This is a genomic window from Bradyrhizobium sp. Arg237L (genome assembly GCF_029990105.1).
Classification (GTDB): domain Bacteria; phylum Pseudomonadota; class Alphaproteobacteria; order Rhizobiales; family Xanthobacteraceae; genus Bradyrhizobium.
Genome location: NZ_JAQMIL010000013.1, coordinates 57,672 through 148,164, shown reverse-complemented (window position 1 = coordinate 148,164; position 90,493 = coordinate 57,672). Strand labels below are relative to the sequence as shown.

The 90,493-nt window shown below is 62.5% G+C and carries 60 protein-coding genes and 2 pseudogenes (1 of these 62 running past the window's edge); 19 read left to right on the top strand and 43 right to left on the bottom strand.

Going from position 1 to position 90,493, the window contains the following annotated elements; all coding sequences use genetic code 11:
- Nucleotides 1-412 precede the first annotated feature (412 nt).
- From OZ411_RS10865 to OZ411_RS10850, 4 genes are all read right to left on the bottom strand, one after another.
- A complete protein-coding gene (locus OZ411_RS10865) occupies nt 413-13,045 on the bottom strand; it encodes a filamentous haemagglutinin family protein (protein ID WP_282527920.1) in 12,633 nt (4,210 codons plus the stop codon).
- Between the two features lie 118 nt (nt 13,046-13,163).
- The gene (locus OZ411_RS10860; RefSeq protein ID WP_282527919.1) at nt 13,164-14,138 is read right to left on the bottom strand and encodes a FecR domain-containing protein; all 975 of its coding nucleotides are present in this window, start codon (nt 14,136-14,138) and stop codon (nt 13,164-13,166) included.
- A gap of 101 nt (nt 14,139-14,239) precedes the next feature.
- Entirely contained in the window at nt 14,240-14,752 is a 513-nt protein-coding gene (locus OZ411_RS10855; RefSeq protein WP_282527918.1) for an RNA polymerase sigma factor, read from the bottom strand.
- Nucleotides 14,745-15,506 carry a TonB C-terminal domain-containing protein gene (locus OZ411_RS10850; RefSeq protein ID WP_282527917.1) on the bottom strand — a complete coding sequence of 254 codons (762 nt, stop codon included), beginning with the start codon at nt 15,504-15,506 and terminating at the stop codon, nt 14,745-14,747. The genes OZ411_RS10855 and OZ411_RS10850 overlap by 8 nt, the downstream gene beginning before the upstream one ends.
- A 712-nt stretch (nt 15,507-16,218) precedes the next feature.
- Between OZ411_RS10850 and OZ411_RS10845 the strand changes: the two genes are divergently transcribed.
- The 5 genes from OZ411_RS10845 to OZ411_RS10825 all read left to right on the top strand — a co-directional run bounded on the left by OZ411_RS10845 (nt 16,219) and on the right by OZ411_RS10825 (nt 21,754).
- Entirely contained in the window at nt 16,219-17,181 is a 963-nt protein-coding gene (locus tag OZ411_RS10845; protein WP_282527916.1) for a tripartite tricarboxylate transporter substrate binding protein, read from the top strand.
- Nucleotides 17,182-17,201: 20 nt separating this feature from the next.
- Complete coding sequence (locus tag OZ411_RS10840; RefSeq protein ID WP_282527927.1) at nt 17,202-17,672, top strand: (2Fe-2S)-binding protein; 471 nt, start codon at nt 17,202-17,204, stop codon at nt 17,670-17,672.
- Nucleotides 17,669-19,810, top strand: coding sequence for a molybdopterin cofactor-binding domain-containing protein (locus OZ411_RS10835; RefSeq protein WP_282527915.1), 2,142 nt, complete (start codon nt 17,669-17,671; stop codon nt 19,808-19,810). Before OZ411_RS10840 ends, OZ411_RS10835 begins: the two co-directional genes overlap by 4 nt.
- On the top strand, nt 19,807-20,517 hold the full coding sequence (locus OZ411_RS10830) for a substrate-binding domain-containing protein (protein WP_282527914.1): 711 nt from the start codon (nt 19,807-19,809) through the stop codon (nt 20,515-20,517). Before OZ411_RS10835 ends, OZ411_RS10830 begins: the two co-directional genes overlap by 4 nt.
- A gap of 559 nt (nt 20,518-21,076) precedes the next feature.
- Nucleotides 21,077-21,754: a transglycosylase SLT domain-containing protein gene (locus tag OZ411_RS10825; RefSeq protein ID WP_282527926.1), complete on the top strand. Its 678-nt coding sequence runs from the start codon at nt 21,077-21,079 to the stop codon at nt 21,752-21,754.
- A gap of 575 nt (nt 21,755-22,329) precedes the next feature.
- On the opposite strand, the gene OZ411_RS10820 is transcribed toward OZ411_RS10825, so the two are convergent.
- The 4 genes and pseudogenes from OZ411_RS10820 to OZ411_RS10805 all read right to left on the bottom strand — a co-directional run bounded on the left by OZ411_RS10820 (nt 22,330) and on the right by OZ411_RS10805 (nt 25,415).
- On the bottom strand, nt 22,330-23,760 hold the full coding sequence (locus tag OZ411_RS10820; RefSeq protein WP_282527913.1) for a pyridoxal-dependent decarboxylase: 1,431 nt from the start codon (nt 23,758-23,760) through the stop codon (nt 22,330-22,332).
- Nucleotides 23,761-23,964: 204 nt separating this feature from the next.
- Nucleotides 23,965-24,359, bottom strand: a pseudogene (gene opgC / locus OZ411_RS10815) (OpgC domain-containing protein); the annotation flags it as partial.
- A 73-nt stretch (nt 24,360-24,432) separates the two neighbouring features.
- A complete protein-coding gene (locus OZ411_RS10810; protein ID WP_282527912.1) occupies nt 24,433-24,621 on the bottom strand; it encodes a hypothetical protein in 189 nt (62 codons plus the stop codon).
- A gap of 497 nt (nt 24,622-25,118) precedes the next feature.
- Nucleotides 25,119-25,415: an HU family DNA-binding protein gene (locus OZ411_RS10805; protein ID WP_130224561.1), complete on the bottom strand. Its 297-nt coding sequence runs from the start codon at nt 25,413-25,415 to the stop codon at nt 25,119-25,121.
- Between the two features lie 418 nt (nt 25,416-25,833).
- Here OZ411_RS10805 and OZ411_RS10800 point away from each other — a divergent pair, with 418 nt between their 5' ends.
- A complete protein-coding gene (locus OZ411_RS10800) occupies nt 25,834-26,820 on the top strand; it encodes an LLM class flavin-dependent oxidoreductase (RefSeq protein ID WP_282527911.1) in 987 nt (328 codons plus the stop codon).
- A 533-nt stretch (nt 26,821-27,353) separates the two neighbouring features.
- Nucleotides 27,354-27,986, top strand: coding sequence for a 5,6-dimethylbenzimidazole synthase (gene bluB / locus OZ411_RS10795; RefSeq protein ID WP_130582549.1), 633 nt, complete (start codon nt 27,354-27,356; stop codon nt 27,984-27,986).
- A gap of 136 nt (nt 27,987-28,122) precedes the next feature.
- On the opposite strand, the gene OZ411_RS10790 is transcribed toward bluB, so the two are convergent.
- The 7 genes from OZ411_RS10790 to OZ411_RS10760 all read right to left on the bottom strand — a co-directional run bounded on the left by OZ411_RS10790 (nt 28,123) and on the right by OZ411_RS10760 (nt 36,125).
- On the bottom strand, nt 28,123-29,055 hold the full coding sequence (locus OZ411_RS10790; protein ID WP_130582548.1) for a sugar-binding protein: 933 nt from the start codon (nt 29,053-29,055) through the stop codon (nt 28,123-28,125).
- 94 nt (nt 29,056-29,149) lie between these two features.
- Nucleotides 29,150-30,235, bottom strand: a complete 1,086-nt coding sequence (locus tag OZ411_RS10785) for an ABC transporter permease (RefSeq protein ID WP_282527910.1) — start codon at nt 30,233-30,235, stop codon at nt 29,150-29,152.
- Complete coding sequence (locus OZ411_RS10780; protein WP_282527909.1) at nt 30,235-30,999, bottom strand: ATP-binding cassette domain-containing protein; 765 nt, start codon at nt 30,997-30,999, stop codon at nt 30,235-30,237. Before OZ411_RS10780 ends, OZ411_RS10785 begins: the two co-directional genes overlap by 1 nt.
- The gene (locus OZ411_RS10775; protein ID WP_282527908.1) at nt 31,000-32,352 is read right to left on the bottom strand and encodes a carbohydrate porin; all 1,353 of its coding nucleotides are present in this window, start codon (nt 32,350-32,352) and stop codon (nt 31,000-31,002) included.
- A 158-nt stretch (nt 32,353-32,510) separates the two neighbouring features.
- Complete coding sequence (locus OZ411_RS10770) at nt 32,511-33,572, bottom strand: ABC transporter permease (protein ID WP_282527907.1); 1,062 nt, start codon at nt 33,570-33,572, stop codon at nt 32,511-32,513.
- A complete protein-coding gene (locus OZ411_RS10765) occupies nt 33,569-35,095 on the bottom strand; it encodes a sugar ABC transporter ATP-binding protein (RefSeq protein ID WP_130582544.1) in 1,527 nt (508 codons plus the stop codon). Before OZ411_RS10765 ends, OZ411_RS10770 begins: the two co-directional genes overlap by 4 nt.
- 64 nt (nt 35,096-35,159) lie before the next feature.
- Complete coding sequence (locus OZ411_RS10760) at nt 35,160-36,125, bottom strand: sugar-binding protein (RefSeq protein WP_130582543.1); 966 nt, start codon at nt 36,123-36,125, stop codon at nt 35,160-35,162.
- A 240-nt stretch (nt 36,126-36,365) separates the two neighbouring features.
- Between OZ411_RS10760 and OZ411_RS10755 the strand changes: the two genes are divergently transcribed.
- The 3 genes from OZ411_RS10755 (at nt 36,366) to OZ411_RS10745 (ending at nt 38,884) form a co-directional block, all read left to right on the top strand.
- On the top strand, nt 36,366-37,643 hold the full coding sequence (locus OZ411_RS10755; protein WP_282527906.1) for an ROK family protein: 1,278 nt from the start codon (nt 36,366-36,368) through the stop codon (nt 37,641-37,643).
- Nucleotides 37,644-37,722: 79 nt separating this feature from the next.
- Complete coding sequence (locus OZ411_RS10750; protein WP_130576651.1) at nt 37,723-38,481, top strand: SDR family oxidoreductase; 759 nt, start codon at nt 37,723-37,725, stop codon at nt 38,479-38,481.
- 166 nt (nt 38,482-38,647) lie between these two features.
- Complete coding sequence (locus tag OZ411_RS10745) at nt 38,648-38,884, top strand: hypothetical protein (protein WP_130576649.1); 237 nt, start codon at nt 38,648-38,650, stop codon at nt 38,882-38,884.
- 51 nt (nt 38,885-38,935) lie between these two features.
- Here OZ411_RS10745 and OZ411_RS10740 read toward each other — a convergent pair whose 3' ends face one another.
- Nucleotides 38,936-39,757, bottom strand: coding sequence for an LOG family protein (locus OZ411_RS10740; protein WP_207234366.1), 822 nt, complete (start codon nt 39,755-39,757; stop codon nt 38,936-38,938).
- 238 nt (nt 39,758-39,995) lie between these two features.
- Between OZ411_RS10740 and OZ411_RS10735 the strand changes: the two genes are divergently transcribed.
- Nucleotides 39,996-41,018 carry an LLM class flavin-dependent oxidoreductase gene (locus OZ411_RS10735; RefSeq protein WP_282527925.1) on the top strand — a complete coding sequence of 341 codons (1,023 nt, stop codon included), beginning with the start codon at nt 39,996-39,998 and terminating at the stop codon, nt 41,016-41,018.
- Nucleotides 41,019-41,629: 611 nt separating this feature from the next.
- Here the strand turns inward: OZ411_RS10735 and OZ411_RS10730 are convergent.
- The 15 genes from OZ411_RS10730 to OZ411_RS10660 form a co-directional block, all read right to left on the bottom strand.
- Nucleotides 41,630-42,034, bottom strand: coding sequence for a PAS domain S-box protein (locus OZ411_RS10730; RefSeq protein ID WP_130576643.1), 405 nt, complete (start codon nt 42,032-42,034; stop codon nt 41,630-41,632).
- Nucleotides 42,035-42,101: 67 nt separating this feature from the next.
- Nucleotides 42,102-42,236, bottom strand: a complete 135-nt coding sequence (locus tag OZ411_RS10725; protein ID WP_282527905.1) for a hypothetical protein — start codon at nt 42,234-42,236, stop codon at nt 42,102-42,104.
- Between the two features lie 316 nt (nt 42,237-42,552).
- Nucleotides 42,553-54,651, bottom strand: coding sequence for a filamentous haemagglutinin family protein (locus tag OZ411_RS10720; RefSeq protein ID WP_282527904.1), 12,099 nt, complete (start codon nt 54,649-54,651; stop codon nt 42,553-42,555).
- 157 nt (nt 54,652-54,808) lie between these two features.
- On the bottom strand, nt 54,809-55,819 hold the full coding sequence (locus OZ411_RS10715; protein ID WP_282527903.1) for a FecR domain-containing protein: 1,011 nt from the start codon (nt 55,817-55,819) through the stop codon (nt 54,809-54,811).
- Nucleotides 55,816-56,439, bottom strand: a complete 624-nt coding sequence (locus OZ411_RS10710) for a sigma-70 family RNA polymerase sigma factor (protein ID WP_282527902.1) — start codon at nt 56,437-56,439, stop codon at nt 55,816-55,818. Before OZ411_RS10710 ends, OZ411_RS10715 begins: the two co-directional genes overlap by 4 nt.
- Entirely contained in the window at nt 56,436-57,074 is a 639-nt protein-coding gene (locus OZ411_RS10705) for an STN domain-containing protein (RefSeq protein WP_282527901.1), read from the bottom strand. Before OZ411_RS10705 ends, OZ411_RS10710 begins: the two co-directional genes overlap by 4 nt.
- Before the next feature lie 231 nt (nt 57,075-57,305).
- Complete coding sequence (locus OZ411_RS10700; RefSeq protein ID WP_282527900.1) at nt 57,306-58,010, bottom strand: ABC transporter ATP-binding protein; 705 nt, start codon at nt 58,008-58,010, stop codon at nt 57,306-57,308.
- Nucleotides 58,003-58,785, bottom strand: coding sequence for an ABC transporter ATP-binding protein (locus OZ411_RS10695; protein WP_130576632.1), 783 nt, complete (start codon nt 58,783-58,785; stop codon nt 58,003-58,005). The genes OZ411_RS10700 and OZ411_RS10695 overlap by 8 nt, the downstream gene beginning before the upstream one ends.
- Nucleotides 58,785-59,828, bottom strand: a complete 1,044-nt coding sequence (locus OZ411_RS10690) for a branched-chain amino acid ABC transporter permease (RefSeq protein ID WP_282527899.1) — start codon at nt 59,826-59,828, stop codon at nt 58,785-58,787. Before OZ411_RS10690 ends, OZ411_RS10695 begins: the two co-directional genes overlap by 1 nt.
- Entirely contained in the window at nt 59,825-60,697 is an 873-nt protein-coding gene (locus tag OZ411_RS10685; protein WP_028164695.1) for a branched-chain amino acid ABC transporter permease, read from the bottom strand. Before OZ411_RS10685 ends, OZ411_RS10690 begins: the two co-directional genes overlap by 4 nt.
- A 242-nt stretch (nt 60,698-60,939) precedes the next feature.
- Nucleotides 60,940-62,094, bottom strand: coding sequence for an ABC transporter substrate-binding protein (locus OZ411_RS10680; RefSeq protein ID WP_282527898.1), 1,155 nt, complete (start codon nt 62,092-62,094; stop codon nt 60,940-60,942).
- 77 nt (nt 62,095-62,171) lie between these two features.
- Nucleotides 62,172-63,377 (bottom strand): 2Fe-2S iron-sulfur cluster-binding protein, encoded by a 1,206-nt coding sequence (locus OZ411_RS10675; protein WP_282527897.1) that lies wholly within the window; start codon nt 63,375-63,377, stop codon nt 62,172-62,174.
- Nucleotides 63,374-64,210, bottom strand: a complete 837-nt coding sequence (locus OZ411_RS10670; RefSeq protein WP_130576623.1) for an FAD binding domain-containing protein — start codon at nt 64,208-64,210, stop codon at nt 63,374-63,376. The genes OZ411_RS10675 and OZ411_RS10670 overlap by 4 nt, the downstream gene beginning before the upstream one ends.
- On the bottom strand, nt 64,207-66,498 hold the full coding sequence (locus tag OZ411_RS10665; protein WP_282527924.1) for a xanthine dehydrogenase family protein molybdopterin-binding subunit: 2,292 nt from the start codon (nt 66,496-66,498) through the stop codon (nt 64,207-64,209). The genes OZ411_RS10670 and OZ411_RS10665 overlap by 4 nt, the downstream gene beginning before the upstream one ends.
- A gap of 128 nt (nt 66,499-66,626) precedes the next feature.
- On the bottom strand, nt 66,627-67,904 hold the full coding sequence (locus OZ411_RS10660; protein ID WP_282527896.1) for an amidohydrolase/deacetylase family metallohydrolase: 1,278 nt from the start codon (nt 67,902-67,904) through the stop codon (nt 66,627-66,629).
- Between the two features lie 163 nt (nt 67,905-68,067).
- Here OZ411_RS10660 and OZ411_RS10655 point away from each other — a divergent pair, with 163 nt between their 5' ends.
- Entirely contained in the window at nt 68,068-68,562 is a 495-nt protein-coding gene (locus OZ411_RS10655) for a MarR family transcriptional regulator (RefSeq protein WP_282527895.1), read from the top strand.
- Between the two features lie 310 nt (nt 68,563-68,872).
- Nucleotides 68,873-70,291, top strand: a complete 1,419-nt coding sequence (locus OZ411_RS10650; RefSeq protein WP_282527894.1) for a cytosine permease — start codon at nt 68,873-68,875, stop codon at nt 70,289-70,291.
- 71 nt (nt 70,292-70,362) lie between these two features.
- Here the strand turns inward: OZ411_RS10650 and OZ411_RS10645 are convergent, their stop codons facing one another.
- The 7 genes from OZ411_RS10645 to OZ411_RS10615 form a co-directional block, all read right to left on the bottom strand.
- Complete coding sequence (locus OZ411_RS10645; RefSeq protein WP_282527893.1) at nt 70,363-71,505, bottom strand: acyl-CoA dehydrogenase family protein; 1,143 nt, start codon at nt 71,503-71,505, stop codon at nt 70,363-70,365.
- 33 nt (nt 71,506-71,538) lie between these two features.
- A complete protein-coding gene (locus tag OZ411_RS10640) occupies nt 71,539-72,210 on the bottom strand; it encodes an enoyl-CoA hydratase/isomerase family protein (RefSeq protein ID WP_282527923.1) in 672 nt (223 codons plus the stop codon).
- Nucleotides 72,211-72,317: 107 nt separating this feature from the next.
- Nucleotides 72,318-73,022: an ABC transporter ATP-binding protein gene (locus OZ411_RS10635; protein WP_282527892.1), complete on the bottom strand. Its 705-nt coding sequence runs from the start codon at nt 73,020-73,022 to the stop codon at nt 72,318-72,320.
- Complete coding sequence (locus tag OZ411_RS10630) at nt 73,015-73,785, bottom strand: ABC transporter ATP-binding protein (RefSeq protein ID WP_130576594.1); 771 nt, start codon at nt 73,783-73,785, stop codon at nt 73,015-73,017. The genes OZ411_RS10635 and OZ411_RS10630 overlap by 8 nt, the downstream gene beginning before the upstream one ends.
- Entirely contained in the window at nt 73,775-74,689 is a 915-nt protein-coding gene (locus tag OZ411_RS10625; protein ID WP_282527891.1) for a branched-chain amino acid ABC transporter permease, read from the bottom strand. Before OZ411_RS10625 ends, OZ411_RS10630 begins: the two co-directional genes overlap by 11 nt.
- 20 nt (nt 74,690-74,709) lie before the next feature.
- On the bottom strand, nt 74,710-75,570 hold the full coding sequence (locus OZ411_RS10620; RefSeq protein ID WP_282527890.1) for a branched-chain amino acid ABC transporter permease: 861 nt from the start codon (nt 75,568-75,570) through the stop codon (nt 74,710-74,712).
- Nucleotides 75,571-75,684: 114 nt separating this feature from the next.
- The gene (locus OZ411_RS10615) at nt 75,685-76,863 is read right to left on the bottom strand and encodes an ABC transporter substrate-binding protein (protein ID WP_282527889.1); all 1,179 of its coding nucleotides are present in this window, start codon (nt 76,861-76,863) and stop codon (nt 75,685-75,687) included.
- Nucleotides 76,864-77,112: 249 nt separating this feature from the next.
- On the opposite strand from OZ411_RS10615, the pseudogene OZ411_RS43360 reads away from it, so the two are divergent.
- A pseudogene (locus OZ411_RS43360) lies at nt 77,113-77,277 on the top strand (GntR family transcriptional regulator); the annotation flags it as partial.
- Between the two features lie 57 nt (nt 77,278-77,334).
- On the top strand, nt 77,335-77,793 hold the full coding sequence (locus tag OZ411_RS10605; protein WP_282527922.1) for an FCD domain-containing protein: 459 nt from the start codon (nt 77,335-77,337) through the stop codon (nt 77,791-77,793).
- Nucleotides 77,794-77,820: 27 nt separating this feature from the next.
- On the opposite strand, the gene OZ411_RS10600 is transcribed toward OZ411_RS10605, so the two are convergent.
- From OZ411_RS10600 to OZ411_RS10585, 4 genes are all read right to left on the bottom strand, one after another.
- Nucleotides 77,821-79,410 carry a CoA-transferase gene (locus tag OZ411_RS10600; RefSeq protein WP_282527888.1) on the bottom strand — a complete coding sequence of 530 codons (1,590 nt, stop codon included), beginning with the start codon at nt 79,408-79,410 and terminating at the stop codon, nt 77,821-77,823.
- Nucleotides 79,407-80,150 carry an enoyl-CoA hydratase/isomerase family protein gene (locus tag OZ411_RS10595; RefSeq protein WP_282527887.1) on the bottom strand — a complete coding sequence of 248 codons (744 nt, stop codon included), beginning with the start codon at nt 80,148-80,150 and terminating at the stop codon, nt 79,407-79,409. Before OZ411_RS10595 ends, OZ411_RS10600 begins: the two co-directional genes overlap by 4 nt.
- Nucleotides 80,151-80,163: 13 nt before the next feature.
- The gene (locus OZ411_RS10590) at nt 80,164-81,450 is read right to left on the bottom strand and encodes an FAD-dependent oxidoreductase (RefSeq protein ID WP_282527886.1); all 1,287 of its coding nucleotides are present in this window, start codon (nt 81,448-81,450) and stop codon (nt 80,164-80,166) included.
- A gap of 253 nt (nt 81,451-81,703) precedes the next feature.
- Nucleotides 81,704-84,562 carry a winged helix-turn-helix domain-containing protein gene (locus OZ411_RS10585; RefSeq protein ID WP_282527885.1) on the bottom strand — a complete coding sequence of 953 codons (2,859 nt, stop codon included), beginning with the start codon at nt 84,560-84,562 and terminating at the stop codon, nt 81,704-81,706.
- Nucleotides 84,563-84,823: 261 nt separating this feature from the next.
- On the opposite strand from OZ411_RS10585, the gene OZ411_RS10580 reads away from it, so the two are divergent.
- Nucleotides 84,824-86,224 (top strand): nodulation protein NfeD, encoded by a 1,401-nt coding sequence (locus OZ411_RS10580; RefSeq protein WP_282527884.1) that lies wholly within the window; start codon nt 84,824-84,826, stop codon nt 86,222-86,224.
- On the top strand, nt 86,214-86,975 hold the full coding sequence (locus OZ411_RS10575) for a slipin family protein (protein ID WP_282527883.1): 762 nt from the start codon (nt 86,214-86,216) through the stop codon (nt 86,973-86,975). Before OZ411_RS10580 ends, OZ411_RS10575 begins: the two co-directional genes overlap by 11 nt.
- A 56-nt stretch (nt 86,976-87,031) precedes the next feature.
- On the opposite strand, the gene OZ411_RS10570 is transcribed toward OZ411_RS10575, so the two are convergent.
- A complete protein-coding gene (locus tag OZ411_RS10570) occupies nt 87,032-87,898 on the bottom strand; it encodes a ferritin family protein (protein WP_349016996.1) in 867 nt (288 codons plus the stop codon).
- Nucleotides 87,899-88,114: 216 nt separating this feature from the next.
- On the opposite strand from OZ411_RS10570, the gene OZ411_RS10565 reads away from it, so the two are divergent.
- On the top strand, nt 88,115-90,385 hold the full coding sequence (locus OZ411_RS10565; protein ID WP_282527881.1) for a NosR/NirI family protein: 2,271 nt from the start codon (nt 88,115-88,117) through the stop codon (nt 90,383-90,385).
- A protein-coding gene (gene nosZ / locus OZ411_RS10560; protein ID WP_282527880.1) for a TAT-dependent nitrous-oxide reductase crosses the window boundary here: on the top strand, nt 90,375-90,493 show its start. 1,828 nt of this gene lie beyond the right edge of the window; 119 of the gene's 1,947 nt are visible here — the first part of the coding sequence; the start codon lies at nt 90,375-90,377; the stop codon falls past the right edge of the window. The genes OZ411_RS10565 and nosZ overlap by 11 nt, the downstream gene beginning before the upstream one ends.

Sequence of the window (90,493 nt, the reverse complement as noted above, 5' to 3'; positions counted from 1 at the left end):
TCCACCGCATCTCACCGCAACGTTCGTGACGATCGCGAGCCGCCCCTCATCCGCCGTGAGACGCGCGGAGTCATAGCGATGATTTGCCCGACGGGTTAAGCGATTTATTTTCGCGCGAAGGGCTGGACAGACTTTCGGCTGATTTGCCCGTCGGGTTGATTTGTCGCACCCAAAGCAACCACATCGTCATTGCGAGCGCAGCGAAGCAATCCATAGCACCGCTTGTGGAGGCATGGATTGCTTCGTGGAGCCTGTCATCGGGCGCGCGTTCGCGCGACCCGTTGGCTCGCAATGACGGTGGCTATCGAATGGGGCGGGCCGATTTCCGCGATCGACTTACGTCAGCCCAAACCGCAGGGTCTGGTTCGAGGATGAGAGCATCGCATGGCAGAGCGAAGCGAACCGACAAACCCTAGAGCCTTCCCCTTTCGTCCGTGGTCAGCTTTTTCTTTTGCTCCTCGGTCAGTTCGCCATTGCCAACAACCTGAAATCTGCTGTCAGGCTGGTAATCCTGCGGCTCAAGGCTGCTGCGCTCATCATCCTTACGGCGTTGATCACCGTTGGGGGCGCCCTCGCCTCCGCCGAAGCCGAGGAACTCGACGATGATGATCGACGGACGATCGCTGGTACTGGGCGCGGCCGGCTGGGCCTGCTGCGTCGCTGCCGTCATGTTGCTGCTGGAGGCCAAAGCGGCGACCGGCGGCGCCTGCACCGTGGGCACGCCGGTGACATTGCCCTGCGCCTGGATGTTGGCGGCATTGACGATCTGCAGCGCCGCGAGGTTGACGTCGGCGCCGGAACGGATGCCCGCTTCGCCGGCATCGATGGTCCCTAAGGGCGCGATAAGGTCGATGCTACCGCCGGGAACGCCCGGGACCGAACTGCGCGATGCGATGCCCGCACCCGAACCGGGCACGGCCGGTGACAAAGTGACCATGCCATAATCATCATAGACTCGCCGCGCCGGCGTGTAGACGATCGTGGTCTTGGCGCCGCGGCCGGCGTTGATGTCACCCTCCGCCGACCAGGCGAGAACGTCGCCGCCGAAGGTCGTCATGATGCGCGACAGGCCGAGCAGGATCGAGCCTTTGGAATAGAGCGCGATGTCGCCCTGCCCCTGGGTAATGAGGCCCGACGACGCCGGCGGCACCTGGCCTTCGACACCCACCACTTGCTGGCCGCCCGGCGTCAGCATCTGGATGCTTCCGCCATAGAGCGTGCGCACGCCGGAGCCTCCGAATATGGTGATGTCGCCACCATATGTGATTGGATTGCCGTTTGCGCCCTCCTCAGGGAACAGAGCCGCGATCGCCTGGCGACCGCGCAGATAGGATTGGAAGCGGCTGCTCTCCGGATCATTGTATTCGCGGCCGCCGGCCTTCAGCTCGGCGAAATAAACCTGGCGCAGGAAGATCGCCTGCTGCTCGGGCGCGAGCGCCGTAAAGTAGGCGCGCGCGTCCGCGACGGTCGATGCCGCGAAGCCGTAACGCTCCGCCAGCCAGGCCATCAGTTCACGCTCATAGGTCTTGGCGACCTTGCCAGGCTGGTCGGCAAGCGGCGTGCCGGCAATTGCGAGATTGGCCGGATCGAGATAGGCCCAGAGACCCGCATAATTCGGCCCGTTGGGGCCGGCGCCCGCCTGCATCAGGATCGACGCGCCGGGTCGCGTATCGCCTGCGGCGAGAGCGCCGATCGAGACGATCGAGCCCTTGTCGCCGAGATAGAGGTTGCGGCCGGCGATCACTTCGAGCGAACCCGGTCCCGCGACTTGCACCTGAGCGTAGAGGATGTCGCGGCCGGCCTCGATGATCGAGACATCGGTCGTGTCGTTGTTCAGGATCAGGCTTGGCGTGTCCTGAAGTTCTGGATCGGTGGTCTGGCTGCGATAGGCGTTCTTGCCGAAATTGACGATGTCGCGTCCGGCATAGATGCGGGCCGGCATCGCCGCGCGATAACGCGGCAGATATTCGCCGTTCACGAATTGCGGCGTGGGATCGCCGAGCGTGAAATTGACGATGTCGCCGGTGAGTGCATAGACGCGGATGAGCTTGTCGTCGCCTTCGTGCAGGTTGGTGGTGACGGTGTCCGACTGGAACTGGAAATAGGAGTTGCTCGATCCCGGCCGGAACGGATTGGGGATCGAATTGGGATCGGTCTGGGCGCCGGACACGCTCCAGGCGGCCGCGACAGGATCGCTGAAGCTACCAAATTCGTATGCCGCCGCATAGATCGAGTCGCCGGCCAGGAGTTCCAGATAGCCGTCGCGGGACGGCGCCAGCTCGATCCGCCGCGAACCTGCCCAGTACAGGCTGCCATGCGCCGCGACCGCCTCGAAGATCGGCGGCAGCATGGCGCGGTTCGTTTGGTCCTCGCTGCCCCATATTTCGTTCTGGCTGGGGCTCGAGGCATTCAGCGGCACCATGTTGCCGCCCGCGGAGAACAGCGTGATCGCGGTATCCGAGCGCCACAGCGAGAAGGCCGGGCCAGTGACGGAAATGCCGATGGGATAGATCATGCCGGGATCTCCGGCGCCGCCGAAGACGAGGTCGCCGCGCGCCTGAAGATTGGCCGAACCGTCGCCGATGACGATCACCGGCCCGCCGACTCCGCCATCAGTCTGGAGCATCGTCGCCCGATAGAGATCGACCGCCCGCGGATCGTTCGGCGCGCCGACGCCGTAGGCCAGCAGCGCGGAGCCGATGGCCCCGGCCTTGACGGCGATGTCGCCGCGCAGATTGGTGAAGGAGCCGTTGAGATCGTCTGTAGCAGTCGGTGTGGTGAGCGGGTTGAGCCGGCCGCCGATATCGACGGAGAGATCGCCGCCGCCGGTCTGCAGCAAAGTGCCGCCGGTCACGACGCCGTCCGGCGTCTTCGTCACCGAGGTGACGCGGCCGCTTCCGCCCACCGCGAAGACGAGGCCGGTGCTGGTACGGAGCGCGCTGCCGGGACTGTCGATCGCGACGAGCGTGCCGGCATCACCGCCGACGTCAACCGCCAGGTTACCGCCGCCCAGCGTGCCGAAGCCGGAGAAGCCATAGAAGAGGTTGGCATTGAGTCCGCCATAGGCCCCGAAGCGGATGCCCCAGGCCGCTGGCGTCGTGGCATCACCCTGGCGCACCAGCCAGTTGCCGACCGAGTAATTATTCTGGCCCGCAGACGCAACATTGTCCACCTGGAGAGAGCCCGTGAGATTGCGCCCGGTCGCGATCGTCAGATCGCCGCCGTTTTCGGTGAAATAGCCGCCCTGCGAGGTGACGCCGGCATAGGCGCCGCCGACATCGATCTGGGTGCCGGCGGTGTAGACGCCGAAGGGCGTGTCCTGGGTGAGGTCGCGCCCGGCGATGAGATCGAGATCGCCCGTGCCGGTGCGGATCACGCTCGGCAGGACCTTGCCGGCCGCGTTGACGAGCGAGTTGGAGAGCAGCATGTTGCCGCCCGCCCCAAGCGCCGAGAGCGATTGCACCGCACTTGTGTCCGCGCTGGTGCCGTCGGCGCCGCTGACGAGGCGGATCGACCAGGATTGGCTGCCGGGCGCCAGCATCGGCGCGCCCGCATGGTTGGCGATAGGCGTCGACGAGACGATCGTCGTTCCCGTCGGTAGGACGGCGCCGGAGGGCAGCGTCTGGCCGGCCTGCAGTGCGACCCTGGCGTTATTGATGACGGCGGCGAGGTCTGTATTCCTCGGAATGACCGTGCCAACCGGAAGCGTCGCTACGCCCGAACCTGGCAGCCGGGTTCCGACCCCGTAGATCGAATTGCCCGGAATGACCATTTGGATGGCGTCACCGACATTGATGACGGTCCCGACCGGCAGGATGGTGCCCACCGGTATGGTCTGGCTCGAGTTGTATGTCGTTCCGTCCGGCAGCACGACGCTGCGGTTTCCAACATTTGCGAGCGACAGGTTGTTGCCGAGCTTGATCGACCCCTCCAACGTCCAGCCACCGGGCGTGTCGGCGGCGCGAATGACCATGTTGCCCGTACCCGTGAACTCAAACGGGATGGAGACACCGCGCTTAACGGAATTGCCCTGTGCAAGGACGATGTCGAAGTCCAGTGTCGCGAGCGGAATGCTCGATCCTGCTGCGACGGTGATCGCCTCGGTCAGCGTCCGGGGGCTGGTCAGCGTCTCGGTGCTGCTCCTCACATCGTTCGGATTCGCGACAGGATTGCCGAAGCCGTCCGTGATGCTGCCGTTCACGGTGAGGTTGCCTGGTGCGCGGACGACGAGCGAGCCGGATTCCGTGGCACTGTAGGTCTCGTCCGACGTGCGCAGGCTCGCGAAATCAAGATTGCCCTTGACCGTGAGATTGCCGTTCGAGGATGAATTGCCACCAATCTCGACGCCCGGCCGCAAATGATAGGCGTCGCCATAAGCGGACAGGCCGGCGGTGCGGCCGGCGAGACCGGCATTGGCCAAAGCCGCGTCGATGAAGAGCACATTGCGCGCACCGATCTGGTTAAGACCGAGCACGCCGTCCGCCCCCACCGGATCGGCACCGCCATTGTCCTGCACGATGCTGCCGTCGGCATCGGTCGGCGAATAGGTCCAGAACGCGTTCAGCGCGATCTCCGCCGCGCCACGGATAGTCAACGGGCCCGCGGCATCGATCCGCGCGTCGCCGCTCGTCTCGCCCGTGCGGCCGGTATTGAGCACCACCTTGCCGCGCCTCGCACCGTCCGGCGAGCTCAGGTCCAGCGTGGCGCCCTGGTTGAGCCGGAGCCAGCCGGTCGTCGCGGTCAGCTCGATGCAGCCACGGTTCTTCGCCTCGATGACGGCGCCGTCGCTGTCGGTCTGCAGTTCGGTGCCATGCACATCGAGCGCAGCAGTGGATGCAATGGTCAGATCGTTCTTGGCCGAGAGCCGGATGGAGCCCGGTGCCGCGCCGCTGGCGTCGATCCGGCCGTTGACGGTCAGGCTGCCATTGTCCACCGACACGACGACATTGCGCGCCCTCACCTCGTTGCCGATGGCGAGATCGCCTTGCTTGAGCGCGAATTCGCGCCTCTCGAAGAACCCTCCTGCATTCAGGGCGGTGTTGATGCGCGCAAAGCTTTCGCTCTGGGTGCCTGTCGGGCCAATGAAGTGCGCTCTGAGCTTGAACGAGCCGCTCTCGTAGCCTGCGGTGGACGAGCCCTTGAACATGCCGTCGATCGACTGCAGCGGCGTGCCGTCCAAGTTGACGAAGACGATGCCGCCGCCGCCGGCCCCGTCGGTCGCCGACATCGTGACCGAACCGGCATGGTTGTTCACCGCGGAAACGTCGAACGTCGCGCCGCCCTGGACGATGATGCTGCTATGCGCGCTCTCCAGAATGAGGTCGCCGCCCCAGGAATATTTGGTGACGTCCTTGAAGGGGATGGCGCGGCCCGCCAGGTCGATGCGTGTGCCGTCATCGATCTGAAGCGTCTGGGCCGCAGTCACCGTCAGCTTGCCGGAAGGCAGCGCGACGGTGGTGTCGAGTTGGACCGCCCCCTGGACGGATGCGAGGTTGATCGTGGCGCCGAGCGAGTCCGCCGAAGCGACGCCGGCGGGCGCGCCCTGCGGGGCGACGACACGCAATGTGCCGCCGGAATAGACCGACAGCACCGAGCCGCTGTCGCCGGTCAGCAGCGGCGTGACCAGGTTCAAGGCTGCCTGCTCGCCGGTATAGGTGGCCGGATCGAAGGACGAGGTCGGGCTCCCCCCGGTCTGCCAGACGGCGAGCGTATTGAGGTTGTTCGAGGTGATGCGCTCGGAGGCGTTGAGATTCACCGTCTCGAAGCCGAGCATCAGCCGGTTGAACTGGACCGTGTTGAGCGGCCGCGACTGCTCAAGATAGCCGAAGACGATCTCGCGCGCCGCCACATTGAAGATGCCGTGGCCGGTGCCCGGCCCGTCTGCGATGATCGCGCCGGGCGCGGCAGGGCCATAGATCGGCTGGCCTGAACCGGTCGCACCCGTCCGCAGCGAACGGCTCGACCATACCAGCCGATCGGTGGTCAGCGTGACGCTGTCATTCGCACCGCCATGGCCGTAGATTGCGGGCGTGCTCAGCACGAAGCTTTCGAGGACCGACACGCCGTTCTCGTCGAGCGTGGACAGATTCACGGAGCCGTAGAAGTTGACCGAGTTTCCGGCCGCCAGAATAAGATTCTTCATTCCGGGCGCGCCGGTGACCGGATCGCCCTGTACCAGCCTATCGAGCACCGCCTGATCGAGCGACAGCCCGCTCGGCAGGATGCCGGCGGACGCCGCGGCCGCAAGCTGCTCCGCGGTGCCGATATTGATATAGGGCAGAGCCAGTTCGAGATCGCGCGTTCCGAAACGGGCGCCATCCTGCATGACAACTCCCTGGCCGGCGGTGAAGGCGATCGAGCCTTCGCTGTAGAGCGAAGAGCCGTCCTCGAGAGTGATCCTCGACGTCGTGTTCAACCGCCACGGTTCGAGGGAGATCGAGCCATTCGAGACCGCCAGCAGGGCCGGCGCGCTGAACAACAAGCCGGTGGCGACCGTGTCCGGCGCCATCAGCCCGTGGCCGAGCGTATTGACCGACGCCCCGGACGTCACCGTGATGTCCTGGTTTGCGGCAAGGATGACCTGCGAGCCCGTCAGCACAACCCCGTTTTCCAAGATGAGCGAGCGGACAAGGCCGTCGTTGGTCGTGAGTTCGAAGACCGGATTTCCAGCAGTATAACTGGCCCCGGGCGCGGAGCCGACATAGAGGTTAGGCGCTCCGACGTCGGCGATCTCGGACGCGGCAACGGTCGTGACGCTGCTGCTGCGGATTGTTGTGCTGCCCCCTCCCGTGATCACCATATCGGTGTTGTACGAACGGTTGGCACCGCCACCGCCGGAAACCGCCAACGTTCCGCCATACCCGCCCTCGCCTGGCGTGAAATCAGCGAAGCCGTCGAAAATGAGCGCCGATTCCACGCGCGGCGCGCTGCCCGTAGCCAATGTCGAAAGATTGAGGGTCAGGAACTTGCCGTCGGCCGCCATCAACGGACGGGCCGTCCCGAAGGTCGCCGCCTGCGCGAGCTGGAAGGCCTCGTAGCCCTGCTCGTTGTATTGTGAATAGGTGCGCAGAGTCGCGCCGGGCGTGACGATGGCGCGGGTCAGCAATGAGTCGCCGATCGAGGTGTTGGCCGCGTCGCGCGTCGCGCTCGTCAGATAGGACCCGTTCGACAGCGACTGGGCCGCCGCAAATCCTGTCGTCCCCCGCGCGCCAAGCTCGACGCGGTAGGCCCCGGGCAGCAGCGCATAGTTCGCCGGTAGCAGCGTGTAAGTACCGGCTGGCAGCCCCGGCACGCCGGCCGGGATCGCGATCTGCTCGCCGAGGCCCGGCACCGAGCCGGTCCAGGCCGTGGAGTAGCCGCCGGCCGGCGGCGCGATGTCGACGCCCGGCACGATGGCAAAGACCGGGTTCCCGGATGAGCTGTAGCCATAGCCGGGATTGGCGTCGGCGAGCGCGTTGACCAGCACGTCGACCGAGCCGCCGCGGCCGGAGACGAAGGCCGCGCCCGCCAGCGTGCCGCCGCCGGAAAGGTCGAGCACAGAGCCCGGATGGCTGACGACGTTGTGACCCGTCGCGGTGATGCCGAGGCGCCCGCTGCTGCTGTTGTTGAGGTAATTGCCGTCGGCATCCTTGACGATCGTTCCGGTGAGCAGGTCGTAGGAGAGCGCCTCGCTGCCGTCGACGGTGAAGCTGACGCCGTCCACCGTGCCGCCATAGGGGATGACGAGCCCCCTGGCGCTGACCGAGGTCAGGCTGCCCGGCAGGAATTCGACGAGGCCTCGCGTCACCATCTGCGGGTCAGCCGCGGCGAGCGAGATCGTGCCGAGCGGAGCGAGCAGATTGCCGCCCTGCCGGATCGTCCCGGCCGTCAGACCGAGCGAGCCGAACACCGAATAGGGCGCGGCGACCGGCGCATCATCGTGCCGCCCGATCGTGATCGTGCTGGTGTTCTCAGTGCCGAAGGGAATCGTCGGCCGGCTGCTAATATCCACCGCCGTGCCGGCATAGAGGCCCGCCTTGGCGCCGGTCACCGGATAGATGCGCCGCGCGATCAGATCGAGATCGCCGGTCACGGCGAGCGTCCCCGTCATGAACCGCAGGTCGCTCCGGCTGTCGAGCGTCAGCTTCGCGGCATAGGCGTTCATCCGGCTGGCGACGTCGATCAGCCCGCCATCGACGGTCAGTGTCCCCGTCGCCGGATAGGCCGGCAGGATGGAGGGGAGCACCTGGAACAGTCCGGCCTCTCGCATGAACTGTCCGTCGAGACTGACGTAAGGCGCGGACACCGTCGCGTGGGCGCCGTTGACGGAATTGTAGAGGCCTGACGTGCGCAGCGCGATGCTGCGGCCTGCCGCAAGGTTCACGTCGCCCTCGAACACGATTCCGGTGCGCGCGAACAGCGACAGGGTGCCGAAGCCGCCCTCCGCGACCTGCTCGGCACTGAGATTCGCGTAGCCGGGTCTGAGGTCTTGATGGGCCGCACCAACCTGAAGATCGGCCGGCAATGCGCTCCGCTGCCTTGTCTGGGAGATCCGTATCGCCCTACCCGCCTGCAGGCGCGAAGGCACGATGTCGCCCGAGGCATAGCTGTAGATCGGCGCTTCGAAATTGATCGTCAGCGTGCCGCCCGAGGCGCCCGCGCCGCCAGCACGGGCGAGCAGCGTGCCATCGTTGTAAATACCCAGGTAGGAAGCCAGGACGATGCTGCCGCCATTGCTGGCGACCGTGCGGCGCGCGTAACTCGTCTGTCCAGCCGCTCCAATCATCATGATGTCGAGCTCGGCACTGGTGCCCGAGACGTCGATCACCGCGCCTTCGCGCACCACGACATAGGCGTCGGCGGACAGATAGGCGTTCTCGTACAGCGTGTCCTCGCCGCCGAGGCTGCCGAGCACGACCTTGCCGCCGTCCGGCACCACGCCATAGACCCGCCCGCGGGCATCGACCGCGGTGACCGCCCGCGCCGAGGCGTCGAGCCGGGCATGCTCGCCGATCCAGACCGAGAGCCCGCCGACGTCCTTATTGCTGAATCGGTTGGCGTTCAGGACGGTGATCTCGCCGCCATGGGCGGTGATCGTGCCGTCGATATTGATCTGCCCGCCGCTGGCGATGTTGACCTTGCGGCCGGGATCGACGGCGATCGACGCGCCCTGGGCGATCGTCACACCGCCGCCCGAGAGCCAGCTGGTGTCGCCGTCCACGCTGCGGCCCGACAGCAATTCGAGATCAACGCCGCCGCGCTGGGTGAGCGTCGCCGTTATTGGGTCGGCGATATAGACGTCCGGCAACCAAACGCTCAGCGCGTCCGACGGATCGCTGCCGGTCGGTACACCGTAGACACCTGTATCGAACCGGTAGATCGGCATGATCGGCGCAACCGCGGCGCCCGATGCCACGAGCAATCCGCTCTGCCCGTTGATCGAATACTTGGAGAATCCGCGGCTCAGAACATCGTCGGCGAGATTGAGCGTAGCCGGCGGCGCGATCCGGGCTTCCACCGGGAGAAGCGTCCCCGCCCGGATCACCGTGCCGGCCGCGATGGTCACGTCCACCGGCGCGGGCGTCCCGGGCATGTAGGTCACGGCCTGCGGCGTGGTCAGCCTCAGGCCCGAGGGAAAGGCGTTGGCGGGCAGCACATAGCCCCCGGGCAGAATAGGTGTTTGCGTGCTGTATCCGCGCACCGTCGAGCCGGCAGGAATGACGGTGCCGGGTGGCGCCGCTACCACAGCCGAGGTTCCGGGTCGTATGTACGCAATGCTGACTGCGCCGGCGGGCACAACCCACTCCGCCGCCACTGTGGTCGTGGGAATGGGCACATCGGTGGGCAGCGCCGCACCCGCTGCGACCGTGGTGAAGGTCTGGCTATAGGCGGCCGGCAGCGGCGACCCCGCCCGAATGAGCAACGCCTCCGCTAACGTCACATCAGCCGGCGTCACGCTGCCGGCAGGCAACGTCTCGCCGATCTCGTAGCTGGCATCGCCGATCACGACGAGGCCCGCGGTGGACAACGACAGCGCGCCGCCGCCTTCGACGCCGTAGCCGGCGATTGCCCCGTTCAGCGTGAGGTTGCCGCTGCCGCCGTTGAAGCCGGCGAGCAGCGACAGGTCTCCGCCCTTGCCGGCCTTGGTCTTGCCGTTGGTGAGGATCGCGGCACCGGAGGAGGTGTCGATCCGCGATCCCTCTTCCAGCGTCACGTCGCCAGTCGAGCGCAGCGTGACGCGTCCGCCGTCGACGAAGGCGAGACCGGAGAGATTGGTCGGATCGACCTGCGCGTTCGTCCAGATGCCGCGGGTGTCGATCGTCATTCCCGAATGCAGCGTCACGCTCGAGCCGCCGTCTTTGGACAGATCGGTGTTCCGTGTGGCGACGGAGTCGCCCCGAGCTTCACGCGTCACAAGCTGGTTGCTTGCCGTGACACTGCCGCCTCGAACGGTAACGCCTGCTCTGATGTCGATGACAGGTGCGGTGAGGTCGAGGGAGCCTCCATCGGCCAGCGTCAGGCCGCTGTCAATCGCGATGGAGTCGCCCGTGGCGAGGTCGAGCCCGCCGAGCCTTTGGTCGTTGAGGCGGGAGGCATCAAACCATAACGTGTTGCTGCGGCTGGCGGGAAGGACGGAGGACGCGTCGAGGCTTCGGGTGATGTCCTCGACGCCTCCGATGACGATCGCGCTGTCGTGAATGCCCATGCGCCCGAGCGCGCCATAGCTGCCGACAAGAAGCTGTCCCGCTTGCGCGACTTGGGTCTGGCTGAGCTTGTAGCCGTCGGCGATATCAGTCGGTCGCGCCGAGACCTGCCGCTCACCCTGGACGACATCGGCGAGGATGTCGGCCTCGAAGATCGCCGTCGGCGTCGAGAGGATGAGCTGCCCCGCGTCGCGGCCGACCGTGTAGCCCTCTTCCCACCGCACGCTTTCGCGACCCTTGCCGAAGGGGCTGGTCCAGACCTCGGTGACGTTCCAGCGCTCATGTTCGCGAATGAAGCCCTGGCCGAGACCATAGAAGGTCATGTCGGCGCGGGCGTCGTTGATGTTGTAGAGCCGGCCGTCCGGTCCGAGAAAGTTGCTGGTGCGGATATAGCCGGCCTCGTAGCGAATCGAGCCGCCGGAGATATTGAACACTGAGCCTTGCTTTGCGATCACCTCAGGCGCCGACAACGTGATGGTGCCGCCGAGCGCGACCCACTCCCCGATCGTGTGAGCGGTGTTGGCGAGATGACCGCCGACTTCGAGCAGACCGCCCGGCGTATAATAGCGGTCGGTGTCGTAGCCCCCGGTCCCGGCCGGCACGAAGATCAGGTCGCGAATATCAACCCAGACATCCTGGTTCTTCAGGTAGTCCTTGTCGCGGTTGACCGGACTGTCGCGCAGCTCATTGCCCTGGATATTGACGAGGATGTTGTTCGACGACATTGCCAGGGACACGTCGCGGACGCCCGAGACGTCGATCGTCGCACCGGTCTCGGTGAAGATGCGTCCCCCGGCTGATACCGCAATCTGACCGCCTTGTGCGATCGTAAGCGAGCCTGCTCCCGGTGTCGTACCGCCCTCGAAAACGACTTGACCGCCCGTGACGATCTCGATCCGCGACTGATCGAGCCGGTCGGCCAGAGTCGAGAGATTGTTGAAGATCCCGAGCGGCGTCGTGGCTCGCAGCAGATTCGCCGCTTCGGACGCATCGATCAAGCCATCGCGCTGCGAATTCAGCGCCGTCTCCCGGCTCTCGAGTTCGGGAATGATTGTGGTGACGCTGCCGGGGCCAAGCCTGATGCTGCCGCGCGTGTCGGTCGCCGCATTCAGAAGATGGATCGTGCCACGCGTATTGACCGAGGTGGAGGCGACGAGAATGGCGTTCTGCTCGATCGTCCGACCCGCCAGCGTGATATCGCCCTGCGGGCTGAAGATCGAGCCGTCATTGCGAACAAGCCCAGCGAGCGTGCCCGCGTCGAACAGCGGGGCAATCTCGTTGCCGCGCGTGGTCGAGAACTGGTTGGCGTCCGTGCCGTAACCACGGCGCAGCACGAAGTCGTCACCGGCTGCGAGCTGGGTCTGACCTTTCGGCGTCGTGATCGAGCCAGCGTTGACGACCTGACCACCCATCAGCAGCACGAAGCCGCCGCTGGAGGTCACTGATGCCGGGGCATGCGTCTCGATTTGCGCGCCGGCTTCGACCTTGACAACGCCGCCGCCCTTGCCGTTGTTGAGAAACGCGGCCGCGTCGGTGAAGCTTGGCGTCCAATTGCTTCCGCTTCCGCTCGAATAGATGCCGCTCTGGAATTGCTCGTTGGTGATCTTCGCGGTGGAGGCGATCAGCGTGCCGACATTGATCTGGCTTCCGCCGCCGAAGATGATGCCGTTCTGGTTGATGACATAGACCGAACCATCGGCCTTGATGCTGCCGAGGATCTGGCTCGGCCTGCCGTCGGTGCCGAGCACGCGGTTGAGCGCGACCCAGTCGCGGTTGCCCCGCTGGTCAAAGCGCAGATCGGTTCGGGCTCCGACGTTGAACGTATCCCAAGTGAGGATCGCCTTCTGCTGGGTCTGCTCGACATCGACCTTGACGCGATCGCCCTCGGTGAACTGCGTCGGCAGATTCGCGCCCCGCCATAGATCGGTTCCCGGCGCGGCACCGAGTGCCCGCTGAAGTCCGCCGGCGCCCAAGCCGTTCGGGACTGGGGACGCATTCGCTGCGGCGCGCGCGGCATCACGAGCCGCCTGCTGGCTGGCCTGCTGCGCCTGGATAGCGAGCGTCGCCCGCCTGAGCCCATCGGAGGACTGGCTCGCGGCGCGGGCGGCCTCCTGTTGAGCCGATTGTGCTGCCGCAATCGCCGCCGCCGATGGTGTCGGCGCCTGTCCGCCAAGAGGCCGCGCATAAGCGTCCAGGGTTGTCATCAAGAGCGCCGTCACACTGACGCCGGCCAGGAACGCAAGGCGATCGCGGCCACGACGCGTGGACAATGGCGAGAAATAGTTGGCGGTCGTCGGTCCCGGAACCCGCTGTGCTTTCAGATCCGCCTTGGAGAGCTTCTTCGCGGTTTGGATCATCGACATCGAACGGCTCCTGTCATCGGTCGCGCCTGGTGCGATCGAAAGCGCTCACCCCTAGACCGATCGGCGGAGCCAAAACCGTAAATTTTTCCTCCTTCGCCTGTTCCGCAATCGCCAGTTTTCAGGTCAGCAGAACGATGCCGCCCGGCAGCGTTCGGCTTGTGATCCCGAAGGCTTGGTTCAGGCGCACCAGAATGTCATCCATATGATCGATGCGGAAGCGGCCGCTAATGGGCTTTCGCGCGAGTTCTCGATCCATCAGGATCACTCTGCCCGACCGATATCGGTTGATTTCTTCGACGACCTCGGCCAGTGGAGCCGAACGAAAGATCAACACACCCTGCTGCCAGGCGGTGACGAGTTCGATATCGATGCTCGCAACAGGCCCAAGCCCCCGATCATCATACCGGACCTGTTGGCCCGAGCCGAGCATCGTCGCTTGGGATTCCAGCGTGACGTTTACATTGCCGCCGACGCACGTGACGCACACGGATTGCCCGGCACGACGAACATCGAAATGGGCCTGACTGGTCGTCATGACGCCATTCGCCGCGAGAACGATGAGAGGGCGTTCCTGCTGGGACTTGGACACGAACGAGGCTTCGCCAGAAACCAGCTCAATGCGAGCGCCGTCGTTGCCCCGCAAGGCCACGCTCGTTTGCGAGTTCAGGTGCATGGAGACGTCGCTCGGAAGCACCAGTTGACGCTGCTCGCCTGTCACGGTGCGATAATCTGCCGCCAACTCCGCAATTGATGGCCAAAGATCGAGCGGCGGGGAAACCATGGCATAGGCCGCCGCGGCCGAGACAGTGGCGAGCGCCCCGCCAATGGCGGCACGGCGGCTGAGGGTCGAATGGGACAGTGACCGTGCCGCCAAGGCAGGCGACAACTGCCCCCGTTCGCGCAAGCTACGCGCCGCGGGCGCGAATTCCTTCCACATCCGGCGCGCATCGGCAAAGGCCGCTTCGTGGTCCGGGCTTCGTGAACGCCACTGCTTCAAGGCTTTGACATCAGCAGGGGTCACCCGACCGGAGTCCAAATGCTGGACCCAGGCGACCGCTTCACCCCTTAGCTCGCGTTCGGCTCTATCGTCCACCGCACCGACCCTCGACACCTATCCGTCCAGATGCTCCTGTGGCTTGAGCCACACGAGAGATGTCTAACGCTAAGACGGTTTTTCGAGCTCCGATCCACATTTTATTTTCGTGTTTGCTTGCGACGGGCAAGACAGTACTCGTGAGCCGATTTCAGCTCTTTCTCGACCAGGCTCAAGGAAATACCCAGGCGTTTTGCGATCTCGCTACGCGACAAGCCATCAAGACGCGCCGCGACGAGAATGTCACGTTGACGGGAGGGCAATTCCGAAATGAACGTCTCGACAAGCCGCAGTTCGGAACGTGCCTCAACAATAGAGGCCGGGTCCGCCGTCTCGTCAGCAAGATCGAGCATCTTTTCGATTTCGGCAGAGTCCAGATAGCGTCGCTCCGAAAGGACGCGATCGCGCGCGACATTTAGCGCAATCCGGTACAAATAGTTGACCGGACTGCTGACATGGCCGACGTGCTCAGCACGGTTCAGACGCAGCCACGTGTCCTGGACAGCATCATCGGCAAGATCTGCTGACCCAAGCCGCCGCGTAAGCTTCACCTTGAGTTCCTGGTAGCTCGTAAGGAATAGCTGACGCAGGACAAGCAGACCGCTTTCAGTCATGGCCGGTCCTGCTTGGAACGCGGCGACCGCAGTCCTGCCGCATATCTGGATCGTTCGGCAAGACGACGATGGTAATCGGCTGCGCGAATCCGGCGGGCGGCGCAACACCTAAGCTTATCTGGCGCAGGGCAGCGTCGACACTCCGATCCATCTGGTCACTGCCGGTGGAGCTGAGCGTCTTCACCTGCAACACCTGTCCTGCCTGACCGATCCACAAACGGGCTGCAATCCTGCTGCTATCAGGCACAGCGGGTGTTTCGCAGAACACAGCCTTAAGACCCGCCTGAAGCAGACCGTAGTAACGCCTGTGGTCCAATGGCTGGCGTGTTGCGCCGCCCCGCACTGTTGCATCGGCCGGCACCGGACCAACCACGAAAAAATCTGTATCCTTAAAGTCTGCCCACAGGCCGGTGCCAGCGAGCAATATCTGCAGCGCCACTTCCGGTGTGTAGATACCCTCAACGAGACTGGAACGACGTCCTTCGGACAATGCTCCGTCATAAAGGACTTCACGGCTGGAAATGCGAGCATAGACTTCCAGCGCCGTGCCGAGCGGCTGGGATGGAATATTGAAAGCCAGGCTGCTCGACGCAGCCTTCTTTCCAGAAATGCCGGGGTTTGCTGCGCCACGATTGGAAATGGGCGCAGAAATGCAAGATGCGAGAACTACCGAAACAGCAAACAGCGTCCAAGATCGCGAACCTGAAACACGCGAAACCCGCATAACACGGCCGAATTGATCGCTCCTTGTCATCGGATCGAAGCGCTAGCGCAACTGCACCAGATCTCGTTTCGCCGCCCGCCGAGACGCACGGTTTCGTCTTTAGACGTCTATTGTGACAGTTGGACGAAGTTTGCAACTTTCGCATTCGAGACCTTGCGGGCCCCGCCGTCCCAGTTCGATGCCTTCAATTCCCTCGGCTCGTATCATGATTGCTTTGTTCGCCGGCGTACGATCGAACCGCCCAAGACGACCTTCCCGATCCAGGATCGAGATGGCGCCTCCTCTGGCGCTCCTGCTTCAGCAGCAATGGCGCGGCTTGGAGACGCACGCGGAAGGTCACAGTCAGTGCGCGCAAGCGATAAGATGCGTGTGCTCAAAGTCCAAGGGGGCGGAGGTCCGGAGCTTAAGTCATTCGCGAATGACGTCGCCTTTCCGGCCCTTCTTGAACATTGCTGGCAGGCGGCTAGAAGGCCCGCTTCCGCTTTTAAAGCCGACCACCTGAGCGCCCAGTGCGCGGGATTGTCGTGCAACCGGAGATCGGCGCCCATTGCGTCGCTGGAAATCCGTTACGCTTACTTGAGTCCCAAGCCCCGTCCGATACGCTTCATGCCCGCTTATTGGCGATCCTAAGCTACACCGCGATCTCTGTTTTATTCCTGCGAGCCGTCCGGAGTCTGTCGTCGACAGCGACTTCGCACCGCAGCTAAACTTCCCAGCAAAGAACAATATTTTGGGGAGAGAAATGATGAGCCCGAGATTCGTACTGGCGCTGGCCGCCCTTCTGCTGGCGGGCTCCTCGTCAGTTGCGCAGGACTATCCCTCCCGGCTGGTCCGGATCATCGTTCCGTTCGGCGCCGGCGGGCCCGCCGATGTCACTGCCCGTCAGATCGGCAACATCCTGCAGGAAAATTTTGGCCAGCCTTTTGTGGTCGAGAACCGCACCGGCGCCGGGGGCGTGATCGGCACGCAGGAGGCCGCCATGGCGTCGCCCGATGGTTACACGCTGTTGATGATGTCGAACACGCAAACCGCCAACGAATCGCTGGTGCCGCAGCGCAAATATGAGCTGATGCGCGATCTTGTCTCGATCGCTCCGGTCAACTACTCCGACCTCGTGATCGTCGTGCACCCTTCCGTACCGGCGAAGACGCTGCAGGAATTCATCGCGCTTGCTAAAGCCCAGCCGGGAAAATTGAACTACGCCTCCTCCGGCCAGGGCACGCCGTACCACATGGCGGGCGAACTGTTCAAAGCGATGGCGGGGATCGACGTCGTGCATGTGCCCTACCGCAACAGCGGCGAGGCGCGAAGCGGTGTGATCGGGGGCCAGGTGCAGATGATGATCGACGCCGTGCCCGCGATGGCGCCCAATGTCAGGGAAAACCAGGTGCGGGCGCTGGCGACGACTGGCCAGGCGCGCTCAGCCGTCTTGCCTGACGTACCCACCGTGATCGAGGCCGGCATTTCCGGCTATGAGGCAACGATTTGGCTCGGATTGATGGCGCCGGCGAGAACGCCGAAGCCCGTCATCGACAAGATCAATGCCGCGGTGAACGTGGCAGTGAAGCGGCCAGATATCGTGAAACTCTGGGGAGCGCAGGGAGCAGTGCCGATGTCGATGTCGCCGGAAGAATTCGACAAATTTTTGCGCGGCGATATTGTGAAATGGGCCGGCGTGGTCAAGAAGTTCGAGAAGACGCAATAGCTCACCTGGGCCGATCCAACATGCCGCACGTTCGGTTTCGCCTCAATGGCGTCGAAATGGATGTAGCCACCGATCCTGATCGTTCGCTGCTGGACATCCTGCGCGGCAAACTCGGCATGATCGGGCCGCATTTCGGCTGCGGCGCCGGAGAGTGCGGCGCCTGCAATGTCATTGTCGGTGATCGCGCCATGAGTTCCTGCGATATGCCGCTGTGGTCGGTGGCAAATAAGGACATCACGACGCCAGAGGGATTAGGGAGCGCCAACGCTCCGCATCCGCTGCAGCGCGCTTTCATCGCGGAACAGGCGTTGCAATGCGGCTACTGTGTTTCGGGCATTCTCATGAGCGCCGCGGCGTTGTTAAAGCGGAATCCAGCACCTTCCAGGGACGAGGTGAAGGAGGCGCTGGACCGCAACCTCTGCCGCTGTGGGTCGCACAACCGGATGGTACGGGCGGTGCTGCGCGCAGCAGCGGAAATGGCGGCGCCATGAGCCGGCCTCCGCCCTCCCCGTCTGCAGCAACGCTACCGGTCAGCCTTGCGGCTAACCCAACATTGTCATCTTGGCTGGAATTCTCAGCCGAAGGACACGTGACGGTCTGGCCGGGGAAGGTGGAAATCGGACAGGGCATTGTTACCGCGCTCGCGCAAATCGCCGCCGATGAACTTGACATCGATATCGCGCGCATCCGGATGGTCCGCGCTTCGACCGCGGCAAGCCCGAACGAAGGCGTCACCTCCGGCAGTCTTTCGGTCCAACAATCGGGCCGCGCGCTGCGATACGTCTGTGCAGAAGTCCGACAAATCTTTCTTGAGCTTGCCGCCGATCGCCTCGGTGTCAAGAAGACCTCCCTCTCGGTTGAGGACGGAAGCATCTCCGGTCCCGGCAATGTCAGGACGAGCTATTGGGAACTCGCCGACGATGTCGAGCTTGAGCGAGACGCGACACCGGGGATCGCGCCGAAACTGGCAACCGAGCGCCGGTTGGCGGGAGATTCCGTCCACAGGATCGATATTCCCGACAAGGTCTTTGCGCGGCCACGCTTCATCCAGGACTGGAGCCTGCCGGCCACGCTGCACGGCCGCGTGCTGCGGCCGGAAAATTCGCGCGCAAGGCTGATTGAGCTGAATGAAGATGGGGCGCGCGCCGTCGCTGGCCTGGTTGCGATCGTGCGCGACGGCAGTTTCGCTGGGGTCGTCAGCGAAACGGAGAATGGCGCGGAGGCTGTGCTCAGTGAGCTGCGCAAGAGCGCGACATGGTCTGAGGGCGAGATATTGCCTGACGAGAACGACCTGGCCGCGTTCCTGAAGAGCCAACCGCTGGAATCGGTTGTGATCAGCACGAGGGCGGCTTCAACGCCAGGCGATGGCAAGCGCACAATCCGGCGGCAATATACCCGTCCCTATATTGCCCACGCTTCGATTGCGCCATCTTGCGCGATGGCGCAATGGAGTGGCGACAAGGTCCATGTCTGGACTCATAGCCAGGGAGTCTATCTTCTGCGCACGGACCTCGCGCTGCTGCTCAAGCTACCGGCCGAGAACATCACGGTCGAGCATCTCGAAGGCGCCGGCTGCTATGGCCACAACGCAGCCGATGACGTCGCCCTCGATGCCGTATTGTTGGCGAAGGTCGCCGGTGGCCGGCCAGTACGGGTGCAATGGTCGCGCGCCGACGAGATGTCGCAGGCGCCGTTCGGTGCGGCCATGGCGATCGAGATTGCAGCCGATCTCGACGCTGGGGGTGAGATCCTCCACTGGCATCATCAGGTCTGGAGCAACGGCCATGCGGCACGACCGGGGCGCGCGGCGCAGCCGGCGCTGCTTGCCGGGTTCGAGCTGGCGAATCCGTTCCCGCGGATGATTTCGACCAATCCGCCACAGGCCAATGGTGGTGGCGCCGACCGCAATGCCGTTCCGCTGTATGATTTCCCGTCATGGCAGGTCGAGAGTCACCGTCTGCTGACGATGCCGGTGCGCACCTCGGCGCTACGCACGCTGGGCGCCCAGGGCAACGTGTTTGCCATCGAGTCCTTTCTCGACGAGATCGCGGCCGAGCGCCGCGAGGATCCGGTCGCGTTCCGGCTGCGCCTTCTGAGCGACGACCGCGCCAGAGACGTCATCCGCGCCGCTGCCGAACGCGCGAAGTGGAAGCCGGCGCAGCGACCCGGCATCGGCCATGGCATCGGCTTTGCTCGCTACAAGAATATGGGTGCGTACTGCGCTGCCGTGGCCGAAGTAGAGGGCGACAAGGACATTCGCGTCAGAAAGCTGACTCTCGCAGTCGATGTCGGGGAGGCGATCAGTCCTGATGGAGTCATCAACCAGATCGAGGGCGGCGCCATCCAGGCCACCAGCTGGGTGCTGAAGGAGCGCGTCCGCTTCGACCGGCAACGCATCACCAGCACCACATGGTCGGACTACCCGATCCTGCGCTTCAGCGAGGTGCCGGAGGTCGAAGTCGAACTCATCCAGCGCCCGGAATTAGATCCCGTTGGTGCGGGCGAAGCTGCACACGGTCCCGTGACCGCAGCGATAGCCAATGCAGTTTTTGATTGCCTCGGCGTGCGGATACGCGATCTTCCCATCACGCGCGAGCGGTTGATCGCCGCGATGGAATTGACACCATGAACACGTTGCGCGTTTTGAGCGGCGGGGCGGCGCAGGGACTCGTCAAGAACCTTGCGCCAGCTTTCACGGCTGCTACGGGCTTGCGGATCGAGGGCGAATTTGGCGCGGTCGGGGCCATGGCGGAAAAGCTGCGCAAAGGCACCGCTGCCGATGTCATCATCCTCACATCGGCACTCGTCGCAACACTTGCAGCGGAGAAGCTGGTCTCATCGGCCTCCGTCAGAGATATCGGCCTGGTCGAGACCGCGCTTGCGGTCCGCGCAGGAGATCCGCTGGTCGCCGCGAAGGATGCAGCAAGCCTGCGCGAGGCGCTGCGGGCAGCGGATGCAATCTTTGTCCCGGACACCAAGGCATCGACCGCGGGAATTCACGTCGCGAAAGTCCTGGAGCAGCTCGGCATTGCCAGGGAGGTGGAGAAACGCTTGCGCATCTTTCCGAATGGTGCAACCGCCATGCGTCATCTCGCCGAGTCGGACGCGCGGCGGCCGATCGGTTGCACACAGTCGACCGAGATCATTGCGACCAACGGCGTCGCCCTGTCCGGTTCGTTACCCCCAGGGTGCGCTCTGGCGACCCTGTACACTGCCGCCGTCACGACGCGCACTTCGGCCGCGCCGGCGGCAGAGGGGCTAATCGATCTTTTGACGGCAGCTCAGGCCGGAGAGGCAAGAGCCCGCGCGGGCTTCGTTCCTTCGCGATCCATGTAGAGGCAATTCGAGCGCCGTATCGGAAACCGGATTGATACCTCAACTACCGGCGTCGCACGTAGGTGCCGGCATCCGCGCCCCCACTGTCGCCGGCCGGACCGGTGCGCGCGGCCGTCGACGCGGCTGCAGGACGCAGTGTCGAGGGCCCTTCCCCCTGAGACGAGGAAGGCCCGCGGCAGGCCCACGGCACAATGATGTCCCAACTGCGCCTTCTAAGCGAAGTCCCGCCAATTTTTTCACGAAACACACCCGGCCTTAACGCTCCACGTTAGATCATTGAGCGTGCGCAACAATGTCTACCCAACTCTCCGTGATGGGTTTCGCTCGCGCTCAACCCGCCCTATCAACTGTCGCTTGTCGATTCTGAACAGGTCAATATAACGGACCGACGATTCCTGTGTCCTCGCCGCGCACTGTCAGATCCTCTTCTCGTAGGACGCACGTCAGGAGAAGCTGGACCAGCTTCCTCCCTCGCCTTCGCCGCTGGCATGGCACGCGTTGGGTACGAGAGAAGCTCACGACAGCACCGCGGGCGGTTGCGGTCGTTGGCGTTGTCGCGATCCTCCTCGCGGCATTCTCTCTGATGAACCTCGTCTACCACGTGGTCCGTAAGCCGACCGAGTTGTTCTTCCTCGTTGGCGGCGCACTCGACAAGAAGCCGAGTGAAACGTGGCGGCAGTACGGACCGCTCTTTCGCGTCTATTCGACCAGCACGATTACGCCCGAATTGTTAGCCGCGTTGGCGCAAGTCGAGAGCACCGGCAACCCGGTGGCGCGCACCTACTGGCGCTGGCAACTCAACTGGAATCCTCTCGCAGTCTACCGACCGGCCTCGAGCGCCGTCGGCCTATATCAGATGACCGATGCAGCTTTCGCCGAGGCTGCCCGGTCCTGTATCCGCAAGAATGCGGTCGTCGATGCCGACTGCGGATTCACCAGCCTATATATTCGCGCGCTTCCGAGCCATGCCATCGAACTGGCGGCCGTGTATTTGGACCGCAATGTCGCGGCGGTTCTCGCCCGCGCGACAGATGCGACGGCAACCCCGCAGCAGAAGCAGGATCTGGCCGCATTCATCCATCTCTGCGGCGCCGGTCCGGCGGGGGCTTTCGTACGCCGTGGTTTTCTAACGATGGCTGGCGAGCGCTGCGGCGATCACCTTGTCGCGGCCTATCTCGCCAGGGTCAATGCGATGAAGCGCCAGTTCCTGCGCTTTGCTGCCGACGGCCGGAATTAGGGCCGCCCCCGGTTACCCGTTAATTTCCCTTAGGCCCGGGCGGGCCCATCGGTCCTGCGGGGCCCGGAGGACCCGCCGGCCCGGGCGGTCCGGCAGGACCGGGAAGGCCGCAGTTTTGTATCACCACTTCTCTCGTATCCGGCCCGGAGGTGATCTTGACAATGCAAGTGGAGGGAAACTCTGGTCCAATCCACCTAAACCCTCCAGTCGAAGTGCTCTCGACCTGCACTGTTTTATTTGGGCTAATCCTAATCTCCACGCTGGGCTCGCGCGGTCGCCTAACCCTTCCTACGATTACTAACTCGCCCCACGATATGGTGGCAGTCGTGATCAATATCTCTGCATATGCATTTCCATCCCATGTGGTCACACAGACAGTTATGACAGCCAGGACGGTGCCGATGAACCTTGCGAGCATGACGGGCTTTCCCTCGCGCATCCTGTCATAATCCGAAATTCATCACCAAGAATAAGAACGCGACTACGCGAGAAGATGTTAACAGGCGGGTTCAGGATAGGAAACGAAATCTGTCATGGCGGCCAGGAAGCGATGTCGAACCCTGCGTCCGTGGAACTTAAGCTGATGCTGCTCGCGCACTCACTTGTCGAGCAATTTCGATGATCACGTCGAATGCGGCATCCGCATCGGCTTCTGTCATATCGAATGAACCCGCCTGAAATCGGATGACGAACTGCCCATCGACTTTGGTCTGCGTGAGATAGATCCGTCCGTCGTTGTTGATCGCATTGATCAGTCGAAGGTTGTGTTCATCAAGGTCGGCAACGTTCTTCGGTTCATGGCGAAACGAGAACAATGAGAGTATGGGCCTGGTTGTCACGCGAAAATCGACTGTCTGTGTCAGCCGCGCGGCCAGCGCCTCCGACCAGCGCACATGATTGCGGATCATGTTGCGCAACCCATCTAGCCCATAGGCCCGCAGCAAGAACCAGATCTTCAAGGCACGGAAGCGGCGGCCAAGCGGTATGCTCCATTCTGAGTAATTGATGATGCCGTCATGGCCGTGCGTCTTGAGGAATTCTGGGTGAATGGCCAGAGTTCGCACCAGGCTTTCGGGATCGCGCAGAAAATGCGCGGAACAATCGAATTGCGCGCCAAGCCATTTATGGGGATTGAGAACCAGAGAGTCGGCCAGCGCGACTCCTTCCCACAGATGGCGAAACTCTGGGCAGATCATCGCGGACCCGGCCCACGCCGCATCGACGTGAACGTAGAGATCGTGTCGTCTCGCGACTTCACAGATCCCTGCGACATTGTCAGTTCCGCCTACGCTGGTGCCTCCGACACTGGCGACAATGCCCGCGGGTAGAAAACCAGCTTGTTGGTCCGAGACGATCGCAGCGTCCAATGCTGCGACATCGAGGCCGCGCATTTCGCCAAGGACCGGAATGCGCACGAGATTGTCTTCGCCAATTCCCGAAATCCAGATGGCGCGATCGATCGAGGTGTGCACCTGATCCGAACTATAGATCCGCAATCGCGGTTGACCCGACAGTCCCTGCCTGTTGCCTGACCATTTCAGTGCGCGCTCGCGCATGACGAGAACTGCCGCCAGCGTTGCCGATGATGCGGAGTCCTGGATGACACCCTTGAAGCCTTCAGGCAGACCGAGCGCCCGGCGCAGCCAGTCCAGAACACGAGTCTCTAACTCGGTTGCAGATGGCGAGGTTTGCCAAAGCATGCATTGGGCGGCGATCGCCGACACAAATTGCTCGGCGATCACTGAAGCGGGGGCTGCATTGGCCGGGAAATAGGCGAAGAACCGCGGATGCTGCCAATGGGTGATACCCGGCATGACGATCCTTTCGAAGTCCGCAAAAATGGCGTCCATCGCTTCCGGCAATTCGGGCGCGCTTGGAGGAATGGCATTGAAAGTGGCTCCGGGCATTGTCTGAGCCCGGACGGGACGATTGCGCAGACCTCGGCGATAATTCACGCCCCAATCAGCGGCCTTATGGCTCCAAACGCGAAACTCATCGTCATCCATCGGAGCCTCCTTATCGGCCGTTTGCTCTATCGAAGTGCCGAATCCTGGCCAAAGTTCGATCCCGTGCTCTTTCGGACGCGTTTTTAGCTGCGTCAGCCGGTTTGCGGCGGACAGCTATAGCGGCTCCCTACTTGGCCGGCTGGCCGCCACGAACCGCCGACCATTCCACACAAACGACCAGCGGGCCGCGCCAATGAAGACCTCGAGGCCGTGCTTGAGGAACTCGATCGGTTGCGCAATTAATAGTCGGACGTTGAATTCATCAAGCAGATGCACATGATTGTACCGTTCCGCGATGTAGGCGATGGCGACGACATAGAAAACGAACAGCAGGATATGCGCGACGTAGATCTGCCAGACTAGCGCCAGGATGCCGACCGCGGCCACAAGGAAGCCTTTGGCCGCCATCGTTCGGGAGTAGACGAGCGCGACCGTGTAGCCAGATATGAAGACAAACAGGTCCGCGGCGTCGCTGAACCCATAGTTCTTCATCGTGATCCATGCGACCGCGTTGTTTGGAATGTGGTCGAGGAAGATCGCCCAATTCGCCAATCCGCGAGGTCCAATCTCAGATCTCGGCCTGTTCCGTTCGCTGCCACCGTTGCGTTCCTGTCTTCCACGCTGGAGCGTCGCGATCGCGGCACTCCGATTAGAAGATTCAATTGCGAAAGCTCAATTCTTGAACTTCGCCTGCCCGGTGTTTCCGTCTGCTCCCTCGAGGGTGATGCCGATCGTCGAGCCGGGTGCGATGTCCTTCTCTACGGCCGGCCCACCTACGTCCCTCCCCGCGTCGGTTGGGGCCACCACCGTCCTCACCATCACCACCGTTCTCGCCACCACCATCACTAGGATCCGAGCCACAGTGACGGTGCTTCACGAGGTAATCGTCGCCTAAGCTTTCGTATCTACCTTCGTCGCGTTGGTCCGTCATCATCGTGCATTCCGACCGGCCTCACGGCCAGGACGTAAACGCTACTTTGGCGAGCGGCTGCGGCCACCTTCGCATGGGTTTGTCGATGACATCGACAAGCCCATGGTAGGACTGCCCGACGGAATAGAGCGTTCATAGAAGACGGAGTGCGGGCGTCCTAGCTGTGGTTGGCTTCTCGCCGTACCGCGATGCCCCTGCGGCGTGACGGCTCGCGCTGTCCAAGAACACCGGCCTGGGACCGGGTGTAACCGCGGATGGTTTCGACCATGGCAGCGCGCTCGTGGATGCATTCTGCGTCCTGCGCGCTCGCTTCTCGCGGACCTACAATCATGGAAATCACCAACAGCAGCAAGCAGGCGCCGCTTCCCGTGTGATGGAATTACCCACAGTTCAGGCGAACGAACAGGCCTCAACCAACCCATCCGCTTCAAACAGCGTCTTTAGCCGCCTTCAGAGGTGAGGCCTTGACCGACCTGCTGGCTGGCTTGGCCGCGAACTCCATAGGCTCTTTCGTGAAAGGATTTACACCGCTGCGGGCTTCGGTAGCAGGCTTGTTTACGACTGACATCTTGACGAAGCCGGGAATGACGAACTCGCCGCATTCATTCAGTTCCTTATAGCCTACAGTCGCCATCTGCTCGATGACGGCCTTTACGTCTCCTTTGGAAACCTGCGTTCCTTCTGCAATTGCATCAATCAACTGATTCTTGGTCATCTTGGCCATGATGGATTCCTTTGTGGAGGCTCAGAACAGTTTTGAAACGCATGAGCTACCCGGGCTACGTCACTCTGATTAAAGGGCGACAAGCCACGGGTTCGCTTCTCGTTCGTACCTGTGATCGTGAAGTCACCGGGCTTAAAACCTATCAAGACCTAAAACGCAAGGAGCAGTTCGGCGTATGTTCTTTATACCTAGCACCATCTCCCAGAAGCGGTCGTTGGCGCAGAGACGCGCCCGGTGCTGATTGCAGTCGGCGCTGTTGGTCAATCGCGGACCGGATTCACCAGAATTGACCCACGCGGAGACAGTGCCCATATGGGGTACAAGAATCGAATGAAGCCTGCCGTTTCGGACAAGCTTGGACGCGGCCAAGTATCTCTGGCAGCCTCATTCACACAGAAGGTTTCGTTCGGGAGTTCCTATGACGACACTGTCTATCCTCGATCTCGTCCGCGTCACCGAAGACACCGATGCCCGCGGCGCGCTCGATAACGCCCGCGATATCGCGGTCCATGCCGAGGCTTGGGGCTATCGCCGCATTTGGGTGGCGGAGCATCACAACATGCCGGGCATCGCGAGCGCCGCGACGTCGGTTGTGATCGGTCATATCGCAGCCGGAACAAAAACGATCCGCGTCGGCGCGGGCGGCATCATGCTCCCCAACCATGCCCCCTACGTCATCGCCGAGCAGTTCGGGACGCTGGCGCGCCTGTTTCCGGGCCGCATTGATCTCGGGCTGGGCCGTGCACCGGGGACCGACCAGCTTACACTGCGCGCGTTGCGCCGTACGCCCGAAGCGGCCGAAAACTTCCCGCAGGACGTTCTCGAAGTGCAGGCCTTTCTGGCTCCAGCCGGTCCCAATCAGCGCATCCAGGCGGTGCCGGCGGCGGGAACGGAAGTGCCGTTGTGGATTCTCGGATCGAGTAATTTTGGCGCGATGCTGGCAGCAGAACTCGGGCTTCCCTATGCCTTCGCCTCGCATTTCGCTCCTGACCTGCTGATCCCCGCGCTGCAGATCTACCGCAGCCGCTTCAAACCGTCCGAGCAACTTGACCGTCCCTACGCGATGGTAGGCGTCAACATCATCGCCGCCGGCAGCGATGACGAAGCGCGCAGGCTGGCGACGACCCAGCAGATGTCCTTCACGAACATCTTCCGCGGCGCGCGGGGCCTGAGCCAGCCGCCGATCGACGATATTGAGAGCTATTGGTCGCCTGCGGAAAAAGCGCAGGCGATGAGCATGCTCGCGCGCTCCATCGTCGGCTCGCCCGATACGGTTCGTTCGGGCATCGATGCGCTCGTTGCGGAAACAGCCGCCGACGAACTCATGATCGTGTCCGATGTCTACGATCACGCAGCTCGGCTGCGCTCCTTCGAACTCATCGCCGGCACCGCAGGTATTGCCTGAGAACTTTGTCCTCTTCGCAGCGCGCAACGTCCAGGAATTTTCCGGATCTCCGCTTTGCGCCCCAGTTGCGGTCATTTCAAAACCACTCATTCCACGAATTGCTTCCTCGCAAAGTTCGGCTTGCAATTCGTAGCTACCCTGGAGATCGCTGGCCTCCCGCTGAGACCGCAGCGCGTTCAGTTCAGCCGGTTGACGTTGGTTGTTGCTGGATTTTCTTTGATCTCTCAGTGCACACGTCGTGCACACGCAGGGCTCTAACCGATTGAGATTCTTGAAACTCTCGCTCCATTCCATCATGGGCGCCACAGAAAAGCGATAGTCTTGCGATTTCAATGATTTACCCTATGCTCTCAACAGGATGAAACACGAACCTGTGCACTCCAAACTAGCCGAAACTGCCCACGTTTGTACCCGTTTTTGACCTCTCGGAACGCGACAAATTTGGGGGACAGATTGGGCGCGTTCGAACAGATCGGCGAAATCGCCGTGCTGCTGATCCCGCATCATTATTCGATTCAGAACCGTGAGCCCTGATGGTTTCCTTCGACGAATCCTTTCGCCGGCAACTGCGCGAGCTGTTCGTGTGGCGCCGCGACGTCCGGCGGTTTCGTCCTGATCCGCTTCCGAGCGACGCCATCGAGCGGCTCATTGAGATCGCCTGCCTTTCCCCTTCGGTCGGCCTGAGCCAGCCTTGGCGGTTCGTCATTGTCGAGGACAAGACGAGACGCCGGGCCGTGATCGAAGACTTCAAGACCTGCAATGCTGATGCCTTGCAGGCCTATTCGGGCGAACGCGCGGCCCGATATGCAGCCCTCAAGCTCTCAGGCCTCGAACAGGCGCCGGGACACTTGGCCGTGTTCGCGGAAACGGCAGGCGACATGGGTCATGGCCTCGGGCGTGCAACCATGCCGGAAACGGTCGAATATTCCGTGGTCGCGGCGATCTGCTCGATGTGGCTCGCCGCGCGTGCGGAGGGCATCGGGGTTGGCTGGGTATCGATCCTGAACCCAGCCAGCATCCACGAGATTCTTGAAGTACCGGACTCCTGGAAATTCATTGGCTACTTGTGCGTCGGGTACCCCGAGGCAGAGTTCGATCGACCAGAACTTGAGCAGGCCAATTGGGAATATCGGCGAGCATCGAAGGACTTTGCGATTCGACGCTAGAGCGTGATGACTTTTCTTCGAATCGTCATCCCGCTCTAGCTTTTTGTTAGAGCATGATCTTTTTCGGAAAACCGGTCTCCACTTTTCCGGATCATGCTCTAGTCCGTTGCGCCGTAGAAATCCGGTCAAGACGTTCCTACTTCAACATCTTCGCGATGTTGTCCTTCGTCACAACGTCGAGACCAGTGTAGATGATCTCCGGCACCTTCTGGCCCTTCTTGATTGCAAGAAGAGTATCCATCGATTTCTCGCCCATCTCGAACGGACGCTGGCCGACCAGCGCATTGGCATAACCCTCGTTCAGAAGCTCGAGCTGCATCCTGAGGGTGTCGGCCACGACGAGCGTGAACTTGCCAGCGTCCATGTCCTTCTTGCTCTTGCTGGCGAACGCCTTGAAGCCTTCCGGCGCGAACATGGGCCATCCGCCGATCGGAATGATCGCCGCGAGGTCAGGAGTCGCGGTGCGCAGATCCGTCATCTGCTGCACGCCAAGCGCGGGGTCGTCGTTGCAGAAGGTCGGCGAGCCCGGGACTTCGGTCCACTTCGAACCTTTGAGCGCTTCGCGGACGCCATTGACGCGTTCGGCCAAATTCTCCGCACCCGGCCCGCCGGAGACCATTGCGTATTTGCCGCCATCGGGCCGGAGCTTCAGCAATTGCTTGCCAAGCGCGAGGCCGAACTCCTTGTTGTTGGTGCCGATGTAGGCAATCCGCTTCGAGCCCGGCGCGTCCGAGTCAAACGTGATGACGGAAATGCCGGCTGCCGTTGCCGCCTCGATCGACTTGGTCATCGCGGCAACATCGGCGACCGAGATGGCCAAGCCGTCCACCTTTTGGGTGATGAAATCCTGGATGATCTGGGCTTGCGTCGCCGGCTCGTGCTCGACAGGACCTTTATAGATGCATTCGATGTTGCCGAGCTCCTTGGCTCGTTTCTGGCAGCCGTCGCGCGCGAAATCGAAGAACGGATTGTTCATGGCCTTGGGCACGATCACGAATTTGTAGCTCTGAGCAAACGCCGGCGTCGCCATCATGGCGACGGCCATGCCGGCAAGAAGTACCTTCCTCATTGCTTCCCTCCACATTTTTTGTGCCTATCCCTTGAAATCAGCGGCTCCGGGAGGCGGATAGACGATCATTTCGTTATCCTCCCGGAGGAACTCTCTAGGCCATGCGCGATCGGATGCGATCGACCAGCACCGCCACGATGATGATCACGCCCACGAGGGCCTGCTGCCAATAGGAGTTGACCTGCGCGAGCACGAGCCCGTTGCGGATCACCTCGAGCAGCGCGCAGCCGACAATGGCCCCAAGCGGGCCGCCGACGCCGCCGGCGAGGTTGGCACCGCCGATGACGGCGGCCGCAATGATGTTGAGCTCGTAGGACGTCGCCATGTTTGCCGGCGCCGATCCGAGCCAGCCGGAGATGATGATGCCCTGCAGACCCGCCGCGAGCGCGCAGATCACATAGACCTCGACCTTCACCCGCACGACCGAAATGCCAGTCAGCGCGGCCGCCTTCTCATTGCCGCCGAGGGCAAAGACGTGACGGCCGAAACTGGTGTGATGCAGCACGACCGCCATCGCGACCGCGAGAACCACGAGATAGATGAACGGCGCGGGCATGCCGAACACAACGCCCGATGTCAGCGCATAGAAATAATCGGCGTCGGGGCCGCCGGGAAAACTGCCGCGGCCGTTGGAGACGACGTAGCCGAGGCCGCGCACGATCGAGAGCATGCCGAGCGTGGTGACGAAAGGCGATAGCCCAAGCACCGCGATGCAGAAGCCGTTGACGAGGCCGACGATCAGCGCGACGCCGAGCCCCGCCAGGAGCGAGACGAGCAGGATCAAACCCGGCACATTGGCGATCACGGTCTTGCCGTCGGCGGCCAAATGCACGAACCACTCCGCGGCAGGCGTGCCCGGCGTCGAGATGTGCGTCATGACCATCGAGGTGATCATCGCGGAAAAGCACATCATCGAGCCGACCGAGAGATCGATGCCGCCCGTGATAATGACGAAGGTCACGCCGAGCGTCGCGATGGCGATGAAGGAAAAATTCTTCGCCACATTCTGCATATTGCCTTCGGTGAAGAAATAGGGGCTCGCGAAGTTCATCACCACGAACAGCGCCACAAGCGCGAGCAGGACGTAACCGGTCTGCGAGGCAAAGATGCCGCTCTGCCACCATTTGGCCTTGCCGACATTGGTGAAGGTGATGATGGGAGATTCCGGGGGCGTGGCCATCACGCGGCCTCCTTCGCTCCCGTGATGAGGGAGGTGACTTCCTCGGGGCTGGTGTCGCCGATCGCCTTGTCGGCGCGCTTCTCGCCGCGGCGCATGACGACGACGCGGTCGCAGACCGCGAACACGTCGGGCATGCGGTGCGAGATCAGCACTACCGCGACGCCCTGCTCCTTCAGGCGATGGATCAGGCTTAAGACCTGCTCGACTTGGCGGACCGAGATCGCGGCCGTCGGCTCGTCCATCATCACGAGCTTGGCATTGGAGAGCCGCGTCCGCGCGATCGCCACCGCCTGACGCTGACCGCCCGACATCTGCTTGACGAGGTCGTGCGGACGGGTCTCCGACCGCAGCTCTCCGAACAATTCCAGCGCACGCGCCGCCATCGCCTTGTGATCGAGAAAGGCGAATGGACCAAATTTGCGTTTGAGCTCGCGGCCGAGGAAGACATTGGCTGCCGCCGTGAGATTATCGGCGAGCGCGAGGTCCTGGTAGACCACCTCGATTCCGACCGCGCGGGCATCGATCGGACGGGCGAAATGAACCGCCTTGCCGTCAAAGCGAATCTCGCCGTGACTCGACGGGAAATTGCCGGCGATGATCTTGACGAGTGTCGACTTGCCGGCGCCGTTGTCTCCCATCAAGCCAACCACCTCGCCGGGGAAGATGCGCATGTCGACCCCGTGCAGCGCGCGAATGGCACCGAACTCCTTGCCGATGCCTTTCAACTCCAAGACCGGCTGCCCGGCAACGTGAGGGGTTACCATTCAGAAGTGGACCTCGGTGCGCATACCAAGAACCCAGGCATTGTCGGTCTTCACACCGTCGGCATTATACCCGCGCCCGCCGGGATTGATCACATACTGGACGTCGAATTTGAGGTTCATCCAGCCGGTTGCCTGCCAACCGTACCAAGCTTCGATCGGAACTTCGTTACCGCCTGCATTCGGGCTGAGAGCGGCCGAGTTCACGTGGGTCGTGCCCACCGCGAAGCCGACTTCGTCCTGGGGGCGCGAGGCGAACGTTCCGGTGTGCTTGACGCCCCAGGCGATCTGGTAATCCTGGTACGACGTCCGGTGATCGGCGACGGTCGTATTGAGGAAGGTATACCAACCCAGCGCGCCGGGACCATCAACGGTCAACCGCTGCAGGATCGACTCATAAACGCCGAAGCGGCCTCTTTGATCTCCCAGATTTTGATCCGGAACACCGCCGACACCCGGGATGGTAACAATGATACCCGGGAGGCCACCATCAATCGTCGACTGACTGTCGTACCAGCCGCCCAATCTCCAGGTCCCGTACAGGGCACCGCTCGGGCTCCAGGTCAGCTCCATCGGCACGAATACACCCGAGACTGGTTTTGAGGAGGGGATGCCCGGCAAGAAGTACGTGCTGGGTTCTGAGGTCGTCAGATAATTCGGATTGGAGTCGTAGACGCCGACCGAAAACGTCCATTCCTTGGCGAAGTTGTAGTGGACGACACCGGCCCATTGGCTCACCGGCCAGTTGTAGATGTAGCCCCCCAGGATGTTGCCGGGCTGGCCGCCGCAGAAGGTCAGGTTGATGAACTCGCACAGACCGAAGAAGAAGTCGGAGCCGACCGGAAGACGGCCGCCCTTGAGTTCAAGCTGATCATCGAAAAGCTTCTGCGAGTAGTAGAGTTGGGTCAGGCGAAAGATATTGCCGCGGCCGAAAACTTCGTTGGTCAACTGCAAGGCCGGAATGCCTGCCTCGGTATTCAGGTTGTCGCCGAAACGCTGGACCAGCGTGAGGCCGACCGTGCCGCCCGGGATGCCGGCAAGCTTCGCCATATCGAGCTTGGCCCCGAACCACAGTTGTCCGGCGTTGGCCGCGGTGTTCCTGTTTCCGCCCGACAGGTTGCCGACGGATTCATTACCCAGCGTCAGGCCAATATCGATGCCCTGCTCCTTCAGCTTGGTCCTGCCGAGATCGCCAAACAGGTATGGCCTTGTCCAGAAATCATCCGCCGCGACATAAGGAAGAGGCGGAGCTTTCGTTGAAAAATCGGCCGCATGCGCTCCTCCGCTCAACAGAGACGACAAAGCAATCCCCACGCCGCACACACGTGCGGCGTTTACAGACCTATGCAAAAACATCTTCTGGTACTCCCAGCGTCCCCGGCTTTGCTTATTTTGTGTCACGTCCCCGCCCAAAGCCTCGCGCCTGGAACGTGCTCCCTTCCCAGCACACGCCGATTTTGGCTGCCGAAGAAGCGGCCATCTGGAGCGCCTGGTCGTGGTTCTCTATCGAACTGTCATGCCTGATCGCCCATACTCGTTGGCAACGCAGCCGCGCCGCGCGGTGATGCGCTTTGCTTTCCTTGCACAAGTGTCGATTTCGGCGCCGTACGGGCCAGGCCGGCCAGCACCATCTTGCGCCGCCGACGGCTCTGCAATTGCTGATCCGCCAGCACGCCGAGCAGAATCACCGTCCCCATCACTGCGAAGTTCAGGGAATTGGGAATGCCCAGGATGTTCACCAGGTTCTGCAGCACCTGCAGCAGCGCCGTCCCCAGCACGATACCGAGAATGGAGCCCTCGCCGCCGCGCAGGCTGCACCCACCCAGGACGGCAGCCGCGATCGCATAGAGTTCGTAGAAGTTGCCGAACGAACTTGGAGAGACTGAGTTGGTGTAGAACACAAACAACACGGTCGAAACCCCGGCGAGCCCGCCGCTGATGATGTAGGCGGTCGCGATCACGATATCCGTGTTGATACCGGAGAAGCGCGCCGCTTCCTCGTTTTTGCCCACGGCATAGAGCCAGCGCCCGTAGACCGAGCGGTGCAGTAGCACGCCGAGGATCAGCGCAAGGATGATCAGGAAGACGAAGGTGTTCGGGATGCCCGCGATATTGCCGGAGGCGATGTTGCTCAGTGTGCTGGCCTCGTCACCGTAGCCGAAGCCGCGTGTCGAATCGCTCGTATAGTAGCGGGCGGCGCCGCGATAGATCAGCAACCCGCACAGTGTCACGATGAAGGGCTGCATTTTCAGCCGTGTGATCAGGAAACCCTGGATGCCCCCTAGCGCCAGTCCGCCCAGCAGGACCAGCAGCAGCGCGAAGGGCCAATAAATCTGATAAGTCGTCAGAAGGTCGACGAATACGACGCCAAGCAGCGCGAACATCGAGCCGACCGAAAGGTCGATGCCTCCGGTGATGATCACAAGCCCCACGCCGAGCGCGAACACGCCGAACAGGCCGATCAGATTGGCCATATTCAGCAAGTTCACCAACGATAGGAAGGCCGGATTGATCGCGCCCGTGATCGCGGAGATCACCACCAGCAGCAGGCACAGGCCGAGTTCTTTCTTCATCATGGCGCAGCGGCTTCCATGGTTTCCAGCGCTTGGCCGACCGCCAGCCGCAACACGTTGTATTCGCTGAACTGCTCGCGCTCGAGCACGCCGCTGACACTCCCTTCATGCATCACCGCCACCCGGTCGGAGACGCCGATGACCTCCTCCATGTCCGAGGAGATCATCACGATCGCGACGCCCTGGTCGGCGAGGTCGCGCATCAGCACATAGATCTCGCTCTTGGCACCGACATCGATGCCACGGGTCGGCTCGTCGAAGAACATCACTCGCGGCTGCATGGAAAGCCACTTGCCCAGCACCACTTTTTGCTGGTTGCCGCCGGAGAGCGTCACGGCCTCCATATCGATGCTCGGCGCCTTTATGGACAGGCTCCTAACCTGTTCTTTCGCGACCTTGCGCTCGGCCGCGCCGTTTACCAGCCACATCTGCGCATAGTTCAGCAAGCTCGCGAGCGTCACGTTCTCGCGGATCGGCAGTTCAAGCACTAGCCCGGATTTCTTGCGGTCCTCCGGCACCAGATAGACCCCTTGCCTGATCGCATCCCGCGGCGACGCGACACCGACCGGCGCGTTGTCGATCCTGATCTCGCCACCCAGCAGCGGGTCAATGCCGAAGGCCGCGCGGGCGAGCGAGGTGCGGCCGGCGCCCACGAGCCCTGCCAGGCCGAGAATCTCGCCGCGCCGCACGGAAAGATTAATCTGCCGGTCGGGAAAGGCTGATGTCACCAGGCCGACGATGTCGCAGCCGCCCGGCTGCGACGGCCGTTTCGGCGGCGTATACAGCGCCTTCAGGTCGCGGCCGATCATCAGCCGGATCATTGCGGCATGGCTCAGCTCGTCCCGCGCCAGCTCCCCTACCGTGCGCCCGTCGCGCAGCACCACGACGCGGTCAGCGCAGGTCATGATCTCGCCCAGCCGGTGAGAGATAAAGATCACCGAGATGCCGTGCGCCTTCAGGTCGGCAATCACCTCCAGCAGCCGTTCTGTCTCCGAAATTGTCAGGCTGGAGGTCGGCTCGTCCATGATGATCACGCGGGCGTCAATCGAGAGCGCCTTGGCGATCTCCACCATCTGACGCTGCGCGATGGACAGGTCGTCGACCAGCGTGTTCGGCGTGAAATCGGCGCCCAGCCGCTCCAGCAGCGGCGTCACGCGGGCGCGCATCTCCGCGTTGTCCACCAGCTTCAGCGGGCCGCCAATAAGCTTCTCGCGCCCAATGAATACGTTGGCCGCGACGTCGAGATTCTCGAACAGGTTCAGTTCCTGGTGCACGAAGGCGACGCCGGCCCGCGTCGCCTCGCTCACCGTCATCCGGGCGTGGTCGTTGCCGCCGATGCGGATCACGCCCTCGCTCGGCGCGATCACGCCGCCCAGCACACGCATCAGCGTCGATTTGCCAGCGCCGTTCTCGCCGATCAGGCCCAGCACCTCGCCGCGGTACACGCGCAGGTTGACGTTGTCGAGGGCCCTGACACCGGGATAAGTCTTGCTGATCCCGGCAAGTTCAAGCAGCGTTTCCGCCATTTGGCGTTTCCTCCCGCACAACGCCCGGCCGCCTGTGGCAGCCCGGCGGTGAAGCATACTGAAGTTACTTCTTCAGCAGTTCCTTCAGAGATGCGGTGAACTCCGCGACGTTGGACTTGCTGATCACCTTGGTCGGCACGATCAGCTTGCTGTCCGACGGGATCCAGGACTTGTCGCCGTTCAGCGTTTTGATGATGTTGGTGGCGGAGAGATAGCCGAACTCGTACGGCTGCTGCACGACCGTGGATTCGATCGTGCCGTCGGAAATGCCCCGCAGCGTGCGCTGGTCCTCGTCGAAGCCGACAATCTTCACCTTGCCGACCTTGCCCGCTGCCTTCACCGCGTCATAGACCAGCGGTGTCTCGTAGCTCCACAGGCCGGACAACAGCGCAATGTCGGGATATTTGACGAGTACGTTCTCCATATTCGCCTTAGCCTTGGCGAAGTCCACCTGGTCGGTGAACACGTCGACCAGCTCGACCTTGGTGCCGGCGATCGCTTCCTTGATACCCTGCACACGCTCGCGGGCGTTATCAGCGTCCATCGTTCCGACAAACAGCGCGATCTTGCCGCCGTTCGGCAGCGCCTTCTTGATCTCCTCGCCCGCCTGCCGCCCAGCCGCGACGTTGTCGGTGCCGATATAGGCGAGACGATTGCTCTGCGGCGCGTCGCTGTCCGTCGTGATCAACACGGTCTTGGCCGCAACCTTGTTGAGTTGTTCGGTTGCGTGCGGCGCATCGTCTACAGAGATAGAGATGCCGGCGACGCCGCGTACCAGCAGGTCGTCCAACTCGCGCCGCTGGCCCGCCGCGGTTCCATCGTTGGTGACGATCAACTCGATATTGTATTCCGGGTGCTCCTTCTGCGCCTTCTCGAGCCCGCGGCCGGCGATGGTCCAGAAGTCAGCCGCGACATTGGTCACCAGCGCGATTGTCTTTTTCTGCTGCGCCTGCACCACCCCAGTAGCCATCACGAGCGCGGCTGCGCCCGCCAGCAGCGGCACGATCAATGTCTTCATTGAGCTCTTCATGTGCACCTCCCTGTCGTCACCCCGGTATGAGGGGATCCACGCACGGCGCTTCTTGCGCCTTATTTTGTTTACACTGCGAATAAATTATCGGAACAAAATCTCGAGTCAAGGATGTTGTTGCCGATCTTCTCGCGCAACGATAGTATAATTGGTACGATAAGGTAGCCTTCATTGTTCTTTTTGGCCATCTCCTGCGTCTCACACGTTGATTAATTTCACTGAACGAATTAAAATGGCCGCATGGATGAGCAGCCCGAGCCGCCGAGACGTGCTTCAAGCGTGGCCCGCGGATCGAATCGCGGCCGCCTCGTCGAAGTCTTGCGACGTCAGGGACCATTGCCGCGCGTGGAGCTCGCCCGCAGCACGGGGCTGAGCTTCGCGGCCATTTCGGCCATAACGTCGAGACTGATAGCGGAAGAACTGTTGTGCGAGGCCGAGACCGACGCCGGGGCGGCAACGTCGTGGCCCGACGATACCGACGAAGAGGATGCGGACGGGCCGAATGGCCGTCGCCGTGGCCGGCCGGCGGTACTGCTGACCCTGAACCCGGAGTTTGGCCGCATCATTGCGGTCTCGCTACGCATGAACCTGATTGAGACACTGATCGCGGACTTCAGTGGCTCTGGCTTGGCGCAATCGCGACTTGCACTCACGACGCGCGCTCTCGATGCAGATGCGTTGTGCGATCTCATGATCGCACAGATCGATGCTATGCTTGACGCGACGGCAACGCCGCGCCATCGGCTGTTGGGAATCGGGATTGCGCTGCAGGGCATCGTGAACGCCGACACCGGACGGCATCTGTGGAGCCCGGCGCTGTCGGTCACCGACATCGATCTGGCGAAGCCGATGCGTCAGGCATTCGGGGTCGAGGTCGTGATGGCGAACGACGCTGTCGCAGTTGCGCTGGCCCTCGCAGCCGCGGAGCCGGCACTGGCGCAGGGCCTCTCGGCCACGATCATGGTCGGCCACGGCGTCGGGATGGGCGTCGTTGTCGACGGTGAAGCGCGCTGGGGCGCCGGCGCCGGCAGCGAGATCGGCCATGTCAAGTTGGCGCCGAACGGTCCGCAATGCCGCTGCGGCCAGCGCGGCTGCATCGAGGCCTATCTCGCCGACTATGCGCTCTACCGCGACGCCCGCACCTTTCTCGACCTGCCGCCGGCGGCGTCGCAGCAGCCGTCCGAGGCGCAGATGGCTCTGCTACGCGAGCGAGCACTGGGCGGCGATCCCCGTCTCGAGCACTTATTCCGGCAGGCGGGCCACGCGCTTGCAGAGGCGGTCGCCGCAACGATATCGGTGCTGCGCCCGCACCATGTCATCCTGGCGGGCCCCGGCCTGCAGGCATTTGACATGATGCGCCGCGCCTATGAGGAGCGGCTCGACCAGGCTGTGTTACCGTGGCTGCTCAAGTCCACGGCAATATATGTGCGTCCAAGCGAGTCGGCGGCAATTGTCGACGGCATGGTGCGGCGGACGCTGCGGGTCGTGGACCGAAGCCACATCGAGACGACCGAGTGAACACCGGGAGCCGTGGCCCTTGTTTGAGCCGCAGCCAACGCAACCGACGCCCTTCAGGCGCAAAATCGAGAGGATGCCAATGCAGGGCGCCATCTATCCAAGTCTCAAGGACCTGACTGTACTGGTGACCGGCGGCGGTTCCGGCATCGGCGAGGCCATCGTCCGCCGGTTCGTCAGCCAAGGCTCGCGGGTCGGTTTCATCGACATCGATGTGGAGGCCTCACAGCGGCTACTGGCCAGCCTGCCGGCGCATGCGAGTGTGCACTTCGAGCACGCCGATCTGCGCGACATCGCCGCCCTGAAACGCGCGGTCGCAGGCGTCCGCGAGGCGTTCGGACCGATCACCATCCTGGTCAATAACGCGGCCCGCGACGACCGTCACGCGATCGAGGACGTCACGCCGGAATACTGGGACGAGCGGATCGCGGTCAATCTGAAACATCAGTTCTTTAGCGCCCAGGCGGTCGCGCCGGATATGATCCAGGCAGGGGGCGGTTCGATCGTCAATATCGGCTCGGTGAGTTGGGTAATCGGCCAGGGCAACATGCCCTGCTACACCACCGCCAAGTCGGCGGTTCAGGGCCTAACCCGTGCGCTCGCCCGCGATCTTGGGCCCAACAATGTGCGGGTCAATTCCATCCTGCCCGGATGGATCATGACCCAGCGACAGCAGGATCTGTGGTTGACGCCCGAAGGTGAGGCCGAAATCATGCAGCGGCAATGCCTTAAGCGCAAGCTGGTGCCGGACGACATCGCCCGCGTCGTCCTCTTCTTCGCCGCCGACGACAGCGGCGCCTGCACCAACCAGAACTACATCGTCGATGGTGGCTGGGTCTAACATATTGCCGACTGCGCCGACGAGATCTGGCGAGCTAGACGGATGCGTGTCGAGCCTGAAGTGCACCGTCGCAGTCAGACAATCGCGATAAGCCTTCGTTCCTGGCGAAGGCAGTCGCCGGTATTTCCAGATTGTCCAGCCTACCCGTGTCGGTCATGCTGCGATGATGAAAAATCATTCTGCCGCAAGCGGATCGGATGTCTTGCTGGGTGTGATCGCAATCCGGCTTGCGGCCCTGGTTTTGACAGGTTCAATCTTGCTGCTGTTGCCGCGGCAACCTCGTGACGACGATTCAGCCTGCGCCCTCCCCCTCGCGGAAAGGTCTGACTTGCAAATTGCATCGAAGGCAGAACGCGTGCGCGTCAGCGATCCGGTGGCGGGCGACATGCTCCTGCACGACTAGAGCATGATCCGGAAAAGCGGATACCGTTTGCTCCGCGCCGTCCGTCGCCGATCAACCGGCTGGGGTAGTACCATGCGCACGCAAGCCACGGCGAACCAGTGAGGCCCAACCGTCTTCCGCGGTCTCCGCAAATTCAAAGAGACCGAGGTCGGCCGCAGAAATCATGCCCTCCTCGACGAGGGCCTCGAAGTTAATGATTTTGCGCCAATAGCTCTCGCCGAACAGCACAATGGGCGCTGGAGGGGCCTTCTGCGTTTGCTGCAGCGTCAGCACCTCGAACATCTCGTCCATGGTTCCGAAACCGCCGGGAAAAATCGCCAGAGCGTTCGCACGCATGGCCAAGTGCATTTTTCGCATTGCGAAGTAGTGAAATCGGAAGCTGAGCTCTGGCGTGATGTAGCGATTGGGAATCTGCTCATGTGGCAGGGTAATATTGAATCCGATACTTGGAGCACCGACGTCGGACGCGCCTCGGTTTGCCGCCTCCATGATGCCGGGGCCGCCGCCAGTAGCGACAACATTGTCGCGCCACCGGTTCTTGGGATCGAAGGCGCCGCCGCGCTGCGAAGCGATGCGCCCGAATTCGCGCGCGACTTGGTAGAACTCGGTTTGCTGCTGCAATCTCTCGGCCACCCTCTTCTCGGTCTCCGTCCGAGCCGCTTCGGCGGCGGCCGCGGCCTGCTCCGGAGACGGCACACGCGCGCTGCCAAAAACAATGATAGTCGAGCGGATCCCCCAATCCCGCAACGCGAGTTCGGCTTTGGCATATTCGAGGGCAAAGCGGATCGATCGCATCTCGTCGCGAAGCAGAAATTCGGTATCTTCAACCGCCAGCAGCGTGCTCCGCGGGCCATGCGGGGTCTGTTCATTCATCTCGCTATTGTCCATTCTGCAGACTAAATTCGACACGTTCTACGGCACCGCAGGCCATGACGACGGGATATTGCCTCATCGAATGTATCAAAATATAGGTCAATGATGCTATCGACGCTCGCAACCTGCTGCGGCGGATCGTGCGCACAGGGCGTTCACGCGATCGCGCGCATCTGATCCGGATTGCCAACGGGCAGCAACCTCGAACATGCGTCCCAAGGGTTTACACTGAATGTCTATGAAAAAGATCGGCTTTCTATCGTTCGGGCATTGGACGCCTTCACCGCAATCGCAGACGCGATCGGCATCCGACGCCCTTCTGCAATCCATCGATCTTGCCGTTGCCGCCGAAGAGTTGGGAGCGGACGGTGCGTATTTCCGTGTGCATCATTTCGCTCGTCAGCTCGCCTCGCCGTTTCCGTTGCTGGCAGCCGTAGGCGCCAAGACCCGCCGGATCGAGATCGGTACGGCAGTCATCGACATGCGCTATGAGAACCCGCTGTACATGGCCGAGGATGCGGGCGCGGCCGACCTCATTGCCGGCGGGCGCTTGCAACTCGGCATCAGCCGCGGATCACCCGAGCAGGTTATCGATGGGTGGCGCTACTTCGGCTACGTTCCACGCGACGGCGAGACCGCTTCCGACATGGCCAGGCACAATACGGAGATCCTGCTCGAGCTGCTGCGCGGCGAGGGCTTCGCAAAGCCCAATCCGCATCCGATGTTTCCGAACCCTCCAGGCCTCTTGCGCCTCGAGCCGTACTCGGAAGGCTTGCGCGACCGCATTTGGTGGGGCGCCGGGTCGAACGCCACCGCGGTCTGGGCGGCCAAGCTGGGCATGAACCTGCAAAGCTCCACCCTGAAGGACGACGAGACCGGAGAGCCGTTCCACGTCCAGCAAGCCAACCAGATCCGGGCTTTCCGCGAGGCCTGGAGCGCGGCTGGTCACAAGCACGAGCCTCGCGTGTCAGTCAGCCGCAGCATCTTCGCGCTGGTCGACGACCGGGACCGCGCCTACTTTGGACACAGTGGTCAGGACGCGGACCAGGTCGGCTTCATCGACGAAAAAACCAAAGCAATCTTCGGCCGCAGCTATGCCGCCGAGCCGGACGTGCTGATTGCGCAGTTGGCCAAGGACGAAGCTATCGCGGAGGCCGACACGCTGCTCTTGACCGTGCCCAATCAGCTCGGCGTGGATTACAACGCGCACGTCATCGAGGCGATCCTGACTCACATCGCTCCCGCGCTTGGTTGGCGCTAATCTCTATTGTGGGGTTACACCGGCAACCCGGTGCGGGCACTGGCGCTGTGGACCCGCGCAACGCTATTTGATCGTCGCGTGCACAGTGATTACCGATGTGCCAGAAGCCGTCGGCCCCTGTCCCACTGCTTTGATGGCAAAGGTATCGCTTCCCTTATACCGAGCCTTCGCCCTGTATTCGTAAGTCGTCATGTTAAGCTTTTTCAAGCTGCCGTGCGCCGGCTTCTGTGAAATGTCCGAGCTACTCACCGTGCCGCGTATCGTAATCGGAAATAGGCAACTTTCTCCAGAGGTGACGCTAATGTCGCCGGTCGAATTCTCGCCCCAATCCGCTACTTCCAGTAATCTGGGACAGTCAGAAGCGGCCATCGCTACAGATACGGACATTGAGCCTGTAGCTACAGCGCTAAGCATCAAAACAGCGACTCTAGACAACCGCATAGCAGACTTCCTCGTTTTCGCGCAGGCCCCCGCCTCGATCAAGGGTGCCTTAGAGGGCCGTGATTGACGCAGCGTCGATGGCGGCATTGCCGGACGTCCAAGAAAACTTGGCTATCACGGACGCATCAACGATCCTGCCGGGCCGGTTGAAAGTGGCATCTGCGAACATCTCAGGAGGCACGGGTCGCGGCACGCTCTCGTTCGATGCGTTCGGTCACGTCTCGTGCCACGGCAACCGAGCCAAGCACTTCGCCAGCGGCGCTGTCCTTGACGATCGCGAATGTCATCTCAACGTAGACCTTGCGTCCGCTCTTGTGCAAGGCGCGGGTCAGCGTGGGCTTGCCTTGAAGCTTCATGACGCCGCCAGTCATTGCGGCCTCAAAGCCGCGCCAATGCGCGGCCCGCAGATGCTCCGGGATGATCAGGCTTTGGCCGAGCACCTCCTCCAACGAATAGCCAAACAACGCGGTGGCGGCGGGATTCCAGCGGGCAATCGTGCCGGAGCGATCGGCGTAAATCACCGCATCGGCCGTTTGATCGAGAATTCTTTCCGCTAACTCGGAGCGCTCTTCCATGGGGGGCACCTGTTTGGTTCTGTCACGTCTAATCTTTCTGCGCAACTCGGCTTACATGGCATGATGGTCACGGCTTTGCGGCGAAGCCATAGAGCTTTTCAGGATTTTCTACGAGCACGTGTCTCACGGTTTGCTCGTCCGGCAGCCACGCCCACAAGGCATCGAGCACATCGCCGTCGCCGGGCATGGCACGATAGCGCACCGGATGCTTGGCTGGACGATGACGCAGCGGTCCAGCCCGAGTGTTCGCATGACGGAACGATAGGCGGAAACTCTCTCTGTGCAGCCGGCAGAAAGCGGTCATAAGGCCCGATAACGTGGTACTTCCCGACCTTCGGCCAGCGCTACGTCGGACTGGCCAGCGACGCCGCGCTTTGGTCGACCGTGCTCGCCACAGCGGTGATGGGGACGACCTGCCTGATGTTGCGCTGGCCCGCTAGAGCAACTGCGGGTCCGCCCAGCCCATCATGGACAAACTTGAGCGTGAAGAAGGCCTGGGCAACGGCAACAATTGCGGATCAATGAGCCGTTTCCGTCTTTTCGCCCGTCAGCAACTTTTTCTGCTCGTCAGTAAGTTCGCCGCTGCCAACGATCTGGAACATGCTGTTGGGGTCGTAACGCGTCTGGTTCTCGCTCCGTCGGTCACGCGTATCACCTCGGTCGGTATCTTCAGGCATCGATTTGTCGCCGCCGCCATAGCCCAAGAACTCGACGATAATGATCGAAGGACGATCATTGTTGCTGGGCGCGGTCGGCTGAACCTGTTGCGTCGCTGCCGTCATGTTATTGCTGGAGGCCAATGCCGCGACCGGCGGCGCCTGCACCGTGGGAACGCCGGTGACATTGCCCTGGGCCTGGATGTTCGCGGCGTTGAGGATCTGCAGCGCCGCCAGGTTGACGTTGCCCGAGGAACGGATGCCCGCCTCGCCCGCATCGATGATGCCGAGCGGCGCGATCAGGTCGACGTCGCCGGGCGGCATTCCAGGGATCTGCTGGAGCGTCGCGATGCCAGCGCCCGTGGAGGGAGCCTGCGACGAGAGACTGATATTGCCATAGTTGTCGTAGACGAGGCGCGGCGGGGTGAAGATCACCGTGGTTTTCGATCCACGGCCGGCGTTGATGTCGCCTTCGGCGGACCATGCGAGAATATTGCCGCCGAACGTCGTCATGATGCGCGACAGGCCGAGCAGGATGCTCCCCTTCGAATAGATCTGGATGTCGCCGTTGCCCTGGGTGATCAGACCCGCATCGGCTCCCGGCGCCAGCCCTTCGGTGCCGATGGTGACTAGGCCGCCCGGCGCCAGGAACTGGATGTCGCCGCCGCGATCGGTGTGCACATAACCGCTGTTGACCTTCGCTCCGACCCCGGAGGCGGCGGTAAACAGCCGGATGTCGCCGCGATAGGCGTCCTCCGCGGGGAAGAGTGCTGCGATGGCATTGCGTCCGCGCAGATAAGAGCCGTGGCGCGGACCCGCCTGATCGTTGTATTCGCGGCCGCCGACCGTCAGTTCGGCGTAGTAGACCTGCCGCAGGAAGACCCGCTGCTGCTCACCCGGCAGGGTCAGGAAGAAGCTCAGCGCACCCTCCGACGCTCCGGCATAGCCGAAGCGGTCCTTGAGCCACTGTAAAAGCTCCTGGTCGTAGGTCTTGGCGACCTTGCCGGGTTGATTGGCAAGCGCGCCTGGACCAACGAGATTGGCCGGATCGAGATAGAGCTTGGCAAAGCCGGTCCAATCCACCTGCCCGACACCCGGCGCGCCCGCACCGACTCCGGCCTGCAGCACCACGTTGGCACCCAGGCGGTTATCGCCTGTCATCAACGGACCGATGCTCTCGATGTTTCCCGTCGATCCAAAATAGATGTTCTTGCCCGCCGTCACCTCGAGCGTGCCGGGGCCTGCAACATCAAGGCTGGGATAAATGACGCTGCCTTGCGCGACGATCATCGAAACGGCGGTCGGATCGTCCTGCAGGATCAGTCCCTTTACACTGACAATGTCGCCGCCAGCGAAGATCTGCACCGGCTTCGCCGCGCGGTAATTGTCCGTTGTCACGGTCCTGCCGTTGATAAACTGGCTGCTGGTAAAGATCTCGCCATAGCGAATACCGAGAACATCGCCGTCGACGGCATAGATACGCGATAGCGGGCCGCCGAGTGCACTGGCATCGGTCACGGTGTTCGGTCCGAACACGAATGGATAGCCACCTGGTCCATCATAGGCGTGCCCTTGCGAATTATAGTCGTACCGGTACGCGCGCCAGCCTCCGGGGGCGTCGACCGGCGAGTTGGGATCACCCCAATAATTCGAATCGACAAGGGCCCACTGATTGGTCCCCTGGAGCAGCGCCCAGCCAGGATTGAACGGCGTGGCAAGAGATGACAACGAGGTCGAGAGCGGGCCGAAGCCGAGCGTGTCCCCGCCGAGGCCGACCTGAATGACCGATCCTCGCGCCAGCAACTCAACCTGCCCGGACGGCGACGGCAACATCTCGTTGCCGCCGTTGAGATAGATGCTTCCGTTCGCCGCAGTGGCCCGCAGGATCGATGGCAGGAAAAGCGTCTTGGATTGCGGTACCAATCCGCCGGTATCGGATAGCGGCGACACGTCGCCGCCTGCCGCAAACAGATCGACCGCCGTCCGTGCCGTCCAGAGCGTGAACCAGGCGACGCCCTGACCGGCCCCGACTGACGTGCTGGCGTCCGTCTGCTGATTAACGCCGGCGCGGCCGGGATCGATGATGTCGCCGACGGAGAGATCACCGCGGACGCGAATGTCGACGGCACCATCCCCCGGTGCGAACGATCCGCCCGAGACCTTGATCATTGCGTAAGGCACGAGCAAATTGAGCGGCCGCGGATCATCAAGAGAGTAGCCGAAATTTGTTGCATTCAGGCTGCCGAAATTGCCGGCCGTGACGCCAATGTCGCCGCGCAGATCAACAAACTGGTTGCCGCCGCCACCGATGCTATTGCCCGCCCTCACCGACAGCGTTCCGCCACCGGTCTGAACAAGACGACCATCGATGACACGTCCGCTGCCGCCGACGGCAACGACAACACCCCGTCCGGCATTACCGATGTCGCCGCCCGCCCGCAGCGTGACATTGCCGCCGCCGAGTGCCCCCATGCCCGAGAAGCCCGACAGCTTTAGCAACGATTTCGAACTCTCGAGGTCTGCGGTATAGCTGCCAAAGTTGGTGCCCCAGGCTGTCGCCTGGCCAAGTCCGGCGCCGCCCTGCCGCCAGAGCCAGTCGCCCACCACGGCCGACTCCTTCGTCTGATTTCCGCTGATATCGCCTTGCGCCGTCAGCAGGAAATCACCGCCGTGCTCGATATAATACATGAATTGCGAGTTGAGCGTGGCCTCATAGGCCGAATTGGCCGCACCAAGCACGGTCCCATCAGGCATGCGTCCGCGGGCGACGTTGAATGGATCATTGGCCGGCGTTCCTGTTTCGGCGACCGCGGTGCCAGCCGTGTAGACGCCGAACGGTGAACTTTGCGTGTAGTTGCCACCAGCGAGGATTTCGAGATCACCCGTACCGGTGCGCACGACGCTGAAGCCGGCACTTGGGCTTCCGGTGCCCTGCAGGTTCACGGTGAAGGGATCGGAGAGCACGACATTGCCCGCGCCTGCAAGGCTTGACGATGTCTGCAATATCCGGCCGTCGGCGCTACCAAGATCGGCACCACCCACAAGCCGCATCGACCAGGATTGCGTGCCGGGCGCCAGCATCGGCGACGTCGCCCACACCTTCCGATCGCCTGCAGCGGTCAAGCTGACGACAACCGTTCCAACCGGCAACACCGTACCCGCCGGCATTACTGTATCCTGCGTGAAAGTATAGCCGCCGAAAATACTCAGATCGGCGCCCGGCGGAAGAGTGCCGTTAACGAACCAGGGGAAGCTTGTGTTCACCAATATCCTATTGAAGTAGACTCCAGCGGAGACCTTGGTGCCGATAGGCCATGTCGTCGCCGGGATAGTATCGCCGGCCTTATACATCACGGTCCCGTCCGGATTGTAGATTGTGCCCGCCATAAGCTTCCTGCCCGGGAGGGGGTCGAACTCCGCCGTCAAAACGAGATCGACGGGAACTGGATTCGACAATAGCGGGGTATCGTCGACCTCGGTGCCGGCGAGCGGCAGAGCCATGTTGATCCTACCGGTGTTCGGAAGACTGGATCCGCGTGTCAAGATTGCGCCGCTATCCGTTACGGTATAGGTGTCCGTGAGCGTGCCCGGGGCAAGCAGCGTGGTGAGTGCATCCGGCGAGTCCGGCGGCAGCGCGAAGCCGTCGTTGATGCTGCCGTTGATGTTGAGATTGCCCCCGGCGCGAACGACGAGTTTGCCCGGTTCGCCTGAGCCGCGAACCGACGTCACGTTCGGTCCATAACGGTAACCGGACAGATCGATGTCGCCTGACGTGGACAGATTACCGTTCGGGGTCTTGCTCTGGATTTCGACGCCGGGCCGGACATGGAATCCGGAGTTGTATTTGGCATCGAGCAGCCCGGCGATCTTGGTCTTCAGCTCATCGGTCAACTGACCGCCGGCGACGTTGCCGCCATAGATGTTACTGATGAAGGTTTTGCTGTCCTGGTTGACGAGATCGAGCCAATCCTGATCGATGATCTGGCCATTGGCATCGTTCGGATCGACTGGCGCATTCTTGTAAGTCGCAAACCCGTTCAGCGCGATGCTCGAGGCGCCCACGATGTTGAGCGGTCCCGTCGCGGAAACAGCGATGCTGTCGCCTGTGGCGTTGGCCGGTCCGTCGCTACCCGTTGCGCTGGTACCGGAGGCCGTTCCGATCCGGGGCGCGTTGAGTTCGAGATGACCATAGGCAATCGGGTTGCCTGATCCGTCAGCATTTGCAGGATCAGTGACGCGCATGTCGATGGTGGCGCCCGGCGACAATGTCAACGTGCCATTCTTTGTCGTGAGTTCAACGTGCGCCGTGTTGTTCGCCTCGATCGGAGCACCGTAGCTGTCGGTCTGCAGAACGGTGCTGTGGGCATCCAAGACGGCCGAGGATGCAAGTGTGACATCGTCCCGCGCCGCAAGACGGATATTGCCGGGCTTGGCGCCGCTGGCATCGATGGTGCCATTGACCGTCAGGCTGCCGCCATCCACGGAGATGGTTACGTTGTGTGCCCTCACCTCGTTTCCGACAACGAGGTTGCCCTGCTTGATGTTGAAGGTGCGCGCGCCAAAGAAGCCGGAGTCGTTCAGCTTCAGGTTCAGTGCCGCGAAGTCGCCGAGATTTTGCGCCGCGATGCTGATCTGGCCGTCATTGTAGCCGCCGGTCGCAGCCCCCTTCAGCGTGCCACCGAGTTGCACGAGACCGTGCGCCACGTCAGTGGCGGTCGCCATAATGGTCCCGGCGTCGTTGTTCGCCGCCGTCACATCAATGCTCGAACCGGCGGCCTGCGCGATGTTGCCATGGGCGCTTTGCAGTATCAGATCGCCGCCCCAGCTATATTTGGTGGCGTCGTAGAAGGTGGTGCTGCGCCCGGAAAGGTCGATCACCGCGTTGGCGCCGAGATCGATGTTGTTCGTTGCGCTCAACGTCAGCTTGCCGCTTGGCAAAGCAACCGCGGTGTCAAGGAATATGGTGTCACCGCTGATGGAGACCGTGCCGCCAAGATCCGCGATTGCGCCGGTCGCGGCCGCACCACCCGCAGGCGCGACAACGCGAACCACGCCACCAGCGTTATAGGCCATCGTTGCGGCGCCTGTCGCAGTCAACAGTGGCGTCGTGAGAGTAAGGTTGCCGCCCTGCAGATTGCCGGAACCATCCTTTGACAGCCCGACCTTTAGCGAGCCGTCGCTATTGGCGGAGATCCTGTCACTGGCCGAGACATTGACGTTGGCAAATCCGAGCGCGAGGCGTTCGAGCGTCGCGCCATCGGTGATCCGGCTGTTGGCGTCGTAGCCGAAGACGATGTCCTTGGCGGCGATGTTGAGCGTTCCGCTGCCCGTCCCCGGGCCGCCCGGCACAACCGCTGCCGGCGCCTTGCTCCCATAGGGCACGCCGCCCGTGTCGGGTAGGCCGTTGCCGGTCCGGATGCCGTTCCAGATCAGGGTATCTGCGGTGATGCTCGCAGTGTCGCCAGCGTTCCCGAGGCCGTAGATCGCCGGCGTGTTGATGACGAACTGCACCTCCTTGCTGCCAGCGGACTGACCGCGCGCGTCGAGCGCAACGCTGCCGATGAGGTTGAAGGAGCCCCCAACCGTCAACGTGAGCTGCTCAAGCGCCGGGACGCCCGCGGTTGTCGAAGGATGCAGCAGCTTGTCGAGTGCGGCCTGCGTCAAATTCCAGCCTGACGGCAATTGACCCGCGGCCTGTGCCGCGGCGAGCGCCGCGTCGGTACCCGCATTGATTACATCCTGCGTCACGGTCAGATAACGCGCACCGAAATTGACGTTGCCCATCGTGAGCGAACCAGGAGCGGCGAGCACGATGCTGCCATCGGTAAGCAGCGTGGCGCCGCTGTCGATGTTGATCGAACCCGCTCCGACCACGGGCAGGAAATTGAACGTGCCGTTTGCGACGGCCAGGACCGCCGGCGCACTCGCAAACAAGGACGAGTTGGCCTCTGACGTTACGTTGCCAAACATGTAACCCAGGCTCGAATCAAGCCCGCGCGCACCGAGGCCGCGGGTGTCGATCGTGGCACCGCTTGCGACATCGATGTTCTTGCCGACGAGGAACACCTGGCCAGCGCGCACGGCGGCGCCATCGAGAATGTTCACAGAGGACTCACTCGAAAAGTAGATGCGTCCGCCGGTGCCCCTCGACGTATCGTTGTAGTACGTGCTGTAACCGCCGATCAGCAAGGTGTCGGCATTGAAGGCATTGATAGCATCGCTCGAGATCGACGTATGGCCGGCGATCGGCGCCGCGCCGGGCGCGGTGATGTCGATCTGCCCTCCATATACCGTGGAAGAGACGAACAGACTGCCGGAGATACCGTCGCTGATGCCGCCGAACAAGGTGGTGCCCTGGAACGAGAGCGATTTTCCGCTGCCCGAAGATGCGTTAAGCATCAGCTCCAGCACCTTGCCGTCTTCCGGCAGACGCGGCCGGACGGCACCGAAGGTCGCGGCCTGGCTGCGCGCGAACTCGCTGTAGCTCATCTCATTGTATTGAGAATAGCTTCGCACCGTTCGACCAGATGTCAGGATCAGTTGCGTCGGCAACGCATCCCGAATGCCCGCGTTGGCGACGCCGAGATAGCCTGACGTCACGATCGAGCCGTTGGCCATGCTGACCGGCGAGACGACCGTATTGCTCGTCGCTCCGAGCTCGACACGGAAGGCACCGGGCAACAGCGCATAGCTCGACGGCATGAGCGTGTACGTCCCGGCCGGCAGCCCCGCCACGCCGCCGGGGATCGTGACCTGCTGGCCGATCGCCGGATCGCCGGCGCCCTTGGTTGCGATCACAGGCGCGTAGGCCGACGCGTAGCCCGGCACGATGGCATAGACCTTCGCGTTTGCCGAACTGTAGCTGTTCACCGGATTGGCGTTGACGAGCGCCGTCCTCAACACGTCGACCGAGCCGCCGCGGCCGCTGATGAAGCCGGCCCCCGTCAGGTTGCCACCGCCCGAGAGATCGAGGATCGCGCCCTTCTCACCCACGATCGACGTGGCCAGCACCGAGATGCCGGTCGTGATGATGACGTTGCCGTTCACGCTTTTCTGGAGGCCAAGGTCAACCAGCGTGCCGTCCGCACCTTGGTAGGCAATACCATCCGAGGTGCCGCCAAACGGCAACGTCAGCCCGTTCGCGCTGGCCGACGTGATGCTGCCGGCGCGGAAAATCACCGTCGCGGGCGGCACGTTGGCGTTCAGGCCGTAATTGTTGTTCAGCAACACCGCCCCCAGCGGCGCACGCACGACGCCGCCCTGATCGATCGTGGCTGCGACGAATGCAAGTTTTCCGAAAACGGTGGGAGGAACATCCGGCACTGGCCCGCCATTGCCGCGAATCGTCAGCACGGTATCGAGATCAGTCGTTATGCTGTCATTCGGCCCCAAGACCTGGCCAACCGTCACGGTCGCGGTCGCGTTGCTCAGCGGATAGAGCTGTGAAGCCTGGATCGTCAGATCGCCGGGCGTGACAACGTTGCCGGAGCCAAAGCGCACATCGCCGGTGCTCTGCAGCGTGACGTGCTTGAAGCCGGGCGCATCCACGGGAAGAATTGGAGCCAATACGCCGCTGTTTGGATCCGGAACGCTGATGTAGCCCATACCGTGCAGCCCGTGCACACCGAAACGAACATCGGCAGAAATGTCGATCAGGCTGGCCGAGACCGTGAATGTCGAGTCCGCAGCCGTGTTCATGCTCGAACCTGAGACGTTGAGCGCAGGATCATAGCCCGCGAATGAACCGTGATCGAAGCCGTGCCAGCCGGTCAGGTTTACATAGGGCGCCGTCAGGTTGACGGTGATATGCTGGGCATCGACGGCCGCGCTCAGAATGCCGCCGGTCAGCGCAATGCTGCGATTCATCGCAAGATCGACATTGCCGTTGAACACGAACAGGTCGCGCGTGAACAGCGACAGTGCATCAAAACCGCCTGCGTGAATCTGATCGACACTGATGGCAGCCTCGCCGACCTTGAGCGTCGGGTCGGCTTCGCCCGGCGCGAGGTTGGATGCAAGTCCGCTCGGCCGCTGATGCTGCGTGATCGTGAGATTGCGCATCGTCTGCATGTCAGCCGGTATGTCGCCAATCCCATAAGGATTGGTCGGACTGGCGGGCGCCGCATAATACAGAGGGCTGATCGCGGCGAGCAGGAGCGTGCCGCCCGAGGCGCCGATGCCGCCGGCCGCGGCGCGCAGCGTCCCGTCGATGTACATGCCGAGCCCCGAATAAAGGGCGATGGTACCGCCATCGCTTGCCACCTGCGCCCGCTGCAGGCCGCCGCCGGACGAGATATCGAGCAACGCCGAGGTCCCGGACGCATCGAGCACAGCGCCCGGGCGGATGATCACGAAGGCATTGCTTGGAATCAGATATCCGTACTTGTCCGTCGCGCCGGTGCCGCCGAGCGCAATCGAACCGCCGTCCGGCACGACCCCATAGGTCATGCCGCTTGTGCCCGTCGCTGTCACTGCACGCGCCGAAACGTCGAGCGTGGCGTCATCACTGATCCAAATCGACCGGGTCCGCGTGTAGATGCCATTGCCCTGGTTGTAACGGATGTCGCCCGGCTGGTCCTGCAGGCTGGTGATGAGGATCTTGCCGCCGTGCGCCGTGATGTTGCCATCGATCGTGGTCTGGCGATTGGCGTAGATCGTCGCGGCACGGCCTGGATCGAGCGAAATCGAGGACCCCGGCCGCATGTCGAAATCATATAGGCTCGTCAGCGTCAGATCGGCCCCGACGCGCTGGGTCAATTTGCTCGCAACGGAATCGTCGAGATAAGTCGGCGGCAACCAGGTCTCCGCGGCGGCTGCCGTGGCGGTCCCGGTCGGCGCACTGTAGCTCGCCGACGTGAAACGATAGACCGGCACCACGGGCGCAACGTTGGTGCCGTCAGCGATGGTCATGCCCGACGTGCTGCGGATGTCGTAACGGGTGAAGCCTGTCTCGAAAAGATCAGGCGCCAGCACCAGCTGTGCACCTGATCCCGATGTGGCCTGACCGATGACGACAGACTGTCCCGCATTGATGGTGAGCGTGCCGCCGCCATTGAAACCATAGCCGCGGATCTTGCCATCAAGCGCGAGCGGCGACGATAGATCGGCGCCGATGAATTCCGAGTCCGCAAAATGCGAATAGTCATTGGTCAGCAGGCTGACATCGCCACCGGAGCCGCCCCGCGTCTTCCCGTTGGCAAGAATGGCGCCGCCGGAGGAGACGTCGATGACGGAGCCTGCCCGGAGCGTGATCGCACGGGTGGTCGAAATCGTCAGGTCGCCGCCGTCGAGATAAGCGAGCCGCGAATTGTCGTCAGCGCCGTTCGAAGCATTGGTCCACAGGCCGCTCAGGTCAACCGTCGCGTTGATCACAACGTTGGCCTTGCCGTTGGCGTCGGTCAGCGCCCACCAGAGCACGTTCCCTCCCGGCACCGGCAATGCATGCATGATATTGCCGAGCGACACGCTGCCGCCATGGGCGGTGACATCCGCGTTGAGTTCGACGAGAGGCGCCTGCAGATTGACCTGGCCGCCGTTGGCCAGCGTCAGCGGTGCATCGATCGAGATGCTCTTGCCGCTGACGGCGCTGAGGCCGCCAAGGCCGGCCTTGTTGAGCAGGCCGGCGTCAAGATAGACGGTGTTGCTGCGGTCGGAGGGCAGCGCGTCGCTCGGGCGGAGACCGGCAGTGATACCAGTGACGTCACCGACGACGATGGTGCTGTCGTAGACACCGGTCAGCCCCTGGCCAGTATACTGGCCGACGTTCAACTGCCCCGCCAGCGCAGCCTGGTTTTGCCCGATCTTGTATCCATCGGTGGAGTTGGCCGGCCGCGCGCTGTTCTGACGCTCGCCGGTGAGGACCTGGGCGACGATATCGCCTTCGAAGACCGAGGTCGGCGTGGAGAGGATCAGTTGGCCGGCGTCGCGGCCGATCGCGTAGCCCTCTTCCCAGCGGACGCTCTCGCGGCCGCGCCCGAACGGACTGGTCCAGACTTCGGTGACGTTCCAGCGCTCATGCTTGCGAATGAAGCCCTCTCCAACGCCGTAGAAAGTCATGTCGGCGCGGGCATCGTTGACGCCGTGGAGCCGGCCGTCGCTGCCGAGCAGCATCGTCTCTCTGACGTAGCCGGCCTCGTACTGGACCGAGCCGCCGGAGATGTTGAAGGTCGATCCCTTCTGCGCAACCACTTCGGGTGCGGCCAGCGTGATGGAGCCGCCGATCGCGGTCCATTCGCCAATCTTGTGCGCGGTGGTGTTGAGATAGCCGGAGACCTCGAGCAGGCCACCCGCGGTGTAGTAGCGGTCGGTGGCGTATCCGCCGGTTCCCGCCGGCACCAGGATCAAATCGCGCGCGTCGATCCAGACGTCCTGGTTGATGAGCGCGCCGCTGTCGCGGTTCTGCGGTGAATCGCGCAGCTCGTTCCCCTGGATATTGACCTTGATGACGTTGGCGGAGACCGGCAGCAGGACGCCCCTGCTGCCGGAGACGTCGATGGTCGCCCCAGTCTCGGCGAACACGCGCTTGCCGGCGCTGACGGCGACGTCGCCGCCTTGCCCGAGCGTGAGCGAGTTGTTCTGGAAGTTGACGGTACCACCGCTGACGATCTCGACGCGCGAGCGGTCCTTGCGATCGGCCAATGGCGAGAGATTGTCGAACTGGCCGATCGCCAGCGGGTTGCCGCCGGACGCCGCGATCAGAGCGTCGCGCTGCGAATTCAGCGCGGTGTCGCTGGAATCGAGCTCGGGCAGAATCGCGGTGACGGCGTTGGCGGTCAGCGTGACATTGCCGCTGGCGTCGCTGGCCGAATTCAGCAGATGGATGGTGCCGCGCTGGTTGACCGAAGTGGTCGACAGCAGGAGTCCGTCCTGCAGGAGGTTGCGTCCGGCCATGGTGATGTCGCCCTGCTGGGCAAACACCAGGCCGGTGTTGCTGACGCGGCCGCTGGCGCTCCCGGCATCGATGACGGGAGAGATTTCGAGGCCGCGGGTCGTGGAATTCTGGTTGGCGTCGGTGCCGTAGCCCTTGCGCAGGATGAAGTCGTCACCCGCCGCGAACACGGCCTGCCCCTTCGGGGTGGTGATGGAGCCGGCGTTTTGCACTTCCGTTCCCATCAGCAGCACGAATCCGCCGCCTGACGTTACCGTGGCCGGCGCACTGGTGGTGATTTGCGCGCCGCTTTCGACCACGACCTTGCCGTCGGCGCCGGTGAAGCTCGGCAAATAGACGTTGTTGCTCTGGGCCGAGTAGATGCCGCTGGCCTGGAACTGCTGATCCGTGATCCTGGCGGTAGAGGCGATCAGTGCGCCGACATTGATCTGGCTGGCGCCGCCGAAGATGATGCCGCTCTGGTTGATGACATAGACCTGGCCGTCGGCCTTGATGTTGCCGAGGATCTGGCTCGGCCCGGTGTTGGCATCGACCCGGTTGAGCGCGACCCAGTTGGCGTTGCCGTGTTGGTCGAAGGTCAGCGTGGTCTGCGATCCGACATTGAAGGTCTTCCAGTTCAGGATCGCCTGCTGCCGGGTCTGGTCGATGTTGACGTTGGTCCGCCCGCCCGCGACCGATTGCGTCGGCGTGTTGGCGCCGCTCCATCCGGCGACCGGATCGGGCACCAGACCACCCGGCGTCAGCCCGTTCGGAACATTGATGTTCAGCCCCGCGGAATGCGGCACACCCTGCGCCGCCGCGCGGGCAGCGTCCTGCAGGCTGCGGATCGCCTGCAACGCCTGCGTCGCGCGATTGAGCGATTGCTGGACCTGTTGCGCCGCTTGTGCCGCCTGTTGCGCATTGGCAAGTGCCGCATCGGTCGCAATCGTTGGTGCGGAGGTCGTCGCGTAATAGCCCAGCGGGCGGGCCTCGGCCGGAGCAGCATGGACCAGCAAGGCCAGTACGCTGATGCCCGCCAGAAGCGTTGCACGGTGGGCAGTCCAGCGGGGGGCATTCGAACGGAAAATGGGCACGACGGGTTCTCCAGCAACACCGGGAACGTGCCCATACTTGCGACCTCGCGGCGCGGCATAGACACGTCCCTACCGAGCTGACGTAGGCCCACGTCGAAAACCGCACGGGTTTTTTATGACAGTTTCATGTCACCGAACCGGTCACCACCGGCGGAGATCAGCTCAGCAAAACAAGTCCGCCCGGGAGCGATCGCACCTTCGCGCCAAAGGCTCGCGCGATCTGATCCAGAATTTCGTTGAGATTATCGATGCGAAAGCGACCGCTCACTGGCGACCGCCCGAGTTCTGAATTGACCACGACGATACGGCCGGGCCGATAGCGATTGACCTCTTCGACGACATCCGAAAGGGGCGTGGCGCGAAAGATCAGAACGCCGCGCTGCCATGCCGATATGATCTCCGGATCAACTGTCTCCAAACGCGCCGGCCCGTTGCTGTCATAACGAAGCTGCTGTCCCGGAATCACCGGCGTCGTTTCGCTGTCCCGCACGATGGCGAGGCTCCCCTGCATACAAGTGACGCAGACCAGCGGGGCCGTGCGGCCGTGCAGGTGCCGAATGTCGAACTGAGCTTCGGTGGCGGTGATCCAGCGGTCGGCCGCCAATACTGCGAGCGATCGTCCTTCGCGGGCAGTCGTTGAAAACAATGCTTGACCGCCGATCAGCTCGAGCCGTTCGTTATCGCTTTCGAGAGAACGAATGACAATACTGGTTTGGGTATTCATCCGTACCGACGTTTCCGCCGACAGCGAGATATCGCGCTGCTCTCCTGTGCCGGTGCGATAATCAGCGCGCAATTCAGTAAGCGATGGCCATAAGTCCAACGGCGGACGGACCAAGGCATAGGCCGCCGCTGCTGCTGCACTCGCCAGCCCTGCCCCCAGCAGATATCGGCGGCTCAGTGATGCCGGCCGTTGCCTTTCTTCGATCTCCGCTGGTCCCGAAACGCGGCTCTGCCATCGCAAATTCCGTCCGGCAGGCTCAAGATCTCTCCAGAGACGACTTGCCGTTGCAAAGGCAGCCCCGTGGGCGGGGCTCCTGCTGCGCCAATCTCTCAACGTTTCGGCATCGGCCACCGTCATTTGCCCGGAGGTCAGCCGCCGTACCCACGCGACCGCCTCCCGCTCAAGGGGATCCAATCCGAGATCGTGATCGCCGGCATCGGTCATCGCCGTTGTCTGCCCTCATCGGGCAGCGCTCGATCACCCGACTCCGTGCCGAGGTCATTGCCCTTCAGTGATAAGACGTTTTTCACAGGCTCAAGCCGCACTCTTATTTTTGAGCGTTGGCGCCGCCGCGCGATGCAGTACTCCTGCGCGAGTTGAAGTTCCTTTTCGACAAGACGCTGGGAAATGCCAAGACGTCGTGCAATTTCCGCCCGCGGCATCTCATCCAGCCGGGCCATCAGCAGGATTTCGCGCCGACGCTGCGACATTTCCTGCAAGATACTTATCAAAACCTGCCAGTCCGACTGCGCCTCTACCGTTTGGGCAGGATCCGGCGCATCATCGACAATCTGTAGCAATCCCTCGACCTCCGCAGCGCTGAGAAGGCGGTTGTCGGCATCCCGCATCCGATCCCGCGCGGCATTCATCGCGACGCCGAAGATGTAGTTGCCCGGATCGCGGATCGCGCCGAGCGCATTGGCGCGCTGCAGATTCAGCCATGCATCCTGCAAGGCGTCCCCAGCCAAATCAGACGAGCCCAGCCGAACCGTTAATCGATACTTAAGATCATCATAGCGATCGAGCAGAAACTGTCGCACCAGCCCCAGAGACGATTGGGTCACGGCAGCACTCCGGCGTGACTGGAAGCCGGTTCGACGCAGGACATCGTCACGCCGGGTCCTTTTGGGATAATGACGACTGACACCGGCTGAGTCAGCTCTGCCGGCGGGCGGGCTCCGATCTTCAGACGCTGCAACGCCTGATCGATCCCCGCGTCGATGTCGGATACGCCGGTCGAATTGAGACGCTCATAGCGCGTGACACTTCCGGCACTATCAATCCAAAGACGCATTCCAATCCGATAGTTGCCTGGCCGGCCCGCCCCAGCACCACATAGCGCGTTATGCAAACTTACTTGAATTTTTCCATAGTAATCCGTCACTACGGGCTGTGGAAGGACTGTGGGCCCGACCGGAGCAGAAACCAACGTGAACGAGGTCGCTGTGATCTGTACGGCGGAGAGCTTGCTTCCGTCCAGCAACCTCGTCAACGCCGCATCGGGCGAAAGACGGCCTTGCACTGCCGCCACCCGCCGGCCGACCACGAGATCACTATTATAAAGAATATTGCGACCAGTGATCTCGGCATACTGTTCCAAGGCCGCCGGCAGCGGTTGCGCCCGGATATTGAAATCCAGAAGAACCTCTTCGGCGAAGGTGCCGTGCGCCAAGAGGGTAATACCGAGGACAAAAATCAATATGCGCCTTAGGCACATACACCAGCTTTGCGCTGAAACTTGCGCATACAATTGGCTGCCCTCAACGATTCAAGCGACGGTCATAGCGGCGGTGCGGACCTTAAGTCGCCCATATTGCACCCACATGTCAGGATAGATACTGACGTTATTGCCGCCGATGCTGGCGCAGACGAAGGTCTTTTCGATCAACCGGCTCAAAGGACAGATCGCCGTCCGAGCGACCGCGGCGGATCAGCCACCCAGATAGGCCTTTCGCACATGCTCGTTCGCGATCAGCTCCGCGCCGACGCCAGACAGAACGATGCGACCGCTCTCGATGAGGTAAGCCTGATCGCACATCTCAAGCGCAGCAAAGGCGTTTTGCTCCACCAGTAAAACGGTCGTGCCAGCATCGCGGATGCCGCGAATGATGGCAAACGTTCGCTCGACAATATTCGGCGCGAGCCCAAGCGACGGCTCGTCAAACATGACGAGGCGAGGCCGCGACATCAGCGCCCTGCCGATCGCCAGCATCTGTTGCTCGCCGCCCGACAGGGTACCGGCCGCTTGCCGCTTCCGCTCCGCAAGACGCGGAAACTCAGTGAAGATGCGGTCGCGGTCCGCGGCGATCCCGCCCGCGTCGTTGCGCAGATAGGCGCCCATGTCAAGATTTTCCTCGACAGTCATGTGCGGAAACACGCGCCTCCCCTCCGGGCAATGCGCGATCCCGCTCGCCAGCACGCGCGGCGGTCGCGCCGCGGTGATATCCTTGCCGTCAAAGAACATCTGTCCGGAACGCAGCGGTACCAATCCGGAAATCGCGCGCAGCGTCGTGCTCTTGCCGGCGCCATTGGCGCCGATCAGAGCGACGAGCTGCCCGGCCTTCACCTGCAGCGAAATGCCCCGCAGCGCAGTGACGCCGCCATAGCCGCAGACGATGTCGCGGATATCAAGCACGCGCGGCTCCCTGCCCGAGATAGGCTTCGATGACGTCAGGATCGTTCCGGATCTCATCCGGCGGTCCTTCCGCGATGATCCGGCCGTAGTTCAACACCACGATCCGATCCGACACGCTCATCACCATCGGCATGTCATGCTCGACCAGAAGGATGGTAACGCCGCGGTCACGGATATTGCGGATGAGTTCGACGAACGTGTGGGTCTCAGACGCATTCATGCCGGAGACCGGCTCGTCGAGCAGCAGCATCGACGGCTCCGCGGCCAGCGCCAGTGCCACGCCGACGAGGCGCTGCTCGCCATACGACAGCGAACCTGCGGGGTCGTGGGCGCGACGCTCGAGCCCGACCCATTCGACGAGTTCGGCGGCGCGCTCGCGCAGCCGGCGTTCCGACGCGCGTCCGCGCGGCAGGCCAAGAATCGCTTCGAACAGGCCAACCCGGCCCTGGCGGTGCAACCCGATCAGAAGATTGTCGTAAACCGTGTCGTTTGGGAAAACACTGGTCCGTTGAAAGGTGCGGATCAATCCGAGATCAGCGATCTGATGCGGCTTCAGTCCGTTAAGCGTGGTCCCGCGGTAGCTCACCTTGCCGTGGGCGGGATCCAGAAAGCCGGTCACGACGTTGAACGCGGTCGTCTTGCCGGCGCCGTTCGGGCCGATCAGGCTGACGATCTCGCCCTCGCCTACCGTAAAGTTCATATCCGAGAGCGCGACGAGCCCGCCGAAGCGAACGGCGACCTGCTCCACGTCCAAGGCGATCGCACGCGAGGTCACTACGCAGGCTCCTTGGCACGTTCGGAGAAGGCAACCGGAGCAACCGTTGCGGCTTGGCGCTTCCGTCTGGCGAACCGCTGCGCCAATGAAGGTACGATGCCGCGCGGCAGTACGAAGAGGATCACGATCAGCACGCCGCCATAGGCGATCCATTGTGCTTCCGGCGCCATGATCGGACGCAGGACGACCGGCAGCAATCCGAAGATCAGGCCGCCGACGACCGGTCCGGCCAGTGAGCCCTTGCCGCCGCTGATGACCATGATCACCATCGTCACCGTGTTGATGAAGGCGAACACCTCGGGATCGATGATCCGGATGTAGTGCGCATAAAGGCTGCCGGCCGCGCCCGCGATAGCAGCCGAAATGACCGCGGCGAGCGTGAGCGTCTTCGTGACGTCGATCCCGACCGACACCGCCAGCGTTTCGTTTTCCATCAACCCGCGCATGGCGCGGCCAAAATGGGAGTGCACAAGCCGCGCGATCAGGAGATAGGCGACGACTGCGACTGCGAGCACGAGATAATAGTTCTGCAGCTTGGTGCGCAGCGTCAATTCACCGAGACTCGGCAAGCCAATCGCGATCGACGGGATATTGGTCAACGCCAGCGGCCCCTGCGTCAGCTCGACCCAGTTCAGCGCTACCAGCCGCACGACCTCGGCAAAGGAAATCGTGACGATCACGAAATAGGCGCCGCGGACGCGGAAGGAAAGTAACCCGACGAAATAGCCGCACAATCCCGCGACCAGGATCGCCAGCGCGAGCCCCGCAATCGGCGGCCATGGTTCGTGAACCAGACGGAAGCCGCCGGGCAGGCCGATATCGAAGCCGAGCGAGGTCAGCGCGCTGACATAGGCGCCGATGCCGAAGAAGGCGATGTGACCGAGGCTGAGCTGGCCGGTGAAACCGAGCAGGAGATTGAGGCTCATTGCAGCGATGATGAAGATGCCGGTCGTGATCAGCGCGTTCAGGAGATAAGGATCGCGCAGCCAGAGCGGCACGGATGCGAAGGCCGCGAGCGCGAGCATGGTGATCGCTGCCCTCATCCCACGCGCTCCGAACGCGCGAACAGACCGGTGGGCTTGAAGATCAGCACCGCGATGATGATCAGGAAGCCCATCGCGTCCCGATATCCCGACGATATGTAGCCGGCGCCGAGTTCCTCGGCCAACGCCAGGATGAAACCGCCGATCACCGCGCCGGTGATGTTGCCGAGCCCGCCGAGGATCACGATCGCGAACGCCTTGACCGCGGCAAGATCGCCCATCTGGGGAAAGATCACATAGACCGGGCCGAGCAGCGCGCCGGCCGCGGCGGCCAGGCTCGAGCCGATCGCAAAGGTCGAGGTATAGATGAGATCGACGTTGACCCCCATCAGCGACGCGGTGTCCTGGTCCTGGAACGTCGCGCGCATCGCGCAGCCGAGCTTGGTGCGGTTGATGAGCAGGTACGTCACCACGATCAGAAGCGCTGCGGCCGCCAGGACGAACAGCCGCAGCCAGGAGACGGAGACAGGCCCCAATACAAGCGGCGCCTCCGGAAACGGTGTCGCGACCGATTTCGCGACCCCGCCCCATATCCACAGCGTGGCGGATTGCATCGCGATCCAGGCGCCGATCATCACCAGCATGGTGGTATCGATATCGGAGCCGCGCAGCGGCCGCAGCAGGGTCAGTTCAATCACCGCGCCCAGGAGCCAGCCCGCGACGACAGCGACAGGCAACGCGAGGAAGAAGTTCAACCCAAGCTGCTGCACCACGATGAACATGATGTAGGCGCCGAAGGTATAGAGCACGCCGTGCGTAAAGTTCACCACGTTCATGATGCCGAAGATCAAGGTCAGCCCGATCCCCAGCAGCGCGTAGGTGCCGCCGAGGACAAGCATGTTGATCAGATGTTGCAGAAACTCGCTCAAGGCGGCTCCGTGCTAAAGCGCGATAGGAATTGGTTGAAGCGGTCGGTCCGCAAACTCCACCTCTCCCGCTTGCGGGAGAGGTCGGCGCACCCGGATCGGCGCTTCGCGCCGTCCGAGTACAGGCTCCGCGCCGGGTGAAGGCTCTCTCCACACGGCGACTCGCGGAGATACCCTCACCCCAGCCCTCTCCCGCACGCCGGAGAGGGAGCGGAGCGCCGTCGTTGCTCGCTTCAATCTCATCGTCACAGCGTCTTCATGTCGACTTTGCCGTCGCTGATCTCGATCAGGTAGACGTTCGGCTGGCTCTGGCCGCTCTCCTTGCCTGCAGGTCCGGACTTGCGGAATACGATATCGCCGTTCAAACCCTTCACGTTGATGTCCCACAGCGCCGCCTTGATCGCCGCGGGCTCCGCCTTGCCCGCCTTCTCGATCGCGGCCGCCGCGGTGCGAATGCCGTCATAGCCGCGGAAGCTCTCGGTGCAGCCGGCGAAATCGAAGCCGCGCTTCTTCCATTCCGACACGAAATAGTTGGTCGCTTCCGGGTTCGGCGTCTTCTCGGGGAACCAGGGCAGGAAGGTCGTCAAGTGCATGGTGCCGTTGGCCGCGGCGCCCGCCTGCGCGATGATCTGATCCGGATTCTGCGAGCCGCCAGTGGTGATGATGCGCTTCTTCAGGCCCAGCGCCGCCGCCTGCTTGAAGATCAAGGTGAGCTGGTCGACCGCGGTCGTGACAATGACGGTTTCGGAGTCCGAGCCCTTGATCTTGGAGAGCTGCGCGCTCATGTCCTGCGCGCCCTGGTCCATGGTCTCGACCAGGCCGATGCCGATCCCCTTCTCCTTCATCATCTTGCTGAAATCCTCGGCGGTGCCGCGGCCCCAGTCGTTGTTGATGACGAGGAAATCGACCTTCTTCAACGCGAGCTTGTCGACGATGCCCTTGAAGGCCGCGGCTTCGACCGACGACGGCGGCGAGATGCGGAAGATGAAGGGGTTTCCGGTGGTGGTGATCTTGCTCGACGACGACGTCTCGACGACCATCGGCGTCTCATACTCGATCAGCTTCGGCATCACCGCGAGCGTCAGGCTCGAGCCCCAGGCGCCCATCAGCACCGGCACCTTGTCGCTGGTGATCAGCTTCTCGGCGACGGCCGCCGCTTCGGTCGGATTGCTCTTGTTGTCCTCGATGACGAGCTCGATCTTCTTGCCGAGAATGCCGCCCTTGGCGTTGATCTCGTCGGCGGCGATCTTGGCACCGTTGACGACATAGGTGCCGGAGGCGGCAAACGCGCCGGTGAGCGGTTCGTTCACGCCAATCTTGATGGTTTGCGCCTCGGCCCCGCTGCCAAGCAAAACCGTCACCAGCGCAATTGCCGGAACAATCCTGGAAGTCCTTATCATGTGGCTCTCCAATTCCTCTGTTGATCTCCGCGCAGTCCCAACCTCGCCACCCCGCGATATGGGGAGACGCCGAAACATCATGCCGTTCCGTCTCGCTTGACGAAGCGACCCAACCAGCGCGCGATGCGCGCGCGCAAAACTCCCGAAATCATCGAAAATCCCTCCAGCTCCTTCGCGGTTGCCTGCTCGGGCGAGGCCCCCGACATGCGGCGATCGAGATTGGCGGCAAATTCCGCGGTCAGCCGCTCGGCGAGGTCGCGCACCAATCCCGGCCGCCCGACCTGCGCCAGCATTCCCGTCAGCGTGTATCCGATTAAGAGATCGACGCGCGTCGCCGCGCCCTCTTCGATCGGCGCCAACCGGTACCGGATTTCGCCCTGGGTCGCCGATCGGCTGCGCCGGTCGTTGCCGATGCCGACGATGCGACCGGAGAGATTCCTCGGTTCGCGCTCGATGCGCGCCGTCCCCTGGAAGCTCGCGGCGATCGGACCAAGCTTGACGCGGATGGCGCCTTCGACCCGTTCGGGGCTCGGGACCGCCGTCAACGACGCGCCTGGCAGGCAAGCCGCAACGGCGGCGATGTCGTCGAACATCGCAAAGACATCCTTTGGCGGGTATGGAAGCGTGAAGTCCCGTTCCAGCCTGTTGGTCGGCGTGAAGTCCGCTATCTCGGCCGGCGATACCGCCGCCTCGGATGCATAGGCGGGTTCAGCCTCAATTGGCCGCGACGCCTGGATCGCGCCCTCTCGCCCGCTTCGCCCGGAGCCCGCTGGCCCCAGGACCTTTCGGCCTCCGTCCGGTTCGGGCGCGATATTGCGGGCACGCCGCGCCGCGATCACGGACTGCACGGCACGCACGATGCCGACATAACCGGTGCAGCGGCAGAGATTGCCGCTCAAGCCGATGCGAATCTGGCGCTCGTCGGCCGCGGTCAGGCGCAGGACGAGGTCGCGCGCGGAGACCAGCATACCCGGCGTGCAATAGCCGCATTGCAGGGCGTGCTCGCGGGTGAAGGCGGCGCGGAGCTCGGTCGTGATGTCATCCTCATCGAGGCCCTCGATCGTGGTGATATCGGCACCCTCGCAAGCCACCGCATAAGTGATGCATGAGCGCGCTGGCACACCGTCGAGCAGCACTGTGCAGGCGCCGCAGACACCATGCTCGCAACCAAGATGCGTACCGGTCAAATCAAGCTTGTCGCGAACGAAGTCGGCCAGACTCGTGCGCGGCTCCGCCTCAGCCTGTACCGCACGTCGGTTGACGTTGAGCGCAATCATGTTCATGCGGCCGCCTCACGGACGGCGCGCCTGAGCACGCTCACATGGATATGTCGGTCGGCCGGATTGCCGATGCCGGCCTTGGCGAGAAGAGCGTCGGCGACGCGCACGTCAAAGCGCTCCTTGTAGTCGCCGGCGATGCGCCCGCCGAACAGTTCCGCGGCATCCGAGATCACGATCGGCGTGGTGTCGATCGCGCCCATCACCACGCGCGCCGTCGCAGCGCTCGGATCGATCATCACGGCGCCGAGCGCATGCGCGAACTCGCCGGTCTTGCGGCAGCTCTTGACGTAGCCCCAATGCGCCGATGCCGGCCGCGCCGGAACATGGATGGTCTCGACGATCTCGCCGGGCCGCAAAATGGATTCAAGCGCGCCAAGGATGAAATCTTCCATCGCGACGGTACGCGCTCCTGCGAGGCTGCGCAGCGTCAGCCGCGCGCCGAAAGCCGCAAACGCCGACACCCAGTCCGCGGCCGGATCGGCATGGCTGAGCGAGCCGCCGATCGTGCCGCGATTGCGCACCGCGCGATAGGCAATGTTGGCGGCGACACCCCGCATGGCGCCACGCGTCACATCCGGCGTTCGTCCATCCTCGATGTCGGCATGCGTGATGCAGGCCCCGAGCACGAGTTCGTCGCCGCGTCGCTCGGCCTGCTTGAGCTCGGCAAGGCCGGTGATGTCGACGACCAGTTCCGGCTGGACCAGTCGCAGGTTGAGCATCGGACCTAGCGACTGCCCGCCGGCGATGATCTTCGACGCCCCGTTGGCTTCCGCCAACAGCGAAAGCGCTGCCGGCAGGTCGCGCGGACGCTCATAGCCGAAGGGCGCGGGTTTCATGCCGCCGTCCTTTCTGCATCGCGAGCGGCGAGCACAGCCTCGACAATACGGTGCGGCGTAATCGGCGACTGCATCATCTCGACGCCAAGCGGTCTCAACGCATCATTGACGGCATTGGCGATCGCGGCCGGCGGTGCGATCGCGCCGCCCTCGCCGATGCCCTTCACCCCGAACTGCGTATAGGGCGACGGCGTCTCCATGTGATCGAGGCGTGCAGCGGGCACCTCGGTCGGTCCGGGCAGGAGATAATCGGCGAGCGTCGTCGCAAGCGGCTGGCCGGATGCGTCGAACGGCATCTCCTCATAGAGCGCGGTGCCGATACCCTGCGCGAGGCCACCATAGATCTGGCCGTCCACCACCATCGGATTGACCAGCACGCCGCCATCCTCGACGACGACATAGTCGAGGATCTCGACTTCACCCAAATCGGGATCAACGGCGACGACGGCTGCATGCGCGGCGTAGCTGAAGGTACCGCTGTCGCGCTGCGGCTTGTAGCCGGAGGTGACCTCAAGTCCGCCGGGATCGACGTCGGCAGGGAGATCCTGCGGGCGGCGATACCAGGTGTAGGCGATCTCCTTCAACGTCACGCTGCCGTTGACACCGCGGACCTCACCGCTCTGCAGCACCACCGCTGCCGGATCGTGCTGCAACAGCTTGGCACCGATGCGCCTGGCGCGCTCGCCGAGTTCGCGGCACGCGGTTGCGACTGCGCCACCCGCCATCACCATCGAACGCGAACCCCAGGTGCCCGTCGAATAAGGAGTCATCGCGGTGTCGCCGAGGATGATACGCACGTTGGCGACATCAATGCCGAGCATCTCGTGGGCGACCTGCGCGAGCGTCGTCTCCATGCCCTGCCCGTGCGAATGCACGCCGACGCGCAGTTCGAGACCACCATCCGGCGTCAGCCGCGCGGACGCCTGCTCGTGACCCGGCACCATCGGAATGCCCCAGCCGGCATAGACCGAGGTGCCATGTGCCGCCTGCTCGCAATAGATGGAAACGCCGACGCCGATCCGCCGTCCATCAGCCTCTCGCTTGCGCTGCCGGACGCGGACCGCGTCGACATCGATCGTCGCCAAAGCTCGCCGCATCGCCTCGGGATAGTCGCCGCTGTCGAAGTGCTTCTTGGTGATGTTGTCGAACGGCATCTGCTCCGGCCGGATCAGGTTGCGCAGGCGCACTTCGCCGGGCTCGAGGCCCGCTTCCGCGGCGACCAGATCCAGCATCAGTTCCAGCGCAAAGCAGACGCCGGTGCGCGCGACGCCACGATAGGGCAGGATCGGGCACTTGTTGGTCGCAACCGAGAAAGTCCGGCAACGATAGGCCGGCATCAGATAGGGACCGGGCAGGATGCTCGCGACCTGCGCCGCCTCGAGACAGGCCGAGAACGGATAAGAGGAATAGGCGCCGGAATCCACCGTCGCCTCGCAATCGATGCCGCGCAGCCTTCCGTCGCTGTTGGCATAGACCGTGATCTTGTAGTGATGCTCCCGGCAGTTCGAGCTCGCCGTGAGATGCTCGCGGCGATCCTCGGTCCAGCGCACCGGATGGCCACAGCGCATGGTCAGCCAGGAGAGGCAGACTTCCTCGGGAAGCAGAATTCCCTTGTGGCCAAAGCCGCCGCCGACATCGGGCGAGATCAGGCGGATCCTCCCCTCCTCCATACCAAGGCATTCGGCAAGGCCGCTGCGGGTGACATGCGGCATCTGGGCGGCCGAATAGAGCGTGAGCTGATCGAGCCGGTGATCGAAGGTCGCGACCACGCCGCGCCCCTCAAGCGGCGACATGCACTGCCGTGCGGTCGATATCTCGCGCGTCACCTTGATCGGCGCATCCAGCGCTGTTGAGATGTCGACCTCGTAGTTGGTTTCTAGGAAGACGTTGTCGCCCCAATGCTCGTGCACCAGCGCCGCATGGGGCTCGCGCGCCTTCAACATGTCGTAGACGGCGGGAAGCTCTTCGAGATCGAGCGCTACGGCAGCCGCGATGTCCTCGGCCTCTGCACGCGTTGGCGCCACGCACATCGCGACGAGTTCACCGACCTGGCGGACCTTGCCGCTGGCCAGCACCGGCTGTTCGGAAATCTTGAAGCCCGGCAACGCCGACACCGCGCGGATCGGCTTGACGCCGATGAGATCGGCGGCAGTGAAGACTTTTCCACGATAGCGCTCGGGCACATGAATGCCACTGATACGCGCGTGGGCCAGCGGGCTGCGCACGAACGCAACATCCTGCAGCCCGGCAAGACGAATGTCGGCCACGAACTGGCCGCGGCCGCGCATCAGCCGATCGTCCTCCTTGCGCGGCAGCCGCGCACCGACGCCCTGCCCGGCGCCTGCCCCTGGTGCGGAGGAAAAGTCACGCTCGTTGCGCACGGTGGGGTCTCCCCGATCGGACTGCTACGGCCTCCTTACGCCGCGACCGCCTGCGGCAGGATCGGCGCCACCGCGTTGTAGCGCGTGCCGGCGCGCAAACAGAACGCCGGCTGCAGCAGCCGTTCGGCGATGGCTTCATTCCTCTCGTTGTCGCGAAGGACGAAACGCCCGGTCTGCTCCGTGAGCACCGAGACATCGGCATCTCTGTCGACTTTGAGCGCGCCGATCTCCTCGTCCCGGCCGAGCATCTTCGCCGGATTGGAGGTGACCATCGGCACCACCTGCTCGAGCGAGAGCCCCAGCGCCATCATCGAGCTCATCGCCTGCACCAGGCTGAACTTTGCCTGGCCGGCGAACGGATGGTTTTCTTCGTCCTCGTGCTGGTCCGGCGTGCCGGCGGGCGCGGGCACATGAGTGTTGTAGCCGTGGATGTCGGCGCCGAGCGTGGTCGGGACGATGCCGGCACTGATCGCCTTCTTGGCGAGCCGGTACGAGAAATGACTGCCATGGCCGACATCGACCTTGAGGCCGCGGTCGAGCGCCGCCCGGATCACAGGATGCACCTCGCCATCGCGGTTGACGAAGCCGCCCGGATGGCGCGTGAACGGATGCGCGAGAATGTCTCCTTCGCGCAACAACGGGATCACACGCGTCAGGATGGTGTCGGCATCCTCACCGTTCGCGCCGCTTTCAGGCAGGCCCCAGAGCTGGCCGAAGTGGACATAGACCGGCAAATCGGCGCGGCGACCGATCTCCGCCGACATTTCGATGACGCGAATGCCCCAGCGCGCAAAGCCACCGATCTCGGCATGCGCCTTGATACCGCGAACGATGTCAGGATTGGCCCTCGCAGCCTTGACGGTGGCGTCGATGTCGACTCCGTCAGGGCTATAGAGCTGCGGATAGTAATGTCCTTCGAGCCCGCCAACGAGATAGGCCGACAGGAACGCATAGACGCGCGACTTCGAGGTCTCGGCAACAAAGTGACGAAAGCCCGGCAGCGTCATGCAGGACGGACCGCCCTGATCGACCAGCGTCGTAACGCCCGACTGCACTCCGACCATGTCGGCATTCATTCCGAACCGTCCGGTGACGTATTGATAGACATGCGCATGCGTATCGATCAGTCCCGGCAGCACCAGCTTGCCGGCGACGTCGATCACTTCCCTCGCACTGGTTGGCAGGATATCCGCCTGTACCGCCGCGATCTTGCCGTTGCGAATGGCAACATCCCGGATGCCGTCGATGCCGGAGGCCGGGCAGATCACGCGGCCGCCACGCAAAAGCAGGTCGAAGCTGGCGCTGATGGACATGAACGTTCTCCTTAAGGCTCGCCGGCGGGTTGATCCCGCTCTCGCGGAAATACGAAGCATGCTTCGTATTTTCCAAAAAGCAAGCTTCATGCCATGATCTGGTGATGGCGCGTGCACTCGAATCGGGCTACTCGCGCCACGTTCCAAGGCTGGAGACTGTGCGTTGCAGCAAGCGAAGAAGCGTCGCGGTGAGACCAGGCATCGCCCATGGCCATTGTCACAACGGCCAGGGTTCCTGATCCGGCGCCTGCATCAGATCCACGTCGCGCTGTTCCAGGAAGCGTGCGGCCAATTCGAGATAACGCCGCTGCAATACAGCCTGCTGTCGGCGCTAGCGGCGCGAGGAACCGCCGATCAGACCACATTGGCGGCCGATATCGCGCTGGATCGGACCACGACGACCGGCGCGCTGAAGCGGCTCGCTGCCCGCAATCTGGTCGAACGGGCCGTCAACAAAGACGACCGACGCGCCCGGCTCTGCCGGTTGACATCGGCCGGAACGGCCCTGCTCTCCCGGATCGAGGCATCGGCGCGGACCGCACATCACGCCACCCTCGCCGGCTTGACAGAGAAGGAACGCAGCTTGTTCATCGAAATGATGCAACGCATCGTTGCGGGCAACGCCAATCGCGACAGCGCTGCTGCCCTTTTCGACTAGATGGAACGGGAGTCGCTGGCTGTCTTTTTGGCGCGGGCTGCACAATCTGTGATCGCACGCTCGCTATTGCGGTCCCGGCTCTGCCGACGCCCGGACTGGCATGACCAAGCGTTGCAACGACCGGCCTGCACGTCGACATAGACCGGGAGCGACACCGTCTCGACCTTGAAAAGACAGCGTCAATTTTTCGAACCACCCGTCGCATCGGCGTGCGGAGCGGCACGCTTTGCGGACGCGCCTTCCTTTCATGGCATGATTGTTGCTGCGCCCGACGATTACGAAGCGTGCTTCGTATTGAACGGGGGATGTCATGACGGATTCCGAGCTTCGCGCCGATATTCATAGCATCGAGCCTATTCCCGACGCCGACCGGGACTCCACCGGACCGCAGCAAATGTGGATCTGGGCAGGCGCCAATATCGCGCCGGTCAACTGGGCCCTCGGCGCGCTTGGCATCATCCTGAAGCTCGGCCTCATGGAAACGATCGCGGTGATCGTGATCGGCAACATCATCGGCTGCGCGATCTTTGCGTCCTTCACCGTGATGGGTCACAGGACCGGCGTCAACCAAATGGTCTTGAGCCGCTCGGCCTTCGGCGTTCGCGGCGCCTATCTTCCGAGCGTCCTGATGTTCCTGATGACGCTGTGCTGGATCGGCGTGAACACCTACTTCCCCGTGAAGATCGCAGTCGCCATTCTTGGCCAGTTCGGCATTCCCGACACTTGGCTGGTCGAGATCATCATCATCACGCTGGTGATGGTGCTTCAGGTCGGGATCGGCGTGTACGGCTTCTACGCGATCCGGACCTTCGAGAAATATACGGTGCCGGCGACGGTTGCCATCATGATCCTGATGAGCGTGCTGGCGTGGTCGCGTCCGGGCGTCGTCAATTGGGGCCTCACCACGTCCCTTTCGGGTGGCGCGCATCTGGCGATGCTGACGCTGCTGATGACGGCGGTCGGCGTCGGTTGGGGCATCTCCTGGGTCACCTGGGCATCTGACTATTCGCGCTTCGTGCCGAGGAGCGTGCCGTCAAGCTCCGTGTTCTGGTACAGCTATGTCGGCATGTTCGTTCCGAGCGTGTGGCTCGCCATCCTGGGCGCGACGATCGCCAGCACAACGCTGGATACCGATCCGGCCAAGATGGTCAGCGCGGTGTTCGGCGGTCCGACCAGCATCCTGGTGCTGCTGATGGTGCTGCACGGACCGATTGCGACCAATATCCTCAATGTCTATTCGGCTGCGCTCGCCGCGCTCAGCGCAGGATTCAAGCTCTCGCGCGTCGCGCTAGCGATCATCGTCGGCATCGCCGGCTATCTGGTCACGCTGTACTTCATCTTCGCGCCGTCATTTGCGAAGGCGTTCGACAACTGGATGATCAGCCTCTTGTTGTGGATGAGCCCGTGGGCCGGCGTCGTGCTCGCCGATTTCTACATCAAGCGAAGGGGCAAGATCGACGTCGCCGAACTCTACCGCTCGCCGCAGACCAGCGCCTATGGCGACATCAATTGGAGCGGGATCATCGCCTTCTTCGCGGGTCTCGTTGCCGGCTGGTCGGTGGAAGACGGCCTCGTTAGCGCACTGCAGGGGCCGATCTCGACCGGCCTCCTCGGCGGCGCGGATTTGAGCTGGCTGTTCGGCATCGGCGTATCGGCCGCAGTATATCTGGCACTCAGCAAGCGCGCGACCGCCACCACGCCTGTTGCCGCGACCAGCGCGAGCCAGTGAAGGGATAGTGGATCATCACCTGACGTCGCCCCGGGCAACGGGCATGTAGGCAATCTGATCTTAGCAGTGCGTTACGCCATCAGCTCACGAGCGATCACCAGACGCTGGATTTCGCTTGTACCCTCAAGGATACGAAGGACCCGTGCTTCGCCGAGGAGCCCGGACACCTCATACTCTTCGAACGCACCGTAGCCGCCGTGAACCTGCAGAGCGATATCGGCAACTTCACTCGCCATTTCGGTCGCAAATAACTTGGCCATGGATGTTTCGAGACGGAATGGCCGGTCCGCGTCTGCCAAGCAGGCAGCATTGCGGATCATGAGTTCAGCCGCGTGAATCTTCGTAAGCGCGTCGGCTAGCGGGAATGTCAGTCCTTGGTGATTGAATATCGGCACTCCGCCGATCTTGCGACCTGCCCCATAGGTTTTCGCGAGGTCCATCGCCTTGCGGGCGAGCCCCAGGCCTGTGGCGCCAACAAGAATGCGGCCGATGCTTAGAGTGGTAAGTATCTGCTTCAATCCGTCCCCACGATTGCCGATCATATTCGCTTTTGGCACGCGGCATTCATCGAGAAACAGCTCCACCGAATCTGCAATCCGCCAGCCAATCTTGCGCCCGGGCTTGCCGACCTTAAAGCCAGGCGTTCCAACCGGAACGACGAAGGTCGAGAGTCCCTTGGGGCCCAGCTCCGGGTCGGTGACAGCGACGAACGTCGACACTCCGTGCAGAGGCGTGCCGGCATTGGTGGAGAACACCTTCGATCCCGACAGCACAAAGGAATCGCCATCTTCCACGGCTCGTGTCTTGATGCTGGCGACGTCCGACCCGCCGCTGGGCTCGGTTACGCCGAACGAAGCGATGAAATCGCCACGGCATAGCGGCTCCAGCCACTTCTTCTTGACTTCGTCGGAACCGTAGCGCGCGATCACCGTCATCGGCGCGCTGTTGCAAAGATAGATCGCCGCGAAGCCCGGCTCTGCGCGAGCCAGCGTCTCGGCCACGATCGCCGCGCCTCGGGTGCCAAGTCCGCCGCCGGCGAAATCCGGATCGTAGGCCGTACCCATGAAGCCGAGTGAGAGAAACTCTCTGACGAGTTCGGTGGGAAACTCATGCCGGTCCACGAAAGGCTTGATCTTCGGCCGGATCGAACCTTCGGCGAACTGTTCGAGACCTTCTTTCAGCAGTCTTTCTTCTTCATTGAGGTCAAGGAGCATCGATCCAGTCCTTTCTGGTTGGGATGGCGGCCATCAGCGGTGCCGGAACTTGTCAAGAGTCGCCTGGGCGGCTCTCTCCCGACAATTGTCGAGGAAGAGGCGATTGGCTTCGAAGTCCATCGCCTCGGCATTTTCCATCAGATAGCCGGAAAAGAAGCGCTTGGTTGCCGCAACTGCCGGCCTTGGAAGCAAGGCCAGCTTCTCGGCGATACTGACAGCGGTCGAAAGCGCCTTGCCATCATCGCAACAATAATCGACCACACCAAGTTCGCGCGCCGCTTCGGCGGTCAGCAGCTCAAGGCAGAAGCAGAGCAAACGAGCCTTGACCAGCCCCACGCGAGCAACCAGCGACTTGATCCCCCAGGGAGTGAGCCATCCATGCGGCACCTCGGGCAAGCTCCATTTCGATCCGCGCCCCGCGACAACGACGTCGCAACATGTGGCGAATGTAAATCCGCCACCGATCGCGAACGCTTCGACCGCGGCAACGACGGGCTTGCTGATGAAACCGATCAGGCGGCCCAAGTCCCCGCATTCCTGCTCGAACCGCCCCATCGCCTCGAGACCGAGCGCGCCGATGAACTTCAGGTCGCTGCCGGCGGAAAAGCCAGGTGGCGCACCGACGAGGACGATGGCGCCGACACTCTCATCGCGATCCAGCTCGATCAGGGCCGCCCTCACCCCGTCCACGAGCTCCTGATTCATCGAATTGCGGCGCGAAGACCTCAACAAAGTGACGACCGCAACGTCACCCCGCTTCTCCAGACCAACAACTTCCTGCTTTGCACTCATGGATCACCAGCAAATTGACGTCACGCGCCAAGATACATCTGCTTGACCTCGGGAGCCTCCGAGAGCCGTTTCGCGTCACCCGACGTCACGATATTGCCGGACTGAAGCACGTAGGCGCGATCCGCGCATCCCAGTGCCATCACCGCATTCTGCTCCGCGAGCAGGATCGCAAGGCCCTCCTTGGCCAGATTGCGGATGATCTGCCCAAGTTCTTCGATAATGATCGGCGCGAGACCCAGTGTCGGCTCATCGAGCAGCATCAACTTCGGCCGAGACATCAATCCACGTCCGATGGCGAGCATCTGCTGTTCGCCACCCGACATCGAGCCAGCTCGCTGCGTGCTGCGCTCACGCAAACGAGGGAACATGGAAAAGATGCGTTCGATATCGTCTTCGACATGGTCGCGATCGGAACGATGGTAAGCTCCCATCAACAGGTTTTCATGGACCGACATTCGCGGAAAGATCTGGCGGCCTTCCGGAACGAGCACCAGCCCGCACTTGACGCGCTCGGCTGTCGATATGGAAGCCATGTCACTGCCGTCGAAGGCGATCTTGCCGGAGTCGCTCCTCTTCAACCCGGCGAGCGTGCGCAAGGTCGTCGATTTTCCAGCGGCATTCGGCCCGATCAGCGTGACGACTTCCCCCTGCCGAAGCTCAAAGGATACTCCTCTAAGGACCTTCTGCTTGCCGTAACTGACGTTGAGATCGGTGACATCAAGCATGCTTCTTGCCCAAATAGGCTTCGATGACTGCTTCGTTGGCGAGAACGTCTGCGGTCTTGCCGGTGGCGATGACCGCGCCGTGATGAAGTGCGATCGAGCGATCCGCCAGCCGGCCCAGGAACCCAACCTTATGATCAATGATGCAGAGCGTGACCCCATGCGTTCTCAAATCGCGCAGGACCGCGTCGAGGTTCATGATCTCATCGTGGCCGAGGCCCGAGGCCGGCTCGTCGAGCAACAGCAGCTCGGGCTCGCAAACCATTCCCATTGCCACCCCCAACATCTTCTCGCCCCCATAGGACAGAGCTCCCGCCTCTTCGTTTCGCTTGTCGGCCAGCCTGCACAATTCGAGCATCTGGTCGATTTTGCGGGTCAACGTGCCGTTCAGTTCAGCGGGCATGCCTCCGAATAGTGACCACACGCGACCGAAGCCTAATGCGCGTTTGATATGGAGGTGACATGCAATGCGCATGTGCTGGGCGACAGTCAGCTCGGGAAACAGTTGCGGATTCTGAAACGTCTTCACCAGTCCATGCTGCGCAACTTCAAACGGCGGAACCGCGCTGATATCCTTGCCTTTCCAGACAATGCTGCCGTCCGTCGGCACGAGAATTCCCGCGATCAGACTGAGCGTCGTTGTCTTCCCGGAGCCGTTGGGCCCGAAGATCCCGATGATTTCGCCCCGCTCGATTCCGAAGGAGACGTTCGAAACGGCTGTCAGACCGCCGAAGCGCTTGGTCAGATTCCGGATATCAAGCAGCATTTCTTTTGCTCCCGATCAGGCCAACGATGCCCTTCGGCATGAGCAGGATGACAAAGACCAGAATCGAACCGTAGAGCGCGATACGGAGCTCCGCGCTCAACTCGATGACGTGAGGAAGCGCCGTCAATACGAAGGCGCCGATCACGGGCCCGATCAGCGACCCAACCCCGCCGAGCAGAACCATCGCAATAATGTCTAGCCCGAGTGGTATCGAGAGATAGTGCGGCTCAACAAAACCTGAATAGAACCCGTAGAAGGCGCCGACCAAGCCTGCGAGCACGCTTCCGATCGCAAAGCTCAGCAGCTTGTATTTGAAAACATCGATACCCAGGGTTTCGCCTAACTGGTCGTTCAGGCGGATCGCTGCAAGGCACCGTCCGATCCACGACGAAAGGACCCCCTGACAGACGACGTATACGACAACCAACAGTGCCAGCGTCAGGTAGTACCAGGCAACCCCGCCCGAAATCGCAACGTTTCCAATCGGCGTCCAGAGGCTCGGCCTGTCCACGACGGTGATGCCAAGTGAGCCGTTCGTCATTCCGTTCCAGTTCAGAATGATCAACCGCAGCACCTCCGAAAACGCCATCGTGACCACGGCGAAGTAGAACTCTTTCAGCTTGAACCGGAAACAAATTGTTCCAACGATCAGCGACAGGATGAGAACGACGGCGAGGGCCGGAGCTATGGCCAACCAGAAATTCCAGCCGAACATCGTGACGAGGATCGTGACGATGTAGGCCGACACGCCGAAGGATGCCGCGTGGAACATCGACAACTGGCCGGTGAATCCGAATATCAGATTGAAGCTGACCGCCAGCGACGCAGCCATGAAGGCGTAAATCGCAATGGCAAGAACCGAATCGCTGTGAGCTATGAGAGGCGCCAGCAGCGCGGCGAGCATTCCGATGGCGATGGCGTATCTCATGGCCGATCTCCAAAGAGGCCGCTCGGACGAACGAGGAGAATCGCGATCAGGAAGACGAGCCCGTAGGCGTCACGGAAGGCGGATGGAAGGAAGACGGATCCTATGTTCTCGCTGATACCGAGAATGATGCCGCCGCCCAACGCTCCGATGACGCTTCCGACGCCGGCAAGGATCGCAGCTTCCACCGCCTTTAGAATGTATCCGGAGCCGATCGTCGGCTCGATCGAGTACATGCTGGCGTAGAGTCCCCCGCCAAGACCTGCGAGCGCCGTCGAGTATACGACGACGATCGTCTGCAATCGTCCGGTGTGAACCCCCATCAGCGCAGCCGCCTCGGGATTCTGCGCATAGGAGAACGCCGCACGGCCAAGCCAAGTGCGCGTCAACGCGAGATAAGTGCCGAATATCACGGCCAGGAAGACGACGCAGACAACGATTTTGATCTTGGGAAGGATAATCCCCGCGATGTTCAACGCGCCAGGCAGCACGTAAGTGAGGTCCTTCGGCGTCGTGGTGAAGGCCGCCAGCACGAGCGCCTCGAATACCGAGATCATGCCGATCGACACAAGCAAGCCATTGATGAGATTGCCGCGCGTGAATTGGAACAGCGCGCGATCCGAGACGTAACCGACGACGCTGACGGCACAGACGGCGCCAAGCACGGCCAACGCATACGGCAAGCCGAGCACATCGTAGAAATACCACGTTGTGTAGGCGCCGAGCATCATGAAGGCGCCCAATGCGAAATTCACAATGCCGGTCAAACCGAAGGTGAGCGTCACGCCGAGCGCGATGATGCCGTAGAGCGAGCCGACGATCACGCCGTTGAGCATCTGCCCGATAATTAGCTGCGACATGGATACTGTGTCCGTTAGGAGAGCACGCCATGGCAAATGCCCCTCCCCTCATCATGGAGGGGCTTTCCCGGACCAAGAAGACATTCCGGGAAAGCCGAAGCGCGACGATCTCAGCTATTCTTTGGTCGGATCGTATTTGACGATTTCAATCGAGCCGCCCTTGCGCACATGCACCACGTCGAACCCGAACACCGCCTCCCCGGTCTTGTCGTATCGGATCTTCCACAACCCGTCGTAAGTCATGGCCAGCAACGCAGACCGGATCTTGGAAACGTCGTCGACGGTGCCTGCGCTCTGCATCGCCTGGACGAGCATGTAGACATGGTCGTAGCAGGACGATGAGCACAGAGGCGCCTGGTCGTAGGGGAATTCCCGATTGAAAGTCTTCTTGTAGCTCTCAATGAACACCTTGACCTTCGGCTCGCTCTTTTCGGCTTCCTCGAAGTACTTCGGGACGTAGGCTACGTAGTCCGCGATGGCGTCCTTGTTCTTGAGCGCGGGCCCGATCGAGCCACGAACCAGGAAAAAGCGGTTCGCGAAGCCGGATTCAGTCGCCTGCCGCACGATGTCGTAAAGCACCGCATCGGAATAGCCGGGGAAGAGAATATCGGGCTTCCCGGCGGCGAGTTTCGCAAGTACCGCACTGAAGTCCTTCGTACCGGGCTCAAAGAGCTCGACCTGCAGCTCGATGCCGGCAGCCTTGAAAAGCCCCGTATAGATGTCGACGGCCGTCTTACCGAAGGCATCATTCTGGAACAGCATCGCCACCTTCTTGGTGTTCAGCTTCTTCAGGTAGTCGACCATCAACTGGCCGAACCCCGCCGAACCGGCATCCCAATTCCAGGTGCGCAACAGATAGTCGTGATCCGGCTTTCCAAGCGCGGCATGGGCCGATGTGGCCCCTGAGAACAACAGGAACTTGCCGTTGTTCTGGTTTGCGATCGGTTCAATGGCGTTGAAGATATTGGTGAGGAACGGACCGAAGACGAAGCGGACCTTGTCTTCCATCATCTTACGAAACTGAACCGTGGCCTCGCGTGGTTCGCCACGCGTATCCGCCTGGATCAATTCGAGCTTGTAAGTCTTGTCGCCGACCTTGAAGCCGCCCTTGGCGTTGATCTCCTCGACGGCGACCTTGGTGCCTTGCGCCGACATCCATCCGTACGTGGCGGTGGCGCCCGTTAATGCCTCGATCTGACCGATCTTGACGACATCTTGAGCGCGAACGGCCGGCGCCGCGAGCAGGCTGCACGCCATCAACCCTGTGAGCAGAAATCCTCTTGACCCGAGCACGTCTCTCCCTCCCTGACAATGTTTGTATTATCTCACTGACGTACTAGTAATATCTTACAAGGTAAGCGTCAAGCCTGGCTTCTTCGTTCGCATGCCGAGGCGACGTGAGAGCTACTGACTGGACTATCGGAGAAAGGTCGCGGAAACGGCGACGGACAACAAACTGGTATAGATCTGGCGTTGCTCGGTTGACTGGTGCTTGCGAGTTCTTCAATACGACTCGGTGTACTGCAAAGGCTTAGACGACTTATGGGTAAGAAAGCTGCGATCGATGTCACGACGGAATCACAGGCCGATGCCGCGCATCGACGCCTCGAGGAGATGATTGTCACGCTGCAGCTTCCTCCCGGGAGCCACTGGTCCGAAGAGGGTCTTGCCGACAAGATCGGGATTGGCCGCACGCCGGTCCGCGAAGCAGTCAAGCGCCTGCAGGCAGACTATCTGGTGAGCATCTTGCCGCGACATGGCTTGATGATCACCGAGATCAATCTCCATGAGCAGTTGCTCGTCATCGAATTCCGCAGGGAAATTGAGATTTTCATTTCCACACGAGCGGCACGAAGGATCATGGCCGCCGATCGCGAGCGGCTGGTTGCAGCGGCCAACGAAATCGATGCGGCCGGCAAGCAGGGCAATCTGGAAAAATACCTTCGCGAGGTGTTCAATGCGAATCAGCTCATCGCGAAGGCGGCGGGCAATCCTTTTGCGGCCCGGTCGATCTCACCGCTCCACGCGATGTCCCGGCGCTTCTACTACAAATATGAGTCCGACCTGCAGAACCTCGAAGCGATGGGTAAACTGCATGCCGAGCGGGCGCGCGCCGTTGCGCGGCAGGACGAGAAAAAGGCGCTTGCCCACGCTACGGCCCTGATGGACCAGATCGAAGGCTATACACGCAAGATCTTCGAGCGAGGGATCGGACTGGTGTAGCCTGATCGAATCAGCGTTTTGCGACCTTCAACTGGCCCTCGCCTGGCAGGGCATATCCAGGAAGAACGCCTCATCCATGAGTTTGAGATCGTCCGCCACCTTCCATGGGGCGAATTCCATCTGATCGAGCACGTCGCGGCGAACATCGATCCCCGGCGCGACTTCGGTGAGGATCAAGCCTTCGGCCGCAATCTCGAACACCGCGCGCTCGGTGATCACGCGGGCCGTCTGACCACGTTTCACGCCATCGATCACGGAATAAGTAATGTGTTCGGCCTTATCGACGAACTTGCGTACCTTGCCCTCTTTGACGATGCGCAGTTTTCCATCGGCGAATGCGACGTCGAGGCCGCCGGTGGTGAAAGTGCCGGTGAACACCAGCCGCTTTGCGTTTTCCGCGATATCGATGAACCCGCCGGCACCAGGATTTGCGACGCCGAACTTGGAAACGTTGACCAGACCACCCCGGTCGAATTGGGCAAAGGCCAGCGCCGCAAACCGGCAAAGGCCGCCATCGATGGCATCGAACTGGTAGACCCCGTCCAAAATCGCATCGGGATTGAGGTTGGCTGAGAACTGCCAGCCGGACATCACGATGCCCCCGTAGGAACCGTGCTCGGTCGTGAACCAGTAGTCCTTGAGGCCACCGTTCTCGAACACCCCCTGCTCAGCCATCACCAAGGGCACGTCGGCGGCTGCGCCGAAGCCGAAGATCGATAGTTCTCGCTTGCGGACCTCTTTCGATGCACGCAACGCAACGACCTTGTCCGGCGACATCGGAATGGGCGGAAGCTGCGACAAAGGAAGCCGTTCTCCGCCGAAGTAAGCCGGTTCGAACGTCACGTCGGTCGTCATCATCATCGACGGATCGACCACGACGGCGTCGACGAACATGCCGGGAATCCGCACCTCGGAAGCGGGCCGCGTTCCATAACGTACCGCTCGGCGCACCTGAGCAATCACACGGCCACCATGCGCCTTGGCCGCAAGGATTAGCGCGATGTTGGAGGAGACGAGCGCCTCGTTCTCGAATGAAAGGTTACCCTCCTCGTCCGCCGATGAGGCGTAGACAAAGACCGTGTCCAGCTTCCACGTCGGATAGAATAGATATGGCTGACCTTCGAAGTCGATGCGCCGGACCAGATCATCTCGTGCGCGCTCGGTGAACTTGCCACCGCCGTTTTCGGGATCGATGTAGGTCCCGAGACCGATCCGTGTCATGTAACCGGGGCTGCGGCGCGCGACTTCGCGAAGCCAATGCATGGTCGCTCCGATTGGCCATGAATAGGCTTCGATCCTGTTTTCACGGATCAAGCGCATCAACTCCGGGCGCTTGCCCGTCGTTGGATCGACCGGATTGATGTAGGATCCGCCGACGATGCGCTTCATCAACCCTTCTTGCGCGACGTGATCCATTCCCCTGATGCCTTGGGCGTCGCCCGTTCCGACAGGGAAATAGAACGTCAGACCTTTCGGGCTCGCCGTTTTGCGGAAGCGCTCTCCAAGCGCCTTGAGCAGCGCATCCGGCGTCACCCAGCCGATTACGCCGACACAGCCGACAGTGGATCCGTCCGGAATCGAAGCGACCGCGGTCGCAGCATCAACAATCTTGCTCACGCTTTCACCATGAAACGTTCGAAGGTCTTGCGAGAGCTCGGCGTTTCGCAATTTAGTGCGAACTCCCTGGATGCGACTTCATCCAGGCGCTCCGTATCCGCCATGATGAATGGCTCAAAGAATCGCTTGGTAGACGCAATGGCCTCCAGTGGCACCGCGGCAAGCCCGTTGGCCACACTGATCGCATGCTCGATCGCTGCGCCCGGCTCGACCACATCGTCAACCAGTCCAATACGAGCCGCTTCGACCCCGTCGATCGGCGCGGCTCCCCAGGTCAAACGGCGCGCTCGAACAGGGCCGGTTCGCGCTACCAGCGATGCTAAACCCCACGGAGGCAGCCAACCGTTTGGCGCCTCGGGCAAATGCCAGCGAGCCGTCGACGCACTGACGACGATGTCGCAGGACGCGGCAAGGATAAAGCCGCCACCAAGTGCATACCCCTCCACCGCGGCGATGACCGGCTTTGCGCGATAGCCGATGGCACGCGCGAATGCCGCCGTCTCCGACTCATGCTTGCACATATCCGCTATCGATAGGCCGGCCAGTTCCTTCAGGTCGCTCCCAGCGCAGAATGCCGGCGGCGCCCCGGCCAGCACCACCGCCCTTACCGCATCGTTCTGTTCGGCACTGGATAGCGCCTCCCCGAGATCCCGCATCAACTGCGACCCCAACGCATTGCGACGCTCAGGACGATTTATTGTGACGATCGCGATCGCCCCATTTATTTCAGACTTGATCATTCGGGGATTGTCCTCATCCAATGCGTGCGCCGTCCGCGTTGACCGCGGCTCTGACATCCTTGCCGTCGATAGCGCGAGGCAGCACGTTCTCGCGAACTGCAATCGCCGCGGCGAGACCTATTGCGTGACCGTAGGAAAAGCACTGCGCGGTCACGCGCGCTGAGGCCACGGCCTCATGTTCTGCCGACAAGCACCGACCCGCGACCAGCAGCCCTTCGCCACGCTCGGGGACGAAGCATCCGTAAGGAACTTCGTAGTAATCATTGAGCAGCCACTCCACCCTGGGCTTGTCCCCCGAGTGCAGTTCGATCGGCCAGGGCGACACGGCGATGCCGTCGGCGAACTTCGCGCCTCGAACGACGTCCGAGTTTGCAAGCGTCCTCACACCCGACACCTGGCGGGTCTGGCGCACGCCGACCTGAACGCCGGTGTCGTTCAGGAAAGCATCCTCGCAACCGACCAGATTGTCACGGAAGAAGCGCGCATATTCGCGAGCCTGCAGCCGACCTTCGATTTCCGCGTCGGTAAAGTCCCGGTAAGATAGCGTGTTCAGCTCTCGGCCATCCGGCCCGATCACGCGCGTGCAATTGCACAGTAGCTCTCCCGGACGCGTGGTAGGAAACAACCAGATCTTGGCGCGTGGGAGCTTGTAGTCGCCGGCATTGTGCTTGGCGCGGATCATCGCGGAGACCTTCTCCGGCATGATCGTGTCGACGCCGTATTCGCCGACAAAGCGCTCGACATCGACTCCCATCATACGGAAGATCATCGTCGGATTTTGCACCGCGCCGTTGTCGCCGATGAAACTCGGCAGCCCTGCCATCGCGACCACATCGGCATCGCCACTCGCGTCGATCACGACCTTCGCGCGTGCATCCACCGGCCCCTGCTTTGTCCAGATGCCAAGTCCTTCGACCTTGTCGCCCTCCATTCGCACGGACTGGGCAACCGCATGGAAGATGACGCGGACGCCTGCTTCCCGCAGCATCGCATCTGCAGCCTCACGCCACACCAGCGGGTCGTGGACGCGAGCCCATGTTTTGCCGTAGAGCAATGGCGCGCCGAGCCCTCCCATCGCCTCGAGCCTCCGGCAAAACTCGTCGGCGAAACCGAAAACGACCTGTTGCGGGCCCGCCGCAATATTATTCGTCGCTTCGTAAAGACCGCAGACGGTGCCTGAGAGCCCGGCGACAGCACCGCCGCCGCAGAAACCGTAGCGCTCGACCAGCGTAACGCTCAGCCCCTGACGCGCAGAGGCGATAGCCGCCGCAACACCGGCTGCTCCACCCCCGACAATCAAGACATCGCTATCAACTCGAATGGAACCGCGAACGTCCAACGTTGAGTCCCCGTTAGTATAGTAGTGATGTATTACAAATATCTCAATCGCTCTTCCGTTGCAAGACGCGCGGCGCAAAAAACCGGGAAATTAAGAGAAGCTCATGCGCGGCGAGAGCAGCGGGCTGTCGATAGGATGGGCCCGGAAAAACGGATAATGCGGGACTTGGTACGACCCGAACGATGCGAGCAGCCGCGGATCGCGCCAAGGCGGCTCACTCGGTCGAAAGCTGCGCCAGCATTGCTCTTGCGTTTCGCAGGTCCGAAATCTCGAAACCCTCGGTGAACTTTCCGTACACGGAGGCAAGGATGTGGTGTGCGTCGGCAGAACGGTCCTGACTGGCTCTCAATCGAGCAAGACTGATTGCCGTCCTCAGCTCCCAAAACAGCGCGCCCTGGCTACGCGCCACCTGGAGCGATTTGTCGAAGGACAGCTCGGCGGCGACAACGGAGCGATGTTCGCTGGCGCGGAGCAGCAACTCGCCTTTGATACGCAGCAGCTCGGCCTGGTACCATTGCTCTTCCCTCGCCTCGGAGCGCGCAAGCGCCTCATTGACGGCGGCAAGCCCCTGCGCGACTTCGCCGGCCTCGCCGAGACAGGCTGCCAATTCGCCAAGCGGAAGCAGGAAGCGTGGCAGGAACCGCGCTTCGCCGGCCACTTCGAGCGCCTTTCGCAGCACCGGCAATCCTGTGGCAACGCCGCCACGCCTTGCCATCACCATGCCCCTGAAGGCGCGCGCCCATAAATTCCACAGCCGGATCGGGTGCCGCTCGGTATGCTCGATCAATAGCGCACAGTAGCGTTCCGCGGCATCGAGGTCGCCGGCAAGGAAGGTGATCGGGCAGGCGCCCTGCCCCAGCACGCTGCAGAATGTCAGGGCGTGCCCGCTCGCCCGGCCTTCCTCGATGTTGTGTTCGACCACGCGCAAGGCCTGATCGGCTAGCCCCATCAGCCACAGGATGCGAGCCTGGAAATAGTGCGCAGATACCCGGAGATCGAAGCGAAAGCGGATCACCTGCGGCTTTGGCGATAGATCCGAAAGGCGCGACAAGGTCCGCGTGATGTGATGATGCGCAAGGTTCTGGTCGCCGAGGTAATGCAGCGTGGTGGCGAGAAGCCGGTCGGCCATCATCAGGTCGACGGAGTTGCTCGAGCCGACCGCGACCTCGGCGAAGCGGTGCGCGAATTCCAGCGCCTTGCGAAACTCGCCATTGTTGAACTGATCGATGCACAGTCCCCACAGCGCGCGCAGCAAATAGTCGGCGTCGCCGAGTTGCTCCGCGAGTTGCAAGGCCAAGGCCCAGGCGGGACCGGCCTCGCGAGCCCTGCCGACGCCGTACATCAGCGACCAGGCGCGTGCCGCCGAAAGCTGCATGCGCAGGCGCGACATGCCAGGGGTGGCTTCGTCGATCCTTGCCAGCGCCAACTCAGTGCGCTCGCGGCACTCCGCGAGCAGCGACAGTTGCACCCACAGCGGCACCGCCGCCGCGGTCAATGCCACGCCGGTCTGCGCATCGCCGCTGGGCGAGAATGCCCAATCAAGGCTGGCACGCACGTTGTCGATGTGCCGGCCGTAGATGGCAAGCCACTCCGTTTGCGGCTTCAACTCGCTTTCGGCTTCTGCATTGGCGAAGAAGCTACGATAATATTGCGCGTGACGGCGCGCGGCGTCGGCATATTCCCCTGAACCATGGAGCTTTTCCAGCGCGTAAGCGCGCGTCGTATCCAGCAGGCGGTAGTGCGGCCGGTCGCCACGAATGTCGGCGACGGCAAGCGACTTGGCGACCAGGTTGGCAAGGTGGTCGGTGACTTCGCTCCTCTCGCGATCGCCGGCGACCGCAATCACCGCGTCGAGCAGGAAGTCTCCGGCAAATATGCCGAGCCGCCGCAAGACCCGCGCCTCCGCCTCCGGGAGCAGATCATAGCTCCAGTCGAGCGTCGCCCGCAGCGTTTGCTGCCGGGGCAGCGCGGTGCGCCGGCCCGTCGTGAGGAATTTGAATCTGTCGTCCAGAAGCGCCGCAATCTTGGGCGGTCCAAGCATCGTCGCACGTGCCGCGGCAAACTCGATCGCGAGCGGAATGCCGTCCAGCCGGCGGCAAATGGCGGCGATGGCGCCAAGGTTCTCCTCGTCGCGTTCGAAACTAGAGCCCTGCGCCTTCGCCCTGGTCATGAACAGCTCGACTGCGGTGTGTTCAAAGATGGCGTCCGGTGCGAGCAGAGGCTCAGGCGGCACTTCCAGCGGAGGCACGCGATAGACATGCTCGCCATCGATGCGCAAGGCCTCGCGGCTGGTCGCGATAATGGTGGTGCCGGAGCAGCGGCTGACGATGGTCTCGGCCAGCCTGGCTACGGCACCAATCACATGCTCGCAGTTGTCGAAAACGAGCAGCAATTGCCGTGCTCCGATGGCACGCGCGATGGCCTCTGCGCAGATCTCTTCACCTTCCAGTTTGATGCCGAGTACGCCGGCAACCGCTGAAGGCACGAGTTCGGAATTTGAAAGCGAGGCCAGTTCGATGAGGAATCGGTCGGCGGTCAGTCCGAACGGCGGCGATCTGGCCGCCTGCAGCGCCAGCGCCGTCTTGCCGATCCCGCCGGGCCCGACGAGGCTCACGACTCGGTAGGCTGACAGAAGCTCCCACAGATGACCGATCGCCGTAGCGCGACCGATGAGATCGAACGTCGCGGCCGGAATGTTGGTCGACGGCGACAGTTCGGGCGCGGCCGGCTGATCCGGCGCATCGACATGCCGGATGAGCCATGATCCCAGAAGGCGATATCCCCGGCCGACCGTCGTGGCCAGCATGTCGCGATCCGGACCGAGGGCCTTGCGGATCGCCGCGATGTGCACGCGAAGCGCGCCCTCCTCGACGAATACGCCCCGCCAAACCCGCTTGGTCAAATCACTCTTGGAAACCAGCTCGCCTTCTGCCTGGACCAATTCTGCAACGATTTCAAAGGCCCGTCCGCCCAAAGGTACGGGTGCTCCCTGAGAGCGCAATTCCCGTCTGGCAAGATCGATTTCCCATCCCGCGCATGCATAGATGGGGCGCTGGCCTGATGCGGCCGTCATTTGGAGAAGCCCCAAGGAGTTTCTAAATTTCCACCCAGGCTAGCAGCCTATCATCAGCCCGGTCGAAAGAAACAAGCCGCCGGCGAGAACGAAGTGAGGAGTGCGCCGGGCCGAAGCTTGCCACGCTTGATCGGTTCAGGCTCTGCAAGAATGGAAGCGAGTGCCAGCTATCGCACTGCACAACGGCATGCGCGTGCGGTGGTTCGTGGCCATTGAGGTTCCGGAACGGAACCCCATATTTTTGGCAAGGGAGTGCTTGCCGTGCAGACCGTAAAGGCGGCCCTCGTTGCGGCGATTGCAATCGTCGCTCTGGTTGTCTCGCTCCTTCCCGGCTTAGCGGAGGAGAACCGCAGTCTTGCACTGACTATTTCGCTCGACGGAGCGATCGGGCCGGCGTCGGCAAGTTACGTGAAGGACGCTCTGGCCAAAGCAGCCGAACGACGCGCAGACATTGTCATCCTGCGTCTGAATACACCGGGCGGTCTCACCACCAGCATGCGCGAGATCATCTCGGATGTGCTCGCTTCGCCCGTGCCTGTCATCGGTTACGTCGCTCCCTCCGGAGCCCACGCCGCAAGCGCTGGGACCTATATTCTCTATGCAACCCATATCGCGGCAATGGCGCCGGGCACCAATATCGGTGCGGCGACGCCGGTGCAGATTGGCGGTCCGATACCGGGTCTGCCGGGTGGCACCCCGGACAAGGAGGGCAAAGACAGCAAGGATAGCGACCGCCAGCACGAGCCAAAGGATGCCATGACGGCAAAGGTGACGAATGATGCCGTCGCCCTCATCCGCAGCCTCGCCGAACTGCGTGGCCACAATGCCGACTGGGCCGAGAAGGCGGTGCGCGAGGCCGCCACCCTCTCCGCCAACGGCGCGTTGCACGAACATGTCATCGATCTCATCGCACGCGATCCGGTCGAACTGCTCGCGAAGGTCGATGGTCGCGTTGTCGAGGTTGCAAGTGGCAAGACGCAACGTCTGGCGACGAAGGACGCCGTCGTCGAAATAATCGATCCTGGATGGATCTCCCGGTTCCTGGCGGTCATCACTGATCCCAACGTCGCGTTCATTCTCCTGATGGTTGGCGTCTACGGGCTAATCTTCGAATTCATGTCCCCCGGCACGGTCGCCCCCGGCGTCGTCGGCACGATCTGCCTGCTGCTGGGCCTCTACGCCCTCAATTTGCTGCCGATCAGCTACGCCGGCCTCGCCTTGATGCTGGTCGGGATCGCGCTTCTCGCCTTCGAGGCCTTCAACCCGACGGTCGTGATCGGCCTCGGCGGAGTCATCGCCTTTGTGCTGGGAGCGGTTATGCTCTTCAGGGTCGAAGCGCCGGGCTACCGACTGTCGTGGTGGCTCATCGCCATCGTGACGGCGACGTTCATCGGCTTTGTTCTCGTCGTGCTCGGTTCGCTTCGGCGCGCTCGCAGCGGTCCGGTCCGCGTCGGCGCGCAAGCCATGCGAGGCCTGTCCGCCAAGGTCCTCGATTGGTCCGAGAATGAAGGTCATGTCTTCACGCACGGCGAGCGATGGCAAGCGCGCGGCACCGAAACCTTCAAGCCGGGCGAGGTGGTTGAAGTCGCCAACATCATCGATCTGACGCTGGTGGTGCGGCGCCAGTCCCGACCGGCGAAGGAGATACATCATGATGCTTGATTACTTGACCTATGCAGCGCTTGTGCTGGTCGTCATCCTCTTTTTGACCCAGGCCATTCGCATCCTGCGAGAATATGAGCGCGGCGTCGTCTTCACACTCGGCCGTTTCACTGGCGTGAAGGGCCCGGGCCTCATCATCCTCATTCCAGTCGTGCAGCAACTCGTGAAGGTTGATCTCAGGGTGATGGTGCAGGTCGTGCCGCCGCAGGACGTGATTTCGCGCGACAACGTCTCGGTCAAGGTCAACGCCGTCCTCTACTTTCGCATCGTCGATGCCGAGCGCGCGATCATCAAGGTCGGCGATTACATGGCCGCGACCAGCCAGCTCGCACAGACCACGCTGCGCTCGGTACTCGGCAAGCACGAACTCGACGAGATGCTCGCAGAACGCGACAGGTTAAACGCCGACATCCAGGAGAGCCTCGACAAGCAGACCGACGTCTGGGGCATCAAGGTCACGTCGATCGAGATCAAGGATGTCGATCTCAACGAAACCATGGTGCGCGCGATAGCCAAGCAGGCCGAGGCGGAACGGCTGCGACGCGCCAAAGTGATCAATGCGATGGGTGAGCAGCAGGCCGCCGAAAAGCTCGTCGAGGCCGGCCGCATCCTCGCCCAGGAGCCGCAAGCGATGCAGCTACGCTATTTCGCGGCGCTGCACGACATCGCGGGCGAACGGTCCTCGACCGTGGTCTTTCCGCTCCCGATGAATTTGTTTGACCATCTTGGCCTGCGGAGCGAATCAACATAACCGCAATCATTTGCCTGAAGAGGCACGAATCCTGTCATTGATTGTTTCCAAGCTCATCACGCTTTCGCCCTAACAACGGGCTCCAGGCTGCGCAGCCAGGCAAGCCGGGCGATGGCACGCTCCGCCAGCTTCTGCAGAAGCTCGACACGCGCCGGATCGTCCGAGCGTTCGGCACCGTCGATATAGGCGTCGGTCAGAGCCTCGGCGATGATCTGGGCATCAGCTCCCTGCAGTGCCGCAGGAAAGGACCCGAATCCCGCGGCATGGGCCGACATCAGTTCGGCCTCTTCGCGAAGCTCGTGAGCGCGGCTCTGCGAACGTCCTTGGACGCGCGCCTCGAGGTCCGTGAGCCGCACGGCCAGACGAGATTCCAGCGCGCCGGCATGCACCCGAGCTGCTGCCTCAGCGCCCCCCTCACCCGCCCGCTCCTTGTGCTCAAGGTGATAGGCGCTCCGCCGCACCTTGCGCAGGGTCGCCACATGCGCAAGCTCCTCCCGTGCCATGGCTTCGGCGGCCTTCCTGATCTCGGAATCGGCGGCGAACGCCGCGACATAGGACCAGAAGGCAAACGCGCGCTCTTCATTGCGCACCGCCATCGCCAGGGCACGATAAGGTGTCGTCAGCTGCGACGCCTTGATCTCGGCCATGGTCTCGGCATCGAAAGTCTCCGGCGCATCCCAGCGCACCAGTGCCGGATCAGGCGCCTTGCCACAGCGCGACAGCGACCAACGTGTCACACTATCGACGTGCTCGCGCTCGGCGGCCGCGAGCTGCGCGAAAACTGCCGCAAGATCATCTCTGTCCTGCGCCCGCATCTCTTCTGCAAGCTCCGAATAGCGATCCGCGGCCTCCTTCTCCATCGCATTGGCAAGCGCAAACAGCTCATCCAGCGACTGCAGGGTTCCCGCCGGTTCGTCTTTCAAAAGCAATGCTCGCGTTAGCAGCATGAGCCACCTGCATAGCTGTGTTTGATCCAGAACAAACTCGCGTGTCCCGGTTACGACTAGACAGCCGGTCTGAACAGGAGTCAACTTTCGGTGGTTGGATCGGTGATCCCTTTAGGGTTGTCAGCGCCGACGCCCCCTTGTCCCAGTTCAGCGTGTCATGGCCGCCGACGAGCGGTCGCATTCGCGCTGGCCGTGATTGTCGCCGTTGGCATCATCTTCTGGACACGCGCGGCCCTGGCTGCGAGCGATCTCGCCACCTATCTGCCAAAAGCCCAACCCAGCGACTTCTTCACAGGTGCGGATCGCTTCGGTCCGCCGCAGGGCGACCCGCCGATTGTTCCCGTCTATCGCGGCGACCAACTGCAGGGCTTTGTCTATCTCAACTCGGATTTCGCTAATTCGGTCGGCTATTCAGGCAAGCCGATCCACATCCTGGTCGGCATCGATTCCGACGGCATCGTCAGGGGCCTGAAGCTCGTCGACCACAAGGAGCCGATCGTCCTGATCGGAATTCCGGAGCCGCGTATCGTCGCCGCCGTGAACAGGCTGATCGGCAAGGATATGAGGCCGATCGCGCAAGGTGCGGAACGGCCGCCGCAGGTCGACATCATCAGCGGCGCGACCGTGACCGTGCTGGTCATGAGCGACAGCATCGTACGCTCCGCGGTACGGCTGATTCGAACCGGACGAATTGGCGGCGGGAGCGTCGCGGCGGCGTTGCCGCCGGTCACCAAGACGCTTGACCTCGGAAAGAGCGAGATTCGTGACTGGGCCAGCCTTGTCGGCGACGGCTCGGTGCGGCGGCTGCACCTGACGATCGGCGAGGTCAATGATGCATTCGCGAAATCGGGAAACACGGCCGCCGCACAGAACCCTGAAGCGGGCGAGCCAGGCGATACCTTCATCGACCTCTATGTTGCGCTTGCCAGCGCCCCGACGATCGGCCGCAGCCTGCTCGGCGACGAGGGCTATGAGCGGTTGAAGGAGCGCCTGCAGCCGGGACAGCAGGCGATCATGATCGCTGGCGACGGCATCTATTCCTTCAAGGGCTCTGCCTATGTGCGCGGCGGCATTTTCGACCGCGTCGAAATCCTTCAGGAAGGCTCCAGCACCCGCTTCCGCGACCGGAATCATACGCGCCTGGGCGCGCTTGCCGCCGACGGCGCGCCGGACTTCCACGAAATCGCATTGTTCGTCACGCCGCCAGAATTCACACTCGACCCGACGCAGCCCTGGGAACTGCAGCTGCTCGTGCAAAGAAACGTCGGCAGCCGCGACAAGGCGTTTCTCACCTTCGACCTCGACTACAATCTGCCCGATCGGTACCTACGGTCCGAGCAACGTGCGGCGACGGTGCCGTCCGGCACGCCGGCGACGCAAACCTCCGCTCCCGCCGCACAGGTGTCCCTGCCAGCGGAGGACGGCGAAGAGCCGCTATGGACGCGGATCTGGCGCTCGCAGCCGGCCTCGATCGCGATCACGGCGATAGCTCTGATCGTACTGACCGCCATCTTCTTCTTTCAGAACATCCTGGTGCGACGGCCGACGCTCTATACCTGGGTTCGCCGGGGCTATCTCGCCTTCGTGCTGATCTGGCTTGGTTGGTACGCCAACGCGCAGCTCTCCGTCGTCAACGTCGTGACCTTCACCAACGCGCTGGTGACCGGCTTTCACTGGGAGTTCTTTCTTGCCGCGCCGCTGATCTTCGTGCTCTGGTCGGCAATCGCTGCCGGACTTCTGTTCTGGGGACGCGGTCCGTTCTGCGGATGGCTGTGCCCGTTCGGCGCGCTGCAGGAGCTGACCAATACGGTCGCGAAATGGCTCAAGGTGCCGCAGATCACGGTGCCCTGGGGTCTTCACGAGCGTCTCTGGCCGATCAAATACATTATCTTCCTCGCCCTGTTCGGTCTGTCGCTCTACTCGGTTGCGCTTGCCGAGACCTTCGCGGAAGTCGAACCGTTCAAGACCGCGATCATCCTGAAATTCGCCCGCGGCTGGCCATTCGTCGCCTATGCGGGCGGCCTGCTCTTCATCGGCCTTTTCATCGAGCGCTTCTTCTGCCGCTACCTCTGCCCGCTCGGCGCCGCACTGGCGATCCCCGGCCGCGTCCGGACCTTCGAATGGCTGCGCCGCTGGAAGGAGTGCGGCTCGCCCTGTCAGCGCTGCGCCAAGGAATGTCCGGTGCAGTCGATCCATCCCGAGGGGCACATCAACGTCAACGAGTGCATCTACTGCATGCACTGCCAGGAGCTCTACTACGACGACCAGCGCTGCCCGCACATGATCCAGGTGCGGCTCAAGCGCGAGAAGTTCCAGGCCATGTCGTCGTCCTCGATGCGTGCCGGCGGAAGCGGACCGAAGACGGTCATCACGCACGCCGGCAAGCCGGTGCCGGTGCTCGCCACCGCGCAATCACAAGCTCTAACCAGCCGTTCAGACAAAGGAGACGAACATGGCAAGTGAGAAACATGACGACGACAAGTCGACGACGATCAGCCGCCGTCAGATCGTGGGAACAGCAGCGATCCGCGCCGCCGGCATCGCGGGTGGACTGAGCCTCGGCAGGGGTCT

Excerpts from the sequence above, each read along its gene's own strand:
- OZ411_RS10660 (WP_282527896.1), bottom strand. The coding sequence starts at position 67,904 with ATGTCCATCAGCGCCAGCTTCGACCTGCTTTTGCGTGGCGGCCGCGTG.
- OZ411_RS10750 (WP_130576651.1), top strand. The coding sequence starts at position 37,723 with ATGCAGGGCGCCATCTATCCAAGTCTCAAGGACCTGACTGTACTGGTG.
- OZ411_RS10770 (WP_282527907.1), bottom strand. The coding sequence starts at position 33,572 with ATGATGAAGAAAGAACTCGGCCTGTGCCTGCTGCTGGTGGTGATCTCC.
- OZ411_RS10645 (WP_282527893.1), bottom strand. The coding sequence starts at position 71,505 with ATGCTCCTTGACCTCAATGAAGAAGAAAGACTGCTGAAAGAAGGTCTC.
- OZ411_RS10585 (WP_282527885.1), bottom strand. The coding sequence starts at position 84,562 with ATGACGGCCGCATCAGGCCAGCGCCCCATCTATGCATGCGCGGGATGG.
- OZ411_RS10605 (WP_282527922.1), top strand. The coding sequence starts at position 77,335 with ATGATCACCGAGATCAATCTCCATGAGCAGTTGCTCGTCATCGAATTC.
- OZ411_RS10765 (WP_130582544.1), bottom strand. The coding sequence starts at position 35,095 with ATGGCGGAAACGCTGCTTGAACTTGCCGGGATCAGCAAGACTTATCCC.
- OZ411_RS10760 (WP_130582543.1), bottom strand. The coding sequence starts at position 36,125 with ATGAAGAGCTCAATGAAGACATTGATCGTGCCGCTGCTGGCGGGCGCA.
- OZ411_RS10780 (WP_282527909.1), bottom strand. The coding sequence starts at position 30,999 with ATGGTAACCCCTCACGTTGCCGGGCAGCCGGTCTTGGAGTTGAAAGGC.
- OZ411_RS10665 (WP_282527924.1), bottom strand. The coding sequence starts at position 66,498 with ATGCGCGGCCGCGGCCAGTTCGTGGCCGACATTCGTCTTGCCGGGCTG.
- OZ411_RS10715 (WP_282527903.1), bottom strand. The coding sequence starts at position 55,819 with ATGACCGATGCCGGCGATCACGATCTCGGATTGGATCCCCTTGAGCGG.
- OZ411_RS10625 (WP_282527891.1), bottom strand. The coding sequence starts at position 74,689 with ATGCTCGCCGCGCTGCTGGCGCCTCTCATAGCTCACAGCGATTCGGTT.
- OZ411_RS10850 (WP_282527917.1), bottom strand. The coding sequence starts at position 15,506 with ATGACAAGGAGCGATCAATTCGGCCGTGTTATGCGGGTTTCGCGTGTT.
- OZ411_RS10745 (WP_130576649.1), top strand. The coding sequence starts at position 38,648 with ATGAAAAATCATTCTGCCGCAAGCGGATCGGATGTCTTGCTGGGTGTG.
- OZ411_RS10595 (WP_282527887.1), bottom strand. The coding sequence starts at position 80,150 with ATGATCAAGTCTGAAATAAATGGGGCGATCGCGATCGTCACAATAAAT.
- OZ411_RS10775 (WP_282527908.1), bottom strand. The coding sequence starts at position 32,352 with ATGTTTTTGCATAGGTCTGTAAACGCCGCACGTGTGTGCGGCGTGGGG.
- OZ411_RS10845 (WP_282527916.1), top strand. The coding sequence starts at position 16,219 with ATGATGAGCCCGAGATTCGTACTGGCGCTGGCCGCCCTTCTGCTGGCG.
- OZ411_RS10735 (WP_282527925.1), top strand. The coding sequence starts at position 39,996 with ATGAAAAAGATCGGCTTTCTATCGTTCGGGCATTGGACGCCTTCACCG.
- OZ411_RS10865 (WP_282527920.1), bottom strand. The coding sequence starts at position 13,045 with ATGTCGATGATCCAAACCGCGAAGAAGCTCTCCAAGGCGGATCTGAAA.
- OZ411_RS10805 (WP_130224561.1), bottom strand. The coding sequence starts at position 25,415 with ATGGCCAAGATGACCAAGAATCAGTTGATTGATGCAATTGCAGAAGGA.
- OZ411_RS10690 (WP_282527899.1), bottom strand. The coding sequence starts at position 59,828 with ATGAGGGCAGCGATCACCATGCTCGCGCTCGCGGCCTTCGCATCCGTG.
- OZ411_RS10740 (WP_207234366.1), bottom strand. The coding sequence starts at position 39,757 with ATGAATGAACAGACCCCGCATGGCCCGCGGAGCACGCTGCTGGCGGTT.
- OZ411_RS10680 (WP_282527898.1), bottom strand. The coding sequence starts at position 62,094 with ATGATAAGGACTTCCAGGATTGTTCCGGCAATTGCGCTGGTGACGGTT.
- OZ411_RS10650 (WP_282527894.1), top strand. The coding sequence starts at position 68,873 with ATGACGGATTCCGAGCTTCGCGCCGATATTCATAGCATCGAGCCTATT.
- OZ411_RS10790 (WP_130582548.1), bottom strand. The coding sequence starts at position 29,055 with ATGAGGAAGGTACTTCTTGCCGGCATGGCCGTCGCCATGATGGCGACG.
- OZ411_RS10800 (WP_282527911.1), top strand. The coding sequence starts at position 25,834 with ATGACGACACTGTCTATCCTCGATCTCGTCCGCGTCACCGAAGACACC.
- bluB (WP_130582549.1), top strand. The coding sequence starts at position 27,354 with ATGGTTTCCTTCGACGAATCCTTTCGCCGGCAACTGCGCGAGCTGTTC.
- OZ411_RS10830 (WP_282527914.1), top strand. The coding sequence starts at position 19,807 with ATGAACACGTTGCGCGTTTTGAGCGGCGGGGCGGCGCAGGGACTCGTC.
- OZ411_RS10630 (WP_130576594.1), bottom strand. The coding sequence starts at position 73,785 with ATGCTGCTTGATATCCGGAATCTGACCAAGCGCTTCGGCGGTCTGACA.
- OZ411_RS10840 (WP_282527927.1), top strand. The coding sequence starts at position 17,202 with ATGCCGCACGTTCGGTTTCGCCTCAATGGCGTCGAAATGGATGTAGCC.
- OZ411_RS10635 (WP_282527892.1), bottom strand. The coding sequence starts at position 73,022 with ATGCTTGATGTCACCGATCTCAACGTCAGTTACGGCAAGCAGAAGGTC.
- OZ411_RS10755 (WP_282527906.1), top strand. The coding sequence starts at position 36,366 with ATGGATGAGCAGCCCGAGCCGCCGAGACGTGCTTCAAGCGTGGCCCGC.
- OZ411_RS10675 (WP_282527897.1), bottom strand. The coding sequence starts at position 63,377 with ATGAACATGATTGCGCTCAACGTCAACCGACGTGCGGTACAGGCTGAG.
- OZ411_RS10575 (WP_282527883.1), top strand. The coding sequence starts at position 86,214 with ATGATGCTTGATTACTTGACCTATGCAGCGCTTGTGCTGGTCGTCATC.
- OZ411_RS10730 (WP_130576643.1), bottom strand. The coding sequence starts at position 42,034 with ATGGAAGAGCGCTCCGAGTTAGCGGAAAGAATTCTCGATCAAACGGCC.
- OZ411_RS10835 (WP_282527915.1), top strand. The coding sequence starts at position 17,669 with ATGAGCCGGCCTCCGCCCTCCCCGTCTGCAGCAACGCTACCGGTCAGC.
- OZ411_RS10855 (WP_282527918.1), bottom strand. The coding sequence starts at position 14,752 with ATGACTGAAAGCGGTCTGCTTGTCCTGCGTCAGCTATTCCTTACGAGC.
- OZ411_RS10820 (WP_282527913.1), bottom strand. The coding sequence starts at position 23,760 with ATGGATGACGATGAGTTTCGCGTTTGGAGCCATAAGGCCGCTGATTGG.
- OZ411_RS10670 (WP_130576623.1), bottom strand. The coding sequence starts at position 64,210 with ATGAAACCCGCGCCCTTCGGCTATGAGCGTCCGCGCGACCTGCCGGCA.
- OZ411_RS10785 (WP_282527910.1), bottom strand. The coding sequence starts at position 30,235 with ATGGCCACGCCCCCGGAATCTCCCATCATCACCTTCACCAATGTCGGC.
- OZ411_RS10620 (WP_282527890.1), bottom strand. The coding sequence starts at position 75,570 with ATGTCGCAGCTAATTATCGGGCAGATGCTCAACGGCGTGATCGTCGGC.
- OZ411_RS10640 (WP_282527923.1), bottom strand. The coding sequence starts at position 72,210 with ATGAATCAGGAGCTCGTGGACGGGGTGAGGGCGGCCCTGATCGAGCTG.